Here is a 115343-nt window from a genome sequence, read left to right as displayed (position 1 = left end):
AATTCGCCGGCCGTTACACGGCGGGTCATTTCGACCTACCGATGATGGGAACCACCATCGAGCTCGATGGCGTCGCGGTGGTGCGGGACGGCGTCCTTCAGGACGTTTTCGGTTAGCTGCGATCGATAACGGGCGGACGGGCCAGGTCGAAGTGCCGGAGGAGGTCGACCATGGCCTGGAGGCGCTTTGCGCGATAGGCATCGACGTCCATGGTCGAATAGTCGAGGAAGCCTGCGCCCGTGCGGAGGCCGACCCGGCCTTCATGCATGTTGCGCGAAATCACGTCCGGTGCCCGATAGCGGTCGCTGCCGAGAGCGCCTTCGAGATAGCGGCTGGCGTAGTAAAGGATGTCGCCGCCGCCCCAGTCGATGAATTCGAGCAATCCAAGCACCGCATAACGAAAGCCGAAACCGTAGCGGATCGCTTTGTCGATTTCCTCCGCGCTGGCGACGCCTTCCTCGACCATGCGCGCGGCCTCGTTCATGGCCAGGGCCTGGATGCGAGGGACAATGAAACCGGGCGTCGCGGCGCAAACCACGGGCACCTTGCCGATGCCTTCGAGCAGCGCCTTGACTTCGTCGATGATGGCGGGATCGGTGGCTTTGCCGGGCGACACTTCCACGAGCGGGATCAGATAGGCCGGATTGAGCCAGTGCACGTTCAGGAAGCGGCGCGGATTCACGATCGCGCCGGAGAGATCGTCGACGAGGATGGTCGATGTGGTCGATGCAATGATCGCGTCGGGGGCGACCTGCTTTGAAGCGGCCCCCAGCGCCTCGCGCTTGAGCTGGACGACCTCTGGAACGCCCTCGAATACCATCCGGGCTTCGGACAGCGCGGCGCCGCTTTGACTGGCCGGCACGACCGAGACCCGCGCGATCAGCGGGGCAACGTCCGCCTCGGTCAGCAGCCCCAGCTTCGACAGGCTGGCAAACGTCTTCCCGACCTCGTCGAGCGCCTCCGCCTCCAGTCTGGCGAAATCCTCCGCCGAACGGGCTTTGATGTCGATCATCGTGACCGTGTGTCCTGCATAGGCAAACGCGACGGCGATACCGCGGCCCATGCGACCGGCTCCGAGACAGGCAATGTTGGCACGGCTGCTCATTGGTCAGAATCCCTCGCGAAGCAGCGTCTGCAATTCGGCCTTGTGGAGCTTGCCAAGTCCCAGAGTCTCCAACGTTCGGCCGTCTCGCGTAAAATCCTCGCCGCAGATCGTGCCGCCGATGGCCAGGAACGCCTTGGCCAGTGGCGTGGCCACGCTCGCTAGCCCGGCGACGGACACCAGCAGCGAGAGCCCAAGCCGCAAATCCTCGCGCATGTAGCGGTGCTCGGTCAGCACGATCCGCTCCCGCCAGTCGCCGGAATCGGTCAGGCGGTCATGCGAGCCACGGCCATACATCCAGATCTCGCCTTCCTTGGCGTAGTGGTGCGCGAGGGGAAAATGCGGCGCGTGATAACCGAGCGCCTCGCGCACCGCGATCCGCTCGGCGTCGAGGGCGTCGGTCACGCGCCGGATCGCAGCTTGCGTGCCCTCCTTGTGGATGTCCCACCGCGCGAAGTGCTCGATCGGGCCCGCGTTCATCACGATCAGCGGCGGATGTATGATGCAACCCGCATTCATCAACGCGCCCGACAGCGCGTCACCGCAGGGCTCGATCACATCAGGGAAGGCGCGGCCAATCACCTCAAGCGCGTGAGGCGCCTGATCGAGCGGGAACACACCGACCGGCAGCCGCTTGGCGCGGATGGTGATCGCGACCTCGAATGGTCCGTGCTTGCGGGTGAGCCACGGCAGCGTGCCGGTTTCGGCGAAGCTGGCCTTGGCGCGATTGCCGACGTTGCGCGCAGCTTGCGCGAAGATCATCGAGCCGAATGTCGCGGGTGGTAGAAACACGACTTGGCCGTCGCGCAGGTGCGGCGCGAGGAGCCGAGCGATGTCTTGCTGTGCGAAGGCGGGGGCAGGGCACACGATCAGCTCGACACCGCTGACGGCTTCGGCGATGTCGGTGGTCACCAGCGCCAGCTTCACGTCGTGGCGGCCATTGTGATCTTTGACGAGGACGCGGCAGCCAGCGGCACGGTGTGCTTCGACCTGTTCTGCGTCACGACGCCAAAGTCGGACTTCGTGCTCCGACCGCGCAAAATCGCCAGCGGCCGCGAAAGAGCCGTTTCCCCCACCCAGAACCGCAATCTTCAAGGTGCTTCTCCTTGGGCGCGCGACTGCGCATCAAGCTGCTTCAGCAGGAAATGCTGGACCTTGCCAAGCGCCGTGCGCGGCAGGTCGGTAACGAAGACGAATTCGCGTGGAACCTTGTAGCGGGCAAGCTGGGATTGAACATGCGCTCTCAGTTCGTCCGCTTCGAGCCGGCAGCCGGATCGCCGGATGACATAGGCGATAGGCACCTCGTCCCAGCGCAGGTCCGGTCTTCCGATCACGGCGCATTCGCTGACGTCGGGATGCTCCAGAAGGACGCGCTCGACCTCGGCCGGGTAGACGTTTTCGCCGCCGGAAATGATCATGTTCTTCTTGCGGTCGCGCACCCAGAAATAGCCGTCCCGGTCGCACAGGCCGACATCGCCGGTACGATACCAGCCGTCTTGCAGCGCCTCGCGCGTGGCCTCCGCATTGCCCCAATATTCGAAGAAGACGTTGGGGCCGCGGACCGCGATCTCGCCCGGCGAGCCCGCCGGCACCTCGTTGCCGGCTTGATCGAACACTTTCGCCTCGCAGCACAAGCCGGCAAGTCCTGTCGATCCCACGCGCGAGAGGTCGCCGCCGAGGCGGGTGTAGACGGCGATGGGACAGGTCTCCGTCGAGCCGTAGACCTGCAGCACCGGCACGCCGCGCGCGACAAAGCGATCGATCAGGTGCGGCGGCACGACGGTTGAGCCGGTGGCGACCGCCTTCAGCGACGAGAGATCGGTCGTGGCCCAGGCGGGATGCTCGCTGACGGCCTGGATGATCGCCGGCACCATGACTGTCAAGCTCGGTCGTTCGCGCTCGATGGAAGCTAGAGCCGTGTCCGGCGCAAAGCGGGCGTGGATCGTGACGGTCGCGCCAAGCTGGAGCGCTGCGGTCGTCTGGATATTGAGGCCGCCGACGTGGAAGAACGGTAACACCGTCAGCACATGATCATCCGACGTCATGTTGTGCATGTGCTGGCTCATGACGCCGTTCCAGAACAGGGCCTCCTGACGCAGGACGGCGCCTTTCGGCCGCCCCGTCGTTCCTGACGTGTAGACGATCAGCAGCGGACAGGAGAAATCGGTGTGCGGATTTCGGCCGCTACCCTGGCCACGCGCCAGCAGGTTTTCGAATGTCATGCCGCGCGGTGGCGCAAAATCGAGGCCAACGACGGCAGTGCCCGGCGCGAGTTCGGGAAGAACGCCTTCAAAGGCCCGCTCGAGCATCAGCACCTTGGCGCCAGCATCGGTGAGGATGAAGAGCTGCTCGGCCACCGCGAGCCGCCAGTTCAGCGGCACCAGCATCGCGCCGAGCCGCGCACAGGCGTAGAGTAGGACCAGATAGTCCGGCCGGTTCAGGCTCAGGATCGCGACACGGTCACCGCGGCCGACGCCGAATTCCGTCTTCAAGGCTGTTGCCGTCCGTTCGATGCGATCGGCGAATGTCGCGTAGCTCAGCCGTTCGCCCTCGAAGGCAATGGCCGTCTTGTCTGGCGAAAACGCCGCGTTGCGATCGATCAGACTGCAGAGGTCCACCGTCAGTCGTCCATTTCGCCAGCCTCGTACAGCGCCTCGCGCCCGATCCGGTCGAGGCAAAGCTCGGCCGTCCACGGCAGCATTAGCGAGCCGCAGCGGCTGTCGCGATAGATGCGCTCCAGCGGTAGCGAGCGGAGCATGGCCTGCCCGCCGCAGGTACGGATTGCGAGCGCGGCGAGCTCGTTGGCACCTTCCATCACCGAATATTGCGCAGCATAGGCGCGCAGCACCTGCTCTTTGCCCGGATTAGCTCGCGCCTCGGTGACAGCCTGGAACCAGATTGCCTTGATCTGCTCCAGCTTGATCTGCATCTGAGCAACAGCGATCTGCTTGGTCGGGTACATCCGCCGCTTGACCGGCGGCATGCCCGGCACCTCGCCGCGCAGATAACGCACCGTGAAATCGTAAGCGGCCTGCGCGAGGCCCATGTAGGTCGGCGACAGCGTCAGGAACATGTGGGGCCAGCGCATCGCGGCCTGGAAATAGACGCCGCGCGGCATCAGCGCAGAATCCTCGGGCACGAACACGTCCTTGAAAAGCAGTGTTCGCGAGACCGTTCCGCGCATGCCGAGGGGATCCCAGTCGCCGACGACAGAAACGCCTTGAGATTTCGCTGATATCGCGAGGTAAAGCGTATTGCGGCGCGAGGCCTTTTCGCCTTCCTCGATCTCAGTGCAGAGTACGCCGTAATAGTCAGCGTGGCCGGAGAGCGACGCAAAGATCTTCTTGCCGTTGACGATCCAGCCGCCGTCGACGGGCTTTGCTTCGGTACCGAAGGCGACCCCGCCCGCTGCCGCCGCGCCGCCTTCTGAGAAGGGCTGCGAATAGATCGCGCCATCCTCTACGATGCGCTTGTAGTGGACGGCGCGCCGCTTTTCGTGTTCCGCGCGGATTTCCGCATCCATGTCGAGATCATCGGCCAGCGGCCCCGACCACAGCGTCGAACAGACATGCATGTTCCAGGTCAGCGCGGTCGCGCCGCAATAGCGGCCGATTTCCGCCGCGGCCAGGGCGTAGGTCTGGTAGTTCGCTCCCAATCCGCCGTGCTTCTTGGGGACAGCGATGCCGAGCAGGCCGGCGCGATGCAAATCGCGATAGTTCTCGGTCGGGAAGATCGCCTCGCGATCGTAGGCGGCGGCCCGATCGGCGAACACGCTCTGGCCGATTTCGCGCGCCCGCGCGATAATAGCGGCCTGCTCCTCGCTCAGGCGGAACGCTACGGGATCGAAGATCGGCGCATCCAGCGCGACCTTGTCGGTTGCGCCGATGTTCTTGCTGACTTGCATGGTCATGGCGCGGTCACCCGTGTATTGCAGCGATGGCATCGACGAAGCTGCCGAGCGCTTTGTCGAAGGCGTTGGGACGTTCAAGGTTGGCGAGATGGCCGACGCCGGGGAGTTCGACGTAATCAGCTGCGGGAATATAGGTTGCCATCTTCGCCATCATGGGCGCAGGGGCGTTGTTATCCTTGGAACCGGAGAGCAACAGCGCCGGGATGGAGATGTCTTTGAGCGTGCTGCGCTGGTCGAACCCGATCAGCGCCAACATCATGGCGCGATAACTCGCCTCGGGCACACTTTCCATGCACTCGCGCGCAAGCTCCATCCCTTTTGGGTCTGGATTTTCGCCGACCAGCTCCTTCACCAGGGAGGGAGCCAGCGACTTCATGGTCTCGCCACGATCGAGCGGCCCGAGCCGCGCTGAGATGAACGATTTTTGCCAGTCACCGTCGGCCTTGCCGAACGCCGGGCTGGTCTGTGCGAGCACGACTGCGCGCGCGAGTTTTGGCGATTGCACCAGGCATTTCTGGACGATCATGCCGCCGATCGAATGGCCGACGAGAATGGGGCTTGTCGCACCGATCCGCTCGATGAAGTGCTGAAGTGCATCGGCCAGGGCAGCGATGCTGACGCTGGCGAGCGGCGCCGATCCGCCGTAGCCCGGCATGTCCCACGCGATCGCGTGGAATCGATTGCCGAATGTGGCAAGCTGCTGCCGCCAGGCTCGCGCCGCGCCGCCAATGCCATGCAGGAAAATCAGGGCTATCGCGCCTGGGTCGCCGGCGGCTTCATAGGCGAAGCGTCCGTCCCTTGTTATCATTGGCGCAGGCTGCGACACGCAACATCCTTTGGCTTGGCCCGGCGATGCTAACAGGCCTGTGGGGGATGGAAAGAGATAATTTTATACTTAAAGCAATTTTCAGGCCGCTCGCTTTTGCGCGGGCGCTTTGCGGCGTCGGTCCGCGCTCTCGTTGCAAAAGCTTGAAGGTTAAAATATATCGGAGGGGCGATCAGCAGAACTTTGGGGAGCTCGGGCATGTCCGCATTACCGCATTCGCCGCACGCGCTGGTGACCGGTGGCGGTCGCGGCATCGGCCGCGCGATCGCAGCGTCCCTTGTCAGCGCCGGCGCCACCGTCACGGTGCTCGGGCGGAACGCCGCCACTCTCGAAGAGGCGATCAAGGCAGGTGCTGCGCATTTTTCTGCCGTTGCTGACGTGTCGAACGAAGCATCCCTGAAAGCCGCGATCGCTGAGGCCGGTGCGCGAAAGCCGATCGATATCCTGATCGCCAATGCCGGCAGCGCCGAATCCGCACCGTTTGCGAAGTCGGATAGTGCCCTTTTTGCGCGTATGATGGACATCAATTTCATGGGCGTCGTCCATGCTGTCAGCGCAGTGCTGCCTGGGATGAAGGATCGTCCCTATGGGCGCGTCGTTGCGATCGCGTCGACCGCCGGGCTTAAAGGCTATGCTTACGTGAGCGCGTATACGGCTGCTAAGCACGCCGTGGTCGGCCTTGTGCGTTCGCTTGCCCTGGAGATGGCCGGCAGCAACATCACCGTGAATGCAGTCTGCCCTGGCTTCACCGACACTGACTTGGTTGCCAGCAGCATCGACAACATCATGAAAAAGACTGGGCGAACCCGTGAGCAGGCTGTCGCTGAGCTCGCCAAGCACAATCCGCAGGGTCGCCTGATTACGCCGCAGGAAGTGGCAAATGCCGTGCTTTGGTTGTGCAGCGCCGATGCGGGCGCGATCACGGGGCAGGCGATTGCCGTCGCCGGCGGCGAGATCTAGCGTACTGGCGCGGACGCGGAACAGGGAAACTAAGGAGATCGCATGAGCAGACCAGCCAACCCCGTCACCGTGCCGCTCGCGGACTATTCGCCGCAACACTTCCTGCTGGCCGTAGTCGATGGCGTTGCCACCGTGACGCTCAACCGTCCGGAACGAAAGAATCCGCTGACGTTCGAAAGCTACCGCGAGCTGACGGACTTCTTTCGTGCCGGCGCCTTCGACGATGCGGTCAAGTCCATCGTCGTCACCGGTGCCGGCGGAAATTTTTCGTCGGGCGGCGACGTGTTCGAGATCATCGGCCCGCTCGTGAAGATGGACACCAAAGGGCTGACGGCGTTTACGCGGATGACGGGTGATCTGGTCAAGGCGATGCGGGCCTGTCCGCAACCGATCGTGGCCGCGGTTGAGGGCATCTGCGCTGGCGCCGGCGCGATCATCGCCATGGCATCTGACATGCGGCTCGCCGCGAGCGGGGCCAAGGTGGCGTTTCTGTTCAACAAGGTCGGCCTTGCCGGCTGCGACATGGGCGCCTGCGCAATCCTGCCGCGGATCATCGGTCAGTCCCGTGCCTCCGAGCTTCTGTACACCGGCCGGTTCATGACCGCGGAAGAGGGCGAGCGCTGGGGATTTTTCAGTCGCATCGTCGCGCCGGAGCAGGTGCTGCCTCAGGCGCAATTGCTGGCCAAGCAGGTGGCGGAAGGGCCGAGCTTCGCCAACACCATGACCAAGCGAATGCTGGCCATGGAATGGGCGATGTCGGTCGAGGAGGCGATCGAATCTGAGGCCATTGCCCAGGCGCTGTGCATGACGACGGCCGATTTCGAGCGCGCTTTCGAGGCTTTCGCCAACAAGGTCAAGCCGGTCTTCAGGGGCGACTGAACGGCTCTTTCCTGCGGGAGGCCTCGAACGGGGACTTGCCAGGAATTAGTTTAGGCTTAAAATAGTTTCATTGCCGGGAAGATTGGCGAGGCTCCCATGAAAGTCGCGATCATTGGTGGCGGACCTGCGGGTCTTTACGCTGCAATCCTGCTCAAGAAGCAGCGTCCGAGCGCCGACATCAACGTGTACGAGCGCAATCGGGCCGATGACACGTTCGGCTTCGGCGTGGTGTTCTCGGATGCCACACTGGACAATTTCGAGAAGCACGATCTTCCGAGCTATCGCCGCATCACCCAGGAGTTCGCCTACTGGGATGACATCGCCGTGCATTTTCGTGGAACGGTGCATCGGGTCGGCGGCAATGGCTTTTGCGGCTGCTCGCGACAAAAATTGCTTCTGATCCTGCAGGAGCGAGCCCGCGAGCTCGGCGTCAGCCTGCATTTCGAGGTGGATATCGACGACGAGCAGCGCTTTGCCGGCGCCGATCTCATCTTGCTCGCCGATGGCGTCAACAGCCGCTTCCGCGAGAAATATGCCGAGCACTTCCAGCCGGAAGTCGATCTCCGCACCAACAAGTTCGCCTGGATGGGCTCGACCAGGCCGCTCGATGCCTTCACCTTCATCTTTCAGGAGACCGAGTGGGGCCCCTTCATCGCTCATGCCTATCAATACGAGGCTGGTCACTCGACCTGGATCTTCGAGACCGATCCGGAGACGTTCGAGCGCGCGGGCCTGACGGGACTGAATGAGACCGAGTCCGCCGCCCGGATGGCCGACATCTTCGGCTGGTTCCTCGATGGGCACAAGCTGCTCACCAACCGCTCAATGTGGCGCAACTTCCCGATGATCCGCAGCAAGCGCTGGGTCAGGGATAACATGGTTCTGCTCGGCGACGCCAAGGCGAGTGCGCATTTCTCGATCGGTTCGGGCACCAAGCTCGCGATGGAAGATGCGATCGCGCTGGCCGAGGCGATGGCGAAGGCGCCTAACATCAAGGCTGCGTTGGATGTCTATGAGCACGGCCGCCGTGAGGAGGTCGAGAAGACCCAGCACGCCGCCGACGTCTCGCTGGTCTGGTTCGAGCATGTCGATCGCTTCTGGGATTTCGATCCCGTGCAGTTTGCCTTCGGCGTGATGACGCGCTCGAAGGCGATCACCTATGACAATCTCAAGCTCCGCGCGCCCGATTTCGTCGCCGAGGTCGAGAAGTCATTCGCAAGGCAGGTGCGCAGCAACGGCTTCGACGTCAACACCGACACGCCAATGGTGCCGCTGTTCCAGCCATTCCGCTTGCGCGAGATGGAGATTGCCAACCGCGCCGTGATGTCGCCGATGTGCATGTATTCGGCGAAGGAGGGCGTTCCCGGTGATTTCCATCTCGTGCACTACGGTTCGCGCGCGATCGGTGGCGCCGGCCTGATTTTCACGGAGATGACCTGCGTCAGCCGCGATGCGCGGATCACGCCCGGTTGCGCCGGATTGTGGAATGACGAGCAGGAGGCGGCGTGGCGCCGCATCGTTGATTTCGTCCATGGCAATTCCGGCGCGAAAATCTGTCTGCAACTCGGACACGCTGGCCGCAAGGGCGCGACCAAGTTGATGTGGGATGGCATCGACCGCCCGCTGGAGCAGGGCGGCTGGGACGTGGTCTCGGCATCGCCGCTGCCCTATTTCCCCGACAGTCAGGTGCCGCGCGAGCTTGACCGTGCCGGTATGAACGCTGTGCGGAATACGTTCGTCGCGGCGGCCGAACGCGGCGAGCGCTGCGGTTTCGACATGCTCGAGCTGCATTGTGCCCACGGCTATCTCCTCGCGAGCTTCATCTCGCCGCTGACGAACACCCGCACCGATGAATACGGCGGCTCGCTCGAGAACAGGCTGCGTTTCCCGCTCGAAATTTTCGGGGCACTGCGCGCGGCGTGGCCGAAGCACAAGCCGATGTCGGTGCGCATTTCCGCGACGGATTGGGCGGATGGCGGCATCACTGGCGATGACGCGGTGGCGATTGCGCGCGCCTTCGCCGATGCCGGTGTCGATCTCGTCGACGTCTCGACCGGGCAGACGGTTCGTGATGCGCAGCCGGTCTATGGACGCATGTTCCAGACGCCATTCTCCGACCAGGTTCGCAACGAGGCGCGCGTCGCCACCATGTGCGTCGGCAACATCACGACCGCGGACCAGGCCAATACCATTTTGGCCGCCGGCCGGGCCGACCTCGTCGCGCTCGGGCGCCCGCATCTGGTCGACCCCTTCTTCACCATGAAAGCGGCGGCCTGGTACGGCGCAAACGATGCGTTCTGCCCACCGCAATATCTGCCCGGAAAGGACCAGATTTTCCGCAATAGCGTGCGCGACCGGCAGGATATCGAGGAGCTGAGAATTAAGGCTAAGCCCAAGACCCGGGCTGAGCTCAAGGCGGAGGCGACGAAGCCGCTTGCGGCGGAGTGACCGCCCGTGCGACGTTACCCCCATTGCCTGCGTATTGAGTGGAGTTGAGGGCGATGAAGGCGATTATCGTCGGTGGCGGTATCGGTGGTCTCACCACGGCTTTGATGCTGCGGGCCCGCGGCATCGGGTGCGAGATTTTCGAGCAGTCCGATACGATCCGCGAACTCGGCGTCGGCATCAACACACTGCCGCACGCCATGCGTGAGCTTGCCAGCCTCGGTCTGCTGCAGAAGCTCGACGACGTCGCGATCCGCACCGACCAGCTCTACTACCTCAACCGTCATGGCCAGGAGGTCTGGCGCGAAGCTCGCGGCGTGGACGCCGGCCACGACGTACCGCAATTCTCGATTCATCGCGGCCGCCTCCAGGGTGTCATCCATCGCGCGGTCGAGGAGCGGCTCGGAGCGGAGGCCATCCACACCGGCTGCCGGCTCGGCGCCTTCACGCAGGACGAAGGCGGCGTTACGGCCTATTTCTTCGATCGTGCCGGCGCGCACATTTACACCGCGCGTGGAGATATCCTGATTGGCGCCGACGGCATCCACTCACGGGTCCGCGATACGCTGTTTCCGAACGAAGGGCCGCCCTGCTGGAACGGCCTGATGCTGTGGCGCGGTGCGCGCGATTGGCCGCTGTTCCTCACGGGCAAATCGATGATCGTTGCCGGCGGTCTCAACGCCAAGGTGGTGATCTATCCGATCGCGGAGGGATCAAGCCCGGCGAGCCGTCTGACCAATTGGGCGGTGCTGGTGAAAGTGGGTGAGGGCAATGCGCCGCCGCCACGGAAGGAAGATTGGTCACGGCCGGGCCGGCGCGAGGAGCTGATGCCGCACGTGGCACGCTTCTCCGTGCCCTACATCGACGTGAAGAGCCTGATCTCGGCGACACCCGAGTTCTACGAATATCCGACCTGCGACCGTGATCCCTTGCCATATTGGTCGTCGGGGCGCGTCACGCTGCTCGGTGATGCCGCCCATCCGATGTATCCGGTCGGATCCAATGGTGCTTCGCAGGCGATCCTCGATGCACGCTGTCTCGCCGACGCGCTGGTGCGTGCCGAGCATCCGAGACAGGCGCTGATGGAGTACGAGAAGAAGCGCCTGCCGATGACCGCGGAGATCGTTCGCTCCAATCGCCGCGGCGGCCCCGAAGGCGTCATCGACGCCGTCGAGCAGCTGGCGCCCGACGGCTTTGACAATATCGATAACGTGCTGAGCTATTCCCAGCGTGAGGCCATCGTGCGGGGCTATGCCACCAAGGCCGGCTTCGCCGCGGTACCGGGACTTGCGGCGGTGCGCGCCTAAACCGCGTCGCTAACCGGCGCCGGGCGGCGGCGGCAGGAAGTGGATGTTGAATTCGGCGGCCATCGCGACAACATCCTCCGGCTTCTGCTCCTTCATGTTGTGAAGACCCCAGAACAGGTCGAACAGTTTTTTGGTCGGCGACACCCAGAACAGCACTTTTGCGGTCTGATCCGACTTGTTGAAGATGCCATGCGGCACACCCATGCCGAGCCGGATCAGATCGCCTGGCGTTGCCTGCGCCTCTGAATTGCCGAGCACGAAATCGAGCTTGCCCTCCAGCATGTACAGATATTCGTCCTGATCGGGGTGGATGTGCGGCGGAACGAACGTGCCCGGCGGCAGCGTGGCGTGCCAGGAGAAGCTGTTCTCGGCGCAGCTCTTCGGGACATAGGTCTGGCCGAGGATGTTCCAGGAAATGCCCTGGATTCCCTCATTGGCTCGCGTGATGCCGGTGATTTCGCTCTTCATTGCAGTCCTCCCTTAACGCGATGCGCGGCCTTAGTTCGCCGCCTTGCAGTCCTTGGCGTAGCGGTCGCCGTAATTTTCGAAGACCTTCTGGACGATCTCGGTCTGGAACTTGCCGTCCGGACGTTTGGCGACCTTGGTCAGGTAAAAGTCCTGGATTGGATAACCGTTGGTGTTGAACTTGAAGGCCCCCCGTAGCGACGTGAAGTCCGCCTTCTTCAGGGCTGCCCCAACGGCGTCCTTGTTGGAGAGGTCACCCTTCACGCCTTTGACGGCGCTGTCGATCAGCATCGCGGCGTCGTAGGCTTGGAAGGCGTAGGTGCCGGGCACGCTGTTATAGGCGGCCTCGTAGGCGGCGACGAACTTCTTGTTCTGGGGATTGTCGAGATTGGGCGCCCAGTTCGCGCCGCCAAACATGCCGACGGCCGCGTCCTGCTGCGCCGGCAGGGTCGATTCATCCACTGTGAAGGCCGAGAGCACCGGAATGCTGTCAGCGAGACCGGCCTGCTTGTACTGCTTGACCAGATTGACGCCGAGGCCGCCCGGCATGAACGTGAACACCGCATCGGGTTTTTGCGAGGAGATCTTGGAGAGCTCCGGCTGGAAATCCAGCGTGTTCAGCGGCATGTAGGATTCTTCGACGATCTCACCCTTGTAGTCGAGCTTGAAGCCGGCGATCGAGTCCTTGCCGGCCTGATAGTTCGGCACCATCAGATACATGCGCTTGTAGCCGCGATCCTGCGCGACCTTGCCGAGGATCTCATGGACCTGATCGTTCTGATAAGACGTCACATAGAAGAACGGGTTGCAGTCCTTTCCGGCAAAAGTCGACGGACCGGCATTGGGGCTGATCAGAAACACTTTCGATTCTGTGACCGGCCGGTGGATCGCCTGAAGGATGTTGGAGAAGATCGGGCCGACGACGAAGTCGACCTTGTCGCGCTCGAGCAGGCCCTTGATCTTGGTCACGGCCGCGTCGGGCTTCAGCTCGTCGTCGACCACGACGACTTCGACATCGCGGCCACCCATCTTGTTGCCGAGATCCTTCACAGCGAGGGCAAAGCCGTCGCGAACCTGCTGACCGAGCGCGGCGGCAGGTCCCGACAGGGTCACGATCACGCCCAGCTTGATCTTCTCCTGGGCAAGGGCAGGGCTCATCGCGGTGCCAAGAAGAAGTGCGGCTGCGGCCAAGGTCAGTTGCGTCTTCATGATCTATCCCCCGTAACGATCGCGCTTGCGTTGTAAGGCGCGTACTCCGACCCAAGCTTATGCCGATGACGGCGCTCGCGGCAAGCCAAGCTCAAGGGCGTCACCATCGCGCGGGCGGTGCATGCAAGCGGCGCGCCAGTTATTTGAAGCCTAAAGAAATTCGCGTGCGGTCGATTGTTGCAGCTTTGGACTTGCGGCCGGCGTGGATTTATTTGAAGCTCAAAACGTTGGGGAATCCGAGCCGGCGCCAATGCCGGCCGCGAATGACTGCATCGAGATGCTCGATTCCGAGACCAAAGCCGTCGAAACGCCTGAGGACCACGCCGATGAACTCCGGCTGTGGTTGCGGCTGCTCACCTGCACGACCCTGATCGAGGGCGAGGTCCGCGGCCGGCTGCGGCAGCGCTTCGACGTCACGCTGCCCCGTTTCGATCTGATGGCGCAGCTCGACAAGGCGGCCGACGGCATGACGCTGTCGGACGTCTCCAAGCGCATGATGGTGTCCAACGGCAACGTCACCGGTCTCGTCGAGCGCCTCGTGGAATCCGGCCATCTCGACCGCCGCACCTCGGAGACGGACCGCCGCGTCCAGGTGATCCGCCTCACAAAACTCGGTCGCGCCGAGTTTCGCCGGATGGCCTCGGAACACGAGACCTGGATCGCCGATCTCTTTGCCGATCTGACGCCGAAGGATGTGCGCGAGCTGATGCGGCTCCTGGCCAAGACCAAGGCATCGGCGCAGAAATCGGCCGGTCGCCGCCGGCCCTAAGTCCGCTGGCCGACGCGCCCGCCAATCCCGCTTTGCCGCACGAAAATGCATGGGATCCCAAAATCCGCTATTGCGCCAAATTGTTTTAAGCCTAAAATGTTTTCCAGTTCGTGCTGCCGGGTGCTTTCCATGCGCAAAGGAGCGTGCGATGGCCAACGCCGCCAAGGTTCAACTTTCGGGTTCGCATGACGGCAACGCTGCGACCGCCCATGTCGACACGTTCGGCCGGCAGCATCTACCGCCGCCCGAGCTCTGGCCGGAGTTCATCTTCACGCGGCCGGAACTGCACTATCCGTTGCGATTGAATTGCGTCAGCTATTTCCTCGACCGCTGGGTCGAGCAGGGGCAGGGCGATGCGCCTTGCGTCATCAGTCCCGCTGTCAGCTGCACCTATCGCGAGTTGCAGACGCTCGTGAACCGCATCGCCAATGTATTGGTCGGCAAGCTCGGTCTCGTCACCGGCGGGCGCGTGATGCTGCGCTCGGCCAACAGCCCGATGATGGTCGCGACCTATCTCGCGGTCATCAAAGCCGGCGGCATTTGCGTGGCGACGATGCCGCTGCTCCGCGCCAAGGAGCTGTCCTATCCGATCCAGAAAGCGGAGATCACGCTGGCGCTCTGTGACGGAAAGCTTTCCGATGAGATGGAGAAGGCGAAGCTGGCGGCCCCCGGCCTCAAGCATGTGGTCTATTGGGGCAACGGCGCTCCCGACTCGCTCGAGGCGCTGATTGCGGATGCGAGTGGCGAGTTTAGGGCGGTTGATACGGCTTCCGACGATATCTGCTTGATCGCGTTCACCTCTGGCACAACCGGCGATCCCAAGGGCACCATGCATTTCCACCGGGACATGCTGGCTGTCTGCGACGCATACGCGCGCAACATTCTGCGGGCCGAGCAGAAGGACCGTTTCATCGGCTCCGCGCCGCTCGCCTTCACCTTCGGCTTCGGTGGCGTGCTGTTCCCCATGCATATCGGCGCGTCCTTCGTCGTGCTGGAGAAGACGACGCCCGACGACATGCTGTCGGCGATCGAGCGGTACAAGACGACTGTCTGCTTTACGGCGCCGACCGCGTATCGCGCCTTGATCAGCAAGCTTCCGGGTCGTGACATTTCCTCGCTCCGAAAATGCGTCTCCGCTGGTGAGACTCTGCCCAAGCCGACATTCGATGCCTGGCTCAAGGCTACCGGTATCAAATTGATGGACGGGATTGGCTCGACAGAGCTGCTGCACATCTTCATCAGTGCGACCGAGGACGAGATTCGTCCCGGCGCGACTGGCAAGCCCGTTCCCGGCTATGAAGCCAAGATCGTCGATGATGACGGTAACGATCTGCCGGCGGGTACGATGGGAAAACTTGCAGTGCGGGGGCCGACCGGGTGCCGTTATCTCGCCGACGAGCGGCAGCGCAAATATGTCCAGAACGGCTGGAACATCACCGGCGACACCTATCTGATGGATAGCGATGGCTATTTCTGGTATCAGTCGCGTTCGGACGACATGATCGTGTCATCCGGCTACAATATCGCGGGCACGGATGTGGAAGTAGCGCTGCTCACGCATCCGGCTGTCGCCGAGTGCGGCGTCGTTGGCGCGCCGGACGAGGCGCGCGGGATGATCGTGAAAGCCTATGTCGTTGCTGCGCCCGGTGTAACGCCGGATGCAAAGCTCGCAGCCGAGTTGCAGGAGCACGTGAAACGCGAGATCGCGCCGTACAAATATCCGCGCGCGATCGAGTTCGTGACGCAGTTACCGAAGACCGAGACCGGAAAATTGAAGCGCTTCGCCCTGCGGCAATTGGCGCAGGCGGCCGCGACGTCCTCGGGTGTCGCGGCAGAATGAGATGAGGATCAAGAAATTGTCCGTGACGACGCCGAAAGTTCCACAGGTCGCGGTGCTACCGACCGCAGAGGAGGATGACCCCGGCCCGAAGGCACAGGTGCTGCAGCCCTCTGGCTGGCCGATGCCAAAGGGCTATGCCAACGGCATGGCCGCTGAGGGGCGCTTCGTCGTGACCGGGGGCGTGATCGGTTGGGATGCCGAGGAGCGCCTCGCCGACGGCTTTGTCGCGCAGGTGCGCCAGACCCTGAGCAACATCGCTGAGATCTTGGCTGAGGCCGGTGCGCGGCCCGAGCACCTGGTGCGTTTGACCTGGTACGTCGTCGACATGGACGAATATTTGACGAACCTGAAGGAGCTCGGCCAGATCTACCGCGCCGTTTTCGGTGCGCACTATCCGGCGATGGCGCTGGTCCAGGTCGTCCGCCTTGTGGAGAGAGCGGCGCGTGTCGAGATCGAGGCCACCGCCGTCATTCCGCGCTGAGTCGGTTCTTGCGCTCAGCTTGCTTTGGCGAGGTCGTCGTCCTCGGGCGAGTTCAGGTAGACGCCGGACATGGTGTCGACCCAGCACAGATGGTCATGCACCTTCTTGACGCCCTCGACATTCTCCGCTGCGACGACAGCGGCCTGCCGCGAGCGTTCCTCGGTGATGACGCCGCTCAGGTGAACGATGCCGTCGCGTACGATGACGTTCAGCCCGAATGGGCACCAGTCGTATTTCTCCATGGCATCGATGATGCGACCGCGGATGTGATCGTCGTCGGCGGTCGGATCCGGCACCTCGCGGGCCAGGCCGGCCACGGCCTGCAATAAGTTGGCGCGTGATACGATACCGACGACTTTATCACTGCGCACCACCGGCAACCGTTTGACGTTGTTCCGTTCCATGAGATCGACGATCTCGGCAAGTGCCGTATCCTCGGTGATGGTTACAGGCGAGTCTGTCATCACCTCCGACACCTTGCGGCCGTGTTCGTGGACAAAGTCGCTAGCCGTCTTGCCGGGTCCGAGGATGAAGCTCAGCCAGCGGCCGCGCTTGCGTCCGGTGCCGATCTCACTGCGGCGGATGAAGTCTCCTTCCGAGACCACGCCAACCAGTTTGCCACGGTCGTCGACGACGGTAAGGCCGCTGACGTGACGTTTCAGCATGATATTCGCGGCCTCGACGATGCTGGTGTCGGGCGTGACCGAGACAACCGACCGGGTCATGATCTGGTGGGCGCGCATAGAATGCTCCGCTGGCTTGTCGAATTTCGATGAGAAAATCTAGATCAGGCCCCACGGTGCGGTTTGATGCAGGTCAAGCAGGTTCGCCGGTTAAGCGGTTGTGATCGAGCTCTGGAATTGATGCAGCTCAACGTCTCCTGGCCGGCTGACCATATCCTGTCGCGCATATGCGACCAGGAGCGCGCAGGGATGGCTATGAACGTCGTGCAAATTCTTCCTCGGCCCGAACAGCCGGCGCCGTCCATTGACCAGGCTGCGGACGTCAACCCCTCGGTGACGAATATCGAGCCGTCCGCCGCGACACCGGCCGTCGAGCCGATGGCCGAGCCCTACCTTTTCGATCGCACGGTCCACGCGATGCTGGCGCGGTTCACGAGCGGCATTTCGCCCGCGGCCTTGCTGCTCGCCTGGCTCGATTGGAGTTCCCACCTTGCCGTGGCGCCGCAGCGCCGGATGGAGATCGCCGGCAACGTCGTTCGTGATACCTGCCGTTTGCTGGAAGCTGCCGCGCACGCGACCTCGCCGGGACAAGAGCCCTGGTCTGTCATCCGGCCGGAGGGACGAGACCGCCGTTTCAGGGAGCCGCAGTGGGAAGTCGCGCCGTTCAATATTTTCGCGCAGGCGTTCTTGCTCGGAGAGCGCTGGTGGCACGATGCCACGACGGGAATTCGTGGCGTTTCGCGCGCGAACGAGGCCATCGTCGAATTCTCGACCCGTCAGATGCTCGACATGCTGTCTCCGTCGAACTTTGCGATGACCAACCCGGAGGTGCTGGAGAAGGCCTTTCAGAGTGGTGGAGAGAATTTCGTCTTCGGCTGGCAAAATTGGTGCGGCGATCTGATACGGATGCTTTCGGCCGCGAAGCCGGTCGGAGATGAGCGGTTCATCGTCGGACAGACTGTTGCGGCTTCGCCCGGCAAGGTCGTTTATCGCAATGAGCTGATGGAACTGATCCAGTACCATCCCACCACGGCGCAAGTACGGCCCGAGCCGATCCTGATCGTGCCGGCCTGGATCATGAAATACTATATCCTCGATCTGTCGCCGCAGAACTCGCTGGTCAAATATCTCACCGATCAGGGCTTCACCGTCTTCGCGATCTCCTGGCGCAATCCGGATGCCAGGGATCGGGATGTCGCGTTCGACGATTATCGTAAGCAGGGCGTGATGACCGCGCTGGATGTGATCGGCCGGATCGTGCCGGGTCAGAAAACCCACGCGCTCGGCTATTGTCTCGGCGGCACCTTGCTGTCGATCGCTGCCGCCGCGATGGCGCGCGACGGCGACGATCGCCTCGGCACTATCACTCTCCTGGCTGCGCAGACCGACTTCACCGAGGCCGGCGAGCTGACGCTCTTCATCAACGAAAGCCAGGTCGCCTTTCTCGAAGACATGATGTGGCAGCGAGGCTACCTCGATACGGCGCAGATGGCGGGCGCGTTCGCGCTGTTGCGTTCGAACGATCTGATCTGGTCACGGTTATCGCATGACTACCTGATGGGCGAAGCATCGTCGCCGAGCGATCTGATGGCCTGGAATGCCGATGCGACGCGGCTGCCTTATCGGATGCATTCGGAATATCTCCGCAAGCTGTTCCTCAACAATGATTTGGCCGAGGGGCGTTACCGGGTCGAGGGCAAGAGTATCTCGCTGTCCGACATCCATGTGCCGATGTTCGTGGTCGGTACGCTCGCTGATCACGTGGCGCCGTGGCGATCCGTGCACAAGATCCACTACCAGGTCGATGCCGACCTGACGTTCCTGCTGACCAGCGGCGGCCACAATGCCGGCGTCGTTGCGCCGCCCGATGATCCCGGACACAACTATCAAATCATGACCAAGGCCGCGGACGCGCCCTATGTGGGCCCCGATGAATGGCTGAAGCTGGCGCCGCATGTCGAGGGATCGTGGTGGCCGGAATGGAGCCGTTGGCTCATCGCGAAATCCGGCGAGCTCTGCGATCCGCCGCCGATCGGGCATGGCAACATTGATAGCCTGCCCGACGCACCGGGCGACTACGTTCGCACCTAGTCTTCGGGCTCCGAATCCGGCGTTAGGTCAGAGGACCGGAAGGTCTTGGCCTTGTCGAGTTTGCGATAGGCCGTCGAAGCCGTTCGCAACAGCTTCTTTTCGCGCTTGCGGTCGAGAAAGCGCATGCCAGCCTCCGGCACCGCTTCGTTCAACGAAGCGGCTAGCGTCTGACCGCGTGCGTCGTCGTTCAGCTGTCCGAGGGACTTTTGCGCCCTGCGCAATTGCTTGAGAATTGACTTCTGCTTCTTCAGCGCCTTGTGGGCAAACAGATCCTCCAGCGACTCGATCGAATAGGTCAGTCGCTTGTTGAGAATCCGCAGCTTGTGCCGCTTCTCGACGTCGAGCTTGCGCAGCTTCCGAGCTTTCGTGAGCAGCGTCCTTTCCCAATCGGTCAGTTGCGCCGTGGCGTGGTCGGCAAGCGGACAGCGGCGAAGTCTGATGGCCTCCTTGCTGCGCCTGGTTGACCAGGGGCCACGCTCGATCCAGCTTGATGTCTGCTCGACCAGGCGGCGATATCGCGCCGATTGCAGCGCACGGGCCAGCAGGCGATGGCTTTCGGCCCGCTTCTCGTCCCAGTGTTGGAGTTCTGCGATCACGGCGAGCTCGTCGCCGGTCTCGGCGACCACGCGTTCAATCGCGACGTCGAGGTCCCGCACCATGCCGAGCTGGCTGTTCAGCCATTTCAATTCGGCCCAGACCTTGGGGCGCAGGGCATCGTCGACCATGGGTGAAAAGAAGCGGATCGCGGTTCGCAGATGGGTCAGGGCGATCCGGATCTGATGCAGAGCGTCCGGATCGCCGCGGCAGGTCCCCTCATGCTGGGCGAGGACGGCTGCGAGATGACGGCGGGCGATGATCCGAAAGGCTGTATCACAGGCCATGCCGGGACTGAGGCGGCCCGGCAACGGATTGCGGCTCGCCGCCGGCTTGACACGGGCGGTCTTGGTCGAACTCGTAGTGGATCGCGCCATCCTAGCCCGCGCCAATCAGATTGCCCTATTTGCCTTCAGCGATCGTGTCCCGACATCTCTGGAGCGTCTGCGCTTGTGTCCCGGACGCATCGATGGTCGTCCACCCGATATGACCGATATTATAGTGCTCTTGCAATGCGGCAACCTCTTGCGTGGCATCGGATGCATCGCCGCGGCGTGCGCCGATTCGAGCCTGTCGGGTTGCCAGATCTGCGACCAGGAAGAGTCCGGTGAGAGGTACGTTGCAATCCCGGGCCAGTGCCGCGAAGGCGTCTCGCTCGACATCGCGGGCGAACACGCCGTCGACGATCGCGGAATGGCCCTGGGCCAGCACATGGCGGGCGCGCTCGGCCAACGCTATGTAAACCCGCTCCGCCAACTCGGGCGTGTATGCGGATGGCGGCAGCCGGTGCGTGTCCGCGACCCCGAACATCTGCTTGCGAATGACATCGCTGCGCAACACCACGGCACCCGGTTGCGGTGCGACCGCCGGCGCGAGCGCCCCCGCTAGAACCGTCTTGCCGGTGCCCGACAGTCCCCCCACCGCGATCAGACAGGGAGCGGGAGGCTGGATCAGCGCCCAGGCAAGGTTAAAATAGTGGCGTGCTTCATCGACGATGCCGGCGTCGTCGGAATGTGGCGGCCTCAATCGCGCCAGCGTCACCTGGGCGCGGATTGCTGCGCGAATGGACATGAACAGCGGCAGCACGCCGAGCGCATCGAGATTCCCGGGCGGCGTCTTGGCAAGATACCGATTCAGGACAACGTTTGCAGCGAGCGGCTGATCGTGGCGCAACAGATCCATCAGCGGGAATGCGAGGTCGTAGAGCACGTCGACCGTCGCCATCTGTGCGTCGAATTCGATGGCGTCGAACAGTACGGGTTGCCGCTCGATTAGCACGATATTCGCAAGGTGCAGGTCGCCGTGGCAACGGCGGACGAAGCCTTGGCGGCCGCGCTCTTCAAGCAAGGGGCGGATGCGCAGGAATGCCCCGTGCGAGGCCTGCGCGAGCTGTTCGATCTCCTTGCCCGGCAGATGATCGCCGTTCCGCAGGCCATCGCTGTTGCCGTCGATCAGTGCAGGGATCGAGGAAACCCACGCCTCGCTGTCGGCAGGCGTCGCCGCCGCATGCGATGCCGCGATCGCATCGGCAATGGCCGACGCGAGGCCCGCATCGAACTTTCGCGCTTTCGCCAGATGATCCAGCGTCCGGCTCTCGTCGAACCGCGACATGTCGACGGCGTATTCGATCGGCCGGCCGGGGCCGCCGACCTTCACGGATCCGTCCGGCCGTTCTGTGATCGCGACGACGCCGTGGTAGATCTGCGGCGCCAGCGGCCGGTTGATCCGGATTTCCTCCTCGCAGGCCGCCTTGCGCTTCTCAAGCGTCGAATAGTCGAGAAATGGGTACTTGACCGCCCGCTTGATCTTTAACGCGCGATCGCCGTCGAGGAAGACCGAGGCGCCGTGGGTATCGATCCGCGTCACGCCCGGATGTCCAGCCAGTGTCTGGAAGATCCGCTCCTGGGCCGCCGTTTGATTTTCCATTGAAACAGACATCCGAAGCACCCTCAGGGCGTCAGCACGGCGGCGCCCAGAATCTGGCCGTTTCGCAGCATGCCCAGAACCTCGTTGGCTTGATCCAGGGGAAATGCCGCTGTCTCGGTGCGCACACCGGCTTGCGGTGCGATCTTGAGAAAATCCGAGCCATCCTGCCGGGTCAAATTGGCGACCGAGACCAACTGCCTTTCCTCCCAGAGCAAATCATATGGAAAACTTGGGATGTCGGTCATGTGGATGCCGGCGCACACGACGCGACCCCCTTTTCGGACGGCACGCAACGCGGTCGGGACGAGTTCGCCGGCTGGTGCGAAAATGATGGCGGCGTCGAGGGGCTCGGCGGGCATCTCGTCAGAAGCTCCGGCCCAGACGGCACCAAGACGTCGCGCGAACTCTTGTGCGGCGTCATCGCCGCGCCGCGTGAATGCAAAGACAGTTCGTCGTTGCCAGATCGCGACTTGCGCGACGATGTGGCCGGCCGCGCCAAAGCCATAGAGGCCGAGCCTTTCCGCGGGACCAGCCAGCACCAGCGAGCGCCAGCCGATCAGTCCAGCGCATAGCAGGGGTGCGATCTCGACGTCATCATCGCCTTCGTCGAGCGGAAATGCATAGCGCGCGTCGACAATCGTGTGCGTTGCGTAGCCGCCGTCACGCGTGTAGCCGGTGAACAGCGGCGTGTCGCACAGGTTCTCCATGCCTTCCCGGCAGAACCGACATTTTCCGCATGTAAAGCCGAGCCAGGGAATACCGACCCGGTCGCCAAGCGCGTGTGTTGCCACATTGGGGCCAACGAGGTCGACCCGACCGACGATCTCATGGCCAGGTACGATCGGATAGCGAATATCGGGCAAATCGGCATCGACGACGTGCAGGTCGGTCCGGCATACCCCGCAAGCGCCGATCTTCACCCGGATTTGGCCATCGCCTGGGAATGGGTCAGGCCGCTCCTCCATTCGGAGTCGCGCTCGTGGGGCCGTTAACACCATTGCACGCATAAGCCTCTCCAGGGCGAACCGCTCCGACTGATTACCCATAGGGTGACGGAGCGACCAGCCCTTGACTTTGGTCAACGCTCGGCGTCGCCCGGCCGGCCGGCGTTCCCCGCCTTGACGAGAATCAAGGGATTTGACGAAAAGCGGCCTATTCTGGCCAGCAAGGAGAATCCCGATGCCGATCAAGGACGTCTTTCTGCCGCTCGTTGGCGAGCCGCGTGCGCCCACGCTGGCCGCAATTGAGAAGTGCGTCGCAGTTGCCGCCGACCTCGGCGCCAGGATCACCGGGCTCGCGCTTGAGGACGATGGTTTCGTCCGGCCGAAGGTGGTATTTCCCGATGATCCGGTGGCCGCCGAGTTCAGCGCTGTGCGCGAGGCGGGCGATATGCAGCAGCTCCTGAATGCATTTACCAACGCGGCCGCGCGCACCGGCATTCGTGCCCAAAGCCGATCAGAGAGGGTGCCGGCGGACGAGATCGCGTCGACCTTGGCCGCGCATGCGCGCTTTAGTGACCTCACTTTGATTCCCGTGAAGCCGCACGACAGCCAAACTGAAAACCTCGTTGAAACGTTCCTGTTCCAATCCGGCCGGCCGCTGCTGCTCTGCCCGGAGCAGCATGTGGAGGCGCTGCGACCGGAATTCGAGAACGTCATCATTGCCTGGGATCATTCGGCACGCGCTGCGCGTGCGGTGGGCGACGCATTGCCGATTCTGCAAGCTGCCGCTGCGGTGCGTGTGATCACGGTGGCGGATGACAAGGACGACGCGATTACGCAATCCGGCACCAGTCTCGTCCACCATCTCAGGGAACACGGGATTTATGCGTCCTTCGAAACCGTGAAGGGCAGCGGGAGCTCGGTCGGCAAGGTGCTGGAGAGTTGGGCGCAATCTCACGCCGTCGACGCCATCGTCATGGGCGCCTACCATCATTCGCGCCTCAACGAGACCGTCTGGGGCGGCGTGACCAAGACTGTCATAGGCCAGCCACCGTGCTGGGTGATGATGTCGCACTAGGTGCGTTTCACCGTATATCCGGGTTAGCCTCTTGCTGTCGGACCCGTTGCCCGATCGGACGATTATGATCATGTCGACCTACCGCCTGAAGAACCTCTTGTCGCCTCGGTCCGTGGCGCTTGTCGGGGCGAGCCCCCGTCAAGTGTCGGTGGGGCGCGCGGTCCTGGAAAATGTTCGCACGGCAAAATTCAAGGGACAGTTCGGCCTTGTGAATGCGCGTTATTCCGAGATCGGCGGGATGGCCGCGGTGAGCAGTCTGGCTCAACTCCCCTTCGTGCCTGAGCTCGTCGTCATCACCGCGCCGGCGGGGGAGGTTCCCGATATCATCGACCAGGCCGGCCGTCGCGGCTCGGCCGGTGCCCTGATCGTCTCGGCGGGGCTTGGCCACGGACCGGGATCGCTCGAGGAAGCCGCCCTGGCGGCGGCCCACAAATACGGCATGCGGCTGATCGGTCCCAATTGCCTCGGCGTCATGATGCCCGGCGTCAGCCTCAATGCGAGTTTCGCGGCGCACATGCCTGGAGCTGGAAACCTCGCGCTGATCTCGCAATCGGGCGCGATCGCTGCCGGCATGGTGGATTGGGCGGCGCAGCGCGGCGTCGGCTTCTCGGGCATCGTCACGATCGGCGATCAGATCGACGTCGACATCGCGGACCTGCTCGACTATTTCGCGATGGACCACAAGACTCGCGCCATCCTGCTCTACATCGAGGCCATCAAGGACGCGCGGAAGTTCATGTCGGCGGCGCGCGCCGCGGCGCGCGTGAAGCCCGTCGTCGTGGTGAAGTCCGGCCGCATGACGCAGGGTGCAAAGGCCGCCGCCACGCATACGGGCGCGCTCGCTGGCGCCGACGCGGTCTACGATGCGGCCTTCCGCCGTGCCGGCGTCCTTCGGGTGTCCGATCTACGTGAGCTGTTCGATTGTGCCGAGACGCTTGGGCGCATAGGATCGCCCGCGGGGAAGCGCCTTGCCATTCTGACCAATGGTGGCGGCATCGGCGTTCTGGCGATCGACCGGTTGGCGGACCTCGGCGGAATTGCCGCCCCCATGACACCGGATACGCGCGAGAGGCTCGACGCGGTGCTGCCGCCGACCTGGTCTGGCGCAAATCCCATCGACATCGTCGGCGACGCCGACGCGTCGCGTTATGCGGCTGCGCTGGAGGTGTTGCTCGACGATCCTGGGAATGACGCGATCCTCGTGCTCAACGTGCAGACTGCAATAGCTTCGGCCGCTCGGATTGCGACGACGGTGACCGAGCTCGTCGGCAAATATCGCGAGAAGCACCGCAGTTGGGCCAAGCCGGTGCTGGCGGCCTGGGTCGGGGCCGATCAGGAGATTATTGCGACGCTGTCCGGCGCGGGCATTCCGAATTACCCGACCGAAGACGACGCGGTGCGTGGCTTCATGCATTTGGTCCGGCATCGCGAGGTGGTCGACGAACTGAGCCAGGTTCCTCCTGCGATGCCCGACACCTTCATACCGGATGTGGCGGCAGCGAAGCAAATCGTCGCAACCGCCATCGCGGATGGTCGGAAATGGCTCGAGCCCGTCGAGATCAAGCATCTGCTCGGGTGCTATGACATCGGGATGGTGCCGACCTATGCGGCGGCAGATATCGAGCAGGCGGTCAACTATGCGGATGAGATATTCGCGCAAGGCGCCACCGTCGTGCTCAAGATCCTGTCGCGCGATATCGTGCACAAGTCCGATGTCGGCGGGGTCGTGCTCAATCTGACCACACCGGGCGCGGTGCGCACGGCTGCCGCCGATATCCTTGCGCGGGCGAAGAAGTTACGGCCCGAAGCCCGGATCGATGGCATCATCGTGCAAGCGATGGTCGTCAAGGCAAAGGCGCGCGAGCTGATTCTGGGCCTCGCCGACGATCCGACCTTCGGCACGGTTGTCGTGTTCGGCCGGGGCGGTACGGCGGTGGAGATTATCAACGACAAGGCCTTGGCGCTGCCGCCGCTCGATTTGCAGCTCGCCCGAGATCTGATTGATCGTACCCGCGTGTCGCGGTTGCTCCGCGCCTATCGCGATGTGCCGGCCGTCAAGCAGGACGCGGTCGCGCTGGTGCTGGTCAAGCTGGCGCAGATGGCGACGGATATCCCTGAAATTCGCGAACTCGATATCAACCCGCTGCTTGCCGACGAAACCGGCGTAACGGCCGTCGATGCCCGCGTCGCGGTGGGGCCGCCGCAACGGAAATTTGCAGGCTCGGGCCCCGCGAATTTTGCCGTCCGCGCCTATCCATCGCAATGGGAACGCCGCTTTACCCTCAAGGAGGACTGGCACATTTCGGTGCGGCCCCTGCGTCCCGAGGACGAGCCAACCATTCACGAGTTCCTGCGTCACGTCACGGCCCACGATCTTCGCCTGCGCTTCTTCGCGCCGATGAAGGAGTTTACCCACGAGTTCATCGCGCGCCTCACCCAGCTCGATTATGCGCGCGCAATGGCGTTCATCGCATTCGATGACAAGAACGAGATGGTCGGAGTGGTGCGGCTTCACTCTGACTCGATCTACGAGAGTGGTGAATACGCAATCCTGCTGCGGTCCGACCTCAAGGGCAGGGGGCTCGGTTGGGCCCTGATGCAGCTGATCATCGATTACGCGAGATCGGAAGGCCTGAAGACCATCTCGGGCGACGTGCTCAAGGAGAACGTCGTGATGCTCGAGATGTGCCGGCAGCTCGGTTTCGAGGTGAAGCCGGACCCGACCGAACCCGATATCTGCGACGTTCGGCTGAAGCTCTGAGGCCCGCGGCTACGAGCGGGTTTCGGACGCCGTGGTCGTGGCGGGCTCTCTGGCCGGCTTTCGCATGTTCTTGACGATGATCGCGATCAGCGGCACCAGCACCGGCACGATTGTGCTGAGTGGATGATGGACCGCGCCGGTCAATTGGGCCTGGAACGCGCGGGCTTCGAGCTGAAGAGCTTCGATCGATGTGCCGTGGATTTCATTGGCGAGCTCGATGTCGCGGCCCGACGGCGGACGCCCCGCGAGGATGAAGAGGATTGCCGCGATGGCGAAATTGATCGCTCCCAGGACGGCGGCTGCGGCGATCGCGCTCCAGATCTGGACCAGCGCGAAATAAGCGGACAGCTCGAGCATCAGGAGCCCGAATGCGGCGATCAGCGCCGCGAAGGCCCGCAAGCCTAGCCCGATCAGCAGGTGGCGGAGCCTGATATCCGCGATGATCCTGTCCGTGCGCCACAGGGCCCGCAGATGCTTGACCACATTTTCCGTGTTCACCTAATGTCTCCTCAGCATGAAGCCGACGACCACGCCGAGCGCAAAGGCGGAAGCCATCGAGGCTACCGGGCGCTCGGTGATGAGATCGTGCAGCTGCTCCTGCTCTTCGCTGACGGTTTCGCCGAGTTCGGCCAGCGCGGCCTTGATCTGATCGGCCAGGGCTTCGGCACGCTCCTTTGACGTCTCGAACATGTCCTCGCCGGCGGTGCTCAGCAGACGTGTGACGTCGACCTTGAGTGCCTTTAGCTCATCGTTCATTCTGCCGGTATCGAACATTGGCGGTCTCCGTTGCATGATCGTAGCCTATGCGAGCGGACCCAATGGCCATTGATTTGCGTCAATCGGGCGGTTTCATCCCGGCCTAGAACACCAGCGATCGGGGACCAGTTGTCTCATGAGGATACGCGCGTGAATTCGGAACCTCTGCTGCTCGCAACGCCCTCCGGCGATAAGCTGGAATTGCGGCCCGAGGGGCCGTGGATCGCAGCCAACGTCGCAACGCTCGAAACCCTGTCTCGCTCGGTCGGGATGGACGTTGATCGATCGAGAGCCGTAACGCTGGACATGTCGGGCATCAGCGCGCTCGATACACTCGGCGCGTGGATGCTGGAGAAGTTGTCGCGCAAAGCTGCGTCATCTGGAAGGCCGGCGGAGATCATCGGCGTGGCCGATCATTTCAGCGGCCTGCTGGAGGAGGTGCGGCAGGTCAATCGCCACACGCCGGCGCCGACAGCCGCGACGAACCCGATCCTGCTCAGGCTGAACGACCTCGGCAAGGCCACGACCGGTGCCCGCGAGGACATCGCGATCTTTCTGCAAATGCTCGGCGCCTTGTTCATGGCCGTGCTTGGCGTCGTGCGCCGGCCCCGCTCGCTGCGGCTGACGTCGCTGGTCTATCAGCTCAACCGGATCGGGTTTCAGGCGATCCCCATCGTCGTGCTAATCACGTTCCTGATTGGCGCCATCATTGCCCAGCAAGGTTTCTTCCATTTTCGCAGGTTCGGCGCGGAGTCCTACACCGTCGACATGGTCGGCATCCTCGTCCTGCGCGAGCTCGGCGTGCTGATCGTCGCCATTATGGTCGCCGGCCGTTCGGGAAGCGCCTACACCGCCGAGCTCGGCTCGATGAAGATGCGGGAGGAGATCGACGCACTATCGACCATGGGGCTCGATCCCGTCGACGTCCTGATCCTGCCGCGCGTGGCTGCGCTGGTCATCGCGCTGCCAATTCTTGCCTTCATCGGATCGATTGCCGCGCTCTATGGTGGCGGCCTCGTCGCGCAGTTCTACGGTGACATGGGGCCGGCGATCTACATCGCCCGGCTGCATGAGGCCATCTCGGTCACCCATTTCGAGGTCGGCATCCTGAAAGCGCCGTTCATGGCGCTGGTGATCGGGATCGTCGCCTGCAGCGAAGGATTGCGCGTGAAGGGCAGCGCGGAGTCGCTCGGCCGACAGACGACGACGTCGGTGGTCAAGTCGATCTTCCTGGTGATCGTGCTCGACGGCCTGTTCGCGATCTTCTTCGCCTCGATCGGAATGTGACGATGTCCCAACCGCAGGCAGAGTTCGCGATCCGGGTTCGGGATCTCATGGTCGGCTTCGGCCGCCAGACCGTGCTGGACCATCTGTCGCTCGACGTCCGCCGCGGCGAGATCCTCGGGCTGGTGGGCGCGTCCGGCGGCGGCAAGTCGGTGCTGATGCGCACCATCATTGGCCTCATTCCGCGTCGTAGTGGCTCCATCGAGATCATGGGGCAGCCGATCGGTGGCGCGCATGACCGCAGCACGGCCGCGACATGGGGCATCCTGTTTCAGCAGGGCGCGCTGTTCTCCTCCTTGACGGTCCGCCAGAACGTGCAATTCCCGCTGCGCGAAAATCTCACGCTGTCGCAGGAGCTGATGGACGAGATCGCAATCGCCAAGCTCGAGATGGTCGGGCTGCGTGCCGAGGATGGCGACAAATATCCTTCGGAACTGTCCGGCGGCATGACCAAGCGCGTCGCGCTGGCGCGTGCGCTCGCGCTCGATCCGCCGATCCTGTTTCTCGACGAGCCGACATCCGGCCTCGATCCGATCGCCGCTGGCGACTTCGATGCGCTGATCAGGACATTGCAAAAGACCCTGGGGCTCACCGTCTTCATGGTGACCCACGATCTCGCGAGCCTCACGACGGTCTGCGACCGTGTCGCCGCGCTTGCCGATGGCAAGATCGTAGCGATCGGTCCGATGCGCCAATTGCTGCAATCCGAGCATCCCTGGGTGCGGGCCTATTTCCACGGCAAACGCTCACAGATGCTACAACCACAAATGAGATAAGACATGGAAACCCGCGCTCCCTATGTGCTGATCGGCAGCTTCGTGCTGGCCACCATCGTCGCGGTGTTCGGCTTCGTCTATTGGCTGAACAACACCGGCGGCATCGGGCCGCGTACGAGTTACCACGTGCAATTCCAGGGGCCGGTGCCGGGACTTCTGGTCGGTGCCGGCGTGCTGTTCAATGGCATCCGCGTCGGCGAGGTGACCCAGCTTGGCCTTGCGCCCGATAATCCGCGCTTCGTCAACGCGACGATCTCGGTCGCCTCGACGACGCCGGTGCGCGCCGACACCAAGGTCGGGCTTGAATTCCAGGGGCTGACCGGCGTTCCGGTGGTGACATTGGAGGGCGGCATGATCGTCGCCAAATCCGGCGAGCAGCCCACCCTGATTGCCGAGGCCGGCGCGGGTCAGAGCATGACCCAGGCCGCGCGCGACGCCCTGCGGCGCGTCGATACCGTGCTGGAGGACAATTCCGGCCCGCTCAAGGACACCATCGCCAATTTCAAGACGTTCTCCGACGGCCTTGCACGCAACACCGGCAAGCTTGACGGCATTCTGGCGGGCCTCGAAAAGATGACGGGCGGAGGCGCGCCTGCGCAGAAGATCACCTATGATCTCCGCACGCCGCAAAATCTCGGACCGGCCGGCAAGACGCTGTCCGCGTCGCTGACCATCCCCGAGCCGACTGCCGTCGCGATGCTCCAGACGCAGCGGATGCTGTTCTCGCCGGTCGGCGACAACCCAGGCTTTGCCGAATTCCTCTGGGCGGACAGTATTCCAAAGCTGCTGCAGGCGCGGTTGATCGATAGTTTTGAAAATTACGATATTGCGCACGCTCCGCTCCGGACAGCCGACCTGGGACAGACGGACTATCAGCTTCTGATCGACATCAGGCGCTTTCGCATTGCCACAGACGGCGGGACCCGGGTCGAGATCGGACTGTCGGCGCGGATCGTCGACAAGAATGGCAAGGTGATCGCATCACGCCTGGTCGAGACCAATGAGAAGCTCGACAAGGTCGAGCCGACGGCCGCGGTCGCAGCGTTTGACGCGGCCTTCGCCCGTATCGCCAAGGAGTTGATCGGCTGGACGGTGCAGGCCGTGTGACAGCGCCAACGGGCTATTCGAGCGTCTTGAGATAGGACAGCAGGTCGTGGATCTGGTCCGGATCGAGCTCGAAGGCGGGCATGTCGGCGTGGCCGGTATAGATGCCTTCGGCGAGCGCTTCCTCGAGGGCATCAATCGGGTAGCGATGGTGCAGGGTTCGGAACGGGGGAGCCATCTTCAGCGGGCTCTCAGAACGACGGTCGATTGCGTGGCAGCGCGCGCAATTAGCCCGCGCGTAGGCTTTGCCGCGTTGTTCGGCATTCGGCGCGGCGAGCGCAGGAGTGATCAAAAGCAGCACGATCAAGCCGTGTCGCAGCGCGTTTTGCAGCATGGAGATTGGTCCCGTCGAACTGTTGACGCAGAATAGGGTGGGGATGGGCGTCAAAATTGATCTGGGTCAATCGGGTTTGACGCGATGCAGTAAAATGCACTCCGCGCGGTGGGCTCTGTGGGGTGCAGAGATCCGGTGACGCTTGGAGCGGTGGATGATGGCTTCCGTGACGATGATTGAGCCGAACGGCCATTTTTGCAGCGATTGCGCGGTGCGCGGCGTCGCGGTTTGTGCGTCGCTGGACCCGGCCGAGCTCAGGGAGTTCGAGCATCTCGGCCGCCGCGTTCATTTTGCCTCGGGAGAGACCGTGTTCTCCGAGGAGGACATTACGACCTCGTTCTTCAATCTCCTCGAAGGCGTCATGCGGCTCTACAAGCTGCTGCCCGACGGTCGTCGCCAGATCGTGGGCTTTGCCCTGCCCGGCGATTTTCTGGGAATGAACATGTCTGGCCGTCACAATTTTTCGGCCGATGCGATTGGTGCGGTGACCGTGTGCCAGTTCGCCAAGGTACCGTTCGGCCGCTTCATCGAAGACCGGCCGCATCTGCTCCAGCGGATCAACGAATTGGCGATCCGCGAGTTGAGCCAGGCGCGCGACCACATGGTCCTGCTCGGCCGTCGCTCGGCGGACGAAAAGGTCGCGACATTTCTGCTCGGCTGGCGCGGGCGGCTGGTCTCGCTCAGGGGATCGTCGAATACGGTTCCACTTCCAATGAGCCGGCAGGACATTGCAGACTATCTTGGCCTGACCATCGAGACCGTGAGCCGCACCTTTACCAAGCTGGAACGGCACGGAGCGATCGAGATCGTCCATGGCGGAATCAACCTGCGTGATGCCGCGCGAGTTGAGGCGTTGGCTGCAGCCTGAAGCTTGGCTCTCGCGGAGTGCCCGCCGATTTGATCCGGATCAATGACGCCAATCGGGCGCCGCAAATAATACCCGGAACAACATTTGGGAGGGCACGATGCCGATTGATGCGCTGCTGGTGGCCATTGCCGTTCTGACCATGTTCGTCGTATTCGGCGCAGCGCTGGCTTGGGCGGACCGACAAACCAGCTCAGGGCGGCTCGATTCGGACGCGAAGCGCTGAATTTCCTGAGATAACCGTCGGCATGTCGACACGCCCGTCGCGGTCTCTCCCATAATCACTGAGGACCGTCCTTCGGCGCTCCGGTTCCCCGTGAGTTGCCATCCCTGCAACTTTGCATGGCCCGAATCGCGTCAGCGCACCCTGCGGATGCGTTTTCCGTGGCGCGATTGCGGCATTCTCACGGTGTTTGCCTCAAATTGTGCCCATGCTTTCCGGTTGAAAAGCCGGGCAACGTTGACTACGCAGGAACTCCAGTGCCTCGCAGTCTTAGGAGTCCCGGCGTGCCTCAGGACAAGACCGGCGACCCCCGACAGTCGTCGGGCAACAAACTGTCAGTCCTGCGCAAGCATCCGATCTTCGCAGATCTGGATCCGGAAGCGCTCGATCAGCTCTGCCGCTACGCCAAGCACACCACGGTCAAGCGCGGGGCGACGATCGCTGCCAAGGGCGACCCCGGAAACAATTTGTTCGCGGTGATCTCCGGAACAGTGAAGATTTCGTCTTCTTCGCCCGATGGCCGAAACGCCATTCTCAACCTGATCGGTCCGGGGGAAATCTTCGGCGAGATCGCCGTACTCGATGGTGCACCGCGGTCGGCGGATGCGACCGCCAACACCAATTGCGAACTCTACATCATCGACCGCCGCGACTTCCTGCCGTTCGTGAAGAGTCAGCCGGCGCTGGCGATGAAATTCATCGAATTGCTGTGCGCGCGGCTGCGCTGGACCAGCCAGCAGGTCGAGCAGGTGATCCTGCAGAATCTACCGGGTCGGCTGGCGAGCGCGCTGCTGGGTCTGACCGAGGAACGCAAGCTCGACTCCGGTAGCGGCACGCTCGCGATCACCCAGCAGGAGATCAGCGAGATGGTGGGGATGACGCGCGAGAGCATCAACAAGCAGTTGCGCGCCTGGGCCGGACGAAACTGGGTGCGCCTCGAGCACGGCGCCATCGTCGTCCTCGATACCGATGCATTGCGCGAACTCGCCGAGAGTGGCCTCGACGGCGAGTGATGTCGCCGGTCTGGCCGTCGATGATGGCGCCCGCGCGGGTCCAGCCAGCGGATGCACATTCGATCTTCACCGGGGAAGCATGAGAGCGTGAATCCGGTCGAGGGCACTTCCTCGAGATTATGCCGCTTCTCGATTGGCAATAGCCGATGTTGCCGCCCCGCCTTATGGCCTTTCCCGATCTGGCCGGCATCTTGTTTCGGCACGCTCTCTCACTCGCTTATTCGGGAAAACGAAACAATCCGCCGATTGGCGGTCCAGGCACCGAATGGTCGATCAATGCAACTCCAGCATTGATCGATGCCGGATTTGGCTTGGACTCAGAATGTCGCCCGCCCTAGGGACGACATTGGCGACATCGCGTCGGTGGCGGCGCGTTCGTACAGGATGAGGCAATCGTCTCGCCCGAACCCCAAGCCGCAACCAATAGCGGTCGAGCACAAAACCAGAGGGACGTCCATGGATACGATGAGCATCGTTACCGCGCATCCGGCATTGGCCGATGGCGCGGTCCGATTGCCGGGGGGCCGGCACTTGCCGCACTGGTGCACCGCAGGAGCGGGCGCGATGAGCGTCGCACTGTCCGGGCAGAGATCGCCAACCAGCCCAATTCACTCGACACCGCCGCGCTATCCTACGAAGGTGGTGCAGTTGCAACGCTTGACTCCACACCTGAAGTGGAGCGACGCAAGGCGGTCCCGCAGCACCAGCCCAACGACGACATAATCAACTCAGGAGGAAGCCCCAGATGAAGACACTAATCGGTATCATCGCAGCCGCTGCACTGGCGGTCACGGCGCCGTTCGCGACTGCGCGCGATTTCCGCTCCGCCGACGTCCATCCGGCCGACTATCCGACGGTCGAAGCCGTCAAGTTCATGGGCAAGCAGCTCGCGACGGCGAGCGGCGGCAAGCTTGGCGTGAAGGTGTTTCCCAACGGCGCCCTCGGCTCGGAGAAGGACACCATCGAGCAGCTCAAGATCGGCGCGCTCGACATGATGCGGATCAACGCATCGCCACTGAACAATTTCGTGCCGGAAACCGTCGCCTTGTGCTTGCCCTTCGTCTTCCGCGACACCCAGCACATGCGCACCGTTCTTGATGGTCCAATCGGCGACGAGATCCTCGCTGCCATGGAGCCTGCGGGGTTGATCGGTCTCGCATACTACGACAGCGGCGCGCGGTCGATTTACACCGTCAAGGCACCGGTCAAGTCGCTTGCGGACCTCAAGGGCCTGAAGATCCGCGTGCAGCAGTCCGACCTGTGGGTCGGCATGATCGAGAGCCTCGGGGCCAATCCGACGCCGATGCCGTATGGTGAGGTCTACACCGCCCTCAAGACCGGGCTGGTCGACGCCGCCGAGAACAACTGGCCCTCCTACGAGTCCTCGCGCCACTTCGAGGCCGCCAAGTTCTACAACGTCACCGAGCATTCGCTGGCGCCCGAAGTCCTCGTGATGTCCAAGAAGGTCTGGGACACGCTCAGCAAGGAGGATCAGGCAATGATCCGCAAGGCGGCCAAGGAATCGGTGCCTGTCATGCGCAAGCTCTGGGACGAGCGTGAGCAGGCTTCCCGCAAGACCGTCGAGGCGGCCGGCGTTCAGGTCGTCACGATCGCCAACAAGCAGGAGTTCGTCGATGCGATGAAGCCGGTCTACGCCAAGTTCGCCGGCGACGACAAGCTGCAGAGCCTCGTCAAGCGGATCCAGGCCACGAAGTAAGACCATAACGCATCGGATCCGGCGCCGGCGCGAGGCGGCACCGGGCCCTTGCAAGGAGACGCTGATGACAGACCCTCACGTCGCAGACCACGAGCAGGAGGTAGCCGGACGGCCGTCTACCGGTCTGCTTACGCGGGTCAACGCTCCCATCGCTCGGCTCGGCATGTATCTGTCCGTGACCGGACTGCTCATCATCGTCACCATCGTGTTCTACCAGGTGTTCGGGCGCTACGTGCTCAACTCAAGCCCGACCTGGACTGAAAATCTCGCGCTGGTCCTGATCCTGTACGTCACGCTGATTGGCGCCGCCGTCGGCGTGCGCGACGCCGGACACATCGGCATGGACAGTCTGCTGGTGATGCTTCCCGACCGTTTGCGTGAGAAGATCGAGCTCGTGATCCACGTCCTGGTGGCAATTTTCGGCGTTGCGATGGTCTACAATGGCTGGATTCTCGGAGCGTCGGTCGGGACCGTTCATATCCCCAACCTTGGCCTGCCCGAGGTCGTCCGCTACGTGCCGCTGATCATCTCCGGCGTCCTGATCGTCTCCTTTTCCATCGAGCACATCATTGCTCTCCTGCGCGGCGAAGAGGTCGTCCCCTCATGGAACTGATTATTCTCGGCGCCACGTTTTTCGGCTTCCTCGTCCTCGGCGTTCCGGTCGCCTTCGCGATCGGCCTCTCCGCGATTTGCACCATCCTCTATGAAGGCCTGCCGGTCGCCGTCATCTTCCAGCAGATGATGTCGGGGATGAACATCTTCTCTTTCCTGGCGATCCCGTTCTTCGTCTTCAGCGGTGAGCTGATGCTGCATGGCGGCGTTGCCGACAAGATCGTGCAGCTGGCCAAGAATCTCGTCGGCCACATCCGCGGCGGCCTCGGCATGTCGAACGTGGTCGCCTGCACGCTGTTCGGCGGCGTCTCGGGCTCGCCCGTCGCCGACGTGTCGGCGATGGGCGCGGTGATGATCCCGATGATGAAAAAGGAAGGGTTCGACACCGACTACGCCGTCAACGTCACCACCCACGCCTCGCTGGTCGGAGCGTTGATGCCGACCAGCCACAACATGATCATCTATGCGCTCGCCGCCGGGGGCAAGGTCTCTATCGGCGCGCTGATCGCGGCTGGTCTTCTGCCGGCGCTGGTGTTGATGGTTTGCATGCTGGTCGCCGCTTACGCGGTCGCGGTCAAGCGCGGCTATCCGGCCGGCAAGTTTCCGGGTTGGGCCGAGGTTGTCCGCTCGTTCGCGGCCGCTCTGCCCGGCCTCTTGATCGTTGGCATCATCCTGACGGGCATCCTGTCCGGCGTCTTCACGGCCACTGAATCGGCCGCTGTTGCCGTCACCTACACGATCGTGCTGACGTTCTTCATCTACCGGACCATGACCTGGAGCAACTTCCTGCACGCGGCCGCCAAGGCGGTGAAGACGACCGGCGTGGTGCTGCTGCTGATCGGCGTCTCCACCATGTTCCAGTATCTGATGGGCCTCTATGAGGTCGCCGACTTCGCCGGCGACCTGATGAGCAAGGTGTCCACGCAGCCCTGGATGATCTTCCTGCTGATCAACGTCATCCTGTTCGTGCTCGGTACGTTCATGGACATGGCGGCGACCATCCTGATCTGCACGCCGATCTTCCTGCCGATCGCGATGAAGGCGGGCATGGATCCGGTGCAGTTCGGCATGCTGATGCTGATCAACTGCGCTCTCGGGCTGAACACCCCACCGGTCGGAACGACGCAGTTCGTCGGTTGCGCCATCGGCGGCATCTCGGTGGGCGCGGTGATGCGCACCATCTTGCCGTTCTACGCCGCGCTGATCGCGGCGCTGATGTTCGTGACCTACGTCCCGGCGTTCTCGCTGTGGCTGCCCCGTCTGCTGATGGGCTACAAGGGATAGCTGTCGTGCATTCGCCGGCATTGGCCGGCGAACCGCGCTTGCGATAGTTTGCGTCACAGCAACAGGGAGAATCTGTCCGTGACTGATTATCGCAAGCTCTTCGATCTCACCGGCAAGACGGCCGTGGTGCTCGGCGCCGCCTCGGGCATCGGCAAATCGTCGGCCGAGGCGCTCGCCGGGCTCGGTGCCCGCGTCGTCTGCGCCGATCGCGCGCTCGACGCAGCCGAGGCGACCGCTGCGGGCATTCGCGACAAGAGTGGCTGGGCGGAAGCTGCGAGTTGCGATGCTTCGAGTGCTGCGGACGTCAATGCGCTCGCCAAGACCGTGATGCAGAAATTTCCGCGGCTCGACATCGCTGTGACGACGCCCGGGCTCAACATCCGCAAGACCATCCTCGACTACACCGAGGAGGATCTCGATCGCGTTCTCAACCTCAACGTCAAGGGTACGGTCTGGTTCTTCCAGGCGTTCGGCCGCATCATGGTCGAGCAAAAGGGCGGCAGCATCATCGCCTGTTCCTCAGTGCGCGCGGTGACCATCGAGCCGGGTCTCGGAGTCTACGGCTCGACCAAGGCGGCGATCGGCCTTTTGGTGAAGGGCTTTGCCTCCGAGGTTGGCCATGCCGGGGTGCGCGTCAATGCGATCGCACCGAGCATCGTGGAGACCGCGCTGACCAGTCCGTTCAAGCAGCGGCCCGACATCTACAATCTCTACGCCGGCCACACCGTGTTCAATCGGTGGAGCCGCGCTGACGAGGTCGCAACAGCCGTGGCCTATCTCGCCTCGGATGCCGCAAGCTATGTCAGCGGCAGCACGCTGTTCGTGGACGGCGGCTGGACCGGGGTCGACGGTCCGCCGACCGGTCTGACTCAGTTGCATAAATAAATAGGGTTCGCATCTATCCGGCAAAGCCGATGCGCCGGCGCAATTCCCTGTGGTCTGCGCCGGAGAGCAGCGCGATCAACGCCGCGGCCTCTTTCGGATACGTCGCCTTCGTGGCAATGCCGGCCGTGTACATCGTCGTCAGCTCGCTTCCCGGCGGCAGCGGACCGGAGAGCGCGATGCCGTCAGTTGCGATGATCTCGGTCGCCTGCGTGCATCCGATCGGCCGCGTCGCGGTGGACGAGGCCAGCTCGCGCATCGCCGTTGCGCCGTTCGGAAATATCTTCAGGCGCGAGGCGACCTCATAGGCGATGCCGAGCTGATCCAGCACTTTCGCGACGTGCTGGCCGGCGGTCGAGGCTTTGGTGTCGGGAACGTAGATGGCGTCTGCGGACCGGAGCACCTCGCGCAGATCGGCTTCCGTCCTTACGGTCACCTTGGGATCGCGATTGCGAACGGCGAGGGCGGTTTCCACCCGGCCGACATCCGCGATCGAGGAGGGCGTGACCAGCTTCTCCGCCGCCAGTTTTGCGAGCAGCGCCTGCGTCAGGATCAAGAGATCGGCCGGCGTACCTGCGCGCAGCTTGTCCGCCATCACGCCGACGGCGCCGAACTCACCGTCGATGTCGAAGCCGGTTTGGGCCTTGAAGGCCTCGGCGAGACCACGCACCAGGCCTTGCGCCGCGCCACCGCTCAGAATGTTCACTGTCGTCACGATGCAAGCTCCATGGCTGCGATGATTCTGTCACGCGTGATCGGCAGATCGCGCACGCGCACGCCGAGACAATCGTGGACCGCGTTCGCGATGGCCGCCGTCACCGGGCCGTGCGCGGCTTCACCTGCGCCGACGGGCTCGATTTCCGGCCGCTGGATGATCTCGACATCGACTGCCGGCACCTCGGTGAAGGTCAGGATCGGATAGTCCGTCCACGAGGTTGATGTGATGCGCGTCCGGTCGAAGCGGACACGTTCCTTCAGCACCCAACTCGTCGCCTGGATCGCGCCGCCCTCGATCTGGTTGATCACGCCGTCCGGATTGATGGCCTCGCCGACGTCGACCGCAAGCGTCAGCCGCTTCACGCGGATGTCTTCGGCGCCTTCGATCTCGGCGATGACAGCGCAATACGCGCCCGTGTTCTTGTAACGGGCAAAGCCGACGCCGTGACCGATGCCGGACTGCTTCGCGGGCTTCCAGCCTGCGCGTCGCGCGGCAGCACGGATGACCTCGCATGCCCGCTCGTCGCGAAGGTGCCGCAGGCGAAACGCGATCGGGTCTTCGCCGCGCAGGGCCGCGATTTCGTCGAGCAGGGATTCGATCGCGAATACGTTGCCTTGCGCACCGAGAGTCCGCAGCGCCGAGGTGCGCACCGGCATGGTCAACAAGCGATGACTCGTGATGGTCCAAGCCGGAAAGTCGTAGAGCGGGACGGAATTGCGGTCTCCTCCGCCGCCATTGGCGGTCGGCGGATTTGTCGAGATCATGCGCGGATAGGGATTTGCTATCTCGCTCGCCGCCAGCAGGGCAGGCTGCGTCGCGCGCCCTGGCCGCGCCGTGTGGCCGTTGCTCCAGATCGCATGGCGCCAGCTGATGATCTCGTTATCTGGGTCGAGATCGGCCTCGATCTCGATCGCCATCGCGGCACCAAACGGCGCGTGGGACATCTCGTCGTGGCGCGACCATTGCACCCGCACTGGACGACCGCCGACAGCCTTTGCCAGCAACACGGCATCAAGCGCGACATCGTCGGCCGCATTATGTCCGTAGCAACCGGCGCCCTCCATGTGCTCGACGACGATGTTTTCGGCCGGCAGCTCGAGCACGATGGCGAGATCGGCGCGCAGCAGATAGACGCCCTGGCTGTGGGTCCAGACATGGACACGATCACCGTTCCATTGCGCCATCGCACAGGACGGTGCGATCGAGGCGTGGGCGATGTAGGGGCGGGTGTACTGCCGCCGGAGCGTGCAGGCCGCCTTTCCTGATGCGGGGGCTGCCCTGGTATCGATGACGGTGCTCTCGACCGGCCCGCTTCTCAGGAAGCCCGCCAGATCGGTCTCATTGGGGAGCGGCTCTCCGGCCGACCATGTGGCGCCCTTGCGCAAGGCTTTCAGCGCGGCTTCCGCGGCGGCCTCGCTGTCGGCGACGACGCCCGCAAAGCCGCCATCGCAGACGACCGCGATCAGCCCGGGCGCGGCGCGCGCAGTGGCTTCGTCGAGCGCGATCAGCTTCGCGCCCGAGACGTCCGGCCGCAGGATGCGTCCGTGCACGAGCCGCGGCAGCGCGTGATCGTGAAGGAAGCGCGGCCGCGCGAACACCTTGTCGGGAATGTCGACGCGTTGCATGGAACGTCCGGCCACCGTGCGCCTGGCCACAGTCTTCGCCGAAGCGCCGGCGGCAGTATCATGGTTGAGCGAAACGTCGTCTGCGAGCTCCCAATAGCTGGTCCTGACATTGCCGGGGCCCATGATCGTGCCATCCTCGACGCCGAGCAGCGATGCATCGACGCCGAGACGTTCGGATGCTGCCGCGAGGAAGCGTTCGCGCACCTCGGCGCAGGCGTGACGCAGCGCGCGGCCGGATTGCTGGATCGACAGGCTGCCGGAGGTGACGCCCTCGTTCGGGCTGGTCGCGGTCGAGGCGCGGATCATCTCGATCCGACTTATCTCGACGTCGAGCTCGTCCGCCGCGATCTGCGCCAGTGCCGTGACAATGCCTTGGCCGATCTCGACCTTGCCGGGCGAGATCGCCACGCGCCCTTCGCCGGTGAACCTCACCCAGGACGACAGTCTTGGATTGGCCGCCAGGCTGGCCGGCAGTTTCGGGGCAGGGGACGGAGCAGTCATGATGCCGCCATCTCCGAGGCCGCCCGCAGCACGGCCCGCACCATGCGGTTATGCGATCCACAGCGGCACAAATTGCGATCGAGCGCTGCCCTGACCTCCATCTCCGTCGGCGACGGATTGCGCTGCAGCAGCGCCGCCGCGCTGATCAGGATTCCCGAAACGCAATAGCCGCATTGCATCGCCTGCTCGGTTATGAAGGCGCGTTGCAGCGGATGCGGCTGCTCCACTGTTCCGAGGCCCTCTACCGTGACGACGTCCCTGTCGGCGACCGACCACATCGGCATCTCGCAGGACGCCATCGCGTGGCCGTCGACCATCACGTAACAAGCTCCGCATTCACCGGCCCCGCAGCCGAAATGCGGACTGGTGACGCCGAGCCGGTTGCGCAGAATGTCGAGCAGCGTCTGATCGGGATCGGCATCCACACCAAGGTTCGCGCCGTTGAGCCGAAATTGAATGGCGGGCATGGCAGCACGGCCTCAGGACTTGTCGAACTTCTTGACGACATCAGCCCATTTCGCGATGTCGCCGCGCAGGAATTTGTCGAATTCTTCCGGCGTCATCGACATGGGCAGGGCACCCTGCTCAGTCCAGAGTTTGACGATGTCCGGCCGCTTCACCATCGCGTTCACGGCGGCGTTGAGCTTGTCGATGACCGGCTTGGGCGTGCCCACTGGGGCCATCAGGCCGAGCCAGATCGTCGCCTCGTAGCCCGCGACACCGGCCTCGCCGGCAGTCGGCACCTTCGGCAGTACGGTCGAGCGCTGCCGGCCGGTGGTCGCGAGTGCGCGGACCTGGTTCTCTCCGATGTTCGGCGCCATCGCCGGCACGGCGTCGATCATCATTTGCACCTGGCCGCCGATCACGCCGCTGCGGGCCTCGCCGCTGTTGCGATAGGGGACGTGGACAACATTGAGGCCGGCCATCGCTTTGAACAGCTCGCCGGCCATGTGGTAGGGCGTGCCCTGGCCGGATGAGGCGTAATTGAGCTTGCCCGGCTGCGATTTGGCGAGCGCAATGAACTCCTGCAGCGTTTTTGCCGGAACTTGCGGGTTCACCACGATGACGAGATCGGAATAGTTCACCGGTGCGATCGGCGCGAGGTCGCGCATCAAATCGTATTTGCGTTGCTCCGGCGTCAGCAATGATTCATTTGCGGTCTGGGTATTGGACATCATCAGCAGCGTGTAACCGTCGGCCGGCGACTTCGCCGCCTCTACCGTGCCGATGACGCCGCCCGCGCCTGTCCGGTTTTCGACCACGAAGGGTTGGCCAAAGCGCTCCTGGAGCGCCTGACCGATCAGCCGGGCTGCGACGTCGGCCGGCCCCCCTGCGCCGAACGGCACGACGATGCGGACCGCATGCGCAGGATAATCTTGCGCCAGGGACGGGTTTGCGGGGAATAGGGTGAGCAGGCCGGCGGCCAGCGCCAGCATCAATCGTCGGGCCGTCACACCCACCTCCCTGAACTCGTTTTTGTTGGCCGGCACTGTAGCGGCAGCAGCCGCGGACTGTCGACGCCTTACAATGTCGATTCCGGCCGGAATATCGGCCTCGTTTCGGTGTGGCAGCGGGGCATTTCGCGGTCGCGGAAGGAACAGGCCGCGCGCTGGCTTTGAGCATTTTGCATGGGCATTGCCGGATAAAGGCCCTCGGCTGCCCGGTATTTTGGTGTTACGAAATTGGCCATGAACCAGCACGCCAAGATCGAGATCCGTCACTCCACCTGTCCGCATGATTGCCCGTCGGCCTGTGCGCTCGACGTCGAGGTGGTGGAAGGCCGCAGCATCGGCCGTGTGCGGGGCTCGAAGAAGCAGACCTACACGGCTGGTGTGGTCTGCGCCAAGGTTGCGCGCTATGCCGAGCGCATCCATCACGTTGAGCGGGTGATGTATCCGCTGCGCCGGACTGGACCGAAGGGTTCCGGGCAGTTTGCGCGGATCAGCTGGGATGAGGCGCTGGACGAGATCGCCGATCGTTTCAATCAAGCCGAGCGCGAGTTCGGCGCGGAGTCGATCTGGCCGTATTACTACGCGGGCACGATGGGCCTGGTGATGCGGGACGGTCTCAATCGCCTCACACATGTCAAAAAGTATTCGCGCTTCTACCAGACCATCTGCGCCAATGTCGGGCGCATCGGTTTTGCGATCGGCACCGGCAAGATCGCCGGCGTCGATCCGCGCGAGATGGCGCTGTCTGACCTCGTCGTGATCTGGGGCACCAATCCCGTCAACACGCAGGTCAACGTGATGACGCACGCCGCGCGTGCGCGGAAGGAGCGCGGCGCGAGGATCGCGGCCGTCGACATCTACGACAACGAGACCATGAAGCAGGCCGACATCAAGATCCTGCTGCGGCCCGGCACCGACGGCGCGTTCGCCTGCGGCGTGATGCATGTTCTTTTTCGCGACGGCTATGCCGACCGGGCCTATATGGACAAGTACACCGATTGTCCGAATGAGCTCGAGGCGCATCTGAAGGCGCGCACCCCCGAATGGGCCTCCGCTATCTCCGGCGTACCGGTGGCGGAGATCGAGGCCTTTGCCAAGGCCGTCGGCGAGACCAAGCGGACGTTCTTCCGTCTCGGCTACGGCTTCACGCGTTCGCGTAACGGGGCAATGCAGATGCATGCGGCAAACTGCGTTCCCGCCGTGACCGGTGCGTGGCAGTATGAAGGCGGCGGCGCCTTCTTCAACAATTACGCGCTCTGGCACTTCAACGAGTCCGTCATCGAAGGCCATGACGCGATCGACAAGACGATACGCGCGCTCGACCAGTCGCAGGTCGGCCGCATCCTCACCGGCGATGCCGAGGCTCTGCTCGGCAAGGGCCCGGTCAAGGCGATGCTGATCCAGAACACCAACCCGATGACGGTGGCGCCGGAGCAGGCGCTGGTCCGGCAGGGGTTTGCGCGCGAGGATTTGTTCGTCGCGGTGCACGAACAGTTCATGACCGAGACGGCGCTGATGGCCGACATCGTGCTGCCGGCAACCATGTTCATGGAGCATGACGATCTCTATTACGGCGGAGGCCATCAGCACATCTCGGTCGGCCCCAAGCTGATCGATCCGCCCGGTGAATGCCGCTCCAACCACCAGCTGTTGCAGGCGCTGGCGCCGCGGCTTGGCGCGCAGCATCCGGGCTTCGAGATGACGCCGCGCGAATTGATCGACACGACACTGAAGCTCAGCAACCATGGCGACATCGCCGGTCTCGAGGCCGACATCTGGCGCGATTTGCAGCCGGACTTCCGCACCTCGCATTATCTCGATGGCTTCGCTCATCCCGACAAGAAGTTTCATTTCAAGGCTGACTGGGCGCATCCGCCGTTCGGCCAGACCATGGGCGATTTCGACAAGATGCCTTCGCTGCCGGACCATTGGGCGGTGATCGAGCATACCGATCAGGCCCATCCGTTCCGGCTCGCGACCAGCCCGTCGCGCAGCTTCCTCAACACCACCTTCAACGAGACCCCGTCCTCGCAGGCGCGTGAAGGCAAGGCGAGTGTGATGATCCATCCCTCGGATGCTGCCGCGCTCGACATCGCCGATGGCGATGCCGTGACGCTCGGCAATTCGCGCGGCGAGACCACGCTGACGGCCGTGCTGTTCGACGGCGTGCGCCGTGGCGTGCTGATCGCGGAGTCCGTGCACCCGAACAAAAATCATATCGGCGGCCGCGGCATCAACATGCTGACCGGTGCGGACACGATTGCTCCGATCGGCGGCGCTGCGTTCCACGACAATAAGGTCTGGATCAGGAAGGCGTCTGCGGCCTGAGCTGCGTTCGCGCTTCAATCGGCCGCAGATTTGCGTCGAGGCGCTAAAGCGGCGCAATCCTAACAGATTGGCCTTGCACCTCGTACCCGAGCTGCCGCAAATGGCTGCAAACCGGGAGCAAGGATTGAACCGCATGGCCGACACCACAAGCGTCATCACCGAGAAGCGCGGGCAGGCGTTCTGGATCACGATCAACCGGCCGGAGAAGCGCAACGCGCTGAACGGCGACGTCATCGCGGGCATCACGCGCGGCTATCGCGACGCACATGAGGACAAGGACGTCCGCGTCATCGTGCTGACCGGCGCCGGCGACAAGGCGTTTTGCGCCGGCGCCGATTTGCAGAATTCCGGTGCGGCGTTCGCGATGGATCATTCCAGGCCGAATGTCGATTACGCCGATCTGTTGCGCCTGTCGCAGAACGCGACCAAGCCCGCGATCGCGCGCGTCGGCGGGGTCTGCATGGCCGGCGGCATGGGCCTGCTGTGCATGACCGATATGGCGATTGCGGCAGATCATGTCATCTTCGGCTTGCCGGAGGTCAAGGTCGGGGTGTTTCCGATGCAGGTGCTGAGCCTGTTGCAGGAGATCGCGCCGCGACGCCTCGTCAACGAATGGGCGCTCACCGGCGAGCCGTTTGACGCAAAAGCCGCGCAGGCGGCGGGCCTGCTCAACTACGTCGTGCCCGCGGCCGAGCTCGACGCCAAGGTCGACTGGCTGATCGGCCGCATCGTCGACAAATCCCCGACCGCGATCCGCCGCGGCAAATACGCCATGCGTGCCATCGCTGCGATGTCGTTCGATGAGAGCATCGCCTACACCGAAAGCCAGATCGCACTTCTCGCGATGACCGAGGACGCCAAGGAAGGGCTGAAGGCGTTCGGCGAGAAGCGGAAGCCGGTCTGGACGGGAAGGTAGAGGGGAGGCGCGCTCCGGCACCTCAAGAAGCGAGAAAACAACCCCATGCACAGTAGAGCTGGGGTTGAAACGCTTGGAGGATTTTCGGTCTTACCGAAAATCGCTTGCTCCGTCGGGCAAAACAGGTGTATCAAGGCAAAATCGGCTTCGCGCCTGACGTCATTCGTCGGCACGCGCCAAGTGGCGCGCCCGGAATGACGAGCTAGCCCGCGTTGGCCTTCAGGCCAGCCGCCTGGATGCCGGCCACAGCGCACGCTTCGTCATTGTCGGACGTGTCGCCGGACACTCCCACCGCGCCAAGCAGCGTCGGGCCGTCCATGATCAGCACCCCGCCGGGGACCGGCACCAGCGCGCCCTTGGCGATGGTGTTCACGGCGTCGATGAAATAGGCCTGCTCCTGGGCCCGCTGGTACAGCGCGCGCGAGCCCATGCCCATGGCGAGCGCGCCATAGGCCTTGCCGTGGGCGATCTCGGCGCGCATCAGGCTGGTGCCGTCCTGCGCGGCGGCGATCTTGAGCACGCCGCGGGCGTCCAGGATGGTGACGACCAGCGGCTTCAGCTTCAGCTCGGTGGACTTTGCGAAGGCGGCGTCGAGGATTTTTCGGGCGGTGTCGAGCGTGAGATTAGCCATGGCTGGGTTCCTTTGCGATCGGGTTGGTTATGGATTGGGTCTCGGCGCGATCGAGGCTCATCGCCAGCACGCGAGCGACGTGAAGCGCCTCGCGCTGCGCGCCGTCGTGGATCTGGTGGCGGCAGGAGGTGCCGTCGGCGACGACCAGCGTGGTCTGGCCCGCGCGCCTTACGGCCGGCAGCAGCGACAGCTCGGCCATCTCGATCGAGGCGTCATAGGTCTCGGTGCCATAGCCGAACGCGCCGGCCATGCCGCAACAGCTCGATTCGATCGTCTCGACCTCGAGGCCGGGGACGAGCCGCAGCACCTGCTCGACCGGCTTGAACGCGCCGAAGGATTTTTGATGGCAATGGCCGTGCACCATGGCCTTGTCGGCGACGGTGCTGAGCGGCAATTGCAGCCTTCCGGCTTCCGCCTCGCGCACCAGGAATTCCTCGAAGGTCAGGGCATGGGCGCCGACCGCCTTGGCGTCGTCGTCCTTGCGCAGCGACGCCAGCTCGTCGCGGAGCGTCAGCAGGCAACTCGGCTCGAGGCCAATGATGGGCACGCCGCGTGCGGCAAAGGGCGCGAAGGCGGCGACGAGACGGTCGAACTCGGACCTGGCCTCGTCGACGAGCCCTGCGGAGAGGAAGGTGCGGCCGCAGCAGAGCGGGCGGCTGCCGCTCGCAGGTCTTGGCAGGTGCACGCGATAGCCGCCGGCCGTCAGCACGCGCAGCGCGGCCTCGAGGTTCTCGCGCTCGTAGATACGATTAAACGTGTCGGCGAACAGCACGACCTCGCGGCCGGCGGCCGGTCCGACGCTCTCGGCCGGCGGCACAAAGACGTCGCTGCGGAAGGCGGGCAGGGCGCGGCGCGCGCTGATGCCGGCGAAGCGCTCGAACAGCTTTCGGAGCAGCGGGCTGCGGTTGCGCAAATTTGCCAGCGGCGCGAAGCGCGAAGCGAGGCTGGCGTAACGCGGGAGGTAGCCCACGAGGCGATCGCGCAGCGTCAGGCCATGCGAGGCAGCGCGTGCCGCGAGCACCTCGATCTTCATCTTGGCCATGTCGACGCCGGTCGGGCATTCGTGGCGGCAGGCCTTGCAGGAGACACAGAGTTTGAGTGTCTCCATCATCTCGTCGGAGGACAACGCATCGGGGCCGAGCTGGCCGGAGATCGCGAGCCGCAGCGTGTTCGCGCGACCTCGCGTGACGTCCTTCTCGTTGCGCGTGGCGCGATAGGACGGGCACATCACGCCGCCCTCGAGCTTGCGGCAGGCGCCGTTGTTGTTGCACATCTCGACTGCGCCCTGGAAACCGCCGCCGGCGCCGGGATAGGCCGACCAGTCGAGCTTCGTCTTCAGCTCCTTGACGCGATAGTCGGGCTTGAAGCGGAACAGCGAGCGGTCGTCCATTCTGGGCGCGTCGACGATCTTGCCGGGGTTGAGTACGCCATCGGGATCGAAGCGGTGCTTCACCTCGCGGAAGTCGGCGACGAGGCGCTCGCCGAACATGCTCTCGTGGAATTCGGAGCGCATCAGGCCGTCGCCATGCTCGCCGGAATGCGAACCCTTGTATTCGCGCACCAATGCGAAGGCTTCCTCGGCGATGGCGCGCATCGCCTTGACGTCCTTCTCCAGCTTCAAATTCAGCACGGGCCGCACATGCAGGCAGCCCTCGGAGGCGTGCGCATACATCGTGCCGCTGGTGCCGTGCTTGGCAAACACCTCGTTCAGGCGTGCCGTGTAGTCGGCGAGGTGCGGCAGTGGCACGGCGCAGTCCTCGACGAAGGAGACGGGCTTGCCCTCCTGCTTCATCGACATCATGACGTTGAGCCCGGCTGCGCGGAAATCGGCGATGCCGCTCTGCAAGGCGGGTTCGGTGATCTCGACCACGCCACCCCATTTGCGGGTGTCGTTGGTCCAGGCGAAGCCGAGATCGCCCATCAGCTCACCGAGTTGCTTGAGGCGCGCGAGGTTGTCGGCCTGGTCCTCTTCTGCGAACTCGACCACCAGTACTGCGTCCGGATCGCCCTTGATCGCGGCGGAGATGATCGGGCGGAACATCGCGATGTCGCGGCCGAGCGCGAGCATGGTGCGGTCCACCAGCTCGACCGCGATCGGCTTCAGCTTGACCAGATGCTGGGCCGCATCCATCGCCTCGTAGAAGCTGCCGAAATGGCAGACGCCGAGCGCCTTGTTGCGGATCACCGGCCACAGCTTCAGCTCGACCTTGGTGGTGAAGGCGAGGGTGCCTTCGGATCCGACCAGCAGATGCGCGATGTTGTTGCGCGCGTTGCGCGGCGTGAGCGCATCGAGATTGTAGCCGCCGACGCGGCGCTGCACTTTGGGAAAGCGCGCCGCGATCTCGTCGGCCTCGCGCGCGCCGAGATCGAGCATGTCGCGGAACAGCGCGCGCATGGTCTGGCCGGCGTCGCTGTCCGAGAGATCGCGCGAGACCTCGCCGAACCGGCTCAGCGTGCCGTCGGCCAGCGAGGCCTCCATCGACAGCGTGTTGTCGCGCATGGTGCCGTAGCGAAGCGAGCGGCCGCCGCAGGAATTGTTGCCGGCCATGCCGCCGATGGTGGCGCGCGAGGCCGTGGAGACGTCGACCGGGAACCACAGGCCATGCTTTTTGAGCTGCCGGTTGAGGTCGTAGAGCACGATGCCGGGCTCGACCACGCAGGTCCGGCCCGCGACGTCGAGCGACAGGATGCGGTTCAAGTGCTTCGAGAGATCGACGACGAGCCCGTCATTGACGGTCTGACCGCATTGCGAGGTGCCGCCGCCGCGCGGGGTGACCTTCACCCCCTCGTCGCGAGCGATCGCCAGCGCCCGCAGGGCCTCGTCCATGGTCTTGGGGACGACCACGCCGGAGGGCACGATCTGGTAGAACGAGGCGTCCGTGGCGTAGCGGCCGCGGCTGAAGCGATCGAACAGGACGTCGCCGCTGACTTCCCGGGCAAGACGAGCCGCCAGACGGTCCGTTTGGACCGATTCCGGTGATTTTCCAGCCACTTCCGCCGCCATGGTCCGCTCTCGCCTGTTCGCCGGCACCGTCTTGCCTCCCGTGACGGCCCTTGGCAAGCGAGCCCTGCTTCTTGTGCATTGACGGACCCCGTCGGGCGAGGGACAAGCCCGGCGAATAGTGATATGCGAGCGGCTCGCCGGAGCCCAATGCGGGCCACGCTCGAGCAAGACAGCCTCAAAGACCGGGAAGGACGCCTATGACCGTGCATACTGGAAGGCATTTTCTCCAGATTCCAGGACCGACCAACGTGCCCGACCGCGTGCTGCGGGCGATGGACATGCCGACGCTGGATCATCGCGGTCCGGAGTTCGCCGAGCTCGGTTTCGCGGTTCTGGCCTCGATGCAGCGGGTGTTCCGCACCAAGCAGCCCGTCATCATCTTCCCGTCGTCGGGCACCGGCGCCTGGGAAGCGGCGATGGTCAACGTGTTCGCGCCCGGCGACAAGGTCCTGATGTGCGAGACCGGCCAGTTCGCCGTGCTGTGGCGCGGCATCGCCGACAAGTTCAAGCTCGACGTCGACTTCATCCCGAGCGACTGGCGCCATGGCGCCGACCTGGCCGAGATCGAGAAGCGCCTCGTTGCCGACAAGCAGCACGCGATCAAGGCGGTCTGCGTCGTCCACAACGAGACCTCGACCGGTTGCGTCACGCCGCCGCTCGAGGTGCGCAAGCTGCTCGACCGCGTCAAGCATCCGGCGCTGTTGATGGTCGACACCATCTCCGGCCTCGGCTCGATGGAGTACGAGCACGACGCCTGGGGCATCGACGTCTCGGTCGCGGGCTCGCAGAAGGGCTTGATGCTGCCGCCGGGTCTCGGCTTCAACGCCGTCTCGGAGAAGGCGCTCAATGTCGCCAAGGCCAATCCCGGCATGCGCTCCTATTGGGATTGGCAGGAAGTCATTTCCTTCAACAAGCTCGGCACCTTCCCCTATACGCCCGCGACCAATCTGCTCTACGGGCTGCGCGAAGCGGTGAAGATGCTCGAGGAAGAAGGTCTCGAGAACGTCTGGTCCCGCCACAAGCGCCACAGCGCGGCGACGCGCGCGGCGGCCAAGGTCTGGGGCCTGGAGACGCAGTGCGTGGATCCCGCCGCGCATTCGCCGGCGCTGACCGGCGTACGCGTGCCCGACGGTCACGACGCCGACGCCTTCCGCAAGGTGGTGCTGGAGAACTTCGACATGTCGCTCGGCACCGGCCTGAACAAGGTCAAGGGCAAGGTGTTTCGCATCGGCCATATCGGCCATTTCAACGACCTGATGCTGATGGGCACGCTCGCCGGCGTCGAGATGGGCCTGGATCTTGCAAAGATTCCGCACCGGAGCGGCGGCGTGCTGGCGGCCATGGACGTGCTGAAGGGGCGCGATGCGGTGCCGATGACGAAGGCTCAGGTGGCCTGAACGATCCAACTTGAAGAAGTGAGCGCGCGATGAACTTACCTGCGACTGCTAACGAAGACCTGCTCTACGCCATCACGGACGGCATCGCGCGGATCACCTTCAACCGCCCACAGGCGCGCAACGCCATGACCTTCGCCATGTATGACCGCATGGCGGAGATCTGCCAGGAGATCAACGCCGATCGCTCGATCAAGGCGCTGATCCTCACCGGCGCCGGCGACAAGGCATTTGCCTCCGGCACCGATATCTCCCAGTTCCGTGCTTTCAAGACCGCGCAGGACGCGCTCGACTACGAGGCACGGATCGACCGCGTGCTCGGCACGCTCGAGCAGTGCCGCGTGCCCGTGATCGCGGCCATCGCGGGCGCCTGCACCGGCGGCGGCGCCGGCATTGCCGCCTGCTGCGATCTTCGCATCGGCACCGAGACGACGCGGATGGGCTTCCCGATCGCGCGCACGCTCGGCAACTGCCTGTCGATGTCGAACATCAGCCGCGTCGTTTCGCTGGTGGGGCCCGCCCGCACCAAGGACCTGATCTTCAGGGCACGCCTGGTCGAGGCGCAGGAAGCGCTGTCGCTCGGCCTGCTCACCGAGATCGTTCCTGATGTCGAGACGCTGCAGCGTCGCGCCGACGAGACCGCAAAACTCGTCGCGAGCCATGCGCCGCTCACGCTGGAAGCAACCAAGGAAGCCGTGCGCCGCATCCGCCGCACGCTCTCGCGCGAAGAGGGCGAGGACCTGATCCTCAAGGCCTATATGAGCGAAGATTTCCGCGAGGGCATGGACGCCTTCCTCAACAAGCGCACGCCGGTCTGGAAGGGCAAGTAGCGCCCGCGTCGTCAGCCGAAAGTCATATGCGGCGGAAGGCCCGCCTGCTTGAACTCGCGATCTTTAGTCCGCACAATGCACCGATAAAATTCCCGGCATCACAAAGCCAATAATAACCAGGGGACGAAACTCGTGCGAATTCCATTGAAAGCCGTCGGAGCTGCGACGGCCTTGCTGTTGAGCGCGCCCGCCTTTGCCGGCTGGGAACCCACCAAGCCGGTCGAGATCGTAGTGGCGGCGGGCGCCGGCGGCGCCTCCGACCAGATGGCGCGGATGATGCAGGCCGCGATCCAGAAAAACAATCTGATGAAGCAGCCGATGGTGGTTTCGCTCAAGGGCGGTGCGTCGGGTGCGGAAGCACTGATGTACATGAAGTCCAGCGAGGGCGATCCGAACAAGGTGCTGATCGCCTATTCGCTGATCTACATGCTGCCGCTGTCGGCGAAGATCCCGTTCAACTGGCGCGAGCTGACCCCGGTCTCGGTGATTGCGCTCGACCAGTTCGTGCTGTGGGACAACAGCGCCGGCCCCAAGACGGTGAAGGAATTCGTCGCGGCCGCAAAGGCCGCGAGCGCACCGTTCAAGATGGGCGGCACCGGCTCCAAGCGCGAGGACCACGTGCTGACCGTCTTCCTCGAGCAGAAGACCGGCGCGAAATTCTCCTACCTGCCTTACAAGTCCGGCGGCGAGGCCGCGACCCAGCTGGTCGGCAATCACACCGAATCCAACGTCAACAACCCCAGCGAAAACCTCGAGGTCTGGCGCGCCGGCCAGGTGCGTCCGCTCTGCGTGTTCGACAAGGAGCGCATCTCCTACACCACCAAGGTGACGGACACGCAGTCCTGGGGCGACATCCCGACGTGCAAGGAGGAAGGCGTCGACGTCCAGTATCTGATGCTGCGCGCGATGTTCCTGCCCGGCAAGGTCACGCCGGAGCAGCAGGCATTCTATGTCGAGCTCTTCCACAAGGTGACGCAGACCGCCGAGTACAAGGATTACATGGAGAAGCAGGCGTTGAAGCCGATCTTCCTGACCGGCAAGGATATGGTGCAATTCCTCGAAGAGGACGATGCCACCAACAAGTCGCTGATGACGGAAGCCGGTTTCGTTGCGAAGTGATCATCTTTACCTCGCCCCGCTTGCGGGGAGAGGTCGCATCGCATCGTCAGATGCGATGCGGGTGAGGGGGACTCTCCGCGAGTCCGACTTTCACCGTCCCCGTTGAGACTCCCCCTCACCCTAACCCTCTCCCCGCAAGCGGGGAGAGGGGATCGGCCGCAGCGTTTGTTGTTAGAGCATGTCCCAAACCGATCTTGAAATCGTCGTCGACGATCCGACCGCGCCTGAAGACGACTCGCCTTCCGTCGTTTCCTCCGGCACGATCGAGATATTCGTTTGTCTTCTTTTGCTGGCGCTCGCCGCCACGCTTGGCTACGACAATTGGCGCACCGGCGCCTCCTGGGATTCGACCGGGCCCGAGCCTGGCTATTTTCCGTTCTATCTGTCGATCGTCCTTGGCGGTGCCAGCCTCTACGGCGTGATCGTCGCGCTGCTGGCGCGCAGCGGGGCCGCTGGGACTTTCATCACGCGCGCGCAGGCCCGCCGCGTGATGGCTGTGTTCGTGCCGACGCTGCTGTTCTGCCTGGTGACGCAGTTCCTCGGCCTCTATGTCGCGAGCTTCCTTTTGATTGCGGGCTTCATGCGCATGATCGGCAAGATCGCGCTGTGGAAGTCGCTGCTCACCGCCTTCCTGTTCACGGCGATCATGTTCGTCACCTTCGACATCGCCTTCGACGTCATCATGCCAAAGGGACCGCTCGAAGCGGCCTTCGGCTACTAGGTGGGCCCCCGATGGAAGCTTTCGGTCTCCTGCTTCACGGCTTCGCCGTCCTGCTGACGTGGAAGACGCTCGTGCTGATGATGGTCGGGCTGGTGCTCGGCATCTTTGTCGGCGTGCTGCCGGGGCTCGGTGGCCCCAACGGCGTCGCGATCCTGCTGCCGCTCACCTTCACGATGGATCCGACCTCGGCGATCGTGATGCTATCCTGCATCTATTGGGGCGCGCTGTTCGGCGGCGCGATCACCTCGATCCTGTTCAACATCCCGGGTGAAGCCTGGTCGGTCGCGACCACCTTCGATGGCTATCCGATGGCGCAGCAGGGTAGAGCAGCGGAGGCGCTGACCGCGGCGTTCACGTCGTCCTTCATCGGCTCGCTGGTCGCGGTGCTGTTGATCACCTTCCTTGCGCCGATGATCTCGTCCTTTGCGCTGAAGTTCGGGCCGCCCGAGTTCTTCGCGGTGTATCTGCTGACCTTCTGCTCCTTCGTCGGTCTCGGGCGCGAAGCCAAGCACAAGACGGTCATTTCGATGTCGCTCGGCCTTCTGCTCGCCGGCGTCGGCATGGACACGGTGTCGGGCCAGTTGCGCATGACCTTCGGCTCCGCCGAGCTGTTGCGCGGCATCAACTTCCTCGTCGCCGTCATCGGCCTGTTCGGCATCAGCGAGATCCTGCTGACGATGGAGGAGCGGCTGGCACTGCGCGGTCACGCCGCGAGCATCTCGCTGCGCGTGGTGCTCGGCGTCTGGAAGGATCTGCCGAAATACTGGGTGACGCTGCTGCGCTCCTCCTTCATCGGCTGCTGGCTCGGCATTACCCCGGGCGGCGCGATCGCGGCGTCCTTCATGGGCTACAATCTCGCCAAGCGCTTCGCCAAGGAGCCCGAGAGTTTTGGCAAGGGCCGCATCGAGGGTGTGTTCGCGCCGGAAACCGCAGCGCATGCCTCCGGCACCTCGGCGCTGCTGCCGATGCTGGCGCTCGGCATCCCCGGCTCCGGCACCGCGGCCATCCTGCTCGGCGGGTTGATGGTGTGGGGGCTCAATCCAGGCCCGCTGCTGTTCGTCGAGCACAAGGATTTCGTCTGGGGCCTGATCGCGTCGATGTATCTCGGCAATGTCGTCGGCCTCGTGCTGGTGCTGACGACGGTGCCGATCTTCGCTTCGATCCTGCGCGTGCCGTTCGCGGCGGTGGCGCCGATGATCGTGGTGTCCTGTGCGATCGGCGCCTATGCGATCCAGAACGCGATGTTCGACATCTGGCTGATGCTCGGCTTCGGTGTCGTCGGCTACGTCTTCAAGAAGATCGGCATTCCGCTGGCACCGTTCACCCTTGCGCTCGTGCTCGGCAACCGCGCCGAGGACGCCTTCCGCCTGTCGATGATCGGCTCCGGCGGCGACCTCAAGGTGTTCTGGTCGAACGGTCTGGTCGGCTCGATCACGACGCTGGCGATCGTGCTGCTGTTCTGGCCAGTGATCGACGGGCTGCTCGCCCGCGTCGGATGGACGCAGCGGACCAGGACGACATCGCCTTAGCCCGACGAGATAATTTCTTTCAGAATCAATTGCATGGTGGGGTGGTGGTGTTCCGGTGCGGGCGCCACTTCAAATCGATTGTTTCTGAATGTTGCCAAGGCAGCACAGTCCTTGGGCAGTCCGCGGCATATATTTTGGTCACGAGATTGTGCGGAGGGGATTTTCATGAAGCGGATTGTGATTGGAATCGCAGCGGCGATGTCGCTGTTCGCAACGGGCGCAATGGCTGCCGATTTGGCGGCGCGGCCCTACGTCAAGGCACCGGTCATGGTCGAGCCGGTCTGGAGCTGGACGGGCTTCTATATCGGCGCCAACGGCGGCTATAGCTGGGGCCGTTCGCGCAGCGACGTCACCTACAACAATACGGCCAGTGGCGCTGCGATCGCGGCGCCCGCCGGCTCCATCACCAGCGCCTCGTTCAACATGAACGGTGGCGTCGCGGGTGGCCAAGCCGGCTACAACTGGCAGAGCGCCAACTGGGTGTTCGGCATCGAGGGCGACCTGAACTGGTCGGGTGAGAAGGGCAGCGCGGGCTTCAGTTGCGCTGCTTCCGGACTTGCGGGCGGTGCCTGTCTTCCCGGCCTGACCTTCCTGCCCGCGGGCGCCGCTGCCGGCACCACGCTGGCGATCGACCAGAAGCTTGAATGGTTCGGCACCGTCCGCGGTCGCGTCGGCGTCCTGGCGACGCCCCAGGTGCTGTTGTACGGCACCGGCGGTCTGGCCTTCGGCTCGATCAAGACCACCGGCACCATGTCCGGCTTTACACCCGCCGGTGTCGCGATCGCCTCGGTCGGCTCGAATTCGGAAACGCGCGCCGGCTGGACCGTCGGCGTGGGTGTGGAAGGCAAGATCACCCAGAACTGGAGCGCCAAGCTCGAATATCTCTACATGGATCTCGGCCGCTTCTCGTCCGGTCCGTTCACGCTGGCGCCGGGCTCCACGATCGCCGCCAACGTTTCGTCGCGCTTCACCGACAACATCCTGCGCGCCGGCATCAACTATCAGTTCGGCGGCCCGGTGGTCGCGAAGTACTGATCGACAGAGGCGTCAACAACAAGCAAAGCCCGGCGCAAACGCCGGGCTTTGTCGTTTATCGGACGACCGCATCCACGATCGATGCCGAGTTGCGGTCGGTTGCAAAACATCGCGCGGTATGTAACGAGGCCGGCAACGCGCACCAACGATGGTTTGCAGGTCAATGGGTCAGTCCGCTAGTCGACACGCAATCGTCATAGGTGGCGGAGCAAGCGGTGTCCTCCTCGCACATCAACTCCAGCTCGGACCCGTCGCGGACTGTACGGGCGTGGTGAAGGATCCACGCGCGAGCATCGCCATTCCCGACATTCGCAATCAATGCGCCGAACTGGCGGCGCGCCTGGCTCGCGCCTGAGCGAGCCGCCGGCGGCCTGGGGCGAAGCCTGCTTCCTCCATCAATCGATGATATGACGATTACGTTTGCGACCGGAGGAAAACCGTGTTCTTCGTTCTATCCAAGACGCTCGGCGTCATGGCGCTGCCGCAGAATTTCCTGATCGGCCTCACCGTGCTGGGCTCGCTCCTGCTCCTGACGCGATTCTTCAGGCTCGGCCGCGCGCTGGTGCTGCTGTCTGCATTGATGCTCGCGCTGTGCGGGTTCGGACCGGTCGGAAACCTGCTGCTCTATCCGCTGGAGTCGCGCTTCCCGGCCTGGACCCCGTCCCAGGGCGCGCCGGACGGTATCATCGTTCTTGGCGCGTCGATCGATGTCGACCTGTCCGCGGCTCATGGTACGCCGGTCACAACGACCGCGTCCGACCGCATCATCATGACCGCTGCGCTGGCCCGGAAATATCCTGGCGCGCGCGTGGTCTTCACGGGGGGCAACCCCAATCTGATTTCCGGCGAGGCGAAGGAGGCCGACTTCGCGGCCGCGCTGTTCGAAAGCCTTGGGATCGACAAGAGCCGGCTGATGCTGGAAAGCCGCGCCCGCAACACCTATGAGAACGCTCTGTTCGCCAAAGCCATGGTCGATCCGAAGCCCGGCGAGCGCTGGCTGCTCGTGACGTCGGCCTTTCACATGCCGCGGTCGATCGGTCTGTTTCGCAAAGTAGGATTTGCGGTCGAGCCTTGTCCGGTCGATTGGCGCGTCGGCACGGGACGCGACGCCTTCTCGTTCACGGATATTGCGGAGGACGGCCTGTCGCGGACCAATCTCGGGGTCCGCGAGTGGCTCGGTCTGATCACCTATCGGGCCGCGGGCCGCATTGACGAGTTGCTGCCGGGGCCGCGGGGCTGAGACCCCAGAGCCTTTCCCGTTCCGATGATATCGGAACGGGGCTCTAGTTCTGGTTTTGACGCGTTTTCTTGACGCGAACCGGTATCCACTTCGCTCGAAAACGCTCTAGCCCAAGGCGGCTCGGCATCTCAAAGGCGCCTGAGGAGTTCGACGATCTGATCGGCAAGCTCGTCCGGGCGATGACCGACCGTCTCCAGCCGGATTTCCGGGCGCTCGGGCGCTTCATAGGGCGCATCGATGCCGGTGAAGTTCTTGATCTTGCCTTCCTTCGCCTTGCTATAGAGCCCCTTCGGGTCGCGCCGCATGCACTCCTCGATGGGCGTGTTGACGAACACCTCGACGAAATCTCCCTCGGCGACGAGGCCGCGCACCATGTCACGCTCGGCCTTGTAGGGGGAAATGAACGAGCAGATCACGATCAGGCCGCCGTCGACCATGAGCTTGGCGACCTCGCCGACGCGCCTGATGTTCTCGACCCGATCGGCCTCGGTGAAGCCGAGGTCCCGGTTGAGCCCATGGCGGAGATTATCGCCGTCGAGCAGCATGGTGTGATTGCCGAGCGCGTACAGCTTCTGATCAAGAATGTTGGCGATGGTCGATTTGCCCGCGCCGGACAGGCCGGTGAACCAGATGATCCGCGGCTTCTGGTTCTTGATCGCGGCGCGTTCGGCCTTGCCGATCGAGAGCGGCTGCCAGGCGATGTTGCTGGCGCGCCGCAACGGAAATGCGATCATGCCGGCACCGACGGTGCGGTTGGTGTAGCGGTCGATGACGATGAAGGCGCCGGTCCGGCGGTTGGCCTCGTAGGAATCGAAGGCGACCGGCAGCGCCACGGCGAAATTGCAGAATGCGATCTCGTTCAGGCCGAGCGTCGTCGCGGCCAGGTGCTCGCGGGTGTTGACGTCGATGCGGTATTTGATCGCGGTGACGCTCGCCGATGTGATCGTCTGGGTACCGATCCTGACGATGTAGTTGCGCGCCGGCACGAGCGGGTCCTGATCCATCCAGATCAGGTGGGCGGCGAACTGGTCGGCCACTTCAGGACGTTCGGTCGGTTTCGCCAGGATATCGCCGCGGACGATATCGATCTCGTCCTCAAGCGTGATCGTCACGGCATCGCCGGCCTCGGCCTTCGGCAATTCGCCGTCGTAGGTCACGATCTCCTTGACGCGGCTCTTGTGGCCGGACGCCGACACCACGATCGCGTCGCCGGGCGAGATGCTGCCTGACGCCACCGTTCCGGTGAAGCCGCGGAAATCGAGATTGGGGCGGTTGACCCACTGCACGGGAAAGCGGAACGGCAGCCCGGTCGTCTCGCTCGCGACGTCGATGCTTTCGAGATAATCGAGCAGGCAGGGGCCGTGATACCAGTCGGTATTGCCCGAGCGCTCGATGATGTTGTCGCCATAACGCGCCGACATCGGAATCGGGACGATCGAGGAGAAGCCGAGCCCGGTGGCAAAGGCGACATAATCGCCGGCGATGCGATCGAAGACGTCCTTCTTGTAATCGACCAGGTCGATCTTGTTGATGGCGACGACGACGTGCTTGATGCCGAGCAGCGAGCAGATGAAGGAATGGCGCTTGGTCTGCACCAGGACGCCCTTGCGGGCGTCGATCAGGATGATGGCGAGCTGCGCGGTCGAGGCACCGGTGGCCATGTTGCGCGTGTACTGCTCGTGGCCCGGCGTGTCCGCGACCATGAAGGAGCGCCGCGGCGTCGTGAAGAAGCGATAGGCGACATCGATGGTGATGCCTTGCTGGCGCTCGGCCTCGAGGCCGTCGACCAGCAGCGCGAAATCGATGTCGTCGCCGGTGGTGCCGTGCTTGGCGCTGTCGCGCGCGAGCGCGGCCAGCTGATCCTCGAAGATCAGCTTGCTGTCGTGCAGCAGTCGCCCGATCAGGGTCGACTTGCCGTCGTCGACCGAGCCGCAGGTGATGAAGCGCAGCTGGTCCTTGGTCCCGGTCGAATGCGGTTCGCGGAGAACGGAGGTGTCCATCAGAAATAGCCCTCGCGCTTCTTCTTTTCCATCGAGGCGGCCTCGTCGGAATCGATCAGGCGGCCCTGCCGCTCGGAGACCGTTGCCGTCTGCATCTCGGCGACGATGTCCTTGATCGTCGTCGCCGACGAGTCGATCGCGCCGCTGAGCGGGTAGCATCCGAGCGTGCGGAAGCGGATCATCCGCATCTCCGCGGTCTCGCCCGGCTCCAGCGGGAGGCGGTCGTCATCCACCATGATGAGCGTGCCGCCGCGCCGCACGACGGGACGCATCTTGGCAAAATAGAGCGGCACGACCGGGATGTTCTCGAGCATGATGTATTCCCAGATGTCGAGCTCGGTCCAGTTCGACATCGCGAACACGCGCATCGTCTCGCCCTGGCGGATGCGGGTGTTGAACAGGTTCCACAGCTCCGGGCGCTGGTTGCGCGGATCCCAGACATGGCCGGCGGAGCGGAACGAGAAGATGCGCTCCTTGGCCCGGCTCTTCTCCTCGTCGCGCCTGGCGCCGCCGAATGCCGCATCGAACTGATAGAGATCCAGCGCCTGCTTCAATGCGTCGGTCTTCATGACCTGGGTGTGCAGCGAGGAGCCGGAGGCGATCGGGCCGATGCCGCGCTCGACGCCTTCCTTGTTCACATGGACGATCAGATCGGCGCCGATGCGCTTGGCCGTCTCGTCGCGAAAACTGATCATCTCGCGGAATTTCCACGTGGTGTCGACGTGGAGCAGCGGGAAGGGGAGCTTGGCCGGATGGAACGCCTTCATCGCCACGTGGAGCATCACGCTCGAGTCCTTGCCGATCGAATAGAGCATGACCGGCTTTTTGAACTCGGCGACCACGTCGCGCATGATCTCGATCGATTCAGCCTCGAGGCGGCGGAGATGTCGTGGCAGCATATTGCGTCTTTTGATCCAGTTGCGCTATTCGCCGACGCTTCCGCCCCATGCAACGAAGTGACCGTTGCGATAGGCCGGCTTGCCGTAGCGAACGTCCTCTCCGTCCAGGCCGACAACGCGTCCGCCGGCCGCCAGGAGCACCGCGTGGCCCGCGGCCGTATCCCACTCCATGGTCGGAGCCAGACGTGGATAGACGTCTGCCGCACCTTCTGCAACCACGCAGAATTTGAGCGAGGATCCGGACGGCTTCAGTTCCCGGATCCGGCGCCGGCCGATCCAGGCTTTCGTGGCATCGTCGAGGTGCGACCGGCTCGTGACGGCCCGCAGGCCTTCGGGGGAGGGGGCCTGCACCTCGATCGTCTGCATGTCGCTGAACGAGGGACCGCACGAGCCCGGTTCGACATGCAGCTTGTAGGCGTTCGATCCGCCGAGATAGAGCTGGGACAGGGCCGGCGCATAGACCGCGCCTGCGACCGGTGATCCGTCCTCGATCAGGGCGATATTGACCGTGAATTCGGCTGCGCCCCGGATGTATTCCTTGGTGCCGTCGAGGGGATCGACGAGGATGAAACGCGGATGCCCAGTCGTCACCGTGCCATCGCAGGTCTCCTCCGTGATGACCGGCAGGCCCGCAAGATTGCGTGCAAGGCACGCTCGAATGACCTCGTCGGCCTGAAGATCGGCTGCGGTGACCGGCGAGCCATCGCTCTTGTATTGCGGATCGCTCGCCGTCGCGCGGACCCTCATGATGGTTTCGCCGGCACGAACGGCGATCAGGCCAAACAGCCGCGCAATGCGATCCGCCTCGCCCAGCGCTCCCTTGCCGCTCATTGGACCGGTTCGCCGGCGCGGGACGCGGACATGGCCGTCGTCACCGGACAGAGGCGCAAACAGGTGCTGCCCGCCAGATAGTCCCCTTCATGAGCCCTCGTGCAATCCATAGTTCGGAAATATAGCAGATAGCCCGTTGGCGGCAAGTTTGCCATAGGGCAGAACCACTTGCGGGGCATGCAGGCGGCCTCCTGAATATCGCGCCAAAGACGCGGCCCGCATCTTCAGAATCCCCTGGAGACAAGATCGCGACGGCGCTCTTGCGGCGGATTGCGCGACATTGTCGCTGAGGTCCGCGCCGGTTGATATCCGGAAAAGATCAATGTGCAGGGGACGAGTGGTTCCGTCGCCGGAACGACGTCGGTTTGTCGCGAACAACGGGAAGATTTGCCAATTCGTTCAAATTGTTTTCAAGCGTGCTGCTGGTTTTCTCGCGGCGTTGCGCGCCTAGGTTGACGTAACCGCAGCGTTGCGAATATGATCTCTGTGGTTGCGAATGACGATCATTGTCCCTCCAGAGTCTTTTGTAGATCTTCTGACGTTTCTTTCGACCGGCCCGTCACGCGACCGCCCGTCATCACCCTCGATGCTCCACCAGTCATCAAACTGAGAAACGACGACGATAGTTCTGACAGCGCACCATTCCGCGTTCTCTGTACTTCGTGCGATTTCGTGTCTGCCGTGCTCGCGAACCGGCCAAGCAAATTTGAACGCGCCTCCGAAGTCATAGGCGGCGCTTGTGTTGCACCCACTCAGGGAGGTGTTTTCCATGACCAATCACGCGCCCGTCTTCACCAGCGGTCCGGACAGCGACAGCTTCGGCGAATTCAGCAACACGACGGATTCCACGACGCTGCATCAATTCTCGGACACGATGACGTTCAAGGACAGCGATCACAGCGATACCCATACGACGTCCGTCGCATTGCATTCCGCGGTGCTGTCCAGCGGCTCCGTGATCCCGGCCTCATCGCTCGCGCATTTCCAGACGGCAATGACGTCGCAGATCACCAAGGACACCAACGGGACCGGGACGGTAAAATGGTCATTCAGCGAAGCCGATGACGATTTCGACTTCCTGTCCAAGAACCAGGTGATCGTCCTCACCTATGACGTGATGGTCAGCGACAATCATGGCGGCACGGCGACGCAGACGGTCACCATCACGGTGACCGGCACCGACGACAAGCCGGTGATCGCGACGTCGGTAGCGGCGACCGTCACCGAGCAGGCGGACCAGACCCTGTCATTGTCACCTGACACGACACCGATTGCCGTGAATTTCACCGACGTCGATCTGACCAACACCAACTTCACCGCAAGCGTGGTCGCAGCGTCCGCCTCGGGGACGACCACCGGCATCTTGCCGGGTGGGTTGGGCACCGCGGAACTGATGTCCTTCTTCAGCATCAACAACATCGTCAAGGTGTCGGGCTCGAGCAGCGGAACAATCAACACCACGTTTTCCGCGCCGGATCTTGCCTTCGACTATCTCGCGGCCGGCGAGCAGCTGAAGATCAACTATGTCCTTCAACTTGACGATCATGCCGGAGGGATCACCACGCAGAATGTCGTGGTGACGGTGATCGGGACGAACGACAAGCCGGTCTTCCTCTGCGGTCCCGAGGCCGCGCATCTCATCGAGGACCAGAACGTCTCGCCGGACGGCAAGCTCACTGCGCATGGCGACCTGCCCTTTACCGACGTCGACTTGTCCGACAGCCATTCCGTCGCTACGTCGGTCTCGGCCTCGCTGTCGGGTGGCGGTTCGATCTCGATCCCGAACTCCGTGCTGCTCAGCGCGTTCTCCACGTCATTGACGGATTCGACCGGCCATGTGCTTGGCGACGTCGGCTGGGATTTTGCTCTTCCCAACAGCCTGGCAAGCGCCATCCCCGGCGGCGAGACCCTGACGCTGACTTATCAGGTGGTCGTCACCGACCCTGCCGGTGCGACGGCGATGCAGGACGTCACCATCACCATTCTCGGCACCAACCATCCGGTGGTGATGAGCAGCGGCGCGGAATCCGCCACCTTGTCCGAACTCGCCGATACGACGGGCTCCGCGGCGCCGGACACGACGAGCCCGGTGCCGACGGGGACGTTGAACTTCACGGACGCGGACACCGGTGACTCCCATACCGTTGCAGTGTCATTGGCGTCCGAAACATGGTCTGGCGGCTCGACGCTTCCGACCGATACGGAGACGGCCCTTCAAACCGCGCTTGCCACGGCCTTGCATGACTCCACCGGCACGGGCAGCGGCGGCGTCGACTGGACTTTCAGCATCCCCGATAGCCAGCTTGATTTCCTTGCTGCGGGTGAGACCCTGACCGTCGATTACCAGGTCCACGTCAGCGACGCCTCGACCACCGCAACGCAGACCGTCGAAGTCGTCATCACCGGCGCCAACGATGCCGTCGTCATGACCGGCGCTCCGCAGAGCGGCACGGTTGCCGAGCAGGCTGACACGATCGGGTCGTCGTCGCTGGACAGCACGAGCCCGACGCCGACCGGCACGCTCGCATTCGATGACGTTGATTTGACCGACCACCATTCGGTGAGCGTCGATGTCGGCTCCGCCGTCTGGTCGGGCGGCGACTTCGTGCCGTCGCAGACGCTGAATGATCTGCAGTCGGCGCTGGCCACGGTCCTGCACGACTCCACCGGCTCGGGACACGGTGGCATCGACTGGACCTTCAGCATTCCGGACAAGGACCTCGATTTCCTCAGCGCCGGCGACACGCTGACCGTGACCTACAACGTCACCGTTTCGGACGGTGTGACCACCTCGACGCAATTGGTGACGATCACGGCCACCGGTGCGGCCGACAACCAGCCCATCATCAATGCGGACGTCGCCAGCGTTGCCGACACGACCGCGACCGATGCGGGCAACATTGTCGCCGTCGGCAACATGATCACGGATGCCGGCGATAACGCCGGCGACATCGCCAATTCGCTGAGCGTGACCGATGTCAACGGTCATGCGGTCTCCGGCGCTTTGGACGTCGCAGGCGCTTACGGCACGCTCACGGTATTCAACGACGGCACCTATCTCTACACCGCCAATCCGGCGCTCGACGGCCTGCTCGACGGCCAGCATGCCACCGACCTGTTCAACTTCACGGTCACCGACAGCTTCGGTCACAATACGGCGACCACCCTGACGTTCAACATCACGGGATCGGACGAGGCGCCGCAGATCACGTCGGCGGTCGCCTTCGCCTCGATCACCGAAGACGCCGGGCCGAGCCTTGCCGTCAATGGTGGCTTCGAGACCGGCGATTTCACGGGCTGGATCGCTGGGGGCGGTGCGAACGTCGAGTTCGATGCACTGGGCGGCGACTTCGCCAATTACACGGCGGATCTCGCGGGTAGCGGATCGCTGGAGCAGGACATTGCGACCGTTGCCGGACAGCACTACGCCCTGAGTTTCTATCTCGCCGGCGATGCCGGCGGCGGCAGCCAGTCGTTTGTCGCATCCTTGGGCGGCGCGACGCTGGTGTCGGCGGTGGACTCGGAGATTGCATTCGGCTTCACCAAATACACCTTCGACGTTGTCGGCGACGGCCTGACCGATCAGTTCCTGATCAACTACACTGCCGGCATCTCGGGCATGCATTTCGACCAGTTCTCGCTGGCCCCGACGCCGGGACCGGCGGTCGAGACCTCCGACGGATCCGTCTCGTTCGCGGACTCCGATCCGGGCGATACCCATACGGCGAGCTTCGCGCCGCACGACAGCAACTATTTCGGAACGTTCACGCTCGACCCGGTCACGGAGTCGGGCGGCTCGGGCTCTGTGGCCTGGCATTTCAGTGTCGATAATGCCGATATCCAATTCCTGGCGCAGGGGCAGTCGATCACGCAGATCTATACCGTGGCAGTCACCGACAACGCCGGTGCCACCACCTACCAGGACATCAGCGTCACCCTCAACGGGAGCAACGATGCACCCACGGCCGTGAGCGACAATGTCGTCACCGATGTCGGTCCGAACGGCACCGTCGACATTCCCACCTGGGCGTTGGCGGCCAACGACACCGATCCTGATACGATCGACCATCTATCGGTCGGCAGTATCACCTCGAGCAGTGGCGGCTCGGCGTCGCTGTCGGGTCCAGACGTGTCCTTCACGGACGATGCCGCGTTGGGCGGCTCGTTCAACTACGCCGCGTCCGACGGACTGGCGGCGAGCGCCAATACGGCCACCGCGACCGTGAGCAACAACGCAGCAAGCGCCACCACCCTCAACGGTACTGGCGGAGACGATATCCTGATCGCCACCAATGGTACCGAGGCGCTCAACGGCGGAGGCGGCAACGACATCCTGTTCGGCAATTCGGGAAGCCACGTCATGAGCGGCGGCGCGGGCAACGACACGTTCGCGTTCATGCACACGACCGACGGCACCGCGACCATTACCGACTTCAACAACACCAGCCAGCACGATCATATCGCCGTCTCGGCGAGCGGTTTCGGCGGCGGGTTGACGGCCGGCATGGATGTGACGCCGATGTTCCAGACTGCGGCGAGCGATCAGTTCAACGGGCTCTCCGGCTTCCTGTTCGATACGGCCAACCAGACGCTCTACTTCAGCGCCGACGGAACCCAGGGGGCAGCGCTGGCGCTGGCACAGGTTCAGGCCGGCGTGACGATCAACCCGCACGACATACTGGTCGTGTGACGAAGGCCGTGTTCGGAAGAGGCGCGGCGCTAGCGGGGGCCGCGCTTCACACCACCTTGCCTTGCCGCAGTTCGGCAATTTCGCTCGCGCTGAAGCCGAACTCGGCGAGCACCTCTTCGGTCTGCTCGCCGAATTCCGGCGGTCGGGCTGCCATCCTGCTCGGGGTGCGGGACAATTTGACCGGCTGTGCGAGAAGCCGGATCGGCCGGTTCGCCGCATTCGGCACATCCTGCGCGATGCCGAGATGCTTGACCTGGGCATCCTCGAACATCTGGTCGATCGCATAGATCGGCCCGCACGGCACGCCGGCGTCGTTGAGTTCCTTGACCCAGGTCTCGGTCGATTTCGTCACGGTCCGTTTGCTGATCTCCGCGTTCAAGGCGTCGCGGTTCTTCGAGCGGGCCGGCGCGGTGGCATACTCCGGATTGGTGACCATCTCGGGCGCGCCGATCGCCTGCGCGCAACGTTCCCAGATCCGTCCACCAGTGGTTGCAATGTTGATGTAGCCGTCGGAGGTCTTGAACACGCCGGTCGGGATGCTGGTCGGATGATTGTTGCCGGCCTGGCCGGCGACTTCCTTTTCCATCAGCCAACGCGCTGCCTGGAAGTCCAGCATGAAGATCTGGGCTTGCAGCAGCGACGTCTGCACCCATTGCCCCTCGCCGGACACGTCGCGCTCCAGCAGCGCGGTAAGGATGCCGATCGCGCAAAACAGCCCGGCCGTGAGGTCGGCGACCGGAATGCCGACCCGCATCGGACCGCCGCCGGGGGCGCCCGTGACCGACATCAGGCCGCCCATGCCCTGCGCGATCTGATCGAAACCCGGCCGCTTGTGATAGGGGCCATCCTGGCCGAACCCCGAAATGCTGCCGTAGACCAGGGCCGGATTGATCCCGCGCAGGCTCTCATAGTCGATGCCGAGCTTGGTCTTGACGTCTGGCCGGAAGTTTTCGACGACGACATCGGCTTTCGCGACCAGCCGCTTGAACACAGCGAGACCTTTGGGATCCTTGAGGTTCAGCGTCATGGCGCGTTTGTTGCGGTGCAGGTTCTGGAAATCGGCCCCCTGACGGGGGCCGCCGGGTTGCTCGCCGCCGCCGTCCTCCAGAAGTGCGTCGATCTTGATGACATTGGCGCCCCAATCGGCCAATTGCCGTACGCAGGTTGGTCCCGAACGGACCCGGGTCAGGTCGAGCACGGTGAAACGGGAGAGGGCTTGCGAGGCGCGCGGGAAGGCCATTCACGAGACTCCAGGGAGAAGTGCATAGATCCGCCGCCAAATCACGCGGGTCCGGCCGGCGAGGCAGCTATAACAGCCCTGGGGACAGCGGTCGATGCGGGCGGCCTGACGTCATTGCCCTGTAACGATTGCTGAGTTACCATCTTTTCCCGATCGAGGTTCGCAGGCCATTTTTCGAGTTCAAGCTCATTTTGCGCCAGCGGCCCTTGGTTCCCGCCGTCAGAAGCGATCGCAAAAATTGCAAACTCAAATTGAACCTGATCCTCCAAACGGAGGACAGATGCACGTGAGGCGGACGCCAACACGGCTTCGATCTCATAGTGGGTCTCTAATTCAGTGGCGTGATTCCGGCCCATAGCGCGTCACAGCATGGACTACGGACTGCAGCGAATTGGGGGATGGCTGCCGGCGACGTTTCGCGCATGCGATATGCACAAGCCGGGGCTGCCTTCACTAGCAATTCTACCTGGAAATGATTGTTCGGCAGTTTTGCTGGGCCGGAAATCGGCCAGCTCAGAGGAGGCAGAGATGAGGCGGTTTGGTTTACTCATATTGACGATCGGCTTTTTGGTCCCATTCCTGGCGTCCGCGCCAGCAAATGCCCAGGCGACCCGCACGTGGGTTTCCGGCGTTGGCGATGATGCCAATCCTTGCAGCCGCACAGCACCGTGCAAGACCTTCGCCGGCGCGATCTCCAAGACGGCGACATTCGGCGAAATCAACGTTCTCGATCCCGGTGGCTTCGGCGCCGTGACCATCACCAAGTCGATCACCATCAGCTCGACATTTGAAGCCGGCGTATTGGTTTCCGGCACCAACGGTATCGTTGTCAGTCTTCCCGCAGCGACCGACAGGGTTCTGCTTCAGGGCCTCGATATCGAAGGTCTTGGCACGGGCCTCGACGGTGTGAAGATCATCGGCTCCGGAACGACCACGATCGTGAATTGTCAGATCCGGCACTTCACCGGAAACGGTGTGAACCTGGTCGGCACGGCCGGCGCACGCGCCGTCATCCGGGACTCGATCATCACCAACAACGCCGGCGGTTTCAATATTGCAGGATCCGGTGGCGTCCAGAACACTGGATTGTCGTTCACCACCTTGTATGACAACAATCCGAGCTTCGCGATCCAGGTTACCGCGCCGAGCAATTTGCTGCTCTCGGGCAACAAGATGTTCGGTGCCGCAACCGCAGTGAATGCGATTGGTGGCGCCTCGGTGACGTCCTTCGTCGACAACGCGACGAACGGCGCTTTCACGCCGACGATATCGACACCTCTGAAGTAGCATTCGATTTGTGCCAGAGCGGCGGGCTTCTTGATGGAAGCCCGCCGCTCTTCTTTTTGGCCCTGCGAAGATGCTGGAAATCGGCCAGGTGGGAAGCTAACCTGACAGGGTACAGCGGGAGTGGGGCAGGGATGGGCACAGGCTACAACGATCGTCCAAGCGCCAACCGTCGGCCAAAGGGCGCCGGCGGGGGAATGGTTGGTGGCGCAAGGCTGGTCCTGCTGGTTGCCGCGGCGATGTGGTCCAGCGGCTCGGCGGCCCAGGCGCAATCCCTCCGACAGGGGGTGTCCGCTTTCAATCGTCAGGACTACGTTGCAGCCTCGCGGGCATTCATTCCCTTCGCCGAGCGCGGCAGCGCGCCTGCCCAGACCTATCTCGGCTATATGTTCGAGACCGGCCGTGGCGTTCCGCAGAATTATACCGAGGCGGCGATGTGGTACCGCCGTGCCGCGGAGCAGGGCGATAGCCTCGCGCAATATTCCCTCGGACTTCTCTACGACAGGGGCCAAGGGGTGCCGCGGGATATCGTCGAAGCCAGCAAATGGCTCAACCTGTCCACTGCGGCGGCGCCCCGCCAGGCCCGCGATGCGCGTGTGCGAATTCGCGACGCCGTGACGTCCAAGATGACGCGCGGTGAGATTGCCGAGGCGAGGTTGCGGGCCCTGGAGTGGGCGCCAAGTCGCGAGCGCTGAGGCCGCCGTTTCCCCTGGATCCAACGCGAGGTCCGCGGCCTCTCATGCCCCGGCGCTGTTCTGGGCGGGCGGGCAACAGCGGCAAATCCTGGTGAGAAATTGGCATCCGGCGTGAATTCTTTTGTAACCGAATAGCAATTCGTCCGGCTCAAACTGCGCCGATTCTGCTATTGGCTGTGATTGCCGGCGAATCGGACTGTGGGTTGCATTGGCGGCAGGCTCAGGTGAAGACGACAGATGGCGATCGATCCAAACGACTATGACCCCTCCGACGACCCGACCTTTACCGTCGTCGGGAACGCCATTCATGCCAGCTTCTTTGCGGTCGATGGGTCGACAGCGAGCCCTGTTTTCAGCGCGTCCGGCAACGTGGTCACGGTCTCGGCTGGCGGGCTCACGCTCAACCTGAACTTCGACACTGCAGCGATGGCGGCTTCCGCGAGCCTGAGGGCGGGGATCGCGCAGGCCGCGGGGATTCTGGCTTCGCTGATCACCGACAAGATAACCGTCAACCTCAACGTCGATATCAGCGGCTCCGGCGGAGGCGCCGCTGCCGGCCCCGACAGCGGCCTGTATGAAAGCTATTCCCTGATCCGGAGCGATCTGGTCAACAACGCGAGCGCCGGTGACGCGACCTTCAATGCGTTGCCGTCAGGATCTTCGATTCAGGGACAAACGAACGTTGCGGTCTGGAACGCGCAACTGAAGCTCTGGGGATTGCTCAACCCCAACGATGCGACGACGGATGACGGCGGCGCGACTTTTGCAGCGGACATCAATCCAAACCTCATCGTTGGCGTGGCGCTTCACGAACTGACCCATGCGATGGGACGTATCCCCTATGGTACGGCCCCGGACGTTTTCGACCTTTTCCGATTCACCGGGGTTGGGACGCGCCTCTTCCAGGGCGGCGCCACCGCGCCGGCCGCGTATTTTTCGCTGGACGGGGGCAACACCAAGATCGCGGACTACGGCCAGACGTCCGACGCCAGCGATTTCCTCAATAGCGGTGTGCAGGGCCGCAACGATCCCTTCAATGAGTTCTATTCTGGCAGCACCAGCCAAGTCCTGACCGCAGTCGACTTGCAGCAACTTGATGCGCTGGGATTTCACCTTCACACCAATCATCCGCCCGTGGTCACGGTGCCGCAGACGGTGATCTCGGCACATGCTGGTCAGACGTTTGCGGCATCGAGCCTGTTCAGCGCCAGCGACGCCGACGGCGATACGCTGACTTACGTCCTCTACGACGACAGTCCGTCCGCGAGCAGCGGCCATTTCGTCGTCAATGGCACGATCGTGCCGGCGCAGACGGAATATGCGGTGACGGCAGCGCAACTCGCCCAAACGACCTTCGTCGCAGGCAGCGGCGGAACGTCCGACGATCTCTACGTGAAGGCGTTCGACGGACAGTCCTATTCGGGCGGCGGCACCTACAGCTATTTCCATATCAACACGGCCGCCGACCATGCGCCGGTCGTGACGATATCGCAGGCGATGATCTCGGCGACCGCCGGCCAGACGTTTACGGCATCGAGCCTGTTCAGCGCGACTGACGCCGACGGGGATGCGCTGACCTATTACCTCTACGACGACAGCGCATCGGCGAGCAGCGGGCACTTTGTGGTCAACGGGACAATTGTTCCGGCCCAGACCGCTTATGCGGTGACGGCGGCGCAACTCGCGCAGACGACATTCGTGGCGGGAACCGGCGGAACGTCCGACGATCTCTACGTCAAGGCTTATGACGGCCAACTCTATTCGAACAACGGCTACTTCAGCTATTTCCATGTCAACACGGCAGCGAGCAGCGACCATGCGCCTGCCGTCACGATTCCGCAGACGGTGATCTCGGCAACGCCCGGGCAATCTCTCGCCGCCACGAGCCTGTTCAGCGCGAGCGATGCCGACGGCGACACGCTGACCTACTACCTCTACGACGACAACGCAGCGGCGAGCAGCGGGCACTTCGTCGTTAACGGGACAGTTGTTCCGGCACAGACCGCCTACGCGGTGACGGCTGCGCAGCTCGCCCAGACAACATTCGTCGCTGGAAGCGGCGGAACGTCCGACGATCTCTACGTCAAGGCCTATGATGGCCAACTCTATTCGAACAACGGCTACTTCAGCTATTTCCACGTCAATTCGACCGCGGCCACCGGCATCAATCACGCGCCGGTCGTGACGGTGCCGCAGACGGTGATCTCAGCAACGTCAGGCCAGACGTTCACGGCGTCGAGCCTGTTCAGCGCCAGCGACGCCGACGGCGATACGCTGACCTATTATCTCTATGACGACAGCCCGTCGGCGAGCAGCGGGCACTTTGCCGTCAATGGAACAGTTGTGCCGGCGCAGACCGAGTATGTCGTGACTGCGGCGCAGCTAACGACCTTTGTCGCGGGAAGCGGCGGGAGCTCCGACGACCTCTACGTGAAGGCCTATGATGGCCAAGCTTATTCAGGCAACGGCTACTACAGCTATTTCCACGTCAACACCACCGGGAGCGGGACGGCCCCGCTTGCTTCGCAACACACGGTGTTCGCGAGCGGCGATCACGACGTAAGCAACGATTTGGCCACCAGCGTCGGACAAGGCTTTCACTTGCTGGTTTAGATCGAGACCTGAGGGGGGACGGGCTGGAGTGGGCGCCAAGCCGGGCGCACCGGCCTCTACCGCTTCATCGCACCGAGGTCCTCGCGAGCCTTCTGTGCCTGTGCGCTGTCAGGGTGGCGGGCGATGAACAGCTCGAGCGCCTCTGATGTTCCCTTCTGGCGCGCCAGCTCATACTCCTCGGCGACCGCTGCCGATGGGGCGCGGGCCGGTGGAACCGAGGGCGCGCGCAACGCCTTGCCGCTGTCGTCCGCGTTGGCTTTTTCGACCATGACAGGCGTTCCTCCGGAGGGCAGCTGATCTGGCCCCGCAAGCGCAACGAAAGCGCTGAGCAGACCGGCCGAGAGCAAGTGTGGTTTCATGAGTTCCCTTGTCAATTGCGATGGCAGCTGAATCGGCATCGTCGCTCTTGCCGTACCTCCACGGGATCTGATGTTTAACAAGGTCTTAAGGAAGAGATCAGGCCGCATCGCCAAACTTAAACCAAACGTATGGGGCTCAAGCTAGAATCATTCCGCGCCTCCGAACAATCGGGGGCTTGCTGTTTTGGAGATTCTCTTGGCGACCTCTGTCAACGTTAGTGCAACCAACAACGCGGACATAGACGGCCTGCTGGCGGGAACCAAATGGTCCGGCACGATCAGCTACAGTTTCCCCACCTCGTCCAGCACCTATGCCAATCCTTACTCCGGCGGCAGCAGTGAACCGACGAAGTCGGGCTTTTCGGCTGCGCCGACCCAGATGCAGGCGGCGATCAACTACGCCATCGCGCTGATCCAGAGCTACACCAACGCCAGCATCACCTATAACGGCACGGGCACGGCCGACATCATGGTCGCGCAGTCGCCGGCGGCCAATCCGACCTCTTACGCCTATTACCCCGGCAACTACGCGGCCGGCGGCGACGTTTGGTTTGGCACGCAGTACGATTACACCCAGGCACAGCTCGGCAATTACTATTTCACGACCGCGCTGCACGAGCTCGGGCACGCCATGGGTCTCAAGCACAGCCAGGAGGCCGGCGGCGTCGCCAATGTCGCGGTGCCGACCGCACATGACGACAGCGAATACACCGTCATGAGCTATCGCAGCTATGTCGGTGGGCCGCTGACCGGTTACACCAACGAGGCCTACGGATATCCGCAGACCTATATGGCCAACGATATCCTCGCGCTGCAGACGCTGTACGGCGCGAACTACAACACGCAGAGCGGCAACACCGTCTACACCTGGAGTCCGACGACGGGGCAGGAGTTCGTCAACGGCGTCGGACAGCTCGCGCCGGGTGGCGGTACCGGCGGTTCGGCCAACCGCATCTACGACACGGTCTGGGACGGTGGCGGCGTCGATACCTACGACCTGTCGAATTACACGACCAGCCTGACCATCAATCTCAATCCCGGTGCGTCGTCGGTATTCTCGACCGTGCAGCTGGCCAATCTCGGCAGCGGCCATTACGCGTCGGGGAATGTCTACAACGCCTATCTCTACAATGGCGACGTGCGCTCCTACATCGACAATGCCACTGGCGGCACCGGTAACGACACGATCATCGGAAATGCCATCGCCAACGTGCTGAAAGGCGGTGGCGGGAACGACACGCTCTCCGGCGGCGGCGGCAATGACACCCTGGTCGGTGGTACCGGGGTCGACATCATGACCGGCGGCGACGGGGCCGACACTTTCGTCTTTGCGGCCGGCGATAGCTCGCCGGCGGTCGGTCAGCATGATCAGATCACCGACTTTACGCACGGCGTCGATCATATCGACCTGTCGTCCATGGACGCCATCCCCAGCACGGCGGCAAGCGACTCCTTTCACTTCATTGGCGTCTCTGCCTTTGACGGCAGGGCCGGCGAGCTCAATTTCTATTATGACGGCGCGCGGGGCGTCACGGTCCTCCAGGGCGACACCAACGGCGACGGCGTCGCGGATTTTGCGATCGACCTCGTCGGCAAGCTGACGATCACGGCAGCCGACCTCGTTGGGATCACGTCAAATCACGCGCCCGTCCTGACGGTGTCGCAGACCGTTGTCGCGGCGAGCGCCGGGCAGACGTTTGCGGCGTCGAGCCTGTTCAGCGCCAGCGATGCCGACAACGACGCGCTGACCTACTACCTCTACGACGACAGCCCGTCGGCGAGCAGCGGCCACTTCGTCGTCAATGGCACGATCGTGCCGGCGCAGACGGAATATGTGGTGACGGCGGCACAGCTCGCCCAGACGACCTTCGTTGCAGGCAGCGGCGGAACGTCCGACGATCTCTACGTCAAGGCGTTTGACGGACAGTCTTATTCGGGCGGCGGCACCTACAGCTATTTCCATGTCAACACGCCCGCCGACCATGCGCCGGTTCTGACGGTGACGCAGACGGTGCTTTCGGCGTCCCCCGGCCAGGCGTTCACGGCGTCGAGCCTGTTCAGCGCGACCGACGCCGACGGCGATACGCTGACCTACTATCTCTATGACGACAGCCCGTCGGCGAGCAGTGGGCATTTCGTCGTCAATGGCACAATCGTTCCGGCCCAGACGGCGTATGCGGTAACGGCAGCGCAGCTGGCGCAAACGACCTTTATTGCAGGGAGCAACGGATCGTCCGACGATCTCTACGTGAAGGCCTTTGATGGTCAGGCCTATTCGGGCAATGGCGCCTACAGCTATTTCCATGTCAACACGACCAGTGCAAACGTCGCCGACCATGCGCCGGTTCTGACGGTACCGCAGACGGTGATCTCGGCAACGCCGGGGCAATCTCTCGCCGCGTCGAGCCTGTTCAGCGCCAGCGATGCCGACGGCGATGCGCTGACCTATTATCTCTACGACGACAGCTCGTCCGCGAGCAGTGGGCACTTTGTCGTCAATGGGACGGTCGTGCCGGCACAGATGGAATATGTGGTGACGGCGGCGCAGCTCGCGCAAACGACCTTTGTTGCGGGGAGCAACGGAACGTCGGACGATCTCTACGTCAAGGCCTATGATGGCCAGTCCTATTCAGGCAATGGCACCTACAGCTATTTCCACGTCAACGCGGTCGCTCCCGGCGGCAACCACGCGCCGGTCGTGACGGTGCCGCAGACAGTGATCTCGGCGACGGCAGGCCAGACGTTCACGGCATCGAGCCTGTTCAGCGCCAGCGATGCCGACGGCGATGCGCTGACCTATTATCTCTACGACGACAGCCCGTCGGCGAGCAGCGGGCACTTTGCCGTCAACGGAACCATCGTACCGGCACAGACCGCGTATGCGGTGACGGCGGCGCAGCTCGCTCAAACGACCTATGTTGCGGGAAGTGGCGGGACGTCCGACGACCTCTATGTGAAGGCCTATGATGGCCAGGCCTATTCAGGCAACGGCTACTATAGCTACTTCCACGTCAACACCACGGGGAGCGGAGGCGCGGCTCCGCTTGCCTCGCAGCAAACGGTGGCCGCGAGCCTCGATCACGACGCAAGCAACGATTTGGCTGCCAGCATCGGACAAGGCTTTCATTTGCTGGTGTAGGTCGCACGGCCGCGGCGCGACGGCGGTGGCCGCGAGCTCGATCCGCCGCGGGGCGTTCGGGGCTACTTGCTCACGTCGACACGCAGCGTCACGCGCGTGCCTTCCTGGTAGTCCTCGATGTGAGTCCAGTTTTGAATGCCGGCATTGCCCCAGTCGTAATACTGGGGCTTCCAGCCCAGGCTCTTCAGCATCAAATCGAGCGCAGCCTTGCTCGGGATGCCAGCCAGAACCATCTTCTGTGCATCCGAGGTCTTGGCAGCGTCGCTTTCGAAATCGTGGTTCTCGACCTGCCAGACGACCACGTTCCGCGGATCGGCGGCGACGGCGGTATCGATGATGACGTGCGCGGGCTTCAGTCGCTCGATCTGAGCCAGCAGCGCCATGTGATCGGTGACGTGATAGAAGAACCCAAGACACATCACGGTGTCGATTTGTCCCGGCGCGATCTGATCCAGGGCGCTGAACGCATTGCCCTGGATGAACTGAAACTTGTCGCGCGACATTCCGAGCCGCTCGAGATTGTCTCCGGCGGACTGGACCAGATGCGCGCGGGCCTCGATGCCCGTGACGTGGCTCGCGCCCGCGCTCAGCGCGGCGAAGCTCCAACGGCCGTCGTGGCTGGCGATATCGAGGACGCGCTTCCCGGAGACCGCGTTGCGGCTGAAATCGATGATGGCGCGATAGCGCTCGTTCAACCGGTTCGCGAATGCCGTCGTTTCGCTGGTCTCGAAGAACTGGGGATATTGATCGAAAAAGCCGGGACGGACCTTGCCGCCCTGGGAAAGGCTGCGACGCGCGCGCATCGCCACGACCTTCGCTGCGTTCCCGATCTTCGACGAGATTTCGGAGACGAGCTCCGTAGCATTTGACATGATTGAAAACATCCGGAAACGACCGGTCTATTAGGATGTAGAAGGAATTGCTGTCAACCCGGCGAAACAATTGCAGATGGTTTCGCAAAAATGCCGAAAACAACCCCATGCACAGTAGGGGACGGCGGCAGGCGAGCGGCGTGGCGACGCGGATTTGCCCTGATCGCGCCGGGCGTTAGCCGGGCCAGCCGCCCAGCCAGTTCAGATGCCAGGTCTCGCCCAGCCACCCGACCCAGATCGAGGGCGCCAGGAACAGCCCGAACGGCAGGAAAGCAGTCCCGCGCAGCGGGGTCCTTTGCAACGCAGCATGGGCGACATAGGCCCCGATCGCGAGCAGCGCCGCGAGCTCGATCACTGCGGCGACCGTCGCAAGATCGAGCCAGGCCCCGCAGACGGCCGCGAGCTTGACGTCGCCGAGCCCGAGCCCGTCGCGGCCGCGCCAGCGCCGGTAGGCCAGCATCAGGAGCAGCAGCGGAAGCGCCACGGCCACGGCGCGTACGAGCGGCCAGAGCAGCGCCTCGGCGCCGACTTCGGGCACGAAGGCGGCGGCGCGGAGCAGGGCGAGCGCAAAGGCGGCCCCGCTCAGCTCGTTCGGGATCAGGTAATGGCGCGCATCGCTGACGGCGATAGCGAGCATGAGCGCGGCCAGGAACGCGCCATAGAGGCCCTCCGCGGCCGGCGCCGTGACGAGGCTCGCGAACACGCCGACGAGCAGCGCGAGGCTGAGGACGAGCGGGGCGCCTATCCCGTCATGCCCGTCTTCAGCGGCCACGCCGTCAGCGCGCGGCCCTGGGCGGGCTGACCGTGACCACGGGATTGCTGGTCCCGACGAGGCGGCTGTTCATCTTGCTGCGCATCTCCTCGGCGATGACATGCGCATCGACGCCGTCCTTGATGACGGTCGGGCGGATGAACAGGATCAGCTCGGTGCGTGCGCGGGTATTGGTCTGGTGCGAGAAGGCGTCGCCCATGCCAGGAATGGCATCGAGCACGGGAATGCCCTGGCGCTGCTTGTTCTCGGTCTCGCTGATCAGGCCGGCAAGCAGCACGGTCTGCCCGCTCGTCACCGCGATCGAGCTCTTGACCCGGCGCTGCGAGATCGTCGGTGTCAGCGAGTTGGCGCTGCCTGCGGCCACGCTCGAGATCTCCTGCTCGATGTCGAGCACGACATTGCCGTTGGCGTTGGCGCGCGGCAGCACGCGCAGAATGATGCCGGTATTCTTGTAGTCGATGGTGTTGACGACGGTGTTGTTGGCGGTCAGCACGGTCGCGGTGCCGGTCGAGAACGGCACCTGATCGCCGACCTGCAACGTCGCCGGCTGGTTGTCGAGCACCACCAGCGACGGGTTCGAGAGCACCTTGACGTTGGTGACGCCGTGCAGTGCGTCGAGAATGACGCGCGGCGAGTTCTCCGAGCCGACCAGGAAGTTGAAGCCCGGCAACACACGTCCGAGCAATGTGCCGGCCGCGGCGTTGACGGCGTTGGATGCGGTTTCGACAGCTCCACTGCTGCTGACGCCGGAAATGGTGTTGGAGATCGAACCTTTCTGGCTCGCCAGGAAGTACTGCACGCCGTAATTCAACTGGTCGTTCAGCGTCACTTCGGCGATCGTCGCCTCGATTGCGATCTGGCGCTGCGGCCGGTCGATCTGTCGAATGGTCTGCTCGACGATGCGCTGCGCATCCTGGTTGGCATAGACGAGAACGGCATTGTTGGTGACGTCGGCGGTGATCCGCACGTTCTGCAGGATGCCGTTGACGCCGGACTTCGAGCCGCTGCCGCCGGGGCCGCCGAAGGTGTTGTCCTGCGCCGGCGTTGCGGATGCGGCCGGAGCGGGACGGGCGCCGAGCGCTGATCCTGCCGGTCCGTTCGTCGGCGGCGCAGCACCTGATGCGGCGGTCGGCAGCGCGCTCAGCGCCGCGACCGGACTGCCGGCAGACCCGGACGACGACGTCGCCATGCCCGCGCCCGGCGCGATCTGGCTCGACGCGCTGTCCAGCGTCGTATTGCTCGTCGCGCTCTGATTGAACAACATCTCGTTCAGCATCGCCACGACCAGCTTGGAGTTGCCGTAGCGCAATGGATAGGATTTCAGGTTCACGCCGTCGGTGTCGGAACGGTCGAGCCGTGCAATCCAGGTCTGGGCGCGCTTGAGATATTCCGGCTTCTGGCTCACCACGAGGATCGAGTTGAGCCGTGCGATCGGCTGCATCTTGATGACGTTCTGACCCATGCCGCCGTCGCCGGAGTCCATGATCTTCTCGATCTCGGCGATGACAGGCTCGGGTGAGGAATTGCGCACCGGGAAGATGCCGACCGATTGTCCTCGCATCCAGTCCGCGTCGAAGGACAGAATTGTGTCGACCGCGGTCGCCCGGTCGGTGCCGCTGCCGCTGACGATGAGGGTGTTGCGGGAGTTGTCGGGGCGCATGGTCGAGGCCTTCACGCCGAAGGCATCGAGCAGCTTGAAGATGTTTTGTGCCGACGTGTAGCGCAGCGGCACGACGGTGATGCCCTGGCCGGCTTCGGTGCTTGCCGAGCGGTCCAGGCGGCCGGGGCCGGCTTCGGGCGCCGGCAGCAGCCGGTAGCCGGTGCGGTCGTGCACCAGGGCCACGCCGGACATGCGCAGCGCATTCTCCAGCACGTAGATTGCATCGGCCTTCGGAACCGGCCGGACCGAGGCGAGTGTCACGGTTCCCTGCACACGGGGATCGATCGCGTAGCCGACATTGAGGACGTCGCCGAGGATGACCTTGGCCACGGTCGCGACCGGCGCATTTTCAAAATTGAGGTCGTAGCCGCTGCCGCCGCCATCGTCGCGCTCGACCAGTGCGCCGCCTTGCGGTGCACCATCGCTCAGATAGATCGCAGGTTTCGACGACCTCGGCTGGCCGACGCCGGTCGATCCTGCATCCGCAGGTTGCCGGGGCTGGAGGTCGAGGCCACGTATCTTATCAACAAGATCCTGGGTGCGCGGGTCCCTCGGGTCCGCTTCGACCGACTGATCGGCAGTCACAATGCAGGCCGTGAGCAGGAAGGCGGACGACAATAGAGCGAGCGCTCCAGTCAACGCTGAGCGTCGGCGCAAAAGCGGCTGGACCACCTCAAACAAAATACGCCTGCCAACGCTGGAAGTGACTGGAAATTGCATCCGATCCCCCTTGGTTCGGACGCGCAATAATTTGCGCCACGATTATGTTTTTGCTAAGAAATAAGTCAAGGGTAAAGGACCTCCGTGACAGGCGGAAGCTGTTGCATTCGAGTAACAAGGTCAACGCTGTGACTGCGATGCAAGACCGCTCCGCCGATAGCTTCCGGCAGCACCTTCTGGAAAAATACGCGCTGCCGCCGCGGGCGCACGCCCGTATGGAGAGGTCAGGCACGACCACGCTCGCGCGCCCTTTGCGCGAATTCTGGGAAGCCACCGATCTCTCTGCTGCCGACTTCGCCGATGAAGTGTCGGAATATTTTGGCCTGCCACGGCTCAGTCTTCCGCAACTGCTCACGACCACGCCTCGCCTGGACGGCTTTTCGCGTCGATTTCTGCGAGAGTCCACAGTTTTTCCCTTCAGCGCACCGAATGGCGATCTCCGTCTGGCGGTGGCTGATCCGTCCGATACGGCTGCCATGCGCGCAGCCGAGATCGTGTTCGGAACGACGGTCGATGTCGTAGTCGCGTCATATGAGGACATTACGACAGTCCTCGATCAGCGGGCCGAGGCCGATGACGCAAATGTCGACGAGCGCGGCAGGAGCGCTGCGCAGCGATCCGACGACGACATCGAGAGCCTGCGAGATCTCGCCAGCGGTGCGCCGGTGGTGCGGGCGCTCAACGACCTGTTGGAGCGTGCGTTGGACTTGCGCGCCAGCGATATTCATGTCGAGCCATTTCGCTCCGGGCTCGTGGTGCGCATGCGCGTCGATGGCCTGTTGCGCGCGTTGCCGTCGCCGCAAGGCATTCCGCCGCAGGCGCTGATCTCGCGCATCAAGATTCTCGCCAGTCTCAACATCGCCGAGCGCCGGTTGCCGCAGGACGGCGCGGCGCGCGTGCGCGTCGGGCGCAACGAAATCGACGTCCGCGTCGCGACCATGCCGACACAGCATGGCGAGAGCGCCGTAATCCGCCTGTTGCCGCGCGACCGTGGTCTGCTCGAGATGAGCAAGCTCGGTCTGCGGACCCGTGACGAGAGCGTGATGACGCGGCTGCTGGCGATGCCGCATGGCATGATCGTGATCACTGGGCCGACCGGCAGCGGCAAGACCACGACGCTTGCGACCATGCTGTCGATCCTCAACGAGCCGACGCGCAAGATCCTCACCATCGAGGATCCCGTCGAGTACGAAATTCCCGGCATCAACCAGTCCCAGGTCAAGCCGTCGATCGGCCTGACCTTCGCCTCCGCCATGCGCTCCTTCGTGCGCCAGGACCCCGACGTCATCATGGTCGGCGAGGTCCGCGACTCCGAGACCGCGCACATCGCGATCCATGCCGCGCTGACCGGCCATCTCGTGCTGACGACGCTGCACACCGAGACGGCGGCGGCAGCCGTGCCGCGCCTGATCGATCTCGGCATCGAGGGCTTCCTGCTCAAGTCGACGCTGCGCGCCGTGGTGGCGCAGCGCCTGGTGCGCATGCTGTGCGACCGCTGCAAGGTGCCGCACGCGCTGACCGAGGCCGATCTCGCCGAGGATCCGCGCTTTGCCGTGATCGGCTTCAAGTGCGGCGAGGTCGTGCACGAAGCCGGCGGCTGCGAGCGCTGCGGCGGCACCGGCTATCGCGGCCGCAACGGCGTCTTCGAGATTCTCGAAATGTCCGACGAGGTGCGCGCGCTGATCGGGCCGAAGACCGACTCCCACTCCGTCGACGCCGCCGCGATGAGGGGCGGCATGACGACGATGCTGGAGGATGCGGTTGCCAAATGCCGGGCCGGATTGACGACGGTGCCTGAGGTCTTCCGTGTCACGACGGTGCGCTAACGCCGAGATGTGCTAGGAACCATGCCGAACTATCGCTATCGCGCGCTCAATGCCAACGGCGAACTGGTCTCCGGAGCCATCGCCGCGCCGGCGCCCGCCGACGTGGCGCAGCGGATCGAGCGGCTCGGCCTGGTGCTGGTCGACAACGTCACGCCGGAAGAGGGCGGTGCTGCGCGCGGCGCGTTCAGCCTCTTCAACAGGCCGAAGCCGGAAGACGTCACCATCTTCACCCGCGACCTCGCGCTGCTGCTGCGCGCCGGCGCCCGCATCAATGACGGCCTGGAGCTGCTCGCCGCCGATCCGGATTTTGGACGGCTGCGGCCGGTCGTCGCCGACATCCGCGCGCGCGTGGTCTCCGGCGAGAGCTTTGGCGAGGCGCTGGCACGGCACGAGGGGCAGTTTCCGCCGATGTACATCGCACTGGTGCGGGTCGGCGAGGCGTCGGGGTCGCTGGACCAGGTGCTGGAGGTGCTTGCCGGCGAACGCGCGCGCAGCGAGGCGCTGAGGCGGCGCCTGACGGATGCGATCCGCTATCCGCTCTTCGTGCTTGGCGCGGCCGGATGCGTGCTGCTGTTCTTTCTGACTTTCGTGCTGCCGCAATTCGCCAGCGTCCTGCAGGATTTTGGCGCCAAGGTCGATCCGATCGTCGGCGTGTTCCTGAACATCTCGACCTTTTTACGCAGCAACTCCGACGCGGTCCTGGCCGGCCTTTTGGTGACCATCGCAACGTTGTGGCTGGTGCTGCGGCAGGAGCGCGTCCGCCGCGGGCTGACCAATGCGATGGTGCGGCTGCCGGCGATCCGCAACGTGATGGGCGCATACCGTACGGCGCTGTTCTGCCGTAACCTCGGCCTGCTGCTCGGCAGCGGCGTCAACCTCACCACCACGCTGCGCATCCTCGTCGACATGATGGCGACGACGGGATCGTCCACGGTCTGGAGCGATGCTGCCGATCGCGTTCGTCATGGTTCGAAGCTCTCCGATGCGCTCGCGGAGACCGAGGCGCTGCCGCCGATGGCGGTGCGCATGCTACGACTGGGCGACGAGACCGGGCAGCTGCCGATGCTGTCCGGCCGGGTTGCCGAATTCTACGAGGCCAAGCTGCAGCGCACGCTCGACCGCGCGGTGGGCATTGCCGGGCCAGCGGCGATCATCGCGATCTCGCTGGTCGTCGGCGGCCTGATCACGTCGGTGATGACGGCGCTGATGTCGGTGAGTCAGATTGTCGGTTAGACGATAAGGTATTGGGAGGGGCTTGAAGTGATCAGACATCCAGCGTCGAGGTGCCGGCGGCGGCGCAAGGCCCGGGGAGAGGCCGGCTTCACCCTGGTCGAGATGCTCGTCGTCATCACCATCATCGGCATGATCATGGCCCTGGTCGGCCCCCGGGTGCTGAACTATCTCAGCGAGTCCAAGGCCAAGGCGGCGAAAATCCAGATCGAGAGCTTCTCCAGCGCGCTCGATCTCTATTACCTCGATCTCGGTCGCTATCCGACCTCGAATGAAGGTCTCACCGGGCTGACCCGCAGCAACAACCAGGCCGGCTGGAACGGTCCCTATTTGCGCGGCGGCGTGGTGCCCAACGATCCCTGGGGCCATGGCTATGTCTATCGGTCACCGGGCGCGAGCGCTCCCTACGAAATCATCTCGCTCGGATCAGACGGTCAGGAAGGCGGCAGTGGAACGGCAGCCGATATTGTCAGCGGCGCGCGCTGAACCCGCTCGTCCTGCGCAAATTTTCAGCGCCCAAGCCTTCGATGAGCAAGGCTTTGCGCTGATCGAGATCCTGTGCGTGCTTGCGATCATTGGGCTGCTTGCGGCGATCATTCTGCCGGCGATCCCGCACTCGACGACACGGGCGAAGCTTGAAAGCTACGCAGTCGAGACCGCGGCCCTGCTGAAATCCGATCGCAACTCGGCGCTGCGTCGCCAGGTCAGGGTCGCAACCCAGGTCGATCCGGAGGCGCGCGCGATCCGGTCCGGCATCACCGGACAGACCATCCGCCTGCCGCGCGACGTCGTCGTGCAGGCGACGCTGGCTGCGCGCTGCGCCGATCGCGCCACGGGACGGTCGATCGACTTCTTTCCGTCGGGCATGTCGTGCGGCGGCACGATTGCGCTGGCGCGGCCCGGCATGGGCTACGAGGTGCGCGTCAACTGGCTGACGGGAGGCGTCGAGATTGTCCCGCAGAAGCTGCTCTGACGGCGCCGCCGGCTTCACCTTGATCGAGGCGCTGGTCGCGCTTGCGATCATCGCCATCGTGCTCGGGACCATCGGTTCGGTCATCGCCGTCACGACGAAGGGCACGCGCTCGATCGACCAGCATCTGGCATTGGCGAGCACGGCGGAGACCCTGCTCGCGGACCTGCCGGCGCGCGGATTGCTGAAGCCCGGTCGGCAGAGCGGGCAGCTTGCCGGCAGCCGCTGGCGTGTCGACATTGCGCCAATGAACGTCGCCGGCGGCGATCCCGCCACCGATCGCTTCGTGCCGCTGGCGATCAATCTGCGCCTTCAGCGCGCCGACGGTGCCGCCATCCAGGTCACGACGGTGAAGCTGGTGCCGAGGGCGGCGCAATGACCCGCGCCGGAGAGCGCCTGCACCGGACGCGCCGCCCCGAGGCGGGTTTCACGCTGCTCGAAGTGCTGCTGGCGACGCTGCTGATGACGGTGATCCTGGCTGCGCTCGCGACCGTGACGGCGCAATGGCTGCCGAACTGGAATCGCGGCATTGCGCGGGTGCAGCGCGCGGAGCGCCTGGCCACGGGACTCGATCGCATCGTCGCCGATCTCTCCGTCGCCGAGCAGATGACCGTGAACGGCGATGCCAAGGCGCCGCTGTTTGATGGCGCCGAATTGTCGGTGACGTTCCTGCGCACCGCGCTCGGCCCGAGCGCGCGGCCGGGCCTGGAATTCATCCGCTTGATCGAAAAGGCCGATGCCCAGGGGCTCGCGCTGGTGCGCGAGCGCGCGCCGTTCCAGCCGATGCCGACGGACGGGCAGATTCGTTTCCTCGACCAGGTGGTGCTGATCCGCGCGCCGTTCCGTGTCAGCTTCGCCTATGCCGGGCCCGACAGGATTTGGCAGCCGACCTGGCAAGGCCAGACGCAATTGCCAGATCGCATCCGGATCACGGTGCGCGACGGCGCCAACGGGCAGGTGCTGGCGGTTTCGGCCGCGGTGTTGCCGCATATCAATGCGCCGGCCGAATGCGCGCGGGCCAAGAATCCGATGACCTGCGTGGCCGGAGTAAAACCACCCAAGGGGCAGAAAGAGGAGCCGCAGCTGTGAGCGGCGTGGTGCATCGCCGGGGAATGCTCCGCAACGAGCGCGGCTTCATTGTCATCGTGGTGCTCTGGATGCTGGCCGCGCTGGCCGCGCTCGCGCTGATCTATCTGACCTATGTCACGAACACTGCGGTCACGGTCGCCGTCAACGCCGACCGGTTGCAGGCCGACGCACTGGTGACCGCCGGCCTCGAGCTTGCGGCCTATCGGCTCACCGCGCAAGGCGAGGCGACACGGCCGACCAGCGGCACTTTCAATGCCCGCGTCGGGGCGGGAAAGGTGGCCGTGACATTCCGCTCGGAGGCGGCACGCATCGATCTCAACATGGCGCCGAAAGGCGTCCTCGCCGGCCTGATGATGGGGCTCGGCGTCCCCGGGGCGGATGCAGCTGTTTACGCCGACCGGATCCTGGCGTGGCGGACGTCCACGGAGCCCGGCCAGGACAATGCGGAGGATTCCTATTACCGCACGCTCGGCGCGCCCTATCTGCCGCGCCATGCGCCGTTTCCGCATAGCGACGAGCTGTGGCTGGTGCGCGGCATCCCGCCGGCCGTGATCGAGCGCGTGCTGCCTTTCGTCACCGTGTTCAGCAACATGCGAACCGTGAACGTGCTGGATGCCGCGCCGCAGGTGGTGGCGGCGCTGCCGAACATGACCCCGGAGACCCTGCAACGCCTGCTGCGCGACCGCGCCGATCCCAACGTGGACCCGCGATCCCTGGTCGGGCTCGCCGGCAGCGCCAGCGCCACGATCGAGGGTTCGAAGGCCTACCGTGTGACGGTCGCCGCCGAGGCGCCATCGCACCGGCAGAGCTCGGCCGAGATCGTCATCCTGCTTCTCGAAAGCGGCGATGAGCCCTATCGTGTATTGTCGTGGCACAACGCCTTTGACGGCTCGGCCGGAAAGCCCCTGTGAGATGAGCTCGCTCAGTTCCCTTCGCACCATCTTCGATGCCTGGACCGGCGCGGTGGCCGGCGCCACCGTCGCCGGAATCGAGCGGATGGTGTCGCCGCGCCTGGTCCGGCTGGTCGAGGGCGAGACCGGCACGTTTGCGCTGGAGGCGGCAAAGCCGGATAACATCCCGAAGGAGATCGCGTTCGAGGACGGCAAATTCACCGGCGCCAATCTCGCGCCGATCGTCCGCGGCTGTCGTGTCGAGATCGTGCTGCGGCCGGCGCGCTTCCTGTTCCGTCCATTGGAGCTGCCGGCGCGTGCGGCCGATTTCCTCGACGGCATCGTGCGGGCGCAGATCGACCGGCTGACGCCGTGGAGCGCCGCTGAGGCGGTGTTCGGTTGCAGCGCGCCGACGGCGCAGGGCAGCGAGAGCATCACCACGATGATCGCGGCTGCACCGCGCCGGCTCGCGATGGGCTATGTCGAGGCCGTGTCCGGTTTTCATCCGTCCGCAATCGCGGTTCTGACCGAGCCGGGCGAGGGCGGGCGCATCAGGGTGTTCGAGCAGAAGTCGCGCGGGGCGATCGATCCCGTGCGGTTGAGCCGGACGCTGCAAGTGGTGCTGGCCATTGCCACAGTCGCCGCCGTTCTCGGCTCGATCGTCGCGGGCTATTTGGCCGACAGCTTGAGCGCGCAGGAGAGCGAGCTCGAACGACAGATCACCCAGCGCCGCGCCGCGATCCGCGGTGCCGACGGCGGCGAGCGCTCGCCCCTGGCGCTGCTGGAGCGGCGCAAATACGACACGCCGGCGAGCGTGATCGTGCTGGAATCGCTGAGCCGTCTTTTGCCCGATCATACCTACGTCACCGAGATGCATATGGTCGGCAACAAGCTCCAGATCGCCGGCATCACCCGCGATGCGCCCTCGCTGATCCCGCTGATCGAGCAGTCCCAGCATTTCACCCGCGCGACCTTCTACGCTCCGACGACGCGCAGCCCCTCCGATCCCGGCGAGCGCTTCCACATCGAGGCGCAGGTCGAACCGAGGAACGCGCCATGAGCAGCAGCATGAGCAGCGGCGGGGTCGCAGCCGAGAACGCAGCCGCGCGGTGGCTGACCGGCTCGCCGCTGATCGCGGTCACGCTCTATCTCGCGGTGACGGGCGGGCTCCTGGTGATGGCGGGCCTGTCGATCGCCGACGTCATCACGCATCGCCAGGCCCTGGCGCAGACCTCCGACCTGCTCGACCAGCTGCGCGGCCGCAAGGGCGCCGCCAAGAATGCCGCGGCCATGTCGGCCGAACATCCCGGCACGCCGTTCCTGGAAGGGCCGACGGTGACCGTGGCGGGCGCCAATCTGCTGCAGCGGGTTGCGACGGCAGTCGGCAATGTCGGCGGCTCGGTGCAGTCCTCGCAGGTCGACGTCTCGGGGGCGCAGACCAAGGACGGCTTCGTCGGCCTTGTCGTGAGCTGCGAGTTGGAGCAGCCCGCGCTGCAGAAGTTGCTCTACGATCTCGAGGCCGGCATGCCGTTCCTCTTCATCGACCAGCTCGACGTCCAGGTGCCGCAGACCACCGCGCAGAACGAGGCCAGCACCGGCCATGTCAGGGTGATCCTGGGCGTCTCCGGCCAGTGGCAGGCGGGGAAGTAGCTTATCATTTGAGCATGATCTTCTCGGAAAACCGCTGCACACTTTTCCGGATCATGTTCACCAGCTGTATTTGAGCACGCCCTTGCCGGAATAGCTGGTGAGGTTGCCGGAGAACTCGCCGTCGAAGGTGCCAGCGATCGAGAAGCCGTTCAGCCATTTCATCTCGGCGCTGGCGCTGACCAAAGCGGAATCGGCGTCGACCCTGGCCCCGTTCACGACGAAGCTCGAGCCCGGCAAGGTCTGGAACAGCGCGGTGACGGCGCGGTTCGGATTGTAATCGTGCGCCCAGGCGGCCCGGCCGCGCAGCGTCAGCACGCCGTTCGGCATCGCGTAGGATTTGTCGGTGCGCAGGCCGAGCTCGGAGCGGGTGTCGGTGAGCGACTGCGAGGCATAGTTCAGCGCGAACAGGCCGCCGCCGTTGAGGCTGACTTCGGAATAATTCGGCAGGTTGAAATTCGTCACCTGCGCAGCCGCGTAGGGCGTGATGCCGATCAGCGGCGTCGCGAAGCGATAGCCGCCCTCGAAGCGGGCCGAGAAGGTGTCGGCCTTGAAGCGGCCCTGGAGCTGATCGGCGCCGGCGAGCGCCACGGTGCGGTTCGTTGTAACGTCGTGCCAGCCATAGGCCAGCGCGGCGGCGATATAGGCCGGGCCGAAATTATGCCGGCCATAGACGCCGGCCTGGAATAGGTCGGCGGAGCCCGAGCCCATGGCGTTGGCAACCGAATAGTTCAGCCCACCGCCGGCGAGCGAGAAGCCGACGAGCGTGTCCAGCGAAAGCCTGTAATCGGCGCCGGCCGCGCCGCCCCAGACCCGCGCAGTGAGGTCCTGCGAGCCGACCGCGGTATTGCCGCCGACCTGCGCCGAGCCGCCGTAGCCGGCCGCCCAGACGCTCCAGCGATTGATCGGCTGCGACGACAGCAGCGGCGCCTTGGTCGCCATCGCAAAGGCTTCGCGTTCGCGCACGGTGGCCGGGCGCATCGACGCATAGGCGGCCGCATCGTCGCTCTCGGCGTATTGCGCGACGCTGCCGGCTTTCGTGAAGCCGCTGGAGCGTCCGACGACGGTCGGATCCAGCATCAAGTTGAGAAACTGGCCGTCGGCGTTGATCGCGGACTGGATGATGCCGGTGCCGAGCTCACCCGAAGCTGTGGTCAGCCCCGCAGGCGTCAGCGTGGTGAAGGCGGCGGGAATGCTGCCCGTCGAATTGAAGAAATTGGTGAGCGTGTTGGCGACGTTCTGCTGGTTGACATTGAGGCTGCCACCGCTCGGCGTGAAATTGACGCCGATGTTGAGGAACACGTTGTTGGCGTCGTAGCTCAGCGTCGCGTTGAGCGACGGCATGTTGGAGACGACCGCCGAATTGAAGGTGGTGCCGCCAAGGCCGCCGGCCGCCGTCAGGATCGTGTACTGCTTCTTGACGGTGCCGGAGCTGAAGATCGCATTCACCGTCGCGCCGCCGAGCGTGGCCGCGCCCGTGACGCTGGCGAGGCTGGCAGCGGTGGAGGAGACCTGCACCATATAGGTCGAGGCCGCCGTGAAGCTCAGGGATCCGTTGATCGCCAGTGTTCCGGTCGGGTTCGCCGTGCTGCCGGGCGCGAGCGTGCCGCCGTTGACCGCGACGCTGCCGACGCTGCCGGCGCCTGCGAGCGTGCCGCCGGCATTGACGGTGCTCGCGCTGACGATCGAGCCGTTCACCTCCAGCCTGCCGCCATTCACGGTGGTCGTGCCGGTATAGGTGTTGGCGCCGGACAGGATCTCGGTGCCGCCGGCCATGGTGAGGCCGCCGCCGGCGCCGCCGTCGCCAATGATGCCAGCGAAGGTGCCGCTGCCGTTGGTGATGGTCAGCGTGTTGGCGCCGATATTGACGTTGCCTGATCCCGACAGCGATTTGATCGAGGTGCCGCCGCTCAAGGCCGTGATGTCGAAGACGCCGTTGGCGACGACGTTGCTCGAGGTCGCGATGCTGCCATCGCCGCCGCCGAAATTGACAAGATCGAGCTCGCCGCCGCTCGCGATGGTCGTGGTGCCGGTATAGGTGTTGGTGCCGAACAGCTGCTGCGTGGCGCCGTTGGCGATCACGACGTTGCCGCCGGCGCCGCCGGCGATGCCGCCATCCTGGATCACGCCGCCGAAGAAGCTGCCGCCCGTGATCGTCAACGTCTTCGACCCCAGCGCGACGATGCCGTCGCTGGTCGCGGAGAACAGGGCGTTCACCGAGGTGCCGGAGGTCGTTTGCGAGATGTCGAACGTACCGCCTGCGCCCGGCGTGAACGTGACGCTGGCCGAGTTCGCGATCGATCCGCCGCCTTTCAGCGCCAGCGTCGCGCCGGCATCGATCTGCGTCGTGTTGGTGTAGGTGTTCACACCGGAGAGCGTCTGCGTTCCGCCGCCGACCTCGAAGCCGCCGGTGCCCTGAATCACGCCCGCGAACTCGGTCGAGCCGTTGGTGATGAACAGCCCCTTGCTGCCCATGTTGACGATGCCACTCGCGCTGCCGGCGAGCGTCGTGATTGCGGCGGCTGCCGGGGTAATTGCCGTGATATCCAGTGTCGCGTTCACCGTCACGACGCTCGAGGCGGCGATGCTGCCGAAGCCGGACAGCGCCAGCGTTCCGGCCGAGACCGTCGTTGCACCGGTGTAGGTGTTGGTGTTGGTCAGCGTCAGCGTGCCGGTGCCGACCTTGGTCAGCCCGCCGCCGGTGCCGGAGATCACGCCGTCGACCACGGTCGAGGTGTTGAGGCTGCCGGTGGTGAGCGTGTTGGCGCCGAGCACGTAATTGCCCGCGCCTTCGATCGACCCGGACGTCATCCCGCCGCTGGTCAGGCCGGAGATGTCGACGGTGCCGCCGAGATTGGTGATGAAGCGTGCGTTGCCGCCGGTTGCGTTGTCGTTGAAGGTCGTGGTTGCGGCGTTGTCGGTGGTGATGGTGGCATTGCCGGCGGTGGCGGAGCCATCGAAGGTCAGCGTGCCGTCGTTGGTGATGGTCGAGCCGGCGGCGGTGGCGTTGCTGTGGAAGTTCAGCGTCGCTCCCGCGGCATTGCCGATCGTGGCGGTGCCGGCCGAGGCGTTGGTGAAGAAGTCGATCTGGCCGTTGGCGTTGTTGGTGATCTGGGCGCTGCCGGCCGAGCTGGAATCTTCGAAGGTGACGAAGCTGTTGTTGGTGAGGCTGACCGTTCCGGCGGTGCTGTTCTGGAGGAAGTTGACGGTGCCACCGGCATCGTTCGTGATGGTCACCGCCCCGGTGCCGCCGCTGGCGGTGCTGCTGTTCTGAAAGACCAGATTGTTGCCGGAGGTGACTTCGAAGCTCTGCGTGTTGCCCGAATTGTTGATGATGCCGGCCGCGTTGATGATGAACGGGTTGAACAGCGTGAACGAGTAAGCCTGCGCGGTGTTCGTGAACTGCATCGTGCCGATGGTGACGATGCCGCCGAAGTTGACGATCGCATTGGCGCCGGTGTTGCTGAACGTCGCGGTCCCGTCCGGCACGCTCGGGTTGGACGTCCAGTTGGGGGCATCCGTCCATTCGTTGCTGAAGGTGCCGGTCCAGGTGGCGTCCACGGCGTGCGCGGCGACGACGCCGAGCGCGGTGGTCGCCAGCAGGGTCGCCAGCGAATGACGCATGACGGCGCGCAGCCGGCCATCCATCCTTCCGCGCGCTATGATCGATCCAGCCATCGGCCCTTCACAAATCGCCTAAACAAATCAACGCAATGGCGCAGGCTGCAACGGCCCGCCTCCGGCCCATGATCTCATGGTGCCGCAACGGGCTGCAATGAACGGCCATCGATTTGCATGGAGTTCCCGCCCGTTTCCTCCGCAATTTCGGTCATCGTGGCCATTGGGCAACAATTTCATGCGTCGCAACATGCCGCCCGGCGCAGCTTCGCCAGCCGGGTCAAAGGGCCGCCGGCGGGTTGATCGGGAGGCCCATCAGAACTAGTTTGCGGCCTCGGGCTTGCCGCGCGCCGACGTGGCGGCCGGTCGCAGGGGAGTTTCGATGTCCGGGTGGCTGAGAACGGCTGGATTGGCCGTGTTGTGTGCGGTCCTCGGCGTCATCGACAGCTTTGCGGCCACCTCGTCGCGCATGGACATCCTGTCTGACGATGTCGCCGGCAGTCCTGCCGCAAGCGTCGATGTCGGTGCGGTCAAACCGATTGTCCGGCCCGCGCCGGCCGCGGACAGACCCATGCCTCGCGGCAATCCGCTTTGGTCGGTGCCGCTGTCGGCGCTGACCGGAACCCAGGAGCGCCCGATCTTCTCGGCGACGCGGCGGCCGCCGCCGCGCGCCGTTGCGGCCGCCCCGGTTGAAGAGGCCCCGCCGCCGCCGGCCCCGAAGCCGCTCGAAGGGCCGCCGCCGCTGATGCTGGTCGGGGCCGTGGTGGGCGAGGGGGACGCGATCGCGATCCTCATCAAGCGCACCGACCAGAAAGTCGTTCGCCTGCGGCAAGGCGAATCGCTGGACGGCTGGTCGCTGGCCTCGATCCAGCCGCGTGAGGTGACATTCAAGCAAGGTGATCGCAGCGAGGTGCTCGCGTTGCAGCGGCCGGAGGCCACGCCGTCCGCGCCCCCAAGCGCGCCCGGGCTGGCGATTCTGAATGGCGGCAGCCAACTGGTGACGCCGACGCCGGGGGGCCCGTCGTTCGCGCCCTTCGTACCGCGCGCCACGCCCAAGAACGGCCTGCCGGACGGGCTCTGAGCGCTGCCGGGAAGGATACGGTTTGACCGACACGCAGACTGACGCGCCCGCCAAGGCTGCGGTGCCGGGTGGTGCCGGACGGGCCGGACGGCTCGTTCGCGGCTGGTCGGCGAATCTGGTCCAGATGGTGCTGGGGCTGACCCAGCAATTGCTGCTGATCCCCGCATTCCTGCACGTCTGGAGCGGCGACGTGCTCGCGGCGTGGCTTGCGATCTATGCTGCCGGAAGCCTCGTGATCGTGGCGGATGCCGGATTGCAGCTTCGCGCCATCAACCGGTTTCTCTCGTTCAAGTCCTGTGTCGACTGCGACGGACGCACGGCGAGCCTCTACCACGGCATGCTGCTGATCTATCTTGCCATCGTCGCCGGGCTTGGCGTCCTGCTCTGCGCGGCCGTGTATGTCGTGCCGCCGTCGGCTGTGTTCGGGTTTCACGCGATGCCGACATTCGACGCCGCGATGCTGGTGATGACGCTGGGAACGCTGCTGAGCCTGCCCGCCAATCTCGGCTCCGGCCTCTATCGCGTTCGCGGCCAGTACAGCCGGGTCGTGTGGCTGCAAAACGCCGCACTGCTGTTCGGGCAGATCGCGCAACTCGCCGCGCTCGCCATGTTCGGAAGCCTGCTCGCGGTGGCGGTCGCCTTCGTGTCGACGCAGCTCCTCTTCACGATCTTCATCGTCGCCGTCGATGCGCCGCGCCGTTTTCCGTTCCTGCGCCGCCCCGCAAGGCCGCCGCTTGTGGCGCCGTCCTGGCGCTGGAGCATCGGCCAGCTCGGTCGCGCGCTACCCTTTGCGATCGCCAACATCACCGAGCTTGCGCTGGTCAACGTTCCGGTCCTGCTCGTCTCTGCGCTCGTCACCGACCGCGTCGCGGTGGTGCAATGGGGGCTGACGCGCGTGGTCGCCAGCCTCGTACGTGGGCTGTGCCTCCAGACCGCCTTGCCGCTCGGTGCCGAGCTCGGGCACGATCACGCCATCGGCGACACGGAGCGGCTCCGCCGATTTTATGCGTACGGATCGGCGTTCGTCACCGGGCTTGCCTGCCTGGTGGTCGCGGGCTTTCTGCCGTTCTGGCCCGACTTCTTCGCACTGTGGACCCATGGCAGCATACCCTATGACGGGCCGCTTGCAGTGACGCTGCTGCTCGGCTCGGCCGCGGGCGCGCCCTCGCTGATGGCACTGGTCTTTGCCAACCACAGCAATCGCGGCACGCTTCTGATCCGGACCAAGGGGCTCCAGTTCGTCGTCTTCTTGGCTCTGTCCATCGTCCTGATCCCTAGGTTCGGACCGCTCGGCGCGGCGATCGCGGTGGTGGCGAGCGACATCGTCGTTCAGTTCGGGCTGCTCGCGCTGGTGATCATCTGGCAGACCCTCCGTCACCCGCTCAGGCACATCGCGTTCCTGATGCTTGTCGCCGCCGGAATCGTGGCGCCCGTCTGGCTGATCGGACTCGCCATCACCATGCTCGTCCCCGGAAGCGGGCTCGTGCACTTCGTCCTGGAATGCGCGATCTGGATGGCGGTGGTCGGCGGGCTCGCAAGCCCGCTGTTGAACGCAGCGCTGCGCGAGCGGCTGCGCGCGCTGGTTCCGGCGTAGCGGAAGATCTCAGCGTGCGGTCAGCGCCAGCCGGTGCTTCAGCCGTTCGAGGTGGCGGGCGAACTCGCGATGGCCGGCCTTGGTTTCCTCGGCGAACTGCGCGAGCCGAACATGCCCGGCCTCGCTCAGGCGCTCACGCATACCCTCGGCGCGGAGACTGACGATGGCGTCTGCGAGCGAGCGCGGGTCGTCATAGTCGAACAGGAGCGCGGCGTCGCCGGCCTGCGCCTTGAAGGCTTCGGGATAGATCACGGGCGTGCCGACCGCCCAGGCTTCCAGCGGGGGGAGGTTGGTCGGGCCGAAATAGCTCGGCATCACCAGCGCAGCGGCGCTGCGATAGAGCGCGCCGAGCTCGGCGGATTCGACGAAGCCGATGATGGAGATCTGGTCCGACAGGCCATAGCTGCGGATCGCCGCGTCGATCTTGTCGCGGCCGCCGCGATCCGAGCCGCACAGCACCAGCCGTTCGGTGACGCCCCGCTCGCGTAGCTGGGCGAGTGCGGCGAGCAGCGTCATGTGGTTCTTGTGCGGCCAGAACTGCGCCGGATAAAACAGATAGCCGGACTCGAGCCGGTACTTTGCCAGCACCGCCGCATCGTCGGCCGCGGCGGGCGCGGACTGGCCGACATAGGCCGATGGCGAGAACGGGATGCAGACCGCGCGACCCCGCTCCATGGCGTAGCGCCGCGAGAGATCGTCGATCAGCTCGGGCGCATTCACGATCACCACCGCGGCCTTGGTGCTCGCAAGGCCGAACAGGATCTCGCGGCGCTCGAATTCGCCGAAGGTGCGGACCTCCGGAAATTCCGGCGCATCGCGATGGCAACCGTCGAAGATCGTGATGATGAAGGGCAGCTCGTAGAGCAGCAGGTGCCGCTTCGAGGTCGAGGTGAAATGCACGACGTCGATGCCGCCGCGGATCAGCGCGCGCTCGAACGGCGATTTCCACTTCAGCACGATCTGGACCAGATCGAACGGTCCGCAATATTTCAGGAACAGGAAGAGATAGTCGAGCACGCCGAACTTGAGCAGGGAGCCAGCGACGCCGAACTCTTTCAGGATCTCCAGCGTCTTCGGATGGGGCGAGTACACCACGATCTCGTTGCCCGACTTGGCCGCCCAGTCGCGCAGCCAGAGCAAATCGTTGAGCGGCTGCTGGAAGCCGCCGCCGACCTCCAGCGCCTGCTCCAGCATCACGGCGAGCCGCAGCGGTCTCACGGCGTGCCACTCTTTCTGGCGACCGTGTAGGCCGCCCAGCTCTTCGAACTCGGCGCGTCCTGCGTCAGCCATGCGGCATGCGTGGCGGGCTCAAAGCCGTTCGCCTTGAGTGCTGCACCGATCTCGAACGGAAACCAGTAGCGCATGTGGTGCGCTTCGTCGACGCGACGGATCGTGGCGCGGTCCGTGTCCTCGCAGAACAGCGTGTAGTTCACGGTGACGGTCGCGGCCTGTTCGTCATGGTCGGATTGCGCGATGCGGGTGAGGCGCAGCGGCTTCCGCTCGATCACCTTGACCCGCGTCTCGACGCCCTGCGCCAGCACGGCGCCGCCATACCAATAATCGAACAAGAACACGCCGCCCGGCTTCAGTGCGGCGTGCGCGGTGCGAAACATCGCTGCCAGCGCATCGCGGCTGGTCTGGTAGCTCGCAACATGAAACAACGACACGACCGCATCGAAGTCGCGTTCCGGGCCGGTCTCGCAGGCATCGCCCTGCCGGAACGGAATCGACAGCCCGGCCTGCGCGGCGCGCGCCTTGGCGCTCGCGATCATCTCATGGCTGAGATCGATGCCGGCAACGTTCCAGCCCTGGCGCGCGAATGCGACGGCGTGCAGGCCCGTGCCGCAGCCGAGATCGAGCAGCTTGCCCGAGGAAACGCCGTGATCGCGCAGGCGTGCTTCGACGAACGCCGTCTCCGCTGCGTAATCCTTGTCCTGATAAAGCAGGTCATACCAGGGCGCGTAGTCGGCGAACACCGTCACGCCAAGATCTCCTTGAGCGCCTGCGCCGAGCGCGCAATCTCGTCGTCGGTCAGGGCAAGTCCGCTCGGCAGGTAGAAGCCGCGACGGGCGATGTATTCGGCATTCGGATGGGATTCATCGAGCATCAGGCCCATCCGGCGCAACACCGGCTGCTCGTGCATGCACCAGAAGAACGGCCGCGTGCCGATGCCTTTTTCGCCAAGGCGGCGCATCGCCTCCTTGGCGTCGAACGGCACGCTGTCGTCCAGCACGACGCCGTAGACCCAGTAAATGTTGTCGGCATAGTTGGTGCGGGCGACCGGGAGGCGGATGCGGTCGACGCCGGCGAGATGCTCGTCATACAGCCGGCCGATCCGGCGCTTGAGCTCGACCGTGCGCGGCAGGCGCTCGACCTGGGCGACGCCGAGCGCGGCCTGGAGGTTGGTCATGCGCGCGTTCCAGCCGAGCTCCTCGTGAATGAAGCGCTGCTGCGGCTGGAAGCAGAGATTACGATAGCCCTGCAGCCGACCGGCGAGCGCGTCGTCGTCGGTGAGGATCATGCCGCCTTCGCCGGTGGTGACATGCTTGTTTGGATAGAAGCTGAAGGTCGAGACGTCGCCGAAGCCGCCGCAGGGCGCGTCGCGATAGGTCTGCCCGTGCATCTCGGCGGCGTCCTCGATCACCTTCAGATCATGCTTGCGCGCAAGCGCCATGATCGGTTCGAGATCGACCGGCAGGCCGTAGATGTGCACCAGCATGATCGCGCGCGTGCGCGGTGTGATCGCGGCCTCTACGCCCTCGACCGTCATGTTCCAGGTCGCGGCATCGCAGTCGACCCCTACGGGCACGAGGCCGGCGCGCACGATCGCTGCGGCGCAGCTGATGATGGTGAAGGTCGGGATGATGACCTCGGAGCCTTCCGCGAGACCGAGGGCATGGACGGCGATGTCGAGCGCGACCGAGCCGTTGGTCACCGCGACGCCATGGCGCCGTCCTGCGGCCTCCGCCATCGCCTGTTCGAAGCGCTTGATGAAAGGTCCTTCCGAAGAGATCCAGCCGGTGCGGATGCACTCGGCGAGATAATCGGCCTCGTTGCCGTCGAGCAGCGGCGTATTGACCGGAATGAACGGTGCGGTCACCGGCGTGCTCACAGGCGAGTTCACAGGCTTGGACCCTTGATCCGGATTTCGGATTGGGGGACTTCGGCAAACCGCGTCTTGTCGTTCTCGCCGGAATAGGGACCCTGCTTGATCTCGAACATCTCGACCGGTTCGAGCACGTGGAAGCCGTGGGCGCCGCTGCACAACAGGATGATGTCGCCGGCGCCGAGGACGCGGCTTTCCAGATAATTTTCTTCGACCGTGTAGAAGTCGACCTGGAGCTTGCCCTTCTGGATCAGCAGCACTTCCTGGGTGTAGTGCACCTCCCGCGTCACCTTGTTGTGGCGATGCGGCTCGATGCTCTTGCCCTTCGGATGGCTCATATAGGCGAGCTGCTGCGACAGTTCGGGTGATGAAAAGAAGTGGATACCCGGCTCGCGGAACGAGGCGCGCACGATGATCGCATAGAGCTGGTCGCCGAATCGAACATGCTCGACGTGTTCCATTCTGGGCCTCGACAAAAAGCGCTGAAATTATAGTGACATAGCGTCACGCAAGGGCACTTTGGCCATTTTGGCCGAGACCGTCAAGGGCGCGCCGGTGGCTCTTACGTGCGGCCGGCGAGCTGCAAGATCGTGCTGACGCGTTGGCGGAACGTGTGGGTCGAAAGCGTGCATGCCTGTCCGGCCGCAGCGATCGCCATGCGCGCTGGCTCATCATTCAGATAGCGATCGATCTGCGCGATGCAGTCGTCCGCCGAGCGCCAGACAGCGACCTCGCGGCCGGGCTCGAACAGCGTATGGAGATTGTCCTTGAAGTCGGTGAGCAGGAAGGCGCCGACGCCGGTCGCTTCGAACAGGCGGGCATTGCCGGCTTCGGGTCCGGCCATGTCGATATGCGAGTTGAGCGTCACGCGCGAGGCTCGCAGCGCCTGATACATCTCCACGCCCCAAACCTCACCCTGGTAACAGCGATGAAGCGGCGACGAGGCGGGCAATGTGTGCAGGCCGCTGCCGAACAGCTTCAGATCGTGGCGCCGCGCGACAGCTTCGAGCTGCGCCACGCGCTGCTGATGATCGGCCGATACGGCGCCCACGAATGAGACGTCGATGCTGCGCGCCGGTGCGGGCGGAAGAACGTCGAGAATCCCAGGCTCGAATCCGAGATGGATGACCTCGGAGCGCGCGCCTTGTTGGCGAAAGAACTCCACCACCGCGGCGATCTGCGAGATCAGGAGATCGTAGACCGACCAGTCTTCACCGCGCGAGGGCACGATTCCGACCTGGCCGACCATGGTGGGACGGCAGATCTGCTTGATCCGGCGCACGAGGCGTGTGTCGACATGGAACAGATCCTGGTTGAGGATCAGGTCCGGCTTGAAGTCCTCGATCTGCGCCAGCAGGATCTGTTCCGACTGTGCGTCGAGGCGCGGGCTCAGTCCGATCTTGCGCGCGAGCGGTCTCAACACCGGCTTGAACGGCGCGACGGCGCGCTGCAGCCATCCCGGGATCGCATCGCTCACGGCGGCGCCCGGCGGCGGCGATGGGGTGACGCTGATGCCGTGTTCGCGCGCCCATGCGGTCTGCATCCAGCCGTTGTTGACGTGGATGTTGGCGGCCGTGTGCCCGAGGGCCTCGAAATTGCGCGAGTAGAAGTCGGCCACGCCGAACAGGCTGGCGCTGCGCGCTGTCATCTGTGCGTCGTAGGTCGCATTCTCGAGGCCCGGATGGCGCCGGTACAGCCAGGCGAGAAAGCGCTGATAATCGGCATTGAGGATGAGAACGCGCATCAGTGGGTGCTTGAGGCGTGCGTTCGGTGGTGGTCGGACATGCCCAAGGCCGAAATTGATCCTCTTGCGGTCGACATGAGTACTCACCAAGGTCGTGAAATCGAGCTGATATCCCGCCTGTTCCAGCCTGGCAACAATGATTGTAGCTGTCTTTCAGTTCGAGCTGGAGGCGCCGTATTCCATTTCGAAAGCCTATCAAGACACTCGATGGCGGCGATCTTGCTTGCGAGCATGTCCGCGGCGCGGCTCTCGCCCGACACGCAAAGCTCGATGCGCTTCTCGATTGCTTCAAGCATCGAGAGCCGTCTTGGCAGAGGGCGGCGCATTCAGATATGACCACGGCCCCGGTATCGATCGGCGCGCACTGGCTTTCGGGTCGGCCTCCATTCCGGAGCATCGTCGGTTCCAAGGTAGACTCAGGAGATGACTGCATCGCCGCGATTTTTCGGAGGCATACATGCGCTGAGGGCCGTGGCGGCAATTTTGGTCGTCGGCGAGCACGCGGCCTATGTGGCAAACCACTACACTCCGATCCGCATGACCTCGTTCGGCGTTGTGCTGTTTTTCGCGATTTCCGGGTTCGTGATCGCGCTGCAGCGAGCGAAGAACTGGACGAATTTCGTACAGCATCGATTGTTGCGGATTTACCCGAGTTACTGGCTGGCCATGATCGTTGCAGCGATCGGGCTCGCCGCGATTCGTTCGCCGGTCAGCGCGAGCGCATCATCGCTGCTGCTGTATCCCTCCACCGTCAGCAACAGCACGCTCACGATTCCCTACTGGACTCTCGCATTCGAAATCATCTTCTATGCTCTGGCGTCCGTCGCCTATTGGGTGCGCCTCAGTGATCGCAGCTTGACCATTCTTGCGGTCATCTGGATTTTGGTCGTCAATCTCGTGGCCGCGGCGCCTGATGTCGGCAGGTACACCTTTCCGGGCCTTCCCGGCATTCTATGGTCGCCGGCCGTGCAGGTTTTTCCGATGGGCGTCATCTGCGGGATTCATTTCGACGATCTCAGGAAGGTGCCCCGGCTGGCCGGCCTTTTGGTTGCCCTGGTTGCCTTTTGCGTGAGCTTTGCATTTCCCGAGTACAGTTCGCACAAGCTGCTTTTCCTCGGCGTGGCGGCAACGAGTCTCTTGCTCGCTGTTGCCGATATCGATTTGAATTCGCGTATGGCTGGGACGTTGGGCGACGCGTCATACGGCATCTATCTGCTGCACTTTCCGGCCATCATCATTGCCGTGCACGTATTGCATGTGCAGGGACTTGCTTGGCTCCCGCTGTATTTCGCGATCGGCCTGATGGCAGGCTACGTCTTCGGGCTGCTTGATTGTCGGATCTACCGGCGGCTGGCGGCAAACTCCTCGCGAATCTTCCGCTTGCCCACTCGGACGAAAGAGCCGGCTGCCGCAACGTCAGGCGCGATTCAAAGCGAGCAAGATCAACGAAGCTGAACCGGTTCGCGACGTCGAGCGGAGCCTATCGCTCGTCCGCGATCACCTTGCCGTCGTTCGGCAGCGCGCCGGGATCGACCAGCTCGACGGCGCCGCCGAGCTTCGTCACGGCCCGAAGGCTGCTGGCGATCTCCTCGCGCAGCGCATCGCTTGCGGCCGGCGTTTCCGCCTTCAGCGTCATGGCGTCGGCCTCGCCCTGGCGCGTGACGACGAGACGCAGGCGCCCGAGGGCCGCATGGCGCTTGCCGATCTCGGCGATCTGCTCGGGGCGGACGAACATGCCCTTGACCTTGGTGGTCTGGTCGGCGCGGCCCATCCAGCCCTTGATGCGCATGTTGGTGCGCCCGCATTTGCTTGGGCCGGGCAGCGCCGCGGTGAGGTCGCCGAGCGCGAGCCGGATCCAGGGATGATGCGGATCGAGCGAGGTCACCACGATCTCACCGACATCGCCGGGGGACACGGGATCACCGGTGCCGGGCTTGACGATCTCCATGATCAGATCCTCGTTCACCACCATGCCGTCGCGCGCCTCGGTCTCGAACGCGATCAGGCCGAGATCGGCGGTGCCGAAGGCCTGGTAGGCGTCGATGCCGCGCGCCTTGATCTCGGCCTGGAGCGAGGGCGGGAAGGCGGCGCCGGAAACCAGTGCGCGCTTGATCGAGGAGACATCGCGCTCCCCGGCGGCGGCGGCATCGAGCAATATCTTGAGGAAGTCCGGCGTGCCGCTGTAGCCGATCGGCCTGTAAGCCTCGATCAGCTCGAATTGCTGCTCAGTGTTGCCGGGACCCGCCGGAATCACGGCGCAGCCGAGCGCGCGCGCCGAGGCATCGAAGATGAAGCCGCCGGGGGTGAGATGATAGCTGAAGGTGTTGAGCACGATATCGTCGGGCCGGAATCCAGCCGCAAACAGCGCCCGCGCGCCGCGCCAGGGATCGGCCTGCCGTCCTTCGGGCTCGAAGATCGGGCCCGGGGAGGTGAAAAGGCGGCCGAACGACCCCGGGGATGCCGCCACGAAGCCGCCGAAGGGCTGGGAGGCCTTGTGCAGGGCCGGCAGTTCCGACTTGCGCAGCACGGGGAGGCCCGCCAGCGCTGTCCTGGAGGTCACCGCGGCGGGATCGATGCCCTTCAGCCGCTCGGCATAGGCGGGCGCGCTCATCGCACTGCGCAGGACGCCTGGCAGGCGGGCAAACAGATCGGCCTCGCGCGCCGCTTGCTCGCGCGTCTCGAGAGCGTCGTAATGGGCGGTCATGGCAGGTCTTTCCGGGTTGGCATCCGTTGCGCGCCGCCGCCCGCATGGGTATCAGACGGCCATTGGCGGGGCGTGGAGAGGACGCGATGGCGGACGAGAGCATCATTCCGGCGGCCGAGACGGTGGATGTCGTCGCGCGCCTGAAGCGCCGCGTGATCGAGGATGCGATCCCGCTGTGGTCGACAGTCGGCTGGGACCATGCCACGGGTGGTTTTATCGACCGGCTGCATCGCGATGGCAGCGCAGATGCGGCTGCGCCGCGGCGGGTGATGGTGCAGGCGCGCCAGATCTATTGCTACGCCAAGGCGGCGCAGATGGGCTGGTATCCCGAGGGGCGCGCCATCGCGCTGAAGGGGCTGGAGCACCTCCTGGCAAAGGCGAAGGCGCCCGACGGCAAGCCCGGCTATGTGCACCGGCTGACGCCGGAGGGGGCTGTGCTGGACGCGCGGCGCGACGCCTACGACCACGCCTTCATCCTGTTTGCGCTGGCGACCGTCTATGCGCTCGACCAGGACGCACAAATCCGCGCCGAGATCGACGCGCTGCTCGCCTTCCTCGACGGCCATCTGCGCTCCCCGCATGGTGGCGTCCATGAAAGCCTGCCGGTGTCGCTGCCGCGTCGGCAGAATCCGCACATGCATCTGTTCGAGGCGATGATCGCGTGTTTCGACGCGACCCACGATCTGTCGTTCCAGAACCGCGCCGGCGAGTTCTTCGCGCTCTTCCTCGCCAACCTCTACGACAAGCGGAAATGCGCGCTCGGTGAATATTTCGAGGAGGACTGGTCGAAGATCGAGCCGGTCAGCGTCGAGCCCGGCCACCAGGCGGAATGGGTGTGGCTGCTGAAAGGGTTCGAGCGCATCACGGGATGTCCGACCGGGCCGCGGCGCGCCGAGTTGCTTGCGACCGCGCTGCGCTATCGCGACACGGCCACCGGCTGCCTCGTCGACGAGGGCGACGACACCGGCAACATCCGCCGCAGCACACGCCGGCTGTGGCCGCAGACCGAGATGGCAAAGGCGTGGATCGCGCAGGCCGAGTCCGGCGAGGCGGGCGCAGCGGAGGAGGCGCGCGCGGCGCTGGTGCGGCTCGAACGGCATTACCTCAGCCATCCCGTGCGGGGCGGCTGGTACGATCAGTTCGACAGCGACGGCAAATCGCTGGTCGACACCATTCCTGCGTCGTCGTTCTATCATGTTCTCTGCGCGGTCACGGAAGCGGAGCAGGTGCTGGAGGGCTAGAGCTCTCTTGTTTTGACGCGTTTTCTTCACGCGAACCGGTTCCCACTTCGCTTGAAAACGCTTTGTCAGAGCCACCGCTTGCGCCGCTTGAAGCTCTTGAGGTTCTTGAAGCTCTTGCGCTGGTCGCCGGCGCCGCCGAGATAGAACTCCTTGACGTCCTCGTTGTCGCGCAGCTCGTCGGCGGTGCCGTCGAGCACGACCTTGCCCTGCTCCATGATGTAGCCGTGGCTCGCCACCGACAGCGCAGCGCGCGCGTTCTGCTCGACCAGTAGGATGGTGACGCCGAGGTCGCGGTTGATCTTCTGGATGATGGAGAACACCTCTTTCACCAGCAGCGGCGACAGGCCCATCGAAGGCTCATCCATCAGGATCATCTTCGGACGCGCCATCAGCGCGCGGCCGATCGCGAGCATCTGCTGCTCGCCGCCGGAGAGATAGCCGGCAAGGCCGGTGCGCTCCTTCAGGCGCGGGAAATAGTTGAAGACCATGTCGAGGTCGGCATCGACCTCGCGATCCCTGCGGGTGAAGGCGCCGAGCTTGAGGTTTTCCAGCGACGTCATGTCGGCGACGATGCGGCGGCCTTCCATGACCTGGAAGATGCCGCGACGGACGATCTTGTCCGGATCGATGCCGGCGATGGGCTCGCCCTCGAACAGGATCTCGCCGCGCGTGACCTCGCCGTCCTCGGTCTTGAGCAGCCCCGAGATCGCCTTCAGCGTCGTCGACTTGCCGGCGCCGTTGGCGCCCAGCAGCGCCACGATCGCGCCCTTGGGCACGTCGAGGCTCAGTCCGCGCAGCACCAGGATGACGTCGTCATAGACGACCTCGATGTTGCGCACGGCGAGGAGGGGCGGTGCGGGTACGACGCTCGGGGAGGGGCGCCCGATGTGAGCCGTTTCACTCATGGTCAGTTGCTCTCTCGATGTCGTCGCAGCTTCATCCCGTCATTCCGGGGCGGTCCGCAGGACCGAACCCGGAATCTCGAGGTTCTCAGGTGCGCAATCGCGCACCATAGTTCGATGCTTCGCATCGCCCTGGAACGACGAGCGGACTACGGGCTCACCAGCCCAGCAATTCCGGCTTGCGCGGCAGCTCGACGGTCTTGACCTTCTCGAGCTTGATCGTGCCCTTGGCCATGAGGTCGTTGAGCTCGCCGTCGGTGGGGCCCGAGATCTTGGTGCGATAGAGGTCGACCTTCAGCGTGCCGCGGTGATCCTTGTCGGTCCAGGTCGAGGGATTGCAGACACCTTCCAGGCCTGCCGGCACCCAATCCTTCTTCTGATAGAAACCCTTCACGACGTTGTCGCCGGTGGCGCCGCCGTTCTTGGCGGCCCAGTCGAGCGCTTCCTTCATGTAGAGCGACGAGCAGACCGCAGCGACATAGTGCACGGGGCGATAGACCTTGCCGGTGGGGTCGGACATCTTCGAGATCTCCATCACCGTCTTCATGCCCGGCGCATCGCCGCCCCAGCTCACCGGCGTGCGCAGCGGGAAGATCACGCCATTGGCAGCATCGCCCGCGGTCTTGGCGGCGTTCTCGTCCATGCCCCAGACGTTGCCGAGGAACTGGATCTCGACGCCCGCGGTCTTGCAGGCCTTCATCACCGAGATGTTGGAAGCTGCGGTGTTGCCGAGATAGGCGTAATTGGCGCCCGACGATTTCAGGCTCAGGCACTGCGCGCTGTAGTCGCCCGGCGTCAGCGCGAACACCAGCGGCGGCAGCACCTCGAAGCCGAGCTCCTGCGCCATGGCCTCGCCGGCGGCCTTCGGCGCGTTCGGATAGGGATGGTTGGCGCCCATGTGGACGAATTTCGGCTTGCCGGGCTTGCCCTTGGCCTTCCAGTCTTCGGCCGCCCACATCAGCATCGCCCGCAGCGCGTCCGAATAGCTCGGACCATAGAAGAAATTATAGGGCGCCGGCTTGGCCTTGCCGCTGACGCCTTCGGGATCGGTGAGAGCGGCGGCGTAGGAGCCGGACAGGTCGGGGATCTTGTCCTGGGCGAGGAAGCCGGTCAGCGCCTCGGTATCCGCGGTGCCCCAGCCCATGATCGCGGCAACCTTGCTGTCGGGAGCCGACCACTTCTTGTAGAGCGCGATCGCCTTCGGCACCTGGTAGCCGTAATCGTTGGTGTCGACGTTGAGCTGCTTGCCGCCGATGCCGCCGTTCTTGTTGACCCAGGCGAACGTGTCGGCGACGGCCTGGCCGTAGGGCGTGCCGACGTCGGAGGTGCCGCCGGAATAATCGGCGAGATGGCCGATCGCGATCTGCGCCTGCGCGCTCGCGGAGAATGCCGCGATCACAAGCGCGAGCGATGCGGTGCTCAAAAGGGACTTCATCGTCATGGGTCGGTTCCTCCAGTTTATTGTTTAAGTGAAGTTGCCCGGGCTCAATGCGAGAACGGGTAGAGTTTCCAGTACGCCTTGATCTGCCGCCAGCGATGCGCGAGGCCGTCGGGCTCGAACATCAGGAACGCGATGATGATCAGTCCGATGGTGATTTCGCGCAGGAAGGTGATGTTGTTGTTGAGCGCCAGCGCCTTGTCGATCGCGCCGCCCTTCAGGTACAGGCTGAGCAGCTCGATCGATTCCGGCAGCAGCACCACGAAGGCGGTGCCCATCAGCGTGCCCATGATCGAGCCGGTGCCGCCGATGATGATCATGGCGAGAAACAGGATCGAGCGTTCGATGCCGAAGCCCTCCTGCGACACGACCTGCTGGTAGTGCGCGTAGAGCGCGCCGGCGATGCCGGCGAAGAAGGCGGCGAGACCGAACGACAGCGTGCGGTATTTGGTGAGGTTGATGCCCATGATCTCCGCGGAGAGATAATGGTCGCGGATCGCCACCAGCGCGCGGCCGTCGCGGGTGCGCATCAGGTTGGTGACGAGGATGTAGCTCGCCAGCACGTAGGCCAGCACGACGTAGAAATACTGCCTGTCGCCGCGCAGCGTGTAGCCGAAGATCGAGAACGGATTCGCGCTGGCCGGCACCGAGCCGCCGGAGAACCATTCGGCGCGGGAGAAGAAGTCGAGCAGGATGTATTGCGCAGCCAGCGTGGCGATGACGAGATAGAGCCCCTTCAGCCGCGCCGCCGGGATGCCGAAGATCAGTCCGACCAGCGCGGTGACGATTCCCGCAAGTGGGATCGCGAAGAACACCGGGATCGGTGCGTTGTTGGAGATGTAGGCCGAGGTGAAGGCGCCGAGCAGGAAGAAGGCGGCGTGGCCGATCGAGATCTGGCCGGTGAAGCCGACCAGGATGTTCAGCCCCAGCGCCGCGATCGAGAAGATGCCGATCTGGATCAGGATGCTGAGCCAGTAGCCGCCGAGGACTTGCGGAACGAGGCAGAGCAGCAGCACGCCCGCAATCGCAAAGTTGCGGCTGGTCGTGGTCGGGAAGATCGTGGTGTCGGCCGCATAGGAGGTGCGGAAATCACCAGCAGGGATGAGGGCAGGGCCGGCCATGGGTCAGATCCGTTCGATGTCGTGGGTGCCGAATAGGCCGTAAGGCTTGATCATCAGCACGATGATGAGGACGTAGAACGGCGCGATCTCGTAGAGATTGCCCCAGTGCAGGTACTCGCTGTCGACATACTGCGCGACGTTCTCGAGCAGGCCGATGATGATGCCGCCAAGCACCGCGCCGCCGACGGAATCGAGCCCGCCGAGGATCGCTGCCGGAAACACCTTGATGCCGTAGGCGGCAAGGCCGGAGGAGACGCCGTTGACGACGGCGACGACCACGCCCGCCACGGCGGAGACGGTCGCCGAGATCGCCCAGGCCATCGCAAACACGCTCTTCACGGATATGCCGAGCGATTGCGCGACCTGCTGGTTGAACGCGGTGGCGCGCATCGCCAGGCCATACTTCGAAGCGCGGAAGAACCAGGCCATGCCGATCATCATCGCGACCGAGACCACGAGGCTCATGACATAGACGGTCTGGACCTGGAGGCCGAACAGGCCGACCGACTGGCTCTCGAACACGCGTGGGAAGGGCTGCGGGTTGACGCCGAACATCCATTTCAGCGTCGCCTGCAGCACGGTGGAGAGGCCGATCGTCACCATGATCACGGAGATGATCGGTTCGCCGATCATCGGGCGCAGGATCAGGACCTGAATCGCGATGCCGAACACGAACATGAACACCAGCGTCATCGGCATGCCGATCCAGAACGGCACCTGGTATTTGGCGAGCAGCGCCCAGCACACCCAGGCGCCGACCAGCAGCAATTCACCTTGCGCGAAATTGACGACTTGCGTCGCCTTGTAGATCAGCACGAACGACATCGCGACCACGCCATAGAGCGTGCCGACCACGAGGCCGTTGACCAGGAGCTGGATGAGGAAGGCGGTGTTCATGTCGGTTCCGTGTTATCTTCGCCTCGCCCCGCTTGCGGGGAGAGGCCGACGCGCGGAACGCGCGGCGGGTGAGGGGGAGTCTCCGCATGCGAGGTGCTGACGAATCCAAGACCGAGCGCGCCAGACACTTGCGAGCCGCGTTGACGGATGCGGAAGGGAAACTCTGGTATCGCCGGTTCTGGAACAACGATGTGTCGACCAATCTGGTCGGGGTTCTCGAAACGATTGCCACCGCCTGCGCGGAGGCTCCCCCTCACCCGGATCGCTGACGCGCTCCGGCCTCTCCCTGCAAGCGGGGAGAGGCGAAGGGCAGCACCGTTCGCCATGGATACCTGTCTCACTCCGCAGCCTCCGCCATCGGGCCATGTCCACCGAGGTCCACGACCCGCAGTGTGGTGCGGACGCGCTGCGTGGTGCCGTCCTGGAAGCGGATCACGGTGTCGACGGGGATGTCGGCGTCGCCGCGATAGATCGCGTCGATGATTCCAGCGTATTTTTCGTTGATGACGCCGCGGCGAACTTTTCGCGTGCGGGTCAGCTCGCCGTCGTCGGCATCGAGCTCCTTGTAGAGCAGGAGGAAGCGCGAGATGCGCTGGGCCGGCGGCAGCGTGGCGTTGACGGTCTCGACCTCCTTCTGGAGCAGCTTGTAGACTTCGGGCCGGGAGGCGAGGTCGCTGTAGGTCGTGAACGAGAGCCGGTTCTTCTCCGCCCATTTCGAGATGATGGAGTAGCGGATGCAGATCATCGCGGCGAGCGCGTCGCGGCCGGCTCCCAGCACAACGGCTTCCGCGATGTAGGGCGAGAACTTCAGTTTGTTCTCGATGAATTGCGGCGAGAAACGCTCGCCGCGCGAGGTCTCCGCAAGATCCTTGATGCGGTCGATGACGACGAGCTGGCGGTTCGCGTTGAAATAGCCGGCATCGCCCGACAGCATCCAGCCGTCCCTGATGTCGGCGACGCTCGCTTCAGGGTTCTTGTAATAGCCGAGGAACATGTTGGGATGCCGCACCACGATCTCGCCGACGCCGTGGACGTCGGCATTGTCGATGCGGATCTCGACATTGTCGGCCATCGGCACGCCGGTGGTGTCGGGGTCGACCTTGCCCTCGGGATGCAGCGTGTAAGCCCCCAGCAACTCGGTCTGGCCGTAGAGCGTGCGCAGCGGCACGCCCATGGCCTGGAAGAACTTGAACGTGTCGGGCCCGAGCGCGGCGCCGCCGGTGGCCGCCGAGCGCAGGCGGGTGAAACCGAGCCGGTCGCGCAGCGCGCGGAACAGGATCGCATCGGCGAAGCCGGAGCGCTTGCCTTGTTCGAGCGCGGCGAGACCGGACTTCATGCCGATGTCGAACAGGCGCTGCTTGAACGGCGTCGCGTCCATCACCTTGGCGCGGACGTCGGCGGCGATCGTCTCCCAGACGCGGGGCGCGAACAGCACGAACGTCGGCGCGATCTCGCGCAGATCATTCATCATCGTGTCCGGCTCTTCGACGAAGTTGATCTTCATCCGGCAGAGCAGGCCTTTGCCGAGCACATAGACCTGTTCCATGATCCACGGCAGCGGCAGCACGGAGACGTACTCGTCGTCGGGGCCCTTCGGGTCGAAGGCGAGATAGGTCGCGCAGTGCCCGAGCACGCGGCCGGCAGCGAGCATCGCGAGCTTTGGATGCGACGTCGTGCCCGACGTGGTGCAGAGAATCGCGACGTCCTCGCCCTTGGTCGCATCCACGAGGCGATCGTAGAGGTCCGGTTCGCGGGTCGCGCGGGCGCGGCCGAGTTCGGCGAACTTCTCCGCCGACATCAGGCGCGGGTCGTCATATTTCCGCATGCCGCGCGGGTCCGAATAGATGACGTGCTTCAGTTTCGGCACGCGCTCGGCCAGCGCCAGCAGCTTGTCGACCTGCTCCTCGTCCTCGGCGAAGACGAGCTGGGCCTCGCCATAGTTGAGGAGATATGATGCCTCTTCGTCCAGCACATCGCGATAGAGCCCCAGGCTCAATCCGCCGATCGCATGGGTCGCCACTTCCGCCGCAACCCAGTCCGGCCGGTTGTCTCCGATGATGCCGATGACGTCGCCGCGGCCGAGGCCGAGTTCGACCAGCCCGAGCGCGAAGTCGCGCACGCGGGTCTGGTAATCGTTCCAGGTGAAGGGGCGCCAGAGGCCGAGATCCTTTTCACGCAGAGCGATCTCGTTGCCGTGCTCTCTGGCATTGAGCCGGAGCATTTTCGGATAGGTATCGGCCTGCGCGACGCGCCCTGCATAATCCATCATGCGGCGCACTCCGGAGCCTCGGGCTTGTCGTCGGGATCAGTGAGCACCTCGTCCTCTTCACCGAGATAGGCACGCTTGACGTGGGGATCGGCGAGCACAGCGGCCGGATCGCCTTCGGCGATCTTCTTGCCGAAATCCAGCACCATGACGCGATGGGAGATATCCATCACCACGCCCATGTCATGCTCGATCATCACCACCGTCATGCCGAACTCCTCGTTGAGATCGACGATGTAGCGGGCCATGTCCTCCTTCTCCTCGAAGTTCATGCCGGCCATCGGCTCGTCGAGGAGGATGAGGCGCGGCTCCAGTGCCATGGCACGGGCGAGCTCGACGCGCTTGCGCAGGCCGTAGGAGAGGGTGCCGGCTTGCGCTTTCCGCACCGACTGGAGATCGAGGAAGTCGATGATCTCCTCGACCTTGCGGCGATGTTCGAGCTCTTCCTTGCGCGCGCCGGTGAGCCAGTACAGCGAGCCCGTGAGGAAATTGTTCTTCAGCAGGTGATGGCGGCCGACCATGATGTTGTCGAGCACGCTCATGTGGTGGAACAGGGCGAGGTTCTGGAAGGTGCGGCCGATGCCGAGTTTGGGGCGCGCATTCGGCGTCAGGCCGGTGATGTCACTGCCCTGGTAGAACAGCTGGCCTTCGGTCGGCTTGTAGCGACCGGAAATACAGTTCACGATCGAGGTCTTGCCGGCGCCGTTGGGACCGATGATCGAGAACAGCTCGCCTTCCCTGATGGCAAAGCTGACATCGGTCAGCGCGCGGACGCCGCCGAACCGCAGGGACACGCCGCGCACTTCGAGACTGGTAGCCACCAAACAAATCCCTCCCGGTGATGGCGCGTTCAGCGGCGCTCTTCGTCCGTTCCTCTCGGGCGATCCTAGTACGGTCGTGCCGGTGAGGCCATGCAGCACATGGTCCCGACCGGAGCCGCGCCACTTTCGCACCCGTTTGGGATCAAAAGCCGCAACACCCGAGGTGGCTCTCAATAGGGGAAAGCGCTATTTTGAAATGTCTCCGGCCTGACAATTCTGCGACAAAGTTTTTCGGGCGGCAGCCACATCCATCTTTCGTAGGATGGTGGTCGGAACGATCGTGCTGCAGTGCAGCAGGCGGATGGGGTGACGAAACGGTGCGGCTGGCTTCGGGGTCATGATTTCAGAGGATCAACTGAAGCGCGTCGCCGCGTGGTCGCGCGAGCTCACGCCGGCGGAGATCGAGGTCGCCCGCGCCGGGATCACAGAGCGGTCCTACGGCACCGGCGAGACCGTGTTCATGCGCGGCGACAAGTTCGATTATTGGGCCGGCATGGTGAGCGGCCTCGCCCGCATGGGCGGGGTCTCGCGCGACGGCAAGGAGACGAGCCTTGCGGGGCTTACGGCGGGCGCCTGGTTCGGCGAGGGCAGCGTGCTCAAGAACGAGCTGCGCCGCTACGACGTGGTCGCGCTGCGCGTCAGCCGCGTCGCCCTGATGGAGCGCAGCGCCTTCATGTGGCTGTTCGAGAACAGCGTCGGCTTCAACCGCTTCCTGGTGCGCCAGCTCAACGAGCGGCTCGGCCAGTTCATTGGCATGCTCGAGGTCAACCGGACGCTGGATGCGACCTCTCGGCTTGCCCGGAGCATTGCCTCGCTGTTCAACCCGATCCTCTATCCGGAATCGACTGCGCATCTGGAGATCACCCAGGAGGAGATCGGGGCGCTCTCCGGCATGTCGCGCCAGAACGCCAATCGCGCGCTGAACCGGCTCGAGAAGGAGGGGCTGCTGCGCCTCGAATACGGTGGCGTCACCATCCTCAATGTCGAGCGGCTGCGCGGCTACGGGGATTAGAGCGTTTTCGAGCGAACGATTTATCGGAACGGGGCCCTAGCGGGCATTGGCGGGCGCGTGCACCGGCCAGAGGTCGGCGCGCCAGCGGATCGCGATGGCCAGCATCGCGATGAAGCCTCCGGCGGCGTAGAGCGACCCCGTCGCCGAAAAGCCGATGAGGTCGATCAGGCTGCCGGCCGCGAGCAATCCGATCGGCAGACCGTAGATCACCATCATGCGCACGCCCATGACGCGCCCGCGCAGGTGCGCGCTGGCGGTCCGCATCAGGATCACGGCAGCCGAGATCATCGACAGGCTCTGGGCGATGCCGGCCAGCACGAGGCAAGCCATGGCCACGGGCATGGTCTTGATTTCGACGAACACCAGCAGCAGCGTGTACCAGGCCAGCGTGGCGCCGATCAGCAGCCGGGCAATGCGCAGGCCGCCGACCAGGCTTAGCGTGACGGAGCCGATCAGCGAGCCCAAGGCGAAGCTCGCCGAGAGATAACCGAGGCCGGTCTGGTCGGTATGAAAGATGTCGCGCGCGATGTAGGGCAGCAATCCATTGGTCAGCGGAAACGCGGTGAGATTGACAAGGAACGCGACGCAAAGCGCGGCCAGCATTGCCGGCCCGTTCCAGGAATACACGATGCCTTCCTTGAGATCACGCAGCAGTCGCGAGCCCGAATGGCTCCCAGCCGCGCGATGCGCGGCGGACTTTGCCGGCCGGGTCAGGCACAGCATCAGGAGGGCGGCCACGACATACAGGCAGGCGATCACTGCATAGACCTTGCCGATCCCGAAGGTCGCGAACAGTCCGGCTCCCGTCAGCGCCCCGGCGATGCGCGCGCTGTCCTGGGTCGTGCGTGACAGGCTGATCGCCCCCACCAACAGCTCGGCCGGCATGATGTCGGCGAGAAGTGCGCTGCGAAGGCCGAGATCCGAGGAGCGGATCAGGCCCATGATCGTCACGATGATCATCACCTTGAACGGCGCCAGATGCCCGGTCAGCGCCAGCACCATGATGGTCGAGGCGAGGACGGTATAGGTGAGACGCAGCACGACAAGAAGATCGCGGTGACCCATGCGATCACCGACCATCCCGAGCACCGGAGCAATCAGCGTTCCGACATATTGCAGCGACGCCAGTATGGTGAGCAGCAGCACCGAGCCTGTCTCGACCAGGATGTACCAGCCGAGCACCAGCGTCTCGATCTCGAACGCCCAGGAGGTGAGCAAGTCCGACGGCCACTGAAAGCGATAGTTGCGGATGCGGAATGGTGCGAGCGCCGAACGCCGTGCGGCTGGGCTCACAACGCGATGACGCCTGTCACGGCGATTCCCTTACTCTTCTTATTTGTCATTTCCTCAGCAGGGTAGTACCGGCGATGCGGGTGTCAATTGGTGCCACTGCATGCGGCCATGCTTGCCGGCGACGTACTATGCGCCAGTGCACCCGCAGCATCGCCGCGCCGTTGGACCTGTTGCTGGGAGGGGGTAGACCGGTCGCCCGCTTGCTCTTCCGCCTCGCCGAGGCCATTCTGGCCCACATCGTGGGCCATCCGGTATGGCCCAGCAGATCGCGCCATCGCGGCTTCCGCGAGGTCTTGGGCCATGAAGTGCTCGGGTTGCGGTTTCGAGGTCCAGAGCGGCTTTGCCTTCTGCCCGAAGTGCGGCACGAAGCAGCCGAACGCATGCCCTGGCTGCGGCTTTCCATGCGCGCCGGATTTCGCCTATTGCCCGAAGTGCGGCGTCCTCGTCTGCGAGGTCCCTGCAGGCGGCCAGGCATCGGCGCGGACGAGCCCGACGACCGCTCCGATCCGTTCCTCCTCTCCGCCGCTCGTGCCGAGGGCGGAGGCTCAAGCCGAATTTGGGCCTCGCTCGGGTGAGGTCGAGGGCGAAGCGAACCGCCGCACCATCACCGTGCTGTTTGCCGATCTCAGTGGCTTTACCGCGATGAGCGAGCGGCTCGATCCAGAGGTCATGCAGTCGCTCCAAAACGAATTGTTCGAGGAGTTGACGGCCGCGGTGCAAGGCTTTGGCGGTTTCGTGGACAAATTCATCGGCGATGCGCTGCTTGCCCTGTTTGGTGCGCCGACGGCGCACGAGGACGATCCGGAGCGGGCGGTCCGCGCTGCCCTCGACATGATCGGGCGGACGGCGCGCCTCAGCGAACGTGCGAAGGCGTATGCCGGTTCACCGCTTCAGCTCCATGTCGGCATCAACACCGGACACGTCGTCGCGGGCGGGCTCGGTGTGGGCGCTGCCAAATCCTATTCGGTGACCGGCGATACGGTGAATACCGCCCAGCGACTGCAGTCGATGGCGGCTCCGGGCGAGGTGCTGGTCGGACCGTTGACCCACCGTCTGACGCGGCATGCGTTCTCCTACGACTCGCTTGGCGACGTCTCGCTCAAGGGCAAGATGGGCAGCGTATTGGTCCACCGTCTGAAGGAGCCGCTCGATACACCCCGTGCGGCGCGAGGCCTCGACATGCTGGGCCTCAATGCGCCGCTGATCGGCCGTGACGCCGAGGTTGCGCGCATGATGGGCAGCCTTGATCTGGCGTGCGGCGGCGCGGCTCAACTGGTGCGGCTGGTCGGTGAAGCCGGCATCGGGAAAACGCGCCTGGTCAGCGAATTCATCGCCCGCATCCGCGACGAGGATCGTTTCGCAGGCGTGGCGATCCGGCAGGCAGCTTGCTCGCCGCTCGGCGAACAATCCTACGGCGCGCTCGCCGCCGTGCTGCGCAGCGCCTATGGCATCGCGCAGAAGGCCGGCGCCACAGAGGCGGAGGCGAAAGTCGCCGAAGCGCTGGCGGAGCTTGGCCTCGCGACCGACGAGGCCGACCGCCTGATGCCCCTCTATCTGCACGTGCTCGGCCTCGGCGACCCCAACGCCGCGCTCAGGCATGTCGAGCCCGAACAGCTCCGCCGGCAGATATTCTTCGCGATTCGCACCGTCTTCGAACGCCGCCTGGCCCTGTCGCCGCTGTTGATCATCGTCGAGGACCTGCATTGGGCTGATGCGGTGTCGCTTGAAGCGTTGCGGTTCCTGACGGACCGGCTGGAGCGGACGCGCCTGATGCTGCTGTTTACGCATCGGCCGATGCTGGAACTGGATCAGTTCGGCTCGAGCAGGATCAGTCACACAACCCTTCGGCTGCCTCAGCTCGGCGATGCTGATGGACAAAGGCTGCTCGCGGCCTACTTCAGTCAGGGCTGGTGCGAACCGCCGGGGCGTCTGTTCAGTCGCATCCTCGACCGCGCCGGCGGCAATCCGCTTTTCCTCGAGGAGATCATACGCGGCCTCATCGAAGCCGGCACCTTGGGGCGCGACGGCGCGCAGTGGCGGATAACGTCCGATGATGCCGCCGCCGATATTCCGGCGAGCATTCAGGCGTTGTTGCTGGCGCGCCTCGACCGGTTGCCGCATCAGGTGCGCCACCTGGCACAGGAAGCGGCGGTGATCGGTCCGCGTTTTGATGTCGCGGCTCTCGCTGCGGCGGCAACCGAGCCGGCAAGGGTCGAGGTCGGGCTCGAACTTCTGTGCGACGCGGAAATCATCGAGGAGATCGCGGGATCGAACTCGATTTCGTTGCGGACCTACCGCTTCACGCAAACCCTGCTTCAGGACGTGATCTATCAAAATCTGCTTCTGCAGCGGCGGATCGAGCTTCATGGAAGGATTGGTGCCGCACTGGAGCGGCTCCATGGCAACGAGCCCGAGCGCCTCGAAGATCTCATCCTGCTCGGACATCACTTCAGTCTGAGCGCGAGCAAGCCGAAAGGCGCGCGCTATCTGCGCGTGGCCGGTGATCGCGCAGGCGCCAGCTATGCCAATGACGATGCGCTTCGCTTCTACCAGCAGTCCCTTGCCGTGTTGTCGGCCGGCAGTGAAGGAGAGCCGGAACGCCTCGTCCTGCACGAGCGCATTGCCGACCTCTGCCGCGTGGCCGGGCGCCGAAGTACGGCCGAGGAGCATTATCGATGTGCGCTGGAGGGACACCGCACGGCGGAGGAGCGCATCGGCGAAGCGCGGATTCTTCGCAAGCTCGGCCAGTTGTTTTGGGACGCCGGCAAGCGCGTCAGGGCGGAAACGCACTACGCAGATGCGGCTGAGCGGCTTGGCGGGACCGACGCGCCGATCGAATGGGCGCACCTCTTGCAAGAGCGCGGTCGTCTCGCCTTTCGCGTGGGTGATCACGTCGCCGCCGCAAGATGGGCAGACGAGGCGCTCGGCTATGCCCGGTCTGTACCGCCGGACGCGGACGAGCGGGTCGGGCTCGAAGCGGCTCGTGCCATTGCGGAGGCCCTCAATACCAAGGGGGTCGCGCTGGCGCGGCTTGGACGATACCCGGAGGCGGTGCGCGAGGTGGAGCAAAGTGTCGCGGCAGCGGAAGCCGCAGGCCTCCTCAACGTGGAGTGTCGCGGCTACACCAACCTTGGCGTGCTCTACACGCTGGTCGATCCGGCGCGAGCCATCGAGGTCTGCCGGCGCGGGCTCGATGTCGCGCATCGTATCGGCGATCTCGGCTTTGTGGCGCGCCTCCTTGCGAATTATGCCGTTGCCTGTTGCACATTCACGGACCGGTGTAGCGGCGAGGGTGTTCCGGCTGCCGAAAAGGCGATCGAGATTGACCGTGCGCTCGATCAGCGCGAGCATCTGCCGGTACCCTTGATCGTGCTCGGGCAGATCCACCAATGCCATTTCCGGCCCGATCTGGCCGCGCGCTGCTACCACGAGGCGATCGAGGTCGCGACTGAGACCGGTGAGCCGCAGCAGCTTTTTCCGTGCTATGATGGTCTTGCGACCTTGAACCTTGATCGAGGCGACATGCCGGAGGCCGAGCGTTATTTCGCGATGGCCCATGATGTCTGTAACCGGCACGGGCTCGATCCCGCAGGGCTGATCGTACTGCCGTTTCTTGACTAGCCAATATGAGGGAGTTCAACCATGTCAGGCCGTGATGTCGATGGACCGCTTCAACCGGGCGATCGCGCACCGAACGTCGTGCTGGATGCCATCACACGCACAGGAAAGATCGCGCTCGAGGATTACCGCGGGCATAGTCCGATATTGGTCGGCTTGTTCAGGGGCTTGCACTGCCCGTTCTGCCGGCGCCATATCGCGGCGCAGGCCCAGCTTGACGGCGCGCTGCGCGGAAAGGGCGTCGAAAGTCTCACGGTCGTCAATACGCCGACCGACCGGGCGCGGCTCTACTTCCGCTATCATCCTCTGCCCAACCTGCTCGCAGCGTCCGACCCCGAGCGGCTCTCGCATCGCGCGTTCGGCCTGCCCAATCTCGAGTTCACGGAAAACGAGACCGAGTGGCCGCGCAAGGTCGCCATGGGCGTCGTCATGAGCATGCAAGTCGACATGCCCGGCGAATTGCCCGGCCCGATGAACCGGCCTGCGGCCGCCGAGTATCTCAACAACAAGGACGGCTACGAGATGACCGAAGCCGATCAACGCATGGCGGCGAGCGGCACAGGCCAGCTGTTCGGCCAGTTCCTGCTCGATCGGGAAGGGATCGTGCGCTGGACGTTTACCGAGGTTCCGGACGGCGGCCAGCGCATGTTCGGAGCGCCGAGCCATCAGGAGCTGATGTCGGCCGTCTCACAAGTGGCAAGCTAACCCAAAGAAGATCAGCTCGCCGTCCTCGGCCGTTTCTCCGCCAGCGCCGCTGCCATCGCCGAGATCAGCGGCCGCATGAAATAGGCCTCGTCCGGGGGCGAGATGTCGGTGCGCAAACCATGCGCGGCGAGTTCGCCCGAGACTGCCGGTCCGACTGAGGCGATCAGTGTCCGCTCGAGTCCCGCGCGCAGCTTCGCCTCGCTGCCATGCGCCTGGGCCGCCTCGATCAGCCGGCGGACCTGGCCGAGATTGGTGAGCGCGATGGAATCGATGCGTCCCTCCGCCATGTCATCGATGGCGGCGACGATGTTGGCGTCCGCAGCCCTCGAGTCATAGGCATAGGGCAACACGGTGTCGACCTCGGCGCCTTGCGCGGCCAGTGCGCCGGTCAGTGCGCTGTGGTCCTTGTCCGGATAAAGCTGAAGGCCGAGGCGATGTCCCTTCAAGTCAAGCCTGGCGAGCATCTCGATCACGCCCTCAGTGGTCGGTTTCTCGGTGGTCTGCTGCGCCTCGAGCGAGATTTCGCGTAACGCCTTGCCGGGCTTCGGGCCGCGGGTGAATTTTCGCGATTTGGCGAGCGCCCCGACAAAGGCCTGG

At 64.2% G+C, this 115343-nt stretch carries 96 protein-coding genes and 1 pseudogene (2 of these 97 only partly in view); 53 read left to right on the top strand and 44 right to left on the bottom strand.

Annotated elements, in window-relative coordinates; genetic code table 11:
- A protein-coding gene (locus JQ587_RS19650) for a 2,5-dihydroxypyridine 5,6-dioxygenase NicX family protein (protein ID WP_212426310.1) crosses the window boundary here: on the top strand, positions 1 to 116 show its final stretch. The gene continues 931 nt to the left of window position 1, outside the view; 116 of the gene's 1047 nt are visible here — the last part of the coding sequence; its start codon lies off the left edge, out of view; its stop codon occupies positions 114 to 116.
- Here JQ587_RS19650 and JQ587_RS19645 read toward each other — a convergent pair.
- Genes JQ587_RS19645 through JQ587_RS19625 form a run of 5 tightly spaced genes read right to left on the bottom strand, consistent with a single transcriptional unit; the run spans position 113 to position 5838 of the window.
- On the bottom strand, positions 113 to 1105 hold the full coding sequence (locus JQ587_RS19645) for a 3-hydroxybutyryl-CoA dehydrogenase (protein ID WP_212426309.1): 993 nt from the start codon (positions 1103 to 1105) through the stop codon (positions 113 to 115). The two genes, JQ587_RS19650 and JQ587_RS19645, sit on opposite strands and share 4 nt — an antisense overlap.
- A gap of 3 nt (positions 1106 to 1108) precedes the next feature.
- Positions 1109 to 2197, bottom strand: coding sequence for an NAD/NADP-dependent octopine/nopaline dehydrogenase family protein (locus JQ587_RS19640; RefSeq protein ID WP_212426308.1), 1089 nt, complete (start codon positions 2195 to 2197; stop codon positions 1109 to 1111).
- Positions 2194 to 3720: a class I adenylate-forming enzyme family protein gene (locus JQ587_RS19635; RefSeq protein ID WP_212426307.1), complete on the bottom strand. Its 1527-nt coding sequence runs from the start codon at positions 3718 to 3720 to the stop codon at positions 2194 to 2196. Before JQ587_RS19635 ends, JQ587_RS19640 begins: the two co-directional genes overlap by 4 nt.
- A gap of 2 nt (positions 3721 to 3722) precedes the next feature.
- On the bottom strand, positions 3723 to 5012 hold the full coding sequence (locus tag JQ587_RS19630; protein ID WP_212426306.1) for an acyl-CoA dehydrogenase family protein: 1290 nt from the start codon (positions 5010 to 5012) through the stop codon (positions 3723 to 3725).
- Positions 5013 to 5019: 7 nt separating this feature from the next.
- On the bottom strand, positions 5020 to 5838 hold the full coding sequence (locus tag JQ587_RS19625) for an alpha/beta fold hydrolase (protein WP_212426305.1): 819 nt from the start codon (positions 5836 to 5838) through the stop codon (positions 5020 to 5022).
- A 198-nt stretch (positions 5839 to 6036) separates the two neighbouring features.
- Here JQ587_RS19625 and JQ587_RS19620 point away from each other — a divergent pair, with 198 nt between their 5' ends.
- From JQ587_RS19620 to JQ587_RS19605, 4 genes are all read left to right on the top strand, one after another.
- Positions 6037 to 6798: an SDR family NAD(P)-dependent oxidoreductase gene (locus tag JQ587_RS19620; protein WP_212426304.1), complete on the top strand. Its 762-nt coding sequence runs from the start codon at positions 6037 to 6039 to the stop codon at positions 6796 to 6798.
- Positions 6799 to 6840: 42 nt separating this feature from the next.
- Positions 6841 to 7677: an enoyl-CoA hydratase family protein gene (locus JQ587_RS19615; RefSeq protein WP_212426303.1), complete on the top strand. Its 837-nt coding sequence runs from the start codon at positions 6841 to 6843 to the stop codon at positions 7675 to 7677.
- Between the two features lie 96 nt (positions 7678 to 7773).
- Positions 7774 to 10125 (top strand): bifunctional salicylyl-CoA 5-hydroxylase/oxidoreductase, encoded by a 2352-nt coding sequence (locus tag JQ587_RS19610; RefSeq protein WP_212426302.1) that lies wholly within the window; start codon positions 7774 to 7776, stop codon positions 10123 to 10125.
- Positions 10126 to 10178: 53 nt separating this feature from the next.
- Positions 10179 to 11429, top strand: a complete 1251-nt coding sequence (locus tag JQ587_RS19605) for a flavin-dependent oxidoreductase (RefSeq protein WP_212301346.1) — start codon at positions 10179 to 10181, stop codon at positions 11427 to 11429.
- A 9-nt stretch (positions 11430 to 11438) separates the two neighbouring features.
- On the opposite strand, the gene JQ587_RS19600 is transcribed toward JQ587_RS19605, so the two are convergent.
- Both JQ587_RS19600 and JQ587_RS19595 read right to left on the bottom strand, forming a co-directional pair.
- Positions 11439 to 11897, bottom strand: a complete 459-nt coding sequence (locus JQ587_RS19600) for a cupin domain-containing protein (protein ID WP_092300198.1) — start codon at positions 11895 to 11897, stop codon at positions 11439 to 11441.
- A gap of 30 nt (positions 11898 to 11927) precedes the next feature.
- Complete coding sequence (locus JQ587_RS19595) at positions 11928 to 13103, bottom strand: ABC transporter substrate-binding protein (protein ID WP_212426301.1); 1176 nt, start codon at positions 13101 to 13103, stop codon at positions 11928 to 11930.
- A gap of 250 nt (positions 13104 to 13353) precedes the next feature.
- On the opposite strand from JQ587_RS19595, the gene JQ587_RS19590 reads away from it, so the two are divergent.
- From JQ587_RS19590 to JQ587_RS19580, 3 genes are all read left to right on the top strand, one after another.
- A complete protein-coding gene (locus JQ587_RS19590; protein ID WP_212301344.1) occupies positions 13354 to 13872 on the top strand; it encodes a MarR family winged helix-turn-helix transcriptional regulator in 519 nt (172 codons plus the stop codon).
- Between the two features lie 148 nt (positions 13873 to 14020).
- Positions 14021 to 15712 (top strand): benzoate-CoA ligase family protein, encoded by a 1692-nt coding sequence (locus JQ587_RS19585; protein WP_212426300.1) that lies wholly within the window; start codon positions 14021 to 14023, stop codon positions 15710 to 15712.
- 22 nt (positions 15713 to 15734) lie between these two features.
- Positions 15735 to 16193 carry a RidA family protein gene (locus JQ587_RS19580; protein ID WP_212301468.1) on the top strand — a complete coding sequence of 153 codons (459 nt, stop codon included), beginning with the start codon at positions 15735 to 15737 and terminating at the stop codon, positions 16191 to 16193.
- A 14-nt stretch (positions 16194 to 16207) separates the two neighbouring features.
- On the opposite strand, the gene JQ587_RS19575 is transcribed toward JQ587_RS19580, so the two are convergent.
- Positions 16208 to 16936, bottom strand: a complete 729-nt coding sequence (locus tag JQ587_RS19575) for a CBS domain-containing protein (protein WP_212426299.1) — start codon at positions 16934 to 16936, stop codon at positions 16208 to 16210.
- Positions 16937 to 17293: 357 nt separating this feature from the next.
- On the opposite strand from JQ587_RS19575, the gene JQ587_RS19570 reads away from it, so the two are divergent.
- Positions 17294 to 18967, top strand: a complete 1674-nt coding sequence (locus tag JQ587_RS19570) for a PHA/PHB synthase family protein (RefSeq protein WP_433995301.1) — start codon at positions 17294 to 17296, stop codon at positions 18965 to 18967.
- Here JQ587_RS19570 and JQ587_RS19565 read toward each other — a convergent pair.
- From JQ587_RS19565 to JQ587_RS19555, 3 genes are read right to left on the bottom strand one after another with little or no spacing between them, the layout of a single operon-like run.
- A complete protein-coding gene (locus JQ587_RS19565; RefSeq protein ID WP_212426298.1) occupies positions 18964 to 19938 on the bottom strand; it encodes a CHAD domain-containing protein in 975 nt (324 codons plus the stop codon). The genes JQ587_RS19570 and JQ587_RS19565 overlap by 4 nt on opposite strands.
- Positions 19939 to 19963: 25 nt before the next feature.
- Entirely contained in the window at positions 19964 to 21499 is a 1536-nt protein-coding gene (locus tag JQ587_RS19560) for a bifunctional aminoglycoside phosphotransferase/ATP-binding protein (RefSeq protein WP_433995300.1), read from the bottom strand.
- Positions 21500 to 21510: 11 nt separating this feature from the next.
- Entirely contained in the window at positions 21511 to 22494 is a 984-nt protein-coding gene (locus JQ587_RS19555; protein ID WP_212301466.1) for a zinc-dependent alcohol dehydrogenase family protein, read from the bottom strand.
- Between the two features lie 172 nt (positions 22495 to 22666).
- Here JQ587_RS19555 and JQ587_RS19550 point away from each other — a divergent pair, with 172 nt between their 5' ends.
- Positions 22667 to 23506, top strand: a complete 840-nt coding sequence (locus JQ587_RS19550; protein ID WP_212426297.1) for a universal stress protein — start codon at positions 22667 to 22669, stop codon at positions 23504 to 23506.
- Between the two features lie 70 nt (positions 23507 to 23576).
- Positions 23577 to 26267 carry a bifunctional acetate--CoA ligase family protein/GNAT family N-acetyltransferase gene (locus JQ587_RS19545; protein WP_212426296.1) on the top strand — a complete coding sequence of 897 codons (2691 nt, stop codon included), beginning with the start codon at positions 23577 to 23579 and terminating at the stop codon, positions 26265 to 26267.
- Positions 26268 to 26276: 9 nt separating this feature from the next.
- Here JQ587_RS19545 and JQ587_RS19540 read toward each other — a convergent pair whose 3' ends face one another.
- Both JQ587_RS19540 and JQ587_RS19535 read right to left on the bottom strand, forming a co-directional pair.
- Positions 26277 to 26765, bottom strand: coding sequence for a phage holin family protein (locus JQ587_RS19540; RefSeq protein ID WP_212426295.1), 489 nt, complete (start codon positions 26763 to 26765; stop codon positions 26277 to 26279).
- Positions 26766 to 27041: a hypothetical protein gene (locus tag JQ587_RS19535; RefSeq protein ID WP_212426294.1), complete on the bottom strand. Its 276-nt coding sequence runs from the start codon at positions 27039 to 27041 to the stop codon at positions 26766 to 26768. It lies immediately after the preceding gene.
- Positions 27042 to 27173: 132 nt separating this feature from the next.
- On the opposite strand from JQ587_RS19535, the gene JQ587_RS19530 reads away from it, so the two are divergent.
- Genes JQ587_RS19530 through JQ587_RS19520 form a run of 3 tightly spaced genes read left to right on the top strand, consistent with a single transcriptional unit; the run spans position 27174 to position 30190 of the window.
- Positions 27174 to 28310 carry an ABC transporter permease gene (locus JQ587_RS19530; protein ID WP_212301335.1) on the top strand — a complete coding sequence of 379 codons (1137 nt, stop codon included), beginning with the start codon at positions 27174 to 27176 and terminating at the stop codon, positions 28308 to 28310.
- Positions 28311 to 28312: 2 nt separating this feature from the next.
- Positions 28313 to 29083, top strand: a complete 771-nt coding sequence (locus JQ587_RS19525) for an ABC transporter ATP-binding protein (RefSeq protein WP_212301334.1) — start codon at positions 28313 to 28315, stop codon at positions 29081 to 29083.
- 3 nt (positions 29084 to 29086) lie between these two features.
- Entirely contained in the window at positions 29087 to 30190 is a 1104-nt protein-coding gene (locus JQ587_RS19520) for an ABC-type transport auxiliary lipoprotein family protein (protein WP_212426293.1), read from the top strand.
- Between the two features lie 13 nt (positions 30191 to 30203).
- On the opposite strand, the gene JQ587_RS19515 is transcribed toward JQ587_RS19520, so the two are convergent.
- Positions 30204 to 30521 carry a c-type cytochrome gene (locus tag JQ587_RS19515; RefSeq protein ID WP_212301332.1) on the bottom strand — a complete coding sequence of 106 codons (318 nt, stop codon included), beginning with the start codon at positions 30519 to 30521 and terminating at the stop codon, positions 30204 to 30206.
- Positions 30522 to 30678: 157 nt separating this feature from the next.
- On the opposite strand from JQ587_RS19515, the gene JQ587_RS19510 reads away from it, so the two are divergent.
- From JQ587_RS19510 to JQ587_RS19505, 3 genes are all read left to right on the top strand, one after another.
- Positions 30679 to 31389: a Crp/Fnr family transcriptional regulator gene (locus JQ587_RS19510; RefSeq protein WP_433995267.1), complete on the top strand. Its 711-nt coding sequence runs from the start codon at positions 30679 to 30681 to the stop codon at positions 31387 to 31389.
- A 97-nt stretch (positions 31390 to 31486) separates the two neighbouring features.
- A complete protein-coding gene (locus JQ587_RS36915) occupies positions 31487 to 31612 on the top strand; it encodes a hypothetical protein (protein WP_283815643.1) in 126 nt (41 codons plus the stop codon).
- 281 nt (positions 31613 to 31893) lie between these two features.
- On the top strand, positions 31894 to 32622 hold the full coding sequence (locus JQ587_RS19505; RefSeq protein ID WP_212301330.1) for a Crp/Fnr family transcriptional regulator: 729 nt from the start codon (positions 31894 to 31896) through the stop codon (positions 32620 to 32622).
- Positions 32623 to 32638: 16 nt separating this feature from the next.
- Here the strand turns inward: JQ587_RS19505 and JQ587_RS36700 are convergent.
- Positions 32639 to 32816 (bottom strand): annotated as a pseudogene (locus JQ587_RS36700) (cyclase family protein); the annotation flags it as partial.
- A gap of 551 nt (positions 32817 to 33367) precedes the next feature.
- Here JQ587_RS36700 and JQ587_RS19500 point away from each other — a divergent pair.
- The 4 genes from JQ587_RS19500 (at position 33368) to JQ587_RS19485 (ending at position 37120) form a co-directional block, all read left to right on the top strand.
- Entirely contained in the window at positions 33368 to 34339 is a 972-nt protein-coding gene (locus JQ587_RS19500) for a TRAP transporter substrate-binding protein (RefSeq protein WP_212301329.1), read from the top strand.
- Between the two features lie 64 nt (positions 34340 to 34403).
- Positions 34404 to 34952, top strand: coding sequence for a TRAP transporter small permease (locus tag JQ587_RS19495; protein WP_212426292.1), 549 nt, complete (start codon positions 34404 to 34406; stop codon positions 34950 to 34952).
- Positions 34943 to 36235 carry a TRAP transporter large permease gene (locus JQ587_RS19490; protein ID WP_212301327.1) on the top strand — a complete coding sequence of 431 codons (1293 nt, stop codon included), beginning with the start codon at positions 34943 to 34945 and terminating at the stop codon, positions 36233 to 36235. Before JQ587_RS19495 ends, JQ587_RS19490 begins: the two co-directional genes overlap by 10 nt.
- Before the next feature lie 78 nt (positions 36236 to 36313).
- Positions 36314 to 37120, top strand: coding sequence for an SDR family NAD(P)-dependent oxidoreductase (locus JQ587_RS19485; RefSeq protein ID WP_212301326.1), 807 nt, complete (start codon positions 36314 to 36316; stop codon positions 37118 to 37120).
- A 13-nt stretch (positions 37121 to 37133) separates the two neighbouring features.
- Here JQ587_RS19485 and JQ587_RS19480 read toward each other — a convergent pair whose 3' ends face one another.
- Genes JQ587_RS19480 through JQ587_RS19465 form a run of 4 tightly spaced genes read right to left on the bottom strand, consistent with a single transcriptional unit; the run spans position 37134 to position 41397 of the window.
- The gene (locus JQ587_RS19480; protein WP_212426291.1) at positions 37134 to 37832 is read right to left on the bottom strand and encodes a molybdate ABC transporter substrate-binding protein; all 699 of its coding nucleotides are present in this window, start codon (positions 37830 to 37832) and stop codon (positions 37134 to 37136) included.
- Entirely contained in the window at positions 37829 to 39961 is a 2133-nt protein-coding gene (locus JQ587_RS19475) for a xanthine dehydrogenase family protein molybdopterin-binding subunit (protein ID WP_212426290.1), read from the bottom strand. The genes JQ587_RS19480 and JQ587_RS19475 overlap by 4 nt, the downstream gene beginning before the upstream one ends.
- Positions 39958 to 40428, bottom strand: coding sequence for a (2Fe-2S)-binding protein (locus JQ587_RS19470; protein WP_212426289.1), 471 nt, complete (start codon positions 40426 to 40428; stop codon positions 39958 to 39960). Before JQ587_RS19470 ends, JQ587_RS19475 begins: the two co-directional genes overlap by 4 nt.
- A 12-nt stretch (positions 40429 to 40440) precedes the next feature.
- On the bottom strand, positions 40441 to 41397 hold the full coding sequence (locus JQ587_RS19465) for a tripartite tricarboxylate transporter substrate binding protein (RefSeq protein ID WP_212426328.1): 957 nt from the start codon (positions 41395 to 41397) through the stop codon (positions 40441 to 40443).
- A 252-nt stretch (positions 41398 to 41649) separates the two neighbouring features.
- On the opposite strand from JQ587_RS19465, the gene JQ587_RS19460 reads away from it, so the two are divergent.
- Entirely contained in the window at positions 41650 to 43740 is a 2091-nt protein-coding gene (locus JQ587_RS19460; RefSeq protein WP_212426288.1) for a molybdopterin oxidoreductase family protein, read from the top strand.
- 133 nt (positions 43741 to 43873) lie between these two features.
- Complete coding sequence (locus JQ587_RS19455; RefSeq protein WP_212426287.1) at positions 43874 to 44656, top strand: enoyl-CoA hydratase/isomerase family protein; 783 nt, start codon at positions 43874 to 43876, stop codon at positions 44654 to 44656.
- Positions 44657 to 44858: 202 nt separating this feature from the next.
- Here JQ587_RS19455 and JQ587_RS19450 read toward each other — a convergent pair whose 3' ends face one another.
- Together JQ587_RS19450 and JQ587_RS19445 are read right to left on the bottom strand one after the other, a co-directional pair.
- Positions 44859 to 45287, bottom strand: a complete 429-nt coding sequence (locus JQ587_RS19450) for a GlcG/HbpS family heme-binding protein (protein ID WP_212426286.1) — start codon at positions 45285 to 45287, stop codon at positions 44859 to 44861.
- Entirely contained in the window at positions 45280 to 48291 is a 3012-nt protein-coding gene (locus tag JQ587_RS19445; protein WP_212426285.1) for an FAD-binding and (Fe-S)-binding domain-containing protein, read from the bottom strand. The genes JQ587_RS19450 and JQ587_RS19445 overlap by 8 nt, the downstream gene beginning before the upstream one ends.
- A gap of 197 nt (positions 48292 to 48488) precedes the next feature.
- Between JQ587_RS19445 and JQ587_RS19440 the strand changes: the two genes are divergently transcribed.
- The 7 genes from JQ587_RS19440 to JQ587_RS19410 all read left to right on the top strand — a co-directional run bounded on the left by JQ587_RS19440 (position 48489) and on the right by JQ587_RS19410 (position 56159).
- A complete protein-coding gene (locus JQ587_RS19440) occupies positions 48489 to 49688 on the top strand; it encodes a pyridoxal-phosphate-dependent aminotransferase family protein (protein WP_212426284.1) in 1200 nt (399 codons plus the stop codon).
- 29 nt (positions 49689 to 49717) lie between these two features.
- Positions 49718 to 50515 (top strand): enoyl-CoA hydratase/isomerase family protein, encoded by a 798-nt coding sequence (locus JQ587_RS19435; RefSeq protein ID WP_212426283.1) that lies wholly within the window; start codon positions 49718 to 49720, stop codon positions 50513 to 50515.
- Positions 50516 to 50647: 132 nt separating this feature from the next.
- Positions 50648 to 51634 carry a Bug family tripartite tricarboxylate transporter substrate binding protein gene (locus JQ587_RS19430; protein ID WP_212426282.1) on the top strand — a complete coding sequence of 329 codons (987 nt, stop codon included), beginning with the start codon at positions 50648 to 50650 and terminating at the stop codon, positions 51632 to 51634.
- 178 nt (positions 51635 to 51812) lie between these two features.
- Positions 51813 to 52355 (top strand): tripartite tricarboxylate transporter TctB family protein, encoded by a 543-nt coding sequence (locus JQ587_RS19425; protein WP_212426281.1) that lies wholly within the window; start codon positions 51813 to 51815, stop codon positions 52353 to 52355.
- An 11-nt stretch (positions 52356 to 52366) separates the two neighbouring features.
- Positions 52367 to 53884, top strand: coding sequence for a tripartite tricarboxylate transporter permease (locus JQ587_RS19420; RefSeq protein WP_212426280.1), 1518 nt, complete (start codon positions 52367 to 52369; stop codon positions 53882 to 53884).
- A 165-nt stretch (positions 53885 to 54049) separates the two neighbouring features.
- Complete coding sequence (locus JQ587_RS19415) at positions 54050 to 54919, top strand: outer membrane protein (protein ID WP_212426279.1); 870 nt, start codon at positions 54050 to 54052, stop codon at positions 54917 to 54919.
- A gap of 439 nt (positions 54920 to 55358) precedes the next feature.
- Positions 55359 to 56159 (top strand): YdcF family protein, encoded by an 801-nt coding sequence (locus tag JQ587_RS19410; RefSeq protein WP_212426278.1) that lies wholly within the window; start codon positions 55359 to 55361, stop codon positions 56157 to 56159.
- Between the two features lie 128 nt (positions 56160 to 56287).
- Here JQ587_RS19410 and cysN read toward each other — a convergent pair whose 3' ends face one another.
- From cysN to JQ587_RS19395, 3 genes are read right to left on the bottom strand one after another with little or no spacing between them, the layout of a single operon-like run.
- The gene (cysN, locus tag JQ587_RS19405) at positions 56288 to 58159 is read right to left on the bottom strand and encodes a sulfate adenylyltransferase subunit CysN (RefSeq protein WP_212426277.1); all 1872 of its coding nucleotides are present in this window, start codon (positions 58157 to 58159) and stop codon (positions 56288 to 56290) included.
- Positions 58159 to 59058, bottom strand: coding sequence for a sulfate adenylyltransferase subunit CysD (cysD, locus tag JQ587_RS19400; protein ID WP_212301310.1), 900 nt, complete (start codon positions 59056 to 59058; stop codon positions 58159 to 58161). Before cysD ends, cysN begins: the two co-directional genes overlap by 1 nt.
- A gap of 24 nt (positions 59059 to 59082) precedes the next feature.
- A complete protein-coding gene (locus JQ587_RS19395; RefSeq protein ID WP_212301309.1) occupies positions 59083 to 59889 on the bottom strand; it encodes a 3'(2'),5'-bisphosphate nucleotidase CysQ family protein in 807 nt (268 codons plus the stop codon).
- Positions 59890 to 60658: 769 nt separating this feature from the next.
- On the opposite strand from JQ587_RS19395, the gene JQ587_RS19390 reads away from it, so the two are divergent.
- Entirely contained in the window at positions 60659 to 64579 is a 3921-nt protein-coding gene (locus JQ587_RS19390; RefSeq protein WP_212426276.1) for a beta strand repeat-containing protein, read from the top strand.
- Between the two features lie 46 nt (positions 64580 to 64625).
- On the opposite strand, the gene JQ587_RS19385 is transcribed toward JQ587_RS19390, so the two are convergent.
- Positions 64626 to 65819, bottom strand: a complete 1194-nt coding sequence (locus JQ587_RS19385) for a CaiB/BaiF CoA transferase family protein (protein ID WP_212301307.1) — start codon at positions 65817 to 65819, stop codon at positions 64626 to 64628.
- A gap of 369 nt (positions 65820 to 66188) precedes the next feature.
- On the opposite strand from JQ587_RS19385, the gene JQ587_RS19380 reads away from it, so the two are divergent.
- The 3 genes from JQ587_RS19380 (at position 66189) to JQ587_RS19370 (ending at position 70411) form a co-directional block, all read left to right on the top strand.
- Positions 66189 to 67106 carry a right-handed parallel beta-helix repeat-containing protein gene (locus JQ587_RS19380; RefSeq protein ID WP_249148936.1) on the top strand — a complete coding sequence of 306 codons (918 nt, stop codon included), beginning with the start codon at positions 66189 to 66191 and terminating at the stop codon, positions 67104 to 67106.
- Between the two features lie 131 nt (positions 67107 to 67237).
- Complete coding sequence (locus tag JQ587_RS19375) at positions 67238 to 67798, top strand: tetratricopeptide repeat protein (protein WP_433995264.1); 561 nt, start codon at positions 67238 to 67240, stop codon at positions 67796 to 67798.
- 237 nt (positions 67799 to 68035) lie between these two features.
- A complete protein-coding gene (locus tag JQ587_RS19370; protein WP_212426275.1) occupies positions 68036 to 70411 on the top strand; it encodes an NF038122 family metalloprotease in 2376 nt (791 codons plus the stop codon).
- A gap of 56 nt (positions 70412 to 70467) precedes the next feature.
- Here the strand turns inward: JQ587_RS19370 and JQ587_RS19365 are convergent, their stop codons facing one another.
- A complete protein-coding gene (locus JQ587_RS19365; RefSeq protein ID WP_349629514.1) occupies positions 70468 to 70680 on the bottom strand; it encodes a hypothetical protein in 213 nt (70 codons plus the stop codon).
- Positions 70681 to 70966: 286 nt separating this feature from the next.
- On the opposite strand from JQ587_RS19365, the gene JQ587_RS36695 reads away from it, so the two are divergent.
- Positions 70967 to 73909: a M10 family metallopeptidase gene (locus tag JQ587_RS36695; protein ID WP_249154380.1), complete on the top strand. Its 2943-nt coding sequence runs from the start codon at positions 70967 to 70969 to the stop codon at positions 73907 to 73909.
- Between the two features lie 62 nt (positions 73910 to 73971).
- Here the strand turns inward: JQ587_RS36695 and JQ587_RS19355 are convergent, their stop codons facing one another.
- The 3 genes from JQ587_RS19355 to gspD all read right to left on the bottom strand — a co-directional run bounded on the left by JQ587_RS19355 (position 73972) and on the right by gspD (position 77933).
- A complete protein-coding gene (locus tag JQ587_RS19355) occupies positions 73972 to 74781 on the bottom strand; it encodes a class I SAM-dependent methyltransferase (protein ID WP_212426274.1) in 810 nt (269 codons plus the stop codon).
- Between the two features lie 175 nt (positions 74782 to 74956).
- Positions 74957 to 75553, bottom strand: coding sequence for a prepilin peptidase (locus JQ587_RS19350; protein ID WP_212426273.1), 597 nt, complete (start codon positions 75551 to 75553; stop codon positions 74957 to 74959).
- Between the two features lie 4 nt (positions 75554 to 75557).
- Positions 75558 to 77933: a type II secretion system secretin GspD gene (gene gspD / locus JQ587_RS19345; RefSeq protein ID WP_212426272.1), complete on the bottom strand. Its 2376-nt coding sequence runs from the start codon at positions 77931 to 77933 to the stop codon at positions 75558 to 75560.
- Positions 77934 to 78070: 137 nt separating this feature from the next.
- Between gspD and JQ587_RS19340 the strand changes: the two genes are divergently transcribed.
- Genes JQ587_RS19340 through gspM form a run of 9 tightly spaced genes read left to right on the top strand, consistent with a single transcriptional unit; the run spans position 78071 to position 85588 of the window.
- The gene (locus JQ587_RS19340; RefSeq protein WP_249148962.1) at positions 78071 to 79759 is read left to right on the top strand and encodes a GspE/PulE family protein; all 1689 of its coding nucleotides are present in this window, start codon (positions 78071 to 78073) and stop codon (positions 79757 to 79759) included.
- Positions 79760 to 79780: 21 nt separating this feature from the next.
- Positions 79781 to 80992, top strand: coding sequence for a type II secretion system F family protein (locus JQ587_RS19335; protein WP_212301302.1), 1212 nt, complete (start codon positions 79781 to 79783; stop codon positions 80990 to 80992).
- A 27-nt stretch (positions 80993 to 81019) separates the two neighbouring features.
- Positions 81020 to 81475 carry a type II secretion system major pseudopilin GspG gene (gspG, locus tag JQ587_RS19330; protein WP_212301301.1) on the top strand — a complete coding sequence of 152 codons (456 nt, stop codon included), beginning with the start codon at positions 81020 to 81022 and terminating at the stop codon, positions 81473 to 81475.
- Positions 81438 to 81962, top strand: coding sequence for a prepilin-type N-terminal cleavage/methylation domain-containing protein (locus tag JQ587_RS19325; RefSeq protein WP_212426271.1), 525 nt, complete (start codon positions 81438 to 81440; stop codon positions 81960 to 81962). Before gspG ends, JQ587_RS19325 begins: the two co-directional genes overlap by 38 nt.
- The gene (locus tag JQ587_RS19320; protein ID WP_212301299.1) at positions 81940 to 82338 is read left to right on the top strand and encodes a type IV pilus modification PilV family protein; all 399 of its coding nucleotides are present in this window, start codon (positions 81940 to 81942) and stop codon (positions 82336 to 82338) included. Before JQ587_RS19325 ends, JQ587_RS19320 begins: the two co-directional genes overlap by 23 nt.
- Positions 82335 to 83048 carry a prepilin-type N-terminal cleavage/methylation domain-containing protein gene (locus JQ587_RS19315; protein ID WP_212301298.1) on the top strand — a complete coding sequence of 238 codons (714 nt, stop codon included), beginning with the start codon at positions 82335 to 82337 and terminating at the stop codon, positions 83046 to 83048. The genes JQ587_RS19320 and JQ587_RS19315 overlap by 4 nt, the downstream gene beginning before the upstream one ends.
- Positions 83045 to 83959, top strand: coding sequence for a type II secretion system minor pseudopilin (locus JQ587_RS19310; protein WP_349629513.1), 915 nt, complete (start codon positions 83045 to 83047; stop codon positions 83957 to 83959). Before JQ587_RS19315 ends, JQ587_RS19310 begins: the two co-directional genes overlap by 4 nt.
- A gap of 1 nt (position 83960) precedes the next feature.
- The gene (locus JQ587_RS19305) at positions 83961 to 84998 is read left to right on the top strand and encodes a PilN domain-containing protein (RefSeq protein WP_212301297.1); all 1038 of its coding nucleotides are present in this window, start codon (positions 83961 to 83963) and stop codon (positions 84996 to 84998) included.
- The gene (gene gspM, locus JQ587_RS19300) at positions 84995 to 85588 is read left to right on the top strand and encodes a type II secretion system protein GspM (RefSeq protein WP_249154379.1); all 594 of its coding nucleotides are present in this window, start codon (positions 84995 to 84997) and stop codon (positions 85586 to 85588) included. Before JQ587_RS19305 ends, gspM begins: the two co-directional genes overlap by 4 nt.
- 57 nt (positions 85589 to 85645) lie before the next feature.
- Here the strand turns inward: gspM and JQ587_RS19295 are convergent, their stop codons facing one another.
- Positions 85646 to 89263: an autotransporter outer membrane beta-barrel domain-containing protein gene (locus JQ587_RS19295; protein ID WP_212426270.1), complete on the bottom strand. Its 3618-nt coding sequence runs from the start codon at positions 89261 to 89263 to the stop codon at positions 85646 to 85648.
- A 322-nt stretch (positions 89264 to 89585) separates the two neighbouring features.
- Here JQ587_RS19295 and JQ587_RS19290 point away from each other — a divergent pair, with 322 nt between their 5' ends.
- Together JQ587_RS19290 and JQ587_RS19285 are read left to right on the top strand one after the other, a co-directional pair.
- Entirely contained in the window at positions 89586 to 90284 is a 699-nt protein-coding gene (locus JQ587_RS19290; RefSeq protein WP_212426269.1) for a hypothetical protein, read from the top strand.
- A gap of 22 nt (positions 90285 to 90306) precedes the next feature.
- Positions 90307 to 91878, top strand: a complete 1572-nt coding sequence (locus tag JQ587_RS19285; protein WP_212426268.1) for a lipopolysaccharide biosynthesis protein — start codon at positions 90307 to 90309, stop codon at positions 91876 to 91878.
- A gap of 9 nt (positions 91879 to 91887) precedes the next feature.
- Here the strand turns inward: JQ587_RS19285 and JQ587_RS19280 are convergent, their stop codons facing one another.
- The 5 genes from JQ587_RS19280 to JQ587_RS19260 form a co-directional block, all read right to left on the bottom strand.
- The gene (locus JQ587_RS19280; protein ID WP_212426267.1) at positions 91888 to 93096 is read right to left on the bottom strand and encodes a glycosyltransferase; all 1209 of its coding nucleotides are present in this window, start codon (positions 93094 to 93096) and stop codon (positions 91888 to 91890) included.
- Complete coding sequence (locus tag JQ587_RS19275) at positions 93093 to 93860, bottom strand: class I SAM-dependent DNA methyltransferase (protein ID WP_212301292.1); 768 nt, start codon at positions 93858 to 93860, stop codon at positions 93093 to 93095. Before JQ587_RS19275 ends, JQ587_RS19280 begins: the two co-directional genes overlap by 4 nt.
- The gene (locus JQ587_RS19270; RefSeq protein WP_212426266.1) at positions 93857 to 94978 is read right to left on the bottom strand and encodes a DegT/DnrJ/EryC1/StrS family aminotransferase; all 1122 of its coding nucleotides are present in this window, start codon (positions 94976 to 94978) and stop codon (positions 93857 to 93859) included. Before JQ587_RS19270 ends, JQ587_RS19275 begins: the two co-directional genes overlap by 4 nt.
- A gap of 20 nt (positions 94979 to 94998) precedes the next feature.
- Positions 94999 to 95445, bottom strand: a complete 447-nt coding sequence (locus JQ587_RS19265) for a cupin domain-containing protein (protein WP_212301290.1) — start codon at positions 95443 to 95445, stop codon at positions 94999 to 95001.
- Between the two features lie 101 nt (positions 95446 to 95546).
- Complete coding sequence (locus tag JQ587_RS19260) at positions 95547 to 96728, bottom strand: CgeB family protein (protein WP_212426265.1); 1182 nt, start codon at positions 96726 to 96728, stop codon at positions 95547 to 95549.
- 39 nt (positions 96729 to 96767) lie between these two features.
- Here JQ587_RS19260 and JQ587_RS19255 point away from each other — a divergent pair, with 39 nt between their 5' ends.
- Entirely contained in the window at positions 96768 to 97064 is a 297-nt protein-coding gene (locus JQ587_RS19255) for a hypothetical protein (protein ID WP_212426264.1), read from the top strand.
- Positions 97065 to 97151: 87 nt separating this feature from the next.
- Positions 97152 to 98183: an acyltransferase family protein gene (locus tag JQ587_RS19250; protein WP_212426263.1), complete on the top strand. Its 1032-nt coding sequence runs from the start codon at positions 97152 to 97154 to the stop codon at positions 98181 to 98183.
- A 25-nt stretch (positions 98184 to 98208) separates the two neighbouring features.
- Here JQ587_RS19250 and JQ587_RS19245 read toward each other — a convergent pair whose 3' ends face one another.
- Positions 98209 to 99432 (bottom strand): phenylacetate--CoA ligase family protein, encoded by a 1224-nt coding sequence (locus tag JQ587_RS19245; RefSeq protein WP_212426262.1) that lies wholly within the window; start codon positions 99430 to 99432, stop codon positions 98209 to 98211.
- An 86-nt stretch (positions 99433 to 99518) separates the two neighbouring features.
- On the opposite strand from JQ587_RS19245, the gene JQ587_RS19240 reads away from it, so the two are divergent.
- Positions 99519 to 100673: an AGE family epimerase/isomerase gene (locus JQ587_RS19240; protein WP_212426261.1), complete on the top strand. Its 1155-nt coding sequence runs from the start codon at positions 99519 to 99521 to the stop codon at positions 100671 to 100673.
- A gap of 65 nt (positions 100674 to 100738) precedes the next feature.
- On the opposite strand, the gene JQ587_RS19235 is transcribed toward JQ587_RS19240, so the two are convergent.
- The 4 genes from JQ587_RS19235 to JQ587_RS19220 form a co-directional block, all read right to left on the bottom strand.
- Entirely contained in the window at positions 100739 to 101578 is an 840-nt protein-coding gene (locus tag JQ587_RS19235) for an ABC transporter ATP-binding protein (protein ID WP_212426260.1), read from the bottom strand.
- Between the two features lie 154 nt (positions 101579 to 101732).
- The gene (locus JQ587_RS19230) at positions 101733 to 103016 is read right to left on the bottom strand and encodes an ABC transporter substrate-binding protein (RefSeq protein WP_212426259.1); all 1284 of its coding nucleotides are present in this window, start codon (positions 103014 to 103016) and stop codon (positions 101733 to 101735) included.
- Between the two features lie 44 nt (positions 103017 to 103060).
- Complete coding sequence (locus tag JQ587_RS19225) at positions 103061 to 104134, bottom strand: branched-chain amino acid ABC transporter permease (protein WP_212426258.1); 1074 nt, start codon at positions 104132 to 104134, stop codon at positions 103061 to 103063.
- A gap of 3 nt (positions 104135 to 104137) precedes the next feature.
- Entirely contained in the window at positions 104138 to 105031 is an 894-nt protein-coding gene (locus JQ587_RS19220; protein WP_212301281.1) for a branched-chain amino acid ABC transporter permease, read from the bottom strand.
- 86 nt (positions 105032 to 105117) lie between these two features.
- Here JQ587_RS19220 and JQ587_RS19215 point away from each other — a divergent pair, with 86 nt between their 5' ends.
- Complete coding sequence (locus JQ587_RS19215) at positions 105118 to 105300, top strand: hypothetical protein (protein WP_212426257.1); 183 nt, start codon at positions 105118 to 105120, stop codon at positions 105298 to 105300.
- A gap of 68 nt (positions 105301 to 105368) precedes the next feature.
- On the opposite strand, the gene JQ587_RS19210 is transcribed toward JQ587_RS19215, so the two are convergent.
- Together JQ587_RS19210 and JQ587_RS19205 are read right to left on the bottom strand one after the other, a co-directional pair.
- Entirely contained in the window at positions 105369 to 107300 is a 1932-nt protein-coding gene (locus tag JQ587_RS19210) for a long-chain fatty acid--CoA ligase (RefSeq protein WP_212301280.1), read from the bottom strand.
- Positions 107297 to 108118: an ABC transporter ATP-binding protein gene (locus JQ587_RS19205; protein ID WP_212301279.1), complete on the bottom strand. Its 822-nt coding sequence runs from the start codon at positions 108116 to 108118 to the stop codon at positions 107297 to 107299. The genes JQ587_RS19210 and JQ587_RS19205 overlap by 4 nt, the downstream gene beginning before the upstream one ends.
- Positions 108119 to 108455: 337 nt before the next feature.
- Here JQ587_RS19205 and JQ587_RS19200 point away from each other — a divergent pair, with 337 nt between their 5' ends.
- The gene (locus JQ587_RS19200; protein WP_212301278.1) at positions 108456 to 109130 is read left to right on the top strand and encodes a Crp/Fnr family transcriptional regulator; all 675 of its coding nucleotides are present in this window, start codon (positions 108456 to 108458) and stop codon (positions 109128 to 109130) included.
- A gap of 36 nt (positions 109131 to 109166) precedes the next feature.
- Here the strand turns inward: JQ587_RS19200 and JQ587_RS19195 are convergent, their stop codons facing one another.
- A complete protein-coding gene (locus JQ587_RS19195) occupies positions 109167 to 110423 on the bottom strand; it encodes an MFS transporter (RefSeq protein ID WP_212426256.1) in 1257 nt (418 codons plus the stop codon).
- A gap of 300 nt (positions 110424 to 110723) precedes the next feature.
- Between JQ587_RS19195 and JQ587_RS19190 the strand changes: the two genes are divergently transcribed.
- Both JQ587_RS19190 and JQ587_RS19185 read left to right on the top strand, forming a co-directional pair.
- A complete protein-coding gene (locus tag JQ587_RS19190) occupies positions 110724 to 114044 on the top strand; it encodes an adenylate/guanylate cyclase domain-containing protein (protein ID WP_212426255.1) in 3321 nt (1106 codons plus the stop codon).
- A gap of 21 nt (positions 114045 to 114065) precedes the next feature.
- Positions 114066 to 114746 carry a redoxin domain-containing protein gene (locus JQ587_RS19185; protein WP_212301276.1) on the top strand — a complete coding sequence of 227 codons (681 nt, stop codon included), beginning with the start codon at positions 114066 to 114068 and terminating at the stop codon, positions 114744 to 114746.
- An 11-nt stretch (positions 114747 to 114757) separates the two neighbouring features.
- On the opposite strand, the gene JQ587_RS19180 is transcribed toward JQ587_RS19185, so the two are convergent.
- Positions 114758 to 115343, bottom strand: the 3' portion of a protein-coding gene (locus JQ587_RS19180) for a uroporphyrinogen-III synthase (RefSeq protein WP_212426254.1). The gene runs 254 nt beyond the window's last position; only the last 586 of its 840 coding nucleotides appear in the window; its start codon lies off the right edge, out of view; its stop codon occupies positions 114758 to 114760.

It is taken from the genome of Bradyrhizobium manausense, assembly GCF_018130615.1.
Taxonomy (GTDB): Bacteria; Pseudomonadota; Alphaproteobacteria; order Rhizobiales; family Xanthobacteraceae; genus Bradyrhizobium; species Bradyrhizobium manausense_A.
This window is presented reverse-complemented; position numbering and strand designations above follow the sequence as displayed.

Bases quoted from the DNA above. Each gene is read 5' to 3' on its own strand.
- JQ587_RS19340 (WP_249148962.1), top strand. From the start codon at position 78,071: ATGCAAGACCGCTCCGCCGATAGCTTCCGGCAGCACCTTCTGGAAAAA.
- JQ587_RS19380 (WP_249148936.1), top strand. From the start codon at position 66,189: ATGGACTACGGACTGCAGCGAATTGGGGGATGGCTGCCGGCGACGTTT.
- JQ587_RS19510 (WP_433995267.1), top strand. From the start codon at position 30,679: ATGGCTTCCGTGACGATGATTGAGCCGAACGGCCATTTTTGCAGCGAT.
- JQ587_RS19240 (WP_212426261.1), top strand. From the start codon at position 99,519: ATGGCGGACGAGAGCATCATTCCGGCGGCCGAGACGGTGGATGTCGTC.
- JQ587_RS19475 (WP_212426290.1), bottom strand. From the start codon at position 39,961: ATGACTGCTCCGTCCCCTGCCCCGAAACTGCCGGCCAGCCTGGCGGCC.
- JQ587_RS19645 (WP_212426309.1), bottom strand. From the start codon at position 1,105: ATGAGCAGCCGTGCCAACATTGCCTGTCTCGGAGCCGGTCGCATGGGC.
- JQ587_RS19390 (WP_212426276.1), top strand. From the start codon at position 60,659: ATGACCAATCACGCGCCCGTCTTCACCAGCGGTCCGGACAGCGACAGC.
- JQ587_RS19555 (WP_212301466.1), bottom strand. From the start codon at position 22,494: ATGCGTGCAATGGTGTTAACGGCCCCACGAGCGCGACTCCGAATGGAG.
- JQ587_RS19185 (WP_212301276.1), top strand. From the start codon at position 114,066: ATGTCAGGCCGTGATGTCGATGGACCGCTTCAACCGGGCGATCGCGCA.
- JQ587_RS19595 (WP_212426301.1), bottom strand. From the start codon at position 13,103: ATGAAGACGCAACTGACCTTGGCCGCAGCCGCACTTCTTCTTGGCACC.
- gspM (WP_249154379.1), top strand. From the start codon at position 84,995: ATGAGCAGCAGCATGAGCAGCGGCGGGGTCGCAGCCGAGAACGCAGCC.
- JQ587_RS19420 (WP_212426280.1), top strand. From the start codon at position 52,367: ATGGAAGCTTTCGGTCTCCTGCTTCACGGCTTCGCCGTCCTGCTGACG.
- JQ587_RS19535 (WP_212426294.1), bottom strand. From the start codon at position 27,041: ATGTTCGATACCGGCAGAATGAACGATGAGCTAAAGGCACTCAAGGTC.
- JQ587_RS19260 (WP_212426265.1), bottom strand. From the start codon at position 96,728: ATGCGCGTTCTCATCCTCAATGCCGATTATCAGCGCTTTCTCGCCTGG.
- JQ587_RS19335 (WP_212301302.1), top strand. From the start codon at position 79,781: ATGCCGAACTATCGCTATCGCGCGCTCAATGCCAACGGCGAACTGGTC.
- JQ587_RS19200 (WP_212301278.1), top strand. From the start codon at position 108,456: ATGATTTCAGAGGATCAACTGAAGCGCGTCGCCGCGTGGTCGCGCGAG.
- JQ587_RS19190 (WP_212426255.1), top strand. From the start codon at position 110,724: ATGAAGTGCTCGGGTTGCGGTTTCGAGGTCCAGAGCGGCTTTGCCTTC.
- JQ587_RS19255 (WP_212426264.1), top strand. From the start codon at position 96,768: ATGCCCAAGGCCGAAATTGATCCTCTTGCGGTCGACATGAGTACTCAC.
- JQ587_RS19365 (WP_349629514.1), bottom strand. From the start codon at position 70,680: ATGGTCGAAAAAGCCAACGCGGACGACAGCGGCAAGGCGTTGCGCGCG.
- JQ587_RS19500 (WP_212301329.1), top strand. From the start codon at position 33,368: ATGAAGACACTAATCGGTATCATCGCAGCCGCTGCACTGGCGGTCACG.
- cysN (WP_212426277.1), bottom strand. From the start codon at position 58,159: ATGGACACCTCCGTTCTCCGCGAACCGCATTCGACCGGGACCAAGGAC.
- JQ587_RS19315 (WP_212301298.1), top strand. From the start codon at position 82,335: ATGACCCGCGCCGGAGAGCGCCTGCACCGGACGCGCCGCCCCGAGGCG.
- JQ587_RS19235 (WP_212426260.1), bottom strand. From the start codon at position 101,578: ATGAGTGAAACGGCTCACATCGGGCGCCCCTCCCCGAGCGTCGTACCC.
- JQ587_RS19370 (WP_212426275.1), top strand. From the start codon at position 68,036: ATGGCGATCGATCCAAACGACTATGACCCCTCCGACGACCCGACCTTT.
- JQ587_RS19460 (WP_212426288.1), top strand. From the start codon at position 41,650: ATGAACCAGCACGCCAAGATCGAGATCCGTCACTCCACCTGTCCGCAT.
- JQ587_RS19385 (WP_212301307.1), bottom strand. From the start codon at position 65,819: ATGGCCTTCCCGCGCGCCTCGCAAGCCCTCTCCCGTTTCACCGTGCTC.
- JQ587_RS19230 (WP_212426259.1), bottom strand. From the start codon at position 103,016: ATGACGATGAAGTCCCTTTTGAGCACCGCATCGCTCGCGCTTGTGATC.
- JQ587_RS19415 (WP_212426279.1), top strand. From the start codon at position 54,050: ATGAAGCGGATTGTGATTGGAATCGCAGCGGCGATGTCGCTGTTCGCA.
- JQ587_RS19250 (WP_212426263.1), top strand. From the start codon at position 97,152: ATGACTGCATCGCCGCGATTTTTCGGAGGCATACATGCGCTGAGGGCC.
- JQ587_RS36915 (WP_283815643.1), top strand. From the start codon at position 31,487: ATGCCGATTGATGCGCTGCTGGTGGCCATTGCCGTTCTGACCATGTTC.
- JQ587_RS19440 (WP_212426284.1), top strand. From the start codon at position 48,489: ATGACCGTGCATACTGGAAGGCATTTTCTCCAGATTCCAGGACCGACC.
- JQ587_RS19630 (WP_212426306.1), bottom strand. From the start codon at position 5,012: ATGACCATGCAAGTCAGCAAGAACATCGGCGCAACCGACAAGGTCGCG.
- JQ587_RS19210 (WP_212301280.1), bottom strand. From the start codon at position 107,300: ATGATGGATTATGCAGGGCGCGTCGCGCAGGCCGATACCTATCCGAAA.
- JQ587_RS19375 (WP_433995264.1), top strand. From the start codon at position 67,238: ATGGGCACAGGCTACAACGATCGTCCAAGCGCCAACCGTCGGCCAAAG.
- JQ587_RS19585 (WP_212426300.1), top strand. From the start codon at position 14,021: ATGGCCAACGCCGCCAAGGTTCAACTTTCGGGTTCGCATGACGGCAAC.
- JQ587_RS19355 (WP_212426274.1), bottom strand. From the start codon at position 74,781: ATGTCAAATGCTACGGAGCTCGTCTCCGAAATCTCGTCGAAGATCGGG.
- JQ587_RS19215 (WP_212426257.1), top strand. From the start codon at position 105,118: ATGCGAGGTGCTGACGAATCCAAGACCGAGCGCGCCAGACACTTGCGA.
- JQ587_RS19425 (WP_212426281.1), top strand. From the start codon at position 51,813: ATGTCCCAAACCGATCTTGAAATCGTCGTCGACGATCCGACCGCGCCT.
- JQ587_RS19610 (WP_212426302.1), top strand. From the start codon at position 7,774: ATGAAAGTCGCGATCATTGGTGGCGGACCTGCGGGTCTTTACGCTGCA.
- gspD (WP_212426272.1), bottom strand. From the start codon at position 77,933: ATGCAATTTCCAGTCACTTCCAGCGTTGGCAGGCGTATTTTGTTTGAG.
- JQ587_RS19605 (WP_212301346.1), top strand. From the start codon at position 10,179: ATGAAGGCGATTATCGTCGGTGGCGGTATCGGTGGTCTCACCACGGCT.
- JQ587_RS19545 (WP_212426296.1), top strand. From the start codon at position 23,577: ATGTCGACCTACCGCCTGAAGAACCTCTTGTCGCCTCGGTCCGTGGCG.
- JQ587_RS19570 (WP_433995301.1), top strand. From the start codon at position 17,294: ATGCTGGCGCGGTTCACGAGCGGCATTTCGCCCGCGGCCTTGCTGCTC.
- JQ587_RS19600 (WP_092300198.1), bottom strand. From the start codon at position 11,897: ATGAAGAGCGAAATCACCGGCATCACGCGAGCCAATGAGGGAATCCAG.
- JQ587_RS19490 (WP_212301327.1), top strand. From the start codon at position 34,943: ATGGAACTGATTATTCTCGGCGCCACGTTTTTCGGCTTCCTCGTCCTC.
- JQ587_RS19305 (WP_212301297.1), top strand. From the start codon at position 83,961: ATGAGCTCGCTCAGTTCCCTTCGCACCATCTTCGATGCCTGGACCGGC.
- JQ587_RS19395 (WP_212301309.1), bottom strand. From the start codon at position 59,889: ATGAGCGGCAAGGGAGCGCTGGGCGAGGCGGATCGCATTGCGCGGCTG.
- JQ587_RS19495 (WP_212426292.1), top strand. From the start codon at position 34,404: ATGACAGACCCTCACGTCGCAGACCACGAGCAGGAGGTAGCCGGACGG.
- JQ587_RS19565 (WP_212426298.1), bottom strand. From the start codon at position 19,938: ATGGCGCGATCCACTACGAGTTCGACCAAGACCGCCCGTGTCAAGCCG.
- JQ587_RS19290 (WP_212426269.1), top strand. From the start codon at position 89,586: ATGTCCGGGTGGCTGAGAACGGCTGGATTGGCCGTGTTGTGTGCGGTC.
- JQ587_RS19550 (WP_212426297.1), top strand. From the start codon at position 22,667: ATGCCGATCAAGGACGTCTTTCTGCCGCTCGTTGGCGAGCCGCGTGCG.
- JQ587_RS19435 (WP_212426283.1), top strand. From the start codon at position 49,718: ATGAACTTACCTGCGACTGCTAACGAAGACCTGCTCTACGCCATCACG.
- JQ587_RS19520 (WP_212426293.1), top strand. From the start codon at position 29,087: ATGGAAACCCGCGCTCCCTATGTGCTGATCGGCAGCTTCGTGCTGGCC.
- JQ587_RS19445 (WP_212426285.1), bottom strand. From the start codon at position 48,291: ATGGCGGCGGAAGTGGCTGGAAAATCACCGGAATCGGTCCAAACGGAC.
- JQ587_RS19295 (WP_212426270.1), bottom strand. From the start codon at position 89,263: ATGGCTGGATCGATCATAGCGCGCGGAAGGATGGATGGCCGGCTGCGC.
- JQ587_RS19560 (WP_433995300.1), bottom strand. From the start codon at position 21,499: ATGTCTGTTTCAATGGAAAATCAAACGGCGGCCCAGGAGCGGATCTTC.
- JQ587_RS19265 (WP_212301290.1), bottom strand. From the start codon at position 95,445: ATGGAACACGTCGAGCATGTTCGATTCGGCGACCAGCTCTATGCGATC.
- JQ587_RS19470 (WP_212426289.1), bottom strand. From the start codon at position 40,428: ATGCCCGCCATTCAATTTCGGCTCAACGGCGCGAACCTTGGTGTGGAT.
- cysD (WP_212301310.1), bottom strand. From the start codon at position 59,058: ATGCTGCCACGACATCTCCGCCGCCTCGAGGCTGAATCGATCGAGATC.
- JQ587_RS19225 (WP_212426258.1), bottom strand. From the start codon at position 104,134: ATGGCCGGCCCTGCCCTCATCCCTGCTGGTGATTTCCGCACCTCCTAT.
- JQ587_RS19450 (WP_212426286.1), bottom strand. From the start codon at position 45,287: ATGGCTAATCTCACGCTCGACACCGCCCGAAAAATCCTCGACGCCGCC.
- JQ587_RS19220 (WP_212301281.1), bottom strand. From the start codon at position 105,031: ATGAACACCGCCTTCCTCATCCAGCTCCTGGTCAACGGCCTCGTGGTC.
- JQ587_RS19615 (WP_212426303.1), top strand. From the start codon at position 6,841: ATGAGCAGACCAGCCAACCCCGTCACCGTGCCGCTCGCGGACTATTCG.
- JQ587_RS19455 (WP_212426287.1), top strand. From the start codon at position 43,874: ATGGCCGACACCACAAGCGTCATCACCGAGAAGCGCGGGCAGGCGTTC.
- JQ587_RS19590 (WP_212301344.1), top strand. From the start codon at position 13,354: ATGCCGGCCGCGAATGACTGCATCGAGATGCTCGATTCCGAGACCAAA.
- JQ587_RS19620 (WP_212426304.1), top strand. From the start codon at position 6,037: ATGTCCGCATTACCGCATTCGCCGCACGCGCTGGTGACCGGTGGCGGT.
- JQ587_RS19575 (WP_212426299.1), bottom strand. From the start codon at position 16,936: ATGCGCGCCCACCAGATCATGACCCGGTCGGTTGTCTCGGTCACGCCC.
- JQ587_RS19515 (WP_212301332.1), bottom strand. From the start codon at position 30,521: ATGCTGCAAAACGCGCTGCGACACGGCTTGATCGTGCTGCTTTTGATC.
- JQ587_RS19465 (WP_212426328.1), bottom strand. From the start codon at position 41,397: ATGCTGGCGCTGGCCGCCGGCCTGCTCACCCTATTCCCCGCAAACCCG.
- JQ587_RS19245 (WP_212426262.1), bottom strand. From the start codon at position 99,432: ATGACCGCCCATTACGACGCTCTCGAGACGCGCGAGCAAGCGGCGCGC.
- JQ587_RS19525 (WP_212301334.1), top strand. From the start codon at position 28,313: ATGTCCCAACCGCAGGCAGAGTTCGCGATCCGGGTTCGGGATCTCATG.